The organism is Rhizobium sp. FY34, from assembly GCF_005222845.1.
Taxonomy (GTDB): Bacteria; Pseudomonadota; Alphaproteobacteria; order Rhizobiales; family Rhizobiaceae; genus Neorhizobium.
The window spans coordinates 57672-171773 of record NZ_STFZ01000014.1; the positions used below are offsets into that span (position 1 = coordinate 57672).

General features: G+C 61.4%; 110 protein-coding genes (1 of these 110 cut by a window edge). 55 read left to right on the forward strand and 55 right to left on the reverse strand.

Translation table 11 applies throughout. The features are described 5' to 3' along the window. Positions 1-2280: the 3' portion of a 5-oxoprolinase/urea amidolyase family protein gene (locus E8M77_RS11175; RefSeq protein WP_137130718.1), read on the forward strand. Its footprint begins 1437 nt before the window's first position; 2280 of the gene's 3717 nt are visible here — the last part of the coding sequence; its start codon lies off the left edge, out of view; it ends in the stop codon at positions 2278-2280. Continuing rightward, on the forward strand, positions 2277-4076 hold the full coding sequence (gene atzF, locus E8M77_RS11180; protein WP_137130719.1) for an allophanate hydrolase: 1800 nt from the start codon (positions 2277-2279) through the stop codon (positions 4074-4076). Before E8M77_RS11175 ends, atzF begins: the two co-directional genes overlap by 4 nt. Before the next feature lie 24 nt (positions 4077-4100). Here atzF and E8M77_RS11185 read toward each other — a convergent pair whose 3' ends face one another. Further along, positions 4101-4487 (reverse strand): acyl-CoA thioesterase, encoded by a 387-nt coding sequence (locus tag E8M77_RS11185; RefSeq protein WP_137130720.1) that lies wholly within the window; start codon positions 4485-4487, stop codon positions 4101-4103. Between the two features lie 96 nt (positions 4488-4583). Further along, entirely contained in the window at positions 4584-5063 is a 480-nt protein-coding gene (locus E8M77_RS11190) for an Lrp/AsnC family transcriptional regulator (RefSeq protein ID WP_137130721.1), read from the reverse strand. 101 nt (positions 5064-5164) lie between these two features. On the opposite strand from E8M77_RS11190, the gene E8M77_RS11195 reads away from it, so the two are divergent. Beyond that, entirely contained in the window at positions 5165-6616 is a 1452-nt protein-coding gene (locus E8M77_RS11195) for an aminotransferase class V-fold PLP-dependent enzyme (protein WP_137130722.1), read from the forward strand. A 9-nt stretch (positions 6617-6625) separates the two neighbouring features. On the opposite strand, the gene E8M77_RS11200 is transcribed toward E8M77_RS11195, so the two are convergent. Further along, on the reverse strand, positions 6626-7624 hold the full coding sequence (locus E8M77_RS11200; protein WP_137130723.1) for a LacI family DNA-binding transcriptional regulator: 999 nt from the start codon (positions 7622-7624) through the stop codon (positions 6626-6628). Between the two features lie 158 nt (positions 7625-7782). Here E8M77_RS11200 and ltnD point away from each other — a divergent pair, with 158 nt between their 5' ends. The 15 genes from ltnD to E8M77_RS11275 all read left to right on the forward strand — a co-directional run bounded on the left by ltnD (position 7783) and on the right by E8M77_RS11275 (position 22422). Beyond that, entirely contained in the window at positions 7783-8685 is a 903-nt protein-coding gene (ltnD, locus tag E8M77_RS11205) for an L-threonate dehydrogenase (protein ID WP_246659223.1), read from the forward strand. Between the two features lie 3 nt (positions 8686-8688). Further along, a complete protein-coding gene (gene otnK, locus E8M77_RS11210; RefSeq protein WP_137130725.1) occupies positions 8689-9963 on the forward strand; it encodes a 3-oxo-tetronate kinase in 1275 nt (424 codons plus the stop codon). Next, the gene (gene otnC, locus E8M77_RS11215) at positions 9960-10610 is read left to right on the forward strand and encodes a 3-oxo-tetronate 4-phosphate decarboxylase (protein WP_137130726.1); all 651 of its coding nucleotides are present in this window, start codon (positions 9960-9962) and stop codon (positions 10608-10610) included. Before otnK ends, otnC begins: the two co-directional genes overlap by 4 nt. Further along, positions 10610-11374, forward strand: coding sequence for a TIM barrel protein (locus tag E8M77_RS11220; RefSeq protein WP_137130727.1), 765 nt, complete (start codon positions 10610-10612; stop codon positions 11372-11374). The genes otnC and E8M77_RS11220 overlap by 1 nt, the downstream gene beginning before the upstream one ends. 152 nt (positions 11375-11526) lie before the next feature. Continuing rightward, positions 11527-12297: a FadR/GntR family transcriptional regulator gene (locus tag E8M77_RS11225; RefSeq protein WP_137130728.1), complete on the forward strand. Its 771-nt coding sequence runs from the start codon at positions 11527-11529 to the stop codon at positions 12295-12297. A gap of 56 nt (positions 12298-12353) precedes the next feature. After that, positions 12354-13340, forward strand: coding sequence for a D-erythronate dehydrogenase (gene denD, locus E8M77_RS11230; protein WP_137130729.1), 987 nt, complete (start codon positions 12354-12356; stop codon positions 13338-13340). Then, positions 13337-14113: an SDR family oxidoreductase gene (locus E8M77_RS11235; protein ID WP_137130730.1), complete on the forward strand. Its 777-nt coding sequence runs from the start codon at positions 13337-13339 to the stop codon at positions 14111-14113. Before denD ends, E8M77_RS11235 begins: the two co-directional genes overlap by 4 nt. Before the next feature lie 106 nt (positions 14114-14219). After that, positions 14220-15287, forward strand: a complete 1068-nt coding sequence (gene ugpC, locus E8M77_RS11240) for a sn-glycerol-3-phosphate ABC transporter ATP-binding protein UgpC (protein WP_137130731.1) — start codon at positions 14220-14222, stop codon at positions 15285-15287. 132 nt (positions 15288-15419) lie between these two features. Continuing rightward, on the forward strand, positions 15420-16730 hold the full coding sequence (locus tag E8M77_RS11245) for an ABC transporter substrate-binding protein (RefSeq protein WP_137130732.1): 1311 nt from the start codon (positions 15420-15422) through the stop codon (positions 16728-16730). An 88-nt stretch (positions 16731-16818) separates the two neighbouring features. Next, a complete protein-coding gene (locus E8M77_RS11250) occupies positions 16819-17748 on the forward strand; it encodes a sugar ABC transporter permease (RefSeq protein WP_137131085.1) in 930 nt (309 codons plus the stop codon). A gap of 14 nt (positions 17749-17762) precedes the next feature. Beyond that, positions 17763-18662, forward strand: a complete 900-nt coding sequence (locus E8M77_RS11255) for a carbohydrate ABC transporter permease (protein ID WP_137130733.1) — start codon at positions 17763-17765, stop codon at positions 18660-18662. 7 nt (positions 18663-18669) lie between these two features. Beyond that, positions 18670-19416: an SDR family NAD(P)-dependent oxidoreductase gene (locus E8M77_RS11260; protein WP_137130734.1), complete on the forward strand. Its 747-nt coding sequence runs from the start codon at positions 18670-18672 to the stop codon at positions 19414-19416. Between the two features lie 224 nt (positions 19417-19640). Then, a complete protein-coding gene (locus tag E8M77_RS11265) occupies positions 19641-20132 on the forward strand; it encodes a TRAP transporter small permease (RefSeq protein ID WP_137130735.1) in 492 nt (163 codons plus the stop codon). Then, the gene (locus E8M77_RS11270) at positions 20129-21409 is read left to right on the forward strand and encodes a TRAP transporter large permease subunit (protein WP_137130736.1); all 1281 of its coding nucleotides are present in this window, start codon (positions 20129-20131) and stop codon (positions 21407-21409) included. The genes E8M77_RS11265 and E8M77_RS11270 overlap by 4 nt, the downstream gene beginning before the upstream one ends. 32 nt (positions 21410-21441) lie before the next feature. Next, on the forward strand, positions 21442-22422 hold the full coding sequence (locus E8M77_RS11275) for a DctP family TRAP transporter solute-binding subunit (protein ID WP_137130737.1): 981 nt from the start codon (positions 21442-21444) through the stop codon (positions 22420-22422). Positions 22423-22488: 66 nt separating this feature from the next. Here E8M77_RS11275 and E8M77_RS11280 read toward each other — a convergent pair whose 3' ends face one another. The 5 genes from E8M77_RS11280 to E8M77_RS11300 form a co-directional block, all read right to left on the reverse strand. Beyond that, on the reverse strand, positions 22489-23505 hold the full coding sequence (locus tag E8M77_RS11280; protein ID WP_246659224.1) for a LacI family DNA-binding transcriptional regulator: 1017 nt from the start codon (positions 23503-23505) through the stop codon (positions 22489-22491). Between the two features lie 142 nt (positions 23506-23647). After that, positions 23648-23980: a hypothetical protein gene (locus tag E8M77_RS11285; protein WP_137130738.1), complete on the reverse strand. Its 333-nt coding sequence runs from the start codon at positions 23978-23980 to the stop codon at positions 23648-23650. Continuing rightward, positions 23977-24867 carry an NAD(P)-dependent oxidoreductase gene (locus E8M77_RS11290; protein WP_137130739.1) on the reverse strand — a complete coding sequence of 297 codons (891 nt, stop codon included), beginning with the start codon at positions 24865-24867 and terminating at the stop codon, positions 23977-23979. The genes E8M77_RS11285 and E8M77_RS11290 overlap by 4 nt, the downstream gene beginning before the upstream one ends. Beyond that, complete coding sequence (locus tag E8M77_RS11295; protein ID WP_246659225.1) at positions 24864-25361, reverse strand: gluconokinase; 498 nt, start codon at positions 25359-25361, stop codon at positions 24864-24866. Before E8M77_RS11295 ends, E8M77_RS11290 begins: the two co-directional genes overlap by 4 nt. A gap of 7 nt (positions 25362-25368) precedes the next feature. After that, positions 25369-26124, reverse strand: coding sequence for an SDR family oxidoreductase (locus tag E8M77_RS11300; RefSeq protein ID WP_137130741.1), 756 nt, complete (start codon positions 26122-26124; stop codon positions 25369-25371). 88 nt (positions 26125-26212) lie between these two features. On the opposite strand from E8M77_RS11300, the gene E8M77_RS11305 reads away from it, so the two are divergent. Both E8M77_RS11305 and E8M77_RS11310 read left to right on the forward strand, forming a co-directional pair. Continuing rightward, positions 26213-27160, forward strand: a complete 948-nt coding sequence (locus E8M77_RS11305) for a 2-hydroxyacid dehydrogenase (protein ID WP_170975827.1) — start codon at positions 26213-26215, stop codon at positions 27158-27160. Between the two features lie 13 nt (positions 27161-27173). Beyond that, entirely contained in the window at positions 27174-28205 is a 1032-nt protein-coding gene (locus E8M77_RS11310) for an L-idonate 5-dehydrogenase (RefSeq protein ID WP_137130743.1), read from the forward strand. A gap of 21 nt (positions 28206-28226) precedes the next feature. Here the strand turns inward: E8M77_RS11310 and E8M77_RS11315 are convergent, their stop codons facing one another. The 12 genes from E8M77_RS11315 to E8M77_RS11370 form a co-directional block, all read right to left on the reverse strand. Next, a complete protein-coding gene (locus E8M77_RS11315) occupies positions 28227-29627 on the reverse strand; it encodes a coniferyl aldehyde dehydrogenase (protein ID WP_137130744.1) in 1401 nt (466 codons plus the stop codon). Next, positions 29624-31219, reverse strand: coding sequence for a GMC family oxidoreductase N-terminal domain-containing protein (locus E8M77_RS11320; RefSeq protein WP_137130745.1), 1596 nt, complete (start codon positions 31217-31219; stop codon positions 29624-29626). The genes E8M77_RS11315 and E8M77_RS11320 overlap by 4 nt, the downstream gene beginning before the upstream one ends. 58 nt (positions 31220-31277) lie before the next feature. Next, positions 31278-31913, reverse strand: a complete 636-nt coding sequence (locus E8M77_RS11325; protein ID WP_205910475.1) for a TetR/AcrR family transcriptional regulator — start codon at positions 31911-31913, stop codon at positions 31278-31280. Between the two features lie 77 nt (positions 31914-31990). Next, positions 31991-33049 (reverse strand): LLM class flavin-dependent oxidoreductase, encoded by a 1059-nt coding sequence (locus tag E8M77_RS11330; RefSeq protein WP_137130747.1) that lies wholly within the window; start codon positions 33047-33049, stop codon positions 31991-31993. Between the two features lie 124 nt (positions 33050-33173). Then, positions 33174-34244 carry a Gfo/Idh/MocA family oxidoreductase gene (locus tag E8M77_RS11335; RefSeq protein WP_137130748.1) on the reverse strand — a complete coding sequence of 357 codons (1071 nt, stop codon included), beginning with the start codon at positions 34242-34244 and terminating at the stop codon, positions 33174-33176. After that, the gene (locus tag E8M77_RS11340; protein WP_137130749.1) at positions 34241-35260 is read right to left on the reverse strand and encodes a Gfo/Idh/MocA family oxidoreductase; all 1020 of its coding nucleotides are present in this window, start codon (positions 35258-35260) and stop codon (positions 34241-34243) included. Before E8M77_RS11340 ends, E8M77_RS11335 begins: the two co-directional genes overlap by 4 nt. 16 nt (positions 35261-35276) lie before the next feature. After that, positions 35277-36530, reverse strand: a complete 1254-nt coding sequence (locus E8M77_RS11345; protein ID WP_246659226.1) for a Gfo/Idh/MocA family oxidoreductase — start codon at positions 36528-36530, stop codon at positions 35277-35279. A 35-nt stretch (positions 36531-36565) separates the two neighbouring features. After that, the gene (gene ugpC / locus E8M77_RS11350; RefSeq protein ID WP_137130751.1) at positions 36566-37684 is read right to left on the reverse strand and encodes a sn-glycerol-3-phosphate ABC transporter ATP-binding protein UgpC; all 1119 of its coding nucleotides are present in this window, start codon (positions 37682-37684) and stop codon (positions 36566-36568) included. A 13-nt stretch (positions 37685-37697) separates the two neighbouring features. After that, entirely contained in the window at positions 37698-38468 is a 771-nt protein-coding gene (locus E8M77_RS11355) for a carbohydrate ABC transporter permease (protein WP_246659245.1), read from the reverse strand. 127 nt (positions 38469-38595) lie between these two features. Then, entirely contained in the window at positions 38596-39489 is an 894-nt protein-coding gene (locus tag E8M77_RS11360; protein ID WP_137130753.1) for a sugar ABC transporter permease, read from the reverse strand. A 76-nt stretch (positions 39490-39565) separates the two neighbouring features. After that, complete coding sequence (locus E8M77_RS11365) at positions 39566-40849, reverse strand: extracellular solute-binding protein (RefSeq protein WP_137130754.1); 1284 nt, start codon at positions 40847-40849, stop codon at positions 39566-39568. 114 nt (positions 40850-40963) lie between these two features. Continuing rightward, complete coding sequence (locus E8M77_RS11370; protein WP_137130755.1) at positions 40964-42082, reverse strand: glycoside hydrolase family 88 protein; 1119 nt, start codon at positions 42080-42082, stop codon at positions 40964-40966. Between the two features lie 209 nt (positions 42083-42291). Between E8M77_RS11370 and kdgR the strand changes: the two genes are divergently transcribed. After that, the gene (kdgR, locus tag E8M77_RS11375) at positions 42292-43140 is read left to right on the forward strand and encodes a DNA-binding transcriptional regulator KdgR (protein ID WP_137130756.1); all 849 of its coding nucleotides are present in this window, start codon (positions 42292-42294) and stop codon (positions 43138-43140) included. A 330-nt stretch (positions 43141-43470) separates the two neighbouring features. Here the strand turns inward: kdgR and E8M77_RS11380 are convergent, their stop codons facing one another. From E8M77_RS11380 to E8M77_RS11390, 3 genes are all read right to left on the reverse strand, one after another. After that, complete coding sequence (locus E8M77_RS11380; protein WP_246659227.1) at positions 43471-44223, reverse strand: isochorismatase family cysteine hydrolase; 753 nt, start codon at positions 44221-44223, stop codon at positions 43471-43473. A gap of 170 nt (positions 44224-44393) precedes the next feature. After that, the gene (locus E8M77_RS11385) at positions 44394-45761 is read right to left on the reverse strand and encodes an ATP-binding protein (RefSeq protein WP_137130757.1); all 1368 of its coding nucleotides are present in this window, start codon (positions 45759-45761) and stop codon (positions 44394-44396) included. Beyond that, a complete protein-coding gene (locus E8M77_RS11390; protein WP_137130758.1) occupies positions 45758-46417 on the reverse strand; it encodes a response regulator transcription factor in 660 nt (219 codons plus the stop codon). The genes E8M77_RS11385 and E8M77_RS11390 overlap by 4 nt, the downstream gene beginning before the upstream one ends. A 151-nt stretch (positions 46418-46568) precedes the next feature. On the opposite strand from E8M77_RS11390, the gene E8M77_RS11395 reads away from it, so the two are divergent. The 5 genes from E8M77_RS11395 to E8M77_RS11415 all read left to right on the forward strand — a co-directional run bounded on the left by E8M77_RS11395 (position 46569) and on the right by E8M77_RS11415 (position 50852). Further along, on the forward strand, positions 46569-46838 hold the full coding sequence (locus tag E8M77_RS11395; protein WP_137130759.1) for a PepSY domain-containing protein: 270 nt from the start codon (positions 46569-46571) through the stop codon (positions 46836-46838). A 62-nt stretch (positions 46839-46900) separates the two neighbouring features. After that, a complete protein-coding gene (locus E8M77_RS11400) occupies positions 46901-47215 on the forward strand; it encodes a hypothetical protein (RefSeq protein ID WP_137130760.1) in 315 nt (104 codons plus the stop codon). 27 nt (positions 47216-47242) lie between these two features. Next, the gene (locus E8M77_RS11405) at positions 47243-47713 is read left to right on the forward strand and encodes a DUF2271 domain-containing protein (RefSeq protein ID WP_137130761.1); all 471 of its coding nucleotides are present in this window, start codon (positions 47243-47245) and stop codon (positions 47711-47713) included. Positions 47714-47731: 18 nt separating this feature from the next. Next, entirely contained in the window at positions 47732-49930 is a 2199-nt protein-coding gene (locus E8M77_RS11410; protein WP_137130762.1) for a PepSY domain-containing protein, read from the forward strand. Beyond that, positions 49911-50852, forward strand: a complete 942-nt coding sequence (locus E8M77_RS11415; RefSeq protein ID WP_137130763.1) for an FAD:protein FMN transferase — start codon at positions 49911-49913, stop codon at positions 50850-50852. The genes E8M77_RS11410 and E8M77_RS11415 overlap by 20 nt, the downstream gene beginning before the upstream one ends. A gap of 21 nt (positions 50853-50873) precedes the next feature. Here the strand turns inward: E8M77_RS11415 and E8M77_RS11420 are convergent, their stop codons facing one another. The 11 genes from E8M77_RS11420 to E8M77_RS11470 form a co-directional block, all read right to left on the reverse strand. Then, positions 50874-52439 (reverse strand): amidohydrolase family protein, encoded by a 1566-nt coding sequence (locus tag E8M77_RS11420; RefSeq protein WP_137130764.1) that lies wholly within the window; start codon positions 52437-52439, stop codon positions 50874-50876. Further along, entirely contained in the window at positions 52436-53482 is a 1047-nt protein-coding gene (locus E8M77_RS11425) for a questin oxidase family protein (RefSeq protein WP_246659228.1), read from the reverse strand. Before E8M77_RS11425 ends, E8M77_RS11420 begins: the two co-directional genes overlap by 4 nt. Then, entirely contained in the window at positions 53479-53964 is a 486-nt protein-coding gene (locus E8M77_RS11430; protein WP_137130765.1) for a nucleoside deaminase, read from the reverse strand. Before E8M77_RS11430 ends, E8M77_RS11425 begins: the two co-directional genes overlap by 4 nt. A gap of 49 nt (positions 53965-54013) precedes the next feature. After that, on the reverse strand, positions 54014-54832 hold the full coding sequence (locus E8M77_RS11435) for a creatininase family protein (protein WP_137130766.1): 819 nt from the start codon (positions 54830-54832) through the stop codon (positions 54014-54016). Continuing rightward, complete coding sequence (locus E8M77_RS11440; protein ID WP_137130767.1) at positions 54829-56322, reverse strand: NAD(P)/FAD-dependent oxidoreductase; 1494 nt, start codon at positions 56320-56322, stop codon at positions 54829-54831. The genes E8M77_RS11435 and E8M77_RS11440 overlap by 4 nt, the downstream gene beginning before the upstream one ends. Beyond that, on the reverse strand, positions 56315-57118 hold the full coding sequence (locus E8M77_RS11445; RefSeq protein ID WP_137130768.1) for an ABC transporter permease: 804 nt from the start codon (positions 57116-57118) through the stop codon (positions 56315-56317). Before E8M77_RS11445 ends, E8M77_RS11440 begins: the two co-directional genes overlap by 8 nt. After that, positions 57115-57993 (reverse strand): ABC transporter permease, encoded by an 879-nt coding sequence (locus E8M77_RS11450; RefSeq protein WP_137130769.1) that lies wholly within the window; start codon positions 57991-57993, stop codon positions 57115-57117. The genes E8M77_RS11445 and E8M77_RS11450 overlap by 4 nt, the downstream gene beginning before the upstream one ends. Next, on the reverse strand, positions 57990-59075 hold the full coding sequence (locus E8M77_RS11455) for an ABC transporter ATP-binding protein (protein ID WP_137130770.1): 1086 nt from the start codon (positions 59073-59075) through the stop codon (positions 57990-57992). Before E8M77_RS11455 ends, E8M77_RS11450 begins: the two co-directional genes overlap by 4 nt. A 104-nt stretch (positions 59076-59179) precedes the next feature. After that, positions 59180-60262, reverse strand: a complete 1083-nt coding sequence (locus E8M77_RS11460) for an extracellular solute-binding protein (RefSeq protein WP_246659229.1) — start codon at positions 60260-60262, stop codon at positions 59180-59182. Positions 60263-60385: 123 nt separating this feature from the next. Then, entirely contained in the window at positions 60386-61372 is a 987-nt protein-coding gene (locus E8M77_RS11465) for a LysR substrate-binding domain-containing protein (RefSeq protein ID WP_137130771.1), read from the reverse strand. A gap of 93 nt (positions 61373-61465) precedes the next feature. Continuing rightward, positions 61466-62371 carry a LysR substrate-binding domain-containing protein gene (locus E8M77_RS11470; RefSeq protein WP_137130772.1) on the reverse strand — a complete coding sequence of 302 codons (906 nt, stop codon included), beginning with the start codon at positions 62369-62371 and terminating at the stop codon, positions 61466-61468. A 136-nt stretch (positions 62372-62507) separates the two neighbouring features. Between E8M77_RS11470 and E8M77_RS11475 the strand changes: the two genes are divergently transcribed. The 12 genes from E8M77_RS11475 (at position 62508) to lepA (ending at position 74328) form a co-directional block, all read left to right on the forward strand. Continuing rightward, complete coding sequence (locus E8M77_RS11475; RefSeq protein ID WP_137130773.1) at positions 62508-63230, forward strand: LamB/YcsF family protein; 723 nt, start codon at positions 62508-62510, stop codon at positions 63228-63230. A gap of 111 nt (positions 63231-63341) precedes the next feature. Then, positions 63342-63575, forward strand: coding sequence for an acetyl-CoA carboxylase (locus E8M77_RS11480; protein WP_137130774.1), 234 nt, complete (start codon positions 63342-63344; stop codon positions 63573-63575). Beyond that, positions 63572-64939, forward strand: a complete 1368-nt coding sequence (locus tag E8M77_RS11485; protein WP_246659230.1) for an acetyl-CoA carboxylase biotin carboxylase subunit — start codon at positions 63572-63574, stop codon at positions 64937-64939. Before E8M77_RS11480 ends, E8M77_RS11485 begins: the two co-directional genes overlap by 4 nt. A gap of 12 nt (positions 64940-64951) precedes the next feature. Beyond that, entirely contained in the window at positions 64952-65827 is an 876-nt protein-coding gene (locus E8M77_RS11490; protein WP_137130776.1) for a carboxyltransferase domain-containing protein, read from the forward strand. Beyond that, entirely contained in the window at positions 65817-66788 is a 972-nt protein-coding gene (locus tag E8M77_RS11495) for a biotin-dependent carboxyltransferase family protein (protein ID WP_137130777.1), read from the forward strand. The genes E8M77_RS11490 and E8M77_RS11495 overlap by 11 nt, the downstream gene beginning before the upstream one ends. A gap of 263 nt (positions 66789-67051) precedes the next feature. Further along, positions 67052-67804, forward strand: coding sequence for an ABC transporter ATP-binding protein (locus E8M77_RS11500; protein ID WP_137130778.1), 753 nt, complete (start codon positions 67052-67054; stop codon positions 67802-67804). Further along, positions 67801-68535: an ABC transporter ATP-binding protein gene (locus tag E8M77_RS11505; protein ID WP_137130779.1), complete on the forward strand. Its 735-nt coding sequence runs from the start codon at positions 67801-67803 to the stop codon at positions 68533-68535. Before E8M77_RS11500 ends, E8M77_RS11505 begins: the two co-directional genes overlap by 4 nt. Before the next feature lies 1 nt (position 68536). Further along, a complete protein-coding gene (locus tag E8M77_RS11510; RefSeq protein ID WP_137130780.1) occupies positions 68537-69442 on the forward strand; it encodes a branched-chain amino acid ABC transporter permease in 906 nt (301 codons plus the stop codon). Positions 69443-69446: 4 nt separating this feature from the next. Next, on the forward strand, positions 69447-70529 hold the full coding sequence (locus E8M77_RS11515; RefSeq protein ID WP_137130781.1) for a branched-chain amino acid ABC transporter permease: 1083 nt from the start codon (positions 69447-69449) through the stop codon (positions 70527-70529). Positions 70530-70572: 43 nt separating this feature from the next. Beyond that, a complete protein-coding gene (locus E8M77_RS11520; RefSeq protein ID WP_137130782.1) occupies positions 70573-71766 on the forward strand; it encodes an ABC transporter substrate-binding protein in 1194 nt (397 codons plus the stop codon). A 186-nt stretch (positions 71767-71952) separates the two neighbouring features. After that, a complete protein-coding gene (locus tag E8M77_RS11525) occupies positions 71953-72492 on the forward strand; it encodes a MarR family transcriptional regulator (protein WP_137130783.1) in 540 nt (179 codons plus the stop codon). 45 nt (positions 72493-72537) lie between these two features. Beyond that, positions 72538-74328, forward strand: a complete 1791-nt coding sequence (gene lepA, locus E8M77_RS11530) for a translation elongation factor 4 (protein WP_137130784.1) — start codon at positions 72538-72540, stop codon at positions 74326-74328. A gap of 32 nt (positions 74329-74360) precedes the next feature. On the opposite strand, the gene E8M77_RS11535 is transcribed toward lepA, so the two are convergent. Together E8M77_RS11535 and E8M77_RS11540 are read right to left on the reverse strand one after the other, a co-directional pair. Then, a complete protein-coding gene (locus E8M77_RS11535) occupies positions 74361-74780 on the reverse strand; it encodes an RbsD/FucU domain-containing protein (protein WP_137130785.1) in 420 nt (139 codons plus the stop codon). A gap of 92 nt (positions 74781-74872) precedes the next feature. Beyond that, complete coding sequence (locus E8M77_RS11540; protein ID WP_137130786.1) at positions 74873-75319, reverse strand: Lrp/AsnC family transcriptional regulator; 447 nt, start codon at positions 75317-75319, stop codon at positions 74873-74875. Positions 75320-75443: 124 nt separating this feature from the next. Here E8M77_RS11540 and E8M77_RS11545 point away from each other — a divergent pair, with 124 nt between their 5' ends. Further along, complete coding sequence (locus E8M77_RS11545) at positions 75444-76496, forward strand: ornithine cyclodeaminase (RefSeq protein WP_281408190.1); 1053 nt, start codon at positions 75444-75446, stop codon at positions 76494-76496. Positions 76497-76505: 9 nt separating this feature from the next. Here E8M77_RS11545 and E8M77_RS11550 read toward each other — a convergent pair whose 3' ends face one another. Further along, positions 76506-77396 carry a GNAT family N-acetyltransferase gene (locus E8M77_RS11550; RefSeq protein ID WP_137130788.1) on the reverse strand — a complete coding sequence of 297 codons (891 nt, stop codon included), beginning with the start codon at positions 77394-77396 and terminating at the stop codon, positions 76506-76508. Positions 77397-77638: 242 nt separating this feature from the next. Between E8M77_RS11550 and E8M77_RS11555 the strand changes: the two genes are divergently transcribed. The 5 genes from E8M77_RS11555 (at position 77639) to E8M77_RS11575 (ending at position 83137) form a co-directional block, all read left to right on the forward strand. Then, a complete protein-coding gene (locus E8M77_RS11555; RefSeq protein ID WP_137130789.1) occupies positions 77639-78562 on the forward strand; it encodes a glyoxylate/hydroxypyruvate reductase A in 924 nt (307 codons plus the stop codon). Between the two features lie 53 nt (positions 78563-78615). After that, positions 78616-78969, forward strand: a complete 354-nt coding sequence (locus E8M77_RS11560; RefSeq protein WP_137130790.1) for a cupin domain-containing protein — start codon at positions 78616-78618, stop codon at positions 78967-78969. A 174-nt stretch (positions 78970-79143) separates the two neighbouring features. Then, a complete protein-coding gene (locus E8M77_RS11565; protein WP_137130791.1) occupies positions 79144-80607 on the forward strand; it encodes an aldehyde dehydrogenase family protein in 1464 nt (487 codons plus the stop codon). Positions 80608-80619: 12 nt separating this feature from the next. Then, positions 80620-81666, forward strand: coding sequence for a tartrate dehydrogenase (locus tag E8M77_RS11570; RefSeq protein ID WP_137130792.1), 1047 nt, complete (start codon positions 80620-80622; stop codon positions 81664-81666). 13 nt (positions 81667-81679) lie between these two features. Next, complete coding sequence (locus E8M77_RS11575; RefSeq protein ID WP_170975857.1) at positions 81680-83137, forward strand: NAD-dependent succinate-semialdehyde dehydrogenase; 1458 nt, start codon at positions 81680-81682, stop codon at positions 83135-83137. Positions 83138-83256: 119 nt separating this feature from the next. On the opposite strand, the gene E8M77_RS11580 is transcribed toward E8M77_RS11575, so the two are convergent. Together E8M77_RS11580 and E8M77_RS11585 are read right to left on the reverse strand one after the other, a co-directional pair. After that, complete coding sequence (locus E8M77_RS11580; protein ID WP_137130794.1) at positions 83257-83724, reverse strand: hypothetical protein; 468 nt, start codon at positions 83722-83724, stop codon at positions 83257-83259. After that, positions 83721-84854, reverse strand: coding sequence for an EAL domain-containing protein (locus E8M77_RS11585; RefSeq protein WP_170975828.1), 1134 nt, complete (start codon positions 84852-84854; stop codon positions 83721-83723). Before E8M77_RS11585 ends, E8M77_RS11580 begins: the two co-directional genes overlap by 4 nt. A 351-nt stretch (positions 84855-85205) precedes the next feature. Here E8M77_RS11585 and E8M77_RS11590 point away from each other — a divergent pair, with 351 nt between their 5' ends. Together E8M77_RS11590 and E8M77_RS11595 are read left to right on the forward strand one after the other, a co-directional pair. Then, positions 85206-85769, forward strand: a complete 564-nt coding sequence (locus tag E8M77_RS11590; protein ID WP_281408187.1) for a recombinase family protein — start codon at positions 85206-85208, stop codon at positions 85767-85769. Positions 85770-85937: 168 nt separating this feature from the next. Beyond that, positions 85938-86507: a recombinase family protein gene (locus E8M77_RS11595; protein WP_137131091.1), complete on the forward strand. Its 570-nt coding sequence runs from the start codon at positions 85938-85940 to the stop codon at positions 86505-86507. A 92-nt stretch (positions 86508-86599) separates the two neighbouring features. On the opposite strand, the gene E8M77_RS11600 is transcribed toward E8M77_RS11595, so the two are convergent. Further along, a complete protein-coding gene (locus tag E8M77_RS11600) occupies positions 86600-87523 on the reverse strand; it encodes an AraC family transcriptional regulator (RefSeq protein ID WP_137130796.1) in 924 nt (307 codons plus the stop codon). A 145-nt stretch (positions 87524-87668) separates the two neighbouring features. Between E8M77_RS11600 and E8M77_RS11605 the strand changes: the two genes are divergently transcribed. The 8 genes from E8M77_RS11605 to E8M77_RS11640 all read left to right on the forward strand — a co-directional run bounded on the left by E8M77_RS11605 (position 87669) and on the right by E8M77_RS11640 (position 97388). Further along, on the forward strand, positions 87669-89120 hold the full coding sequence (locus E8M77_RS11605) for an aldehyde dehydrogenase family protein (protein ID WP_137130797.1): 1452 nt from the start codon (positions 87669-87671) through the stop codon (positions 89118-89120). A gap of 41 nt (positions 89121-89161) precedes the next feature. Further along, the gene (locus E8M77_RS11610; RefSeq protein WP_137130798.1) at positions 89162-90364 is read left to right on the forward strand and encodes an amino acid ABC transporter substrate-binding protein; all 1203 of its coding nucleotides are present in this window, start codon (positions 89162-89164) and stop codon (positions 90362-90364) included. A gap of 67 nt (positions 90365-90431) precedes the next feature. After that, positions 90432-91298, forward strand: coding sequence for a branched-chain amino acid ABC transporter permease (locus tag E8M77_RS11615; RefSeq protein WP_137130799.1), 867 nt, complete (start codon positions 90432-90434; stop codon positions 91296-91298). Further along, complete coding sequence (locus E8M77_RS11620; RefSeq protein WP_137130800.1) at positions 91295-92233, forward strand: branched-chain amino acid ABC transporter permease; 939 nt, start codon at positions 91295-91297, stop codon at positions 92231-92233. Before E8M77_RS11615 ends, E8M77_RS11620 begins: the two co-directional genes overlap by 4 nt. Next, entirely contained in the window at positions 92230-92958 is a 729-nt protein-coding gene (locus tag E8M77_RS11625) for an ABC transporter ATP-binding protein (protein ID WP_137130801.1), read from the forward strand. Before E8M77_RS11620 ends, E8M77_RS11625 begins: the two co-directional genes overlap by 4 nt. Next, a complete protein-coding gene (locus E8M77_RS24465; protein WP_137130802.1) occupies positions 92951-94306 on the forward strand; it encodes an ABC transporter ATP-binding protein in 1356 nt (451 codons plus the stop codon). The genes E8M77_RS11625 and E8M77_RS24465 overlap by 8 nt, the downstream gene beginning before the upstream one ends. A 12-nt stretch (positions 94307-94318) precedes the next feature. Beyond that, positions 94319-95797: an aldehyde dehydrogenase family protein gene (locus E8M77_RS11635; RefSeq protein WP_137130803.1), complete on the forward strand. Its 1479-nt coding sequence runs from the start codon at positions 94319-94321 to the stop codon at positions 95795-95797. A 22-nt stretch (positions 95798-95819) separates the two neighbouring features. Continuing rightward, positions 95820-97388: a flotillin domain-containing protein gene (locus tag E8M77_RS11640; protein WP_137130804.1), complete on the forward strand. Its 1569-nt coding sequence runs from the start codon at positions 95820-95822 to the stop codon at positions 97386-97388. A 10-nt stretch (positions 97389-97398) separates the two neighbouring features. Here the strand turns inward: E8M77_RS11640 and greA are convergent, their stop codons facing one another. From greA to E8M77_RS11715, 15 genes are all read right to left on the reverse strand, one after another. After that, positions 97399-97881: a transcription elongation factor GreA gene (greA, locus tag E8M77_RS11645; RefSeq protein WP_137130805.1), complete on the reverse strand. Its 483-nt coding sequence runs from the start codon at positions 97879-97881 to the stop codon at positions 97399-97401. Between the two features lie 93 nt (positions 97882-97974). After that, positions 97975-99054 carry an enoyl-CoA hydratase/isomerase family protein gene (locus E8M77_RS11650; protein ID WP_137130806.1) on the reverse strand — a complete coding sequence of 360 codons (1080 nt, stop codon included), beginning with the start codon at positions 99052-99054 and terminating at the stop codon, positions 97975-97977. Beyond that, positions 99051-99839 carry a crotonase/enoyl-CoA hydratase family protein gene (locus E8M77_RS11655; protein ID WP_137130807.1) on the reverse strand — a complete coding sequence of 263 codons (789 nt, stop codon included), beginning with the start codon at positions 99837-99839 and terminating at the stop codon, positions 99051-99053. The genes E8M77_RS11650 and E8M77_RS11655 overlap by 4 nt, the downstream gene beginning before the upstream one ends. Then, complete coding sequence (locus tag E8M77_RS11660; protein WP_137130808.1) at positions 99836-100693, reverse strand: hydroxymethylglutaryl-CoA lyase; 858 nt, start codon at positions 100691-100693, stop codon at positions 99836-99838. Before E8M77_RS11660 ends, E8M77_RS11655 begins: the two co-directional genes overlap by 4 nt. Next, positions 100686-102638, reverse strand: a complete 1953-nt coding sequence (locus tag E8M77_RS11665) for an acetyl/propionyl/methylcrotonyl-CoA carboxylase subunit alpha (RefSeq protein WP_137130809.1) — start codon at positions 102636-102638, stop codon at positions 100686-100688. The genes E8M77_RS11660 and E8M77_RS11665 overlap by 8 nt, the downstream gene beginning before the upstream one ends. 21 nt (positions 102639-102659) lie before the next feature. Then, positions 102660-104264, reverse strand: a complete 1605-nt coding sequence (locus tag E8M77_RS11670; RefSeq protein WP_137130810.1) for a carboxyl transferase domain-containing protein — start codon at positions 104262-104264, stop codon at positions 102660-102662. Positions 104265-104305: 41 nt separating this feature from the next. Further along, positions 104306-105469, reverse strand: coding sequence for an isovaleryl-CoA dehydrogenase (locus tag E8M77_RS11675; protein ID WP_137130811.1), 1164 nt, complete (start codon positions 105467-105469; stop codon positions 104306-104308). A gap of 10 nt (positions 105470-105479) precedes the next feature. Beyond that, complete coding sequence (locus E8M77_RS11680) at positions 105480-106247, reverse strand: 3-hydroxyacyl-CoA dehydrogenase (RefSeq protein WP_137130812.1); 768 nt, start codon at positions 106245-106247, stop codon at positions 105480-105482. Between the two features lie 3 nt (positions 106248-106250). Beyond that, positions 106251-107024, reverse strand: coding sequence for an enoyl-CoA hydratase (locus tag E8M77_RS11685; protein WP_137130813.1), 774 nt, complete (start codon positions 107022-107024; stop codon positions 106251-106253). Positions 107025-107050: 26 nt separating this feature from the next. Beyond that, a complete protein-coding gene (locus E8M77_RS11690) occupies positions 107051-108193 on the reverse strand; it encodes an acyl-CoA dehydrogenase family protein (RefSeq protein ID WP_137130814.1) in 1143 nt (380 codons plus the stop codon). Positions 108194-108197: 4 nt separating this feature from the next. Further along, on the reverse strand, positions 108198-109382 hold the full coding sequence (locus E8M77_RS11695) for an acetyl-CoA C-acyltransferase (protein ID WP_137130815.1): 1185 nt from the start codon (positions 109380-109382) through the stop codon (positions 108198-108200). 13 nt (positions 109383-109395) lie between these two features. Continuing rightward, entirely contained in the window at positions 109396-109692 is a 297-nt protein-coding gene (locus E8M77_RS11700; RefSeq protein ID WP_137130816.1) for a hypothetical protein, read from the reverse strand. Positions 109693-109703: 11 nt separating this feature from the next. Continuing rightward, on the reverse strand, positions 109704-110990 hold the full coding sequence (locus E8M77_RS11705; RefSeq protein ID WP_137130817.1) for a dihydrolipoamide acetyltransferase family protein: 1287 nt from the start codon (positions 110988-110990) through the stop codon (positions 109704-109706). 1 nt (position 110991) lies between these two features. Continuing rightward, positions 110992-112005, reverse strand: a complete 1014-nt coding sequence (locus tag E8M77_RS11710; RefSeq protein WP_137130818.1) for an alpha-ketoacid dehydrogenase subunit beta — start codon at positions 112003-112005, stop codon at positions 110992-110994. Between the two features lies 1 nt (position 112006). Continuing rightward, positions 112007-113242 (reverse strand): thiamine pyrophosphate-dependent enzyme, encoded by a 1236-nt coding sequence (locus E8M77_RS11715; protein WP_137130819.1) that lies wholly within the window; start codon positions 113240-113242, stop codon positions 112007-112009. Between the two features lie 308 nt (positions 113243-113550). Between E8M77_RS11715 and E8M77_RS11720 the strand changes: the two genes are divergently transcribed. After that, entirely contained in the window at positions 113551-114015 is a 465-nt protein-coding gene (locus E8M77_RS11720) for an Lrp/AsnC family transcriptional regulator (protein WP_137130820.1), read from the forward strand. The last annotated feature ends 87 nt before the right edge of the window (positions 114016-114102 follow it).

The window sequence follows — 114102 nt, forward strand, 5'->3', positions numbered from 1 at the left end:
ATGGATGCGCGCTCGTTCGCCCATGCCAACCGGCTGGTGGGCAATCATGATCATACGGCGGCGCTGGAACTTACCGTCTCCGGCCCGGTGCTGAAATTCTTCTCCGATACGCTCGTGGCGCTTGCGGGGGCCGTGATGCCGATGGTGGTCGATGGCAAGCTCTTGGCCCATGATAGGGCGGTTCTGGTGAAAGCCGGCCAGACGCTGACGATTGGCAGCATTTCCGGCGCCGGCCAGCGGGCTTATCTTGCCGTGGCGGGTGGTTTTGCAGCCCCCGTCGTGCTCGGATCGCGCGCCACATTCGGGCTTGGCCAGTTCGGCGGCAATGCCACCGGCACGCTTCGCGCCGGCCATGTGCTGAGGCTGGCGCGGGCAAATCAGTTCGATGTGAAGCCTGCCGATGAGCCGGCGGAACTGACCCGCGAATGGTCCGTCGGTGTCGTCTATGGTCCGCATGGCGCGCCGGATTTCTTCCTGGAGGAAGATATCGAGACACTGTTTTCGACCGATTACGAGGTGCATTTCAACTCCGCCCGCACCGGCGTGCGCCTCATCGGTCCTGCACCCAAATGGGCGCGCGAGGATGGCGGTGAGGCGGGGCTGCATCCCTCCAACCTGCATGACAATGCCTATGCGATTGGCGCGATCGATTTCACCGGCGATATGCCAATTATTCTCGGGCCGGATGGTCCAAGCCTTGGCGGCTTCGTCTGCCCGGCGGTGATTGCCCGCGACGAGCAGTGGAAGATGGGCCAGTTCAAGCCGGGGGATCGGATAGGGTTTCATCCTGTGGCGCGGCATGGGGATGTTTTTCCGGATTTTGAGCCAGCCATACCCCCCTCTGTCCTGCCGGACATCTCCCCCTCAAGGGGGGAGATTGGCAGAGAAGCACCGTCACCAGTCACAAATCAGACTCACCTTGCTTCCTCGTTCTCGGCCTTTGCGCGTGGCGAGACAGCTGCATCCCTGATCTCCCCCCTTGAGGGGGAGATGTCCGGCAGGACAGAGGGGGGTAAAATCTCCTCTGGCTCCCCCATCCTTGCCACACACACCAGCGGTTCTGTCCCCGTCGTCTATCGCCGCCAGGGCGATGATAATCTCTTGGTCGAATATGGTGAGATGCAGCTGGATATCGCTATCCGCATGCACGTTCACCTGCTGATGCAGGCCGTGCAGGCGGCAAAGCTTCCGGGGTTGATCGATCTGACGCCCGGCATCCGCTCCTTGCAGATCCACTATGACGGCACCACTCTGTCCCGCGCCAAACTGCTGAGGCAGTTGATGGAAATCGAGCAGAACCTGCCGCCGGTCTCAGAGGTGAAGGTGCCGAGCCGCACCGTCTGGCTGCCGCTGTCGTGGAACGATCCTGAAGCCGAACTTGCCATGCGCAAATATCAGGAACTTGTGCGCCCCAACGCGCCCTGGTGCCCGTCGAATATCGAATTCATCCGCCGTATCAATGGTCTGAAAGATGAGCAGGCGGTGAAGGACACGATCTTCAACGCCTCCTATCTGGTGATGGGCCTGGGTGACGTCTATCTCGGCGCGCCGGTGGCGACCCCGCTTGATCCGCGCCACCGGCTGGTGACGACGAAATACAATCCGGCCCGCACCTGGACGCCGGAAAATGCCGTCGGCATCGGCGGCGCCTATATGTGCATCTACGGCATGGAAGGGCCTGGCGGTTACCAGCTGTTCGGCCGGACAATCCAGGTGTGGAATACCTGGCGGCAGACGGATGTTTTTACCGAGGGAAAACCCTGGCTTCTGGATTTCTTCGACCAGATCCGTTTCTTTCCCGTCTCCCATGAGGAGCTGATGGAGGCGCGCGCCGCCTTCCCGCATGGTGGCTATCCCATCCGCATCGAGGAGGGAACTTTCTCCTATGCCGATTACGAGGCCGAGCTTGCGCGCAATGCCGATAGCATCAAGGCCTTCAAGCAGGGCCAGCAGTCAGCCTTCGAGGCGGAACGAAAGCGTTGGAAGGAACAGGGGCTGGATAGCTTTGTCACCGATGAAGGCACTGGCCCCGGTCTTGGCGGTGATATCCCCGCAGGCTGCTTTGGCGTTGAAAGTGCCGTTCCCGGCAATGTCTGGAAACTGCTGGTCGAGGAAGGCCAGGAGGTGAAGGCGGGCGACACGCTGGCCATCATCGAATCCATGAAAATGGAAATCAATGTCACCGCCCATGCGCCGGGAACCGTGAAGGAATTGCGCGCCGGGCCGGGCCGTAACGTCAAGGCCGGCGATGTGCTGGTTGTTCTGGAGGAAGTTCAATGATCCCCGCCATTCTCGATCTCGCCTCGCTGAAGGCACTGTATACAGCCGGACTTTCACCGCTTGATCTCGTGGAAGAGGTGATTGCCCGCCGCAAGGCCTCTGACGATCCGGCGATCTTCATCTCAGAGACGCCGGATGAGGATCTGCGGGCTGCCGCCAAAGCGCTGGTGGAGAAGGCGCCCGAGCCCAACAGCCTGCCCCTCTGGGGCATTCCCTTTGCCGTGAAGGACAATATCGATGCGGCCGGCCTGCCAACAACGGCTGCCTGCCCGGCCTTTGCCTACCAACCGGAAAAGGACGCAATCGTCGTTGCACGCCTGAAGGCTGCCGGCGCGCTTGTCATCGGCAAGACCAATCTCGACCAGTTCGCCACGGGGTTGAACGGCACACGCTCGCCTTATGGTGCGCCGCGCTCGGTGTTTGACAAGGCCTATGTCTCGGGCGGTTCCTCTTCCGGTTCTGCGGTTTCTGTGGCAGCCGGTCTGGCGAGCTTTGCGCTTGGCACCGATACGGCAGGCTCTGGCCGCGTGCCGGCGGCTTTCAACAATCTTGTCGGCATCAAGCCAACGCCGGGTCTGGTGCCGAATGTCGGTGTCGTGCCAGCCTGCCGCAGCGTCGATGTCGTCACCGTCTTTGCTGCAACCGTGGGCGATGGCGTGGCGGTGCGCAAGGTGATGGAGGGCTATGACGCCGCCGATCCGTTCTCGCGCAAGGCCACACCTGCCACGCTGCCGGCACAAGGCCTGCGCATCGGTGTGCTTGCGGGAGCAGAGCGCGAGTTCTTCGGCAATGCCGCCGTTGAAGCGCTTTATGATGCGGCGATCGAGCGGGCGAAATCCTTGGGCGCCACTATCGTGCCATTCGATTATGCGCCGTTTAGGCAGGCCGCCGAACTGCTCTATAATGGTCCCTGGGTGGCCGAGCGTCTGGCGGCGGTGAAGGATTTCATCGCGACCAATGCCGATGATTTCGATCCGACGGTGCGCACCATCATCGAGGGCGCAAAGGCCTATAGCGCGGTGGATGCCTTCGAGGGCCGCTACAGGCTGGAAGCGCTCGGGCAGTTGGTGAAGGCTGAATGGCAGAATCTCGACATTTTGATGCTGCCAACCTCGCCCACCACCTATACGGTTGCGGACATGCAGGCCGATCCGATCGCGAAGAACGGTCATTTCGGACGCTATACAAACTTCGCCAATCTCTATGGCTATGCGGCAATTGCCGTGCCGGCAGGCTTTGGCGAAAACGGTCTGCCAGCCGGCGTTACCCTTGTCGGTCCAGGCTTTTCCGATGATGCGCTGGCCGCCTTTGCCGATGCCATGCATCGCGCCTGCGCATCCGGAATGGGCAAAGACAAGGCGGCCAATCTGCCGGAGGCGTCCAAGGTGGCGCAACCGGATGATGGCCTCGTCACCATCATGGTCGTTGGCGCGCACCTGACCGGCATGCCTTTAAACCACGAATTGACCGGCCCCGGCGGCACTCTGTTGAAGACCTGCCGCACGGCTGGCGATTATCGTCTCTACGTTTTGCCCAACACCACGCCGCCCAAACCCGGTCTGATCCGCGAGCCGGGATTTGCGGGGCTGGGGCTTGAGGTTGAAGTCTGGAAGGTGACGCCGGAGGCCTTCGGGCGTTTCGTGCAGAACATCCCGGCGCCGCTTGGTATCGGCAAGGTGACGCTGGACGATGGCAGCCAAGTCTCCGGCTTTTTGTGCGAACCCTATGCCATTCAAGGTGCGCAGGAGGTGACGGCGCTGGGTGGCTGGCGCGCCTATATCGCCTCTCGCAAATGAGCAGGGATAGGGCGGCTTGCCGCCCTATCCATCCACCGGGCGCGGCTTGCCGTCGAGATCCAGCGCGACCATGATGAAGATCGCGTCCGTCACCTTTTGCCGGGCTTCCGAGAACTGCCGGCGTACCCAGCATTCCACCGAAAGCGTCATGGACGTGCGGCCCACCTGCATGACGGTCGTGTAGATGCACAGTGTGTCGCCCACCTTCACCGGATTGCGGAAAATCATTTCTTTCATGGCTGCGGTCACTGTCCGTCCCTTTGCGCGCTCCGAGGACGCGAGGCCGGCGGCAATATCCATCTGCGCCATCACCCAACCGCCGAAGATATCGCCGGCAGGATTGGCATCGGCGGGCATGGCCAGGGTGCGCAGCGTCAGTTCGCCGCGTGGTTCGTCCAGTCTGTCAGTCATGGCAGTTGTTTCCTTCTCACTGTGCACTGCACAATGAGATGTCGCCTGCGATGCCTCCCGGCAAGCGACATTCCTGCATGGCGGTATTGCGTCAGCTCATAGCCGCGTCAGGTCCGTCGGGCTGTTCTGCATAATGCCTTCCATGGAAAAGAAGCCGGTCACGGTGGAGAAATCGAAATCGGTGATGAGCTTCTGGTAAAAGGCATCATAGCCGCGCATGCCGCGCGTCACCACTTTCAACAGATAGTCCCAATCGCCGCCGATGCGGTAGAAATCCACGACTTCCGGCAGTTTCTCGACATGCTTGCGAAAACTCTCCGCCCATTCCTTGGAATGGTGGCGGGTGCGGATCATCACGAACACGGTCAGATCAAGCCCGAGCGCCGGCAGATCGACGGCGGCCTGCGAACCTTTCAGTACGCCCGTCTCCTGCAGTCGTTGCAGGCGGCGCCAGCAGGCGTTCTGCGACAGGCCGACTTTTTCGGCAAGCTCGCGCTGCGACAGCGAACCCTCTCTTTGCAGGAAGGTCAGGATACGCCGATCAATTGCGTCAATTTTCAGATCTTCTTCGTTCATATGACCCACATAAGCGCTGTTTAACGCAAAGATAGAGGATGAAGTCACACCGGCGCAATGTCTATGCTTGCCGAAAGCCAAATCACAAGGGATCAGTCAGCATGGCAAGCGCAACAACCGGTGCAACGACAACGCTACTGGCGGATTTTCGCGACAGTCTCGCGGTTAGCGAGATCCTATCTGCCTTAAGCGATGGGCTGGTTGGCAAGCACGCCGTGATCGATGGGCCGTTTGGCGAAAAGCCGCTGGTCTATGCCGATTATGTGGCTTCTGGCCGGGCGCTGATGCAGGTGGAAAGCTTCATCCTACAGCAGGTGCTGCCCTTCTATGCCAATAGCCACACGGAAGCCTCCTATTGCGGGGGCATGATGACGCGGCTGCGGCGCGAAGCGCGGGCGCAGATTGCAAGGTGCTGCGGCGCCAATGACCAGCATGCGGTGATCTTTGCCGGATCGGGCGCCACGGCCGGTCTCAACCGGCTTGTCTCTCTGTTTGCCGCTGACAATGGCCGCACACGCGTCATCATCGGTCCCTACGAGCATCATTCCAACATTCTGCCCTGGCGGGAAGCCGGCGCCGATATTGTCGAACTTTGCGAGGCAGCAGGCGGGGGGCCGGATCTGGATGAACTGGAGGCGGTCCTCTCGGCTTCGGCTGGCTTTGCGCAGGTGATCTGTTCGTTTTCCGCCGCCTCCAATGTCACCGGCATCACAACCGATGTGGCGTCCATCACGGCGCAGGTGAAGCGCGCCGGCGCCAAGATCATCTGGGATTATGCCGGCGGTGGGCCTTATCTGCCGATTGCCATGGAGCCGGAAGCGGGCGCCGAAATCGATGCCATCGTTGTTTCGCCGCACAAGTTCATCGGCGGGCCGGGGGCATCCGGCGTGCTGATCGTGCGCCATGATGCCGTGTCGCGCAGCACGCCCACCTGGAGCGGTGGCGGCACGGTGAAATTCGTTTCCTCCACCGCTCATGATTATGCCGACAGCCTGGAGGCCCGCGAAGAGGCCGGCACGCCAAACGTGGTGGGTGATATTCGCGCAGCACTGGCTTTCCTCGTCAAGGATGCGATCGGCGACGCGCTGATGGAGAGCCGCAATGCGGCGCTGACGGCGCAGGCCGTCGCTGCCTGGAAAGACGAGCCCCATATCGAGCTTCTCGGCTCGCTGGATCTTCAGCGTCTGCCGATCTTTTCCTTCCGCATTCGTGACGGACAGGGCGGTTATCTGCACCAGCAACTGGTCACCCGCATGCTGTCTGATCGCTTCGGCATTCAGGCGCGCGGCGGCTGTGCCTGCGCCGGTCCTTACGTGCATCGCCTGCTCAATATCAGCGATGAGGAATCCGCCCGCCTGCGCCAGGCGATCCTGGCCGGTGACGAGATGGAAAAGCCGGGCTTCACGCGGCTCAATTTCTCGGTTCTGCTCTGCCCTGAAAAGGTGGAATTCATCCTGGACAGCGTTCGCACGCTGGCCCGCGATGCTCTTGCGTTGCAGGCCGCCTATAGCTTTGATCCGGCTCGCGCGATCTTCTTTCCGCAGGCCGCGTGAAACTGATCGTTATTCACTACCAAGCGTGATGCGGGGCGTAAATGCCACGATGCGTTCCAGCCGTTCGCGCTCTGGCGTCATTGCCTGCAGCGCAAGCCGCGCCGCCGTCTCGCCCATTTCGCGGCGGGGCGAATGGGAGGTTGCGATGCGAACCGGCAGGGCATCGGCAATCTCCAGCCCGTTGAAGCCGGCAATCAGCAGGCGATCCGGCACGGCAATGCCAAGCTCCATACAGGCAAACACGCCGCCGGCGGCCATGTCGTCATTGGAATAGTAAATACAGTCAAGCTCCGGCGCCTTGAGAAGAAGCGCTCGCGTCAGCCGTTTGCCAAGCGATGGCGAGGAGAAATCAGGTGCCACTTCTTCGGCCTCAAGGCTGAGATCCGCCTGCCGCAGGCTCATCTCGAAACCGCGTTTGCGTTTTGCAGCGCGCAAGTCGCGGCCAAGCCCGCTGCCGACATAGCCGATACGCCGGCGCCCAGTCGTCAGCAATGCGCGTCCCATCGCCTCGCCGGCCGCGCCATGCGACAGGCCGACATTGAAATCCACCGGCTCTCCATCGAGATCCATCAGCTGGACGATCGGAATATCCGCCTGTCTCAGAAGCCGTAACGTTTCGTCCGGCTGGTCGAGACCGGTGACGATCATCGCAGAGGGCCGCCAGGACAGCATATTGCGGATGACCTCCCGTTCCTTATCCGGATCGTAATCGGAAAGGCCGAAGACGGCCTGCATGCCTGTGCCTTCCAGCACGGCGCTGATGCCCGATAGAACCTCCGGGAAAACCACATTCGACAGGGACGGCACGACGACGCCGATCAGGTTGGTGCGCTGGGCAGACAGCGACAATGCCAGCTGGTTGCCGACATAGCCGATGCGCTCGGCGGCCTCGCGCACCTTCAGGATACTGTCCTTGGAGACATCGGCTGCACCGCGCAACGCCCGAGAGGCGGTCATCTTGCTGACGCCCGCAGCGGCGGCCACTTCTTCCAGCGTTGGTCTGCGCATGCGCCGTCCCGGTCCCCTGTTCTGTTGTGCGATCCTAGGCCGGTTCATGGACAAAGCCAAATCGCAGCCTGTTGACAATGCCGCGTGTCTCACTCTACGTTATCGATACCGGTATCGATACCAATTTCTGAGCGCGGCGACCAGAGGGAGGAATGGAAGTGGCGAGCAATCGTATAGCAACCGTGATCGGGCTCGGCTCGATGGGCTGGGGTGCAGCACTATCGCTGCTGCGCGCGGGCTTTTCCGTGAAGGGCGTCGATATCCGCCCCACCGTGCTGGAAGCGTTTCGCGCCGAGGGCGGGCAAGCCTTTGCAACGCCGGCGGAGGCCGGTTCAAGCGATGTTGTCTTCGTTTTCGTCGTCAATTCTTATCAGGCAAACCAAGTCCTCTTCGGTGAGACCGGCGCCCTTTCAACGGCAAGCCCCGGCACGGTATTTCTGCTCTGCGTGACGATGGCGCCCAGCGCAACGCTCGATATCGCGCAGAAGCTCGAAGCGGCCGGCATGCGCGTCATCGATGCGCCGGTCTCCGGCGGGCATGTGAAGGCGCTGTCCGGCGAGATCACCGTCATGGGTTCTGGCGCAGATGATGCCTTTGAGGCAGCACAGGATGCGCTGGATGCCGTGTCTGCCAAGGTTTTCCGGCTGGGAAGCGACATCGGGCTCGGCTCCAAGGTCAAGATGATCAACCAGTTGCTTGCCGGCGTGCATATTGCAGCGGCCGCTGAAGCGCTGACGCTTGCCGCCAAAGTTGGTCTTGACCTGCAGACGGTCTATGACGTTATCAAGGTTTCGGCGGGCTCCTCCTGGATGTTCGAAAATCGCGGGCCGCATATCGTCGATGGCGATTACACGCCGCGCTCGGCCGTTGATATTTTCGTCAAGGATCTCGGCATCGTGACGGGCGAGGCAAAGCAGAACGGTGGCGAGACACCCTTGAGCGCCACGGCTCTTTCCCTTTTCAGCCAGGCATCAGCGGCAGGTCTTGGCCGCGAGGATGATGCGGCGGTTGCCAAGATCCTGGCAAGGATGAGCGGCGTGACCCTGCCGGGCATGGAGTAGGTCATGACTATTCTTCTCGGTGCCATCGCGGATGATTTTACCGGCGCAACCGATCTTGCCGGGCTCCTGGCGCGTAGCGGCTGCCCGGTATCGCTGCGCATCGGCCTGCCGGAAAAGGATGAGCCGAGAGACGGGCTTGCGCCCTTCGAGATCATCGCCCTGAAATGCCGGACTGTTGCCGTCGACGATGCCGTCAGCCAGACGCGCGCGGCGCTCGACTGGCTGGCCCGCCACGGAGCACAGAAATTCTACTGGAAATATTGCTCGACATTCGACAGCACGGACAGAGGCAATATCGGCCCGGTCTCCGAGGCGCTGATGGCAGCGCTTGGCACTGGACAGACCCTCTACTGCCCGGCCTTTCCGGAAAATGGCCGCAGCATTTTCATGGGCCATCTGTTCGTCGGGCAGGATCGGCTCGATGAAAGCCCGATGAAGGATCACCCGCTGACGCCGATGCGCGATTCCAGTCTTCTGCGGCTGCTTGGGCCCCAGGTGAAGGGAAAAGTCGGGCTTGCCAATCGGCTCAGCGTCGCGCGCGGTGCCGATGCGCTGAAGGCCCGGTTTGCCGAGCTGAAAGGGCAGGGGATCGCCCATGTCATTGTCGATGCGGTGGCGGATGAGGATCTCGCAACAATTGCCGAGGCCAGTCTCGATTTTCCTCTCATTACCGGGGGAAGCGCACTTGCCATGCCTTTGCCGGCTCTCTTTGCGCGGGCCGGCCGTCTGTCCTTGACCGGGCAGAGGTTTTCAGCGCCGCCCGTCACAGGCGGACAGATCGTCCTGTCCGGCAGTTGCTCGGCCATGACCCGCCGACAGGTCGCCCATTATGAAGGTCGCGCTGCCTGTTTGCGGCTGGACCCGCTTTTGCTGGATGCCGAAGGAACCGGCGCTGCACTTTTCTGGTTGCGGTCGCAGTCCCCGGATCAGCCGAAACTGATCTATGCCACAGCAGAGCCAGAGGCGGTGCGGGCAGCGCAGGACAGGCTTGGCGTGGAACGTGCCGGCCATCTGATCGAACAGGCGCTCGCCGAACTGGCGCTCGAGGCCTTCCGGCTGGGCGTGCGGCGTTTCGTGGTTGCCGGCGGCGAAACCTCCGGTGCGGTTGCGAGCGCCCTGGGTGTGTCCCGGCTGTCGGTTGGCCGCGAAATTGCGCCGGGCGTGCCGTGGACCTATGCCCGCAAGGATGGCGAACCGGTTGCGCTGGCGCTCAAATCCGGCAATTTCGGCACAGAGGCGTTTTTCAGCGACGCTTTCGATGTTCTGGAGGCCCGATGAGCGAAGAAACACGACTGCGCGACGATATCTGCCGCATGGCAAAATCCCTGTTCGACCGGGGGCTGACCGGCGGTTCCTCCGGCAATATTTCGGCGCGGCTTTCCGATGGCCGCTTGCTGGTTACGCCAACCGGCACATCCTTCGGTAGCCTTGATCCCGCCCGGCTGTCGCTGTTCGATGCAGACGGCCATCTTGCCAGCGGCGACAAGCCGACCAAGGAAATGCCGCTGCATGCCGCATTTTACGAGACGCGACCGGCAAAGACCGGCGCTGTCGTGCATCTGCATTCCTGCCATTCGGTGGCGCTGTCCATGCTGCCGGATGTCGATCCCGACAATATGTTGCCGCCACTCACCGCCTACTCGATTATGAAGCTCGGCAAGGTGAAGCTTCTACCCTATTTCATTCCCGGCGACTCGGCGGTGGGGGATGCCATTCGCGGGCTGGCCGGCCGGCGCTCGGCGGTGATGCTGGCCAATCATGGGCCGGTGGTAGCGGCCAAGGATCTGGAAGCCGCCGTCTATGCGGTGGAGGAGCTGGAGGAGACGGCAAAGCTTGCGCTTCTGACGCGCGGCATGAACCCGCGCCTGCTGAATTTTGCGCAGGTTGCCGAAATCGTCCGAACCTTCGATGTGGAGTGGGACTGATGACGCTGTTTTCCGCCAATCTTGGTTTTCTGTGGCAGGACCTGGCGCTTTCCGATGCCATCCGCGCGGCAAAGGCTGCCGGCTTTGATGCCGTCGAATGCCACTGGCCCTACGCGGTGCCGGCAAAGGAAGTGCGCGCAGCGCTGATCGAAACCGGCTTCACCATGCTGGGGCTCAACACCACGCGCGGCGATGCAGGCGCTGGCGATAACGGACTTTGCGCCATTCCCGGCCGAGAACTCGAGGCAAAGGCCGCCATCCGCGAGGCAATCGCCTATGCGGTGGCAATCGAGACACCCAATGTGCATGTCATGGCGGGCATAGCCGAGGGGCCTGTGGCACAGGCGGTCTTCATCGACAATCTGCGCTATGCCTGCGCGCTGGCTGAAGCGCATGACATCACCATCCTCATCGAACCGCTCAACGCGCGCGATGCGCCGGGCTATTTTCTCGGCACCTCCGTTCAGGCGGTTAAGATCATCGAGGCGGTCGCTGCGCCAAACCTGAAGCTGATGTTCGATTGCTATCATGTGCAGATCATGGAAGGCGATCTCAGCCACAGGCTGGCGCGGTTGATGCCTCTGATCGGCCATGTGCAGATCGCCGCCGTGCCGGATCGCGGCGAGCCGGATTCCGGTGAAATCGACTACCGCCATATCCTCAAGCATCTGGAAAAACTTGGATATCACCGACCGGTTGGCGCCGAGTACCGTCCGCGTTCGACCACCGATGCCGGGCTGTCGTGGATGGAGGCGCTGCGATGAACGCAGCTCTCATTCCTGCCGCGCTGCAGCGACGAATCCGCATTGACCATGCCCCGGCGCACCGCTATCAACATACCCGGTGGTCCGTCCAGCAGACCAGTTGCGATGAAGCAATGCGGGGCTGGGTTGGGACGAAACATGGATGGCGGGGCATGAAGACCGACGGCATTCTGACACAGGTTCCAAACCTCGGTGGCTCGATCACCCGCCAGACGGCGCGCGATGCCGTGGCCGATAAACTCACGACATTGATTGCAACCGGCATGCTGCGTCCCGGAGACGAATTGCCGGGCGAGCGCGAGCTTGCCCATGTGCTGCATGTCAGCCGTGAGACAGTGCGCGGCGCCATCCAGATCCTCGCCGCCAAAGGTTTCATCGAGGTTTCTCAAGGCAGCCGCAGCCGCGTGGCGGATGTGGATCTCAGCCATCTGCCGATCACGATCGCCTCACCGAGCGCCATCGATCGTTATGATCTGGAGGCGGTGCACGGTGCACGCCTGCTGGTGGAACTCGATGTGGTCGGCCAGGCCGTCGATCGCATCACGCAAGACACACTCGACAAGCTTGATGCGCTTCTGGAGGTGCAGCGGCAGGTGGGCGATGACACGATGCGCTTTTTGATCTGCGACCGTGAATTTCATCTGGCGATCTACCGCGCCTGCGGCAATCCGCTACTCTGCGATTTCGTCGTGGATCTCTACGGCTATCTGATGGATCACCGGCGTCATGCCATGGCGATGCCGGGGGCGACTGCCGGAAGCTATGCGGACCATGTGGAGATTGTCGATGCGCTGAAGCGACGCGACAGGGTGGCCGTGGTCGAGGCCTTTCGCCGGCATCTGACGCATATCTATGAGACGACCCGCGACATGGCGGCAAAGCCGGTGCTGGAGGAGCGCCGCACTGTGAATACGACAGCCTGAGTTAAGTCCGTGGGAGCGGGCCGGGCAGATGAGAATGGCAGGGAGGAGCCGAGATTATGCATGTATTGGTGATCGGGGCCGCCGGCATGGTGGGCCGCAAGCTTGTCGAAAAAATCGCCGCCACGCCGGGCATTCTCGGTGGTGAAATCATGCGCCTGACGCTGGCCGATGCCTTTGCGCCGCAGGTGCCGGCCTCACTTGCGCCAATTGCCAAAACCCTCACCGTGGATCTGGCAGCACCGGGCACGGCGGCAATGCTGATCGAAGGCCGGCCGGACATCATCATCCATCTTGCGGCTATCGTGTCTGGCGAGGCTGAGGCCGATTTCGACAAGGGTTATGCGGTCAATCTCGATGGCACGCGCATGCTGTTTGAGGCAATCCGCCAGGAAGGGCTGCGCGAGCCCTATCTGCCGCGCCTCGTATTTGCCTCTTCCATCGCCGTTTTCGGAGCGCCCTTCCATGATGTGATTGAAGAGGAGTTCTTCACCACGCCGCTCACCAGCTATGGCACGCAGAAGGCGATCACCGAACTGCTGCTGGCCGACTATTCCCGCCGTGGCATTTTCGATGGTGTCGGTATCCGCCTGCCAACCATCTGCATTCGGCCGGGCACACCGAACAAGGCTGCCTCCGGCTTCTTTTCCAATATCCTGCGCGAGCCGCTTTCCGGCAAGCAGGCCGTGCTTCCCGTCAGCGAGGATGTGCGCCACTGGTTTGCAAGTCCGCGCTCGGCCGTCGGCTTCTTCGTCCATGCCGCAACAATGGAGACGGGGCCTATCGGCCCGCGCCGCAACCTGACCATGCCGGGCCTTTCGGCGCTGGTGGGCGAAGAGATCGAGGCTTTGCGGCGCGTTGCAGGGAATAAGGCGGTGACTTTGATCCGCCGCGAGCCCGATGCGGGTATTGCCAAGATCGTGGCCGGCTGGCCGACGAATTTCGATGCCAGCCGCGCGGAAGGCCTTGGTTTCAAGGCCGAGACGACATTCGACGAGATTATCCGGATCCATATTGAAGACGAATTGGGAGGCAGAATGGCATGACCCTGGCAGACGGCAATAAGACCGCAGCAATCGCGCTGGTAACGGGTGGCGGAACCGGCGTTGGCAGGGCCATCGCCACGGCATTGGCTGAGGCCGGCTACCAGGTGGTAATTTCCGGGCGGCGCAGCGATGTGCTGAAGGCGGCAGCCGAAGACATTGCAGCTAAAACCGGTGGTCGCGTGGAAGCGATGACGGCGGATGTTGGCGACCCGGCCTCGGTAAAGGCCCTGTTCGATGGGATTGTCGAAAGCTTCGGGCGGCTTGATCTGCTGGTCAACAATGCCGGTATCAGCGCGCCGGGCGTGCCGATGGAAGACATCACGTTCGAACAATGGAGTGCGGTGCTGGGTGCCAATCTCACCGGGGCGTTTCTGTGCACGCAAGCTGCCTTCCGCATCATGAAGGCGCAAAGCCCGCGCGGTGGCCGCATCATCAACAATGGTTCGATTTCTGCCACCACGCCGCGGCCCAATTCCGCACCCTATACGGCCACCAAGCACGCCATATCGGGTCTGACCAAATCGACGGCGCTTGACGGGCGCAATTTCGATATCGCCTGCGGCCAGATCGATATCGGCAATGCCGGGACCGACATGACGCAGAAGATTGCCGCCGGCGTCATCCAGGCCAACGGCTCGATTGCCGCCGAACCGACGATCGATCCGGCGCATATTGCCAATGCCGTCACCTATATGGCGAGCCTTCCGCTCGATGCGAATGTGCTGACCATGACGGTGATGGCAACGAAAATGCCCTTTGTCGGTCGCGGATAGGCGACCGAACGCCTGCCTTTCGGCGGTCCTGCGGCGTTGAGGAGCCCGCAGGATCACCGAGATGCAGATCAATAGACATTCAGCATTGCACTCTGGGAGGAGACGCATGGCCACTGTTCAATTTGCCGAGGTGAAGAAATCCTTCGGCGCTTTCCCCGTCATCAAGGGCGTCAATATTGATATTGAGGATGGGGAATTCGTCATCCTTGTCGGGCCGTCCGGCTGTGGCAAGTCCACGCTATTGCGCATGCTGGCGGGGCTGGAAAACATTTCCGGCGGCGAGATCCGCATCGGCGGGCGCACGGTCAACAGCCTGCCGCCCAAGGAACGCGATATCGCCATGGTATTCCAGAACTATGCGCTCTATCCGCATATGACGGTGGCCAAGAATATGGCGTTTTCGCTGATGCTCGCCTCTGCCTCGCAGGCAGAGATCGACAAGCGCGTCAATTATGCCGCCGGCATTCTCGGCCTCATGCCACTGCTTGATCGCTATCCGCGGCAATTGTCCGGCGGCCAGCGCCAGCGCGTCGCCATGGGGCGCGCCATCGTGCGCGATCCACAGGTCTTCCTGTTTGACGAGCCTTTGTCGAACCTCGATGCCAAGCTGCGCGTCGCCATGCGCGCCGAGATCAAGGAACTGCATCACCGGCTTAAGACCACGACCGTCTATGTCACGCATGACCAGATCGAGGCCATGACCATGGCCGACAAGATCGTCGTCATGCATGATGGGCGTGTCGAGCAGATCGGCACGCCGCTGCAGCTCTATGACTTTCCCAACAATCTCTTCGTTGCCGGCTTCATAGGCTCGCCGGCGATGAACATGGTCAAGGGGCGTCTGGACCCGGCAAACCCGCAGGTCTTCGTGGCGGTGGATGGCACCCGGCTGCCTCTGCCGAAGGGCTTTCCCTCATCCGTCGGCAAGCCTCTCGTCTATGGTTTGCGGCCTGAATATATCCGCCTCGACGCCAGCGGTTATCGCGCAGAGGTTGTGGTGATCGAACCCACCGGCTACGAGACGCAGATCGTCGTCAATTTCGGCGGATCGGAAATCACCTGCGTCTTTCGCGAGCGTGTCGAGGTGCGCCCCGGCGAGGCGATCACGATCGCTATCGACCCGCAATTCGTCCACCTGTTTGACGAGGAGAGCGGCATGCGGCTTCTCGCATGATCAAGACGGCATTGCCGGCGGAGGAGGAGCCTCCGGCCGTGCCCAGATCCAGCAGTGCATGAGATCTCGGCATTCGCCGGCGGGACAGCGGGTGCCACGCAAGGAGCGTCCCGATTTGGAGGAGGAGCATTCATGACCATCAAGAGAAGAACATTCCTGGCCGGTACCGCCGGTCTTGTCGGTGCCTCGGGCCTGACGGGCCTCGGGCTGCGGCCCGTTCAGGCGGCAGAACCGGCCTACAAGCCGGAAGCTGGCGCTAGCCTGCGCATGCTGCGCTGGTCTCCCTTCGTCAAGGGTGATGAGGAAGCCTGGCTTGCCAATACCAAGAAGTTCACCGAGGCAACCGGTGTGGAAGTGCGCATCGACAAGGAAAGCTGGGAGGATATCCGCCCGAAGGCTGCCGTTGCTGCCAATGTCGGTTCCGGTCCAGACCTTGTGATGTGCTGGTTCGATGATGCGCACCAGTATCCCGACAAGCTGGTGGATCTCACCGAGCTTGGCACCTATCTCGACGGCAAATATGGCGGCTTTTACGAGGGCGTGAAGGGTTATGCCACGCGCGAGGGCAAGTTCATCGCCATGCCGCTGACGGCGATCGGCAATGCCGTCGTTTACCGCGACAGCCATGTGAAGGCGGCCGGCTTCAGCGAGTTCCCGAAGGATACCAAGGGCTTCTTGGAGCTTGCCAAGGCGATGAAGGCCAAGGGCACGCCCGCCGGCTTCCCGCATGGCAAGGCTGTCGGCGATGGCAACAACTATGCCCATTGGCTGCTGTGGAGCCATGGGGGGAAGATGGTGGACGAGAGCGGAAAGGTTGCCATCAACTCGGCTGAAACGCGCGCAGCCCTTGCCTATGCCAAGGAGCTTTACGCGACCTTCATTCCGGGCACGGAAAGCTGGCTCGACATCAACAACAACCGTGCATTCCTTGCCGGTCAGGTGTCGCTGACAGCCAATGGCGTGTCGATCTATTACGCCGCCAAGAACGATCCGAAACTGGCCGAAATCACCGCCGATATGCGCAGCACGAACTTCCCCATCGGTCCGGTCGGCAAGAGCATCGAACTGCACCAGACAAGTTCGATGGTGCTGTTCAAGCATACGAAATATCCGGAAGCGGCCAAGGCCTATATCAAGTTCATGATGGAAGCCGACCAGATGAATGCCTGGCTGAAGGGAGCCAGTGCCTATTGCTGCCAGCCGTTGAAGGCCTTTGCCAACAATCCGGTCTGGACGGAAAACCCGATCCACGCGCCCTATGCGCGTGCGTCTGAAACGCTGCGGCCGAACGGCTATGCCGGTCCGCTCGGCTATGCCTCGGCGGCCGTCATGGCCGATTATGTGCTCGTCGACATGTTCGCTTCGGTGGTGACCGGAGCGGCAACGCCCGATGACGCGATTGCCGCCGCCGAAAAGCGTGCCAACCGCTACTACCGCGTCTGACATCGCCACGTCTCGGGATACGGGCAAGGCCCCGTATCCCGTTTCGAGCCCCTGTTTCTGGAGTCCGATCCCCATGACGATGACACCTATGACGGAACATAGCTTGCCGCAGCGATCCCTTTGGTCGCGCATGACCAACAATCGCGACGTGCTGGGCTTTCTCTTCATGTTGCCGGCTGCCGTTTTCCTCCTCTGCTTTCTAACCTATCCGCTGGGGTTGGGCGTCTGGCTCGGCTTTACCGATACGACCATCGGACGTGACGGCGTGTTTGTCGGCCTGGAGAACTACGGGTTTCTCTGGGATGACGGCGTATTCTGGCTCTCGGTGTTCAACACTATCCTCTATACGACGGTCGCCTCGCTCTTGAAATTCGCGCTTGGCCTCTGGCTGGCGCTGCTCTTGAACGAGCACCTGCCGTTCAAATCCTTCTTTCGCGCCATCGTGCTTCTGCCCTGGGTCGTGCCGACGGTGCTGTCGGCACTCGCCTTCTGGTGGATCTACGACGCGCAGTTCTCCATCATTTCCTGGTCGCTGATGAAAATGGGGCTTATCGATACGCCGATCAATTTCCTCGGCGATCCCAATGCCGCGCGTGCTTCGGTGATTGCCGCCAATGTCTGGCGTGGCATTCCTTTCGTCGCCATCTCGCTGCTTGCCGGCCTGCAAACCATTCCGGCCTCGTTGCAGGAGGCCGCCTCTCTCGATGGCGCCACCAGCTGGCAGCGCTTCCGCCATGTGACGCTGCCGATGCTGACGCCGATCATTGCCGTCGTCATGACCTTTTCGGTACTCTTCACCTTTACCGATTTCCAGCTGATCTACGTGCTGACCAAGGGCGGGCCAGTCAATGCCACGCATCTGATGGCCACATTGTCCTTCCAGCGCGCCATTCCCGGCGGGCAGCTGGGCGAGGGGGCGGCGATTGCCGTTGCCATGATCCCCTTCCTGCTTGCCGCCATCATGTTTTCCTTCTTCGGGTTGCAGCGCCGCAAGTGGCAGCAGGGCGGGGGCGACTGACCATGGAGACTACCATGAACACCAAGGTTCCAGCATCCGATGCGCCGTTGACCGATGACAGCCAGGGCATGTCCTATCTCAACCGCCTGCCGCGCCGGGTGGTGACGGTCTATCTGCCCATGGCCGTCTTTGTCTTCGTGCTTCTGTTTCCCTTCTACTGGATGGCGATTACCTCGGTGAAGCCAAACTCCCAGCTGACGGACTACGAGAATTACAGCCCCTTCTGGGTGGTCGATGCGACGCTCGACCATATCAAATATCTGCTGTTTGAGACCTCCTATCCCGGCTGGTTGTGGAACACGATGCTGGTAGCAACCGCCTCCACGGCGCTGTCGCTGTTTGCCTCGGTCTTTGGCGCCTATGCCATCGAGCGCATCCGCTTTACCGGTTCGCGTTCCGTCGGCCTCTTGATTTTCCTCGCCTATCTGGTGCCGCCGTCGATCCTTTTCATTCCGCTCGCCTTCATCGTCTTCAAGATCGGCATCTATGACAGCCGCATGGCGCTGATCTTCACCTATCCGACCTTCCTCATTCCCTTCTGCACCTGGCTGCTGATGGGCTATTTCCGCTCAATCCCCTTCGAGCTGGAAGAAAGCGCTTTGGTGGATGGCGCCAGCCGCTGGCAGATCCTGACTAAGATCATCCTGCCGCTCGCCGTGCCGGGCCTGATTTCGGCGGGCATCTTCGCCTTCACGCTGTCGTGGAACGAGTTCATCTATGCGCTCACCTTCATCCAGTCCTCGGAGAACAAGACGGTACCGGTCGGCGTGCTGACCGAACTGGTGCGCGGCGATATCTTCGAATGGGGATCGCTGATGGCCGGCGCCCTGTTCGGCTCGCTGCCCGTCGTCATCCTCTATTCGTTCTTTGTCGATTACTACGTCTCGTCGATGACCGGCGCCGTGAAGGAATAGGCAGGCCATGAACCATTATGATCTTTCCGGCGAGCATGCCGTGGTCACCGGCGGTGCTCAAGGCCTGGGCTTTGCCATGGCCCGGCGGTTCATCCAATCCGGTGCAAGCGTCACGCTCTGGGACATGCATGCCGAGCTTTTGGCGGAGGCGAGAGCCTCGCTCGGTGAAAGGACCCGCACGGTAACGGTGGATATCACCGATTATTCAGCCGTCGAGGCGGCCCATGCGGCAAGCGAGGCGGAGATGGGCCCTGTCTCCATCCTGGTGAATTCCGCCGGCATTGCCGGGCCGGCAGCACCGCTCGATGCCTATGATGTCGCCATGTTCAGAACGATCATCGACATAAACCTGATCGGCACCTTCCATGTGAACCGCGTCGTGGTGCCGGGCATGAAGGCCCGCAATTACGGGCGCATCGTCAACATTGCCTCGATTGCCGGCAAGGAGGGCAATCCGAACGCGTCTGCCTATTCCGCTTCCAAGGCGGGCGTGATCGGGCTGACCAAATCGCTCGGCAAAGAACTGGCGGGCTTCGATATTGCCGTCAATTGCATCACGCCGGCCACGGCCCAGACCCGCATCCTTGAACAACTCTCCGAGGAGTTCATCGAGTACATGCGCGGAAAAATCCCGCGTGGCCGGTTCCTGAAGGTGGAAGAGGCGGCATCCATGGTCGCCTGGCTGGTGTCGCGGGAAAACAGCTTTACCACGGGCGCCGTGTTTGACCTGTCCGGCGGACGCGCAACCTATTGATCGAACAAGGTTCTCCAAGAGCAGCGGCTGTCCCTCATCTTCGGGCGGCTGCTCTTTTATGTGCGTGACCTCTGACGCAAACGGGCCATCTTCACACCTTTGATTTTATCGCAGTGCAACGCTTGACGCCTTTGAATGTTATCGATAACAATTTACCTCAAGTGAGTGGAGTCACTGCTGTCGTCACTAAATGACACAGCCGGGAGAAATGGGGGAGGAGTGCCATGGGCCGACTTTTGTCGTTCCTTTGGACCTGGATCGATATCATGATGGCGATCCTGATGGCGGCGATGATCGCCTTGGTCTTTACCAATGTCGTGATGCGCTACGGGTTTTCGTCGGGCCTGCGGGTCTCGGTTGAGCTGTCCCGGCTGGCATTTGTCTGGATCGTCATGATCGGTGCCGTGTCTGCATTGAAGCGGGGCGAACATCTGGGCATGCCGGAAGTCGCCGAGAAGTATTTTCCCCGCTGGTTGCCTTGGCTGAACAGGTTGAGCTGGCTGGTGGTGCTGGGAACCTCCATGATGCTCGTCATTGGTTCGTGGCGGGTTACGGTATCCAATTGGGTCAATATATCGCCCCTGACCGGTTTGCCGCTGGGTCTCTTCTATCTTTCAGGTGTGGTTTCCGGTGTCGCCATGGTGGTGATCGCAATCATGCGTCTCGTCAATCCGGCATCCGGCCAATTGGCTCGCCATGACGGAGACGTGGCATGACGCTTTTCATTTTCATTACGGTTCTGATCGTCGCCATTCTGCTCGGCATTCCCGTAGCATTTGCACTGCTGCTTTCGGCTGTTGCCATGATGCTTCAGATGAATCTGTTCAGCGTGGACATCCTGGCGCAGTCGCTCATCAATGGTGTCGACAGTTTCACGCTGCTTGCCATTCCCTTCTTTCTTGTCGCAGGCGAAGTCATGTCGCGGGGCGGCCTGTCCGCCCGTATTGTCGGCCTCGCCATGACGCTGGTCGGCCATCGCAAGGGCGGGCTTGGCTATGTTGCCATCTTCACCTCCATCGTGCTGGCTGGCCTGTCGGGCTCAGCGGTGGCAGATGCGGCGGCACTCGTCTCCATCCTTTATCCGATGATGAAGAAGGCTGGCTACCCGCAGGAAACCAGTTTGGGCCTGCTTGCGTCTGGCGGCCTTATTGCGCCTGTCATTCCACCCTCCCTACCGCTCATCCTCATCGGCGTCGCGGGCAACATTTCCATCGGCAAGCTGCTGATCGGTGGCATCGTTCCCGGCCTGATGATGGGTCTGACGCTGGTTGTCGTGTGGTGGTTCATCGTGCGCAAGGAAAAGCTCGTGGTGATGGAAAAGGCGTCCTGGCCTGCGCGGGGCAAAGCGCTCAAGGAGAGTTTCTGGGCCCTGCTCTTGCCGGTCATCATCATCGGCGGCATTCGCAGCGGTGTCTTTACTGCCACGGAAGCGGCGGTGGTTGCGGCCGTCTATGCCATCATCGTATCGATGTTCATTTATCGCGAAATGAAGTGGATCGATCTCTACCATACGCTGGTCGCTGCAGTGGGTACGACGGCGATGGTGATGTTCTTGGTCGGTGCTGCAATGGTCGTCTCCTGGCTGATCACGGTCGCGCAATTGCCTCAACAGCTCGCCGGGCTGCTGGAACCCTTCCTCGACAGCCCCCGCACATTGATGGCGATCATCATGATCATCGTCTTCATCGTGGGCACAGCCATGGATCTCAGCCCAACGGTCCTGATCCTCGTGCCGCTGTTCATGCCGGTCATCAAGATTGCCGGTATCGATCCGGTCTATTTTGGCCTGATGTTCGTCATCAACTGCTCTATCGGGCTCATCACGCCGCCGGTCGGCACTGTCTTGAACGTGATATGCGGGGTTGGCGGCACCACGATGTCAGCTGCCATGCGGGGGCTTATGCCCTTCCTGATTGCCTATACCGTGCTTCTGGCCCTGTTCGTGATCTTTCCCGAACTCATAACCTATCCGCTTCAGTTCATGTTGAAGTGAAGCAAGTGACTTCAATCCTGGGAGGACCCTACATGCAGACATTCTTCAAATCTGTCGGGCTGTGCGCCGCGCTTCTCGTCAGTACAGCGCTGTCAGCCTCTGCCGAAACGCAGCTGAAGCTTGCCCATGCCGCACCGGAGGGCGATCTCCAGCAAACTATGTCGATCTATTTCAAGGAGCAGGTGGAGGCCCGCTCCAAGGGCGCGATCAAGGTCACCATCTTTCCGCAGGGACAGCTGGGCAATGATGCCCAGATGATCGATGGCGCGCGGTCCGGCATTGTCGACATCACGATTTCCGGCCTCAACAATTTCACCGGACTGGTGCCACAGGCCGGCGTGTTCGAACTTCCCTTCATCTTCCCGACGCGACAGGTCGCCTATAAGGTTCTCGATGGCGAGATCGGCCAGGGCATTTCCGCCCAGTTCACCAAGCATGGCCTGACGGTGCTCGGCTATCCGGAAAACGGCTATCGCAACATCACCAACAACAATGGCCCGATCCGCAAGCCCGACGATCTGAAGGGCCTGCAGATGCGCGTCAACAATTCACGCGCCCTGAACGACATGTTCTCGCTGCTGGGCGCCAATCCGCAGCAGATCCCGGTTGCCGAGCTCTATACCGCGCTGGAAACCGGGGTTGTCGATGCGCAGGATCATCCAGTCGGCATCGTCGTTTCATTCAAGTTCAACGAGGTGCAGAAATATCTGTCGCTCACCCAGCACGCCTATTCGCCGCTTGCCATGGTGATGAACAGTGAGAACCTGAAGGGCCTGAGTGCCGACGAGCAGAAGATCATCACCGAAGTGGCGAAGGAAGCTGTGGCCAAGCAGCGTGAGATGAATATTGCCAAGGAAGAGGGCATGCTCGCGACGCTGGAAAAGGAAGGCATGCAGGTCAATCGGGATGTGGATGCGGCAGCCTTCCAGGCAGCCGTGCGCCCGGTCTGGGATGGTTTCATCAAGGCGAATGGCGACACGCTGGTCAACCAGATCGTTGCCGCCTCGAAGTAAGCAGGCTCGTTGACTTATGAAAATGGCGGGGAGGAGACATCCTTCCCGCCTTTGTCGTCTGGAAGATCAGCGGCTGCTTTCGCGGGCAATCAGCACCGGGTTGAAGCTGATCGTCTGCATGGCGCCCTGGGGAAATTTCCCATCCAGAACGTCGCTGATCAATTCGGCAGTGCGCGCGCCGATATCGCCGGCAAAGGCGTTGATGGTGGTGAGCGGCGGCACGCAGATCGCGCCGATATCATAATTGCCGAAGCCGCCGAGTGCCATATCCTCCGGCACCCGGACATTACGCCTTTGACATTCGGTGAGCGCGCCGAATGCGGAAAGATCCGACACGCAGATGGCAGCCTGGGTATCTGGAAAGCGTTCCAGAAGTTCGCTCATGGCCTTGGCGCCCTCGCGCATGCCGATCGGCGGTGCACCCGACGAGATCAGGCGCGTCGCATCAAGGCCGTGTTCGCGCATGGCGGCCACGAAACCGGCACGACGTTCGGCGCCGCGCGTATCATTGGCGGCATCGCCGCCCATGAAGGCAATCCGGCGATAGCCGGTTTCCACGAAGTGATCGACCATTTCGCGGATGGCCTGCGTGTTGGAAAAGCCCACGACATGGCCAATCGGCTTTTCCGGTAGTTCCCAGGTTTCCACCACCGGGATGCTGGCATTCGACAGAAGCTTGCGGGCACGCTCCGTATGCTGGCCGCCGGTAATGACGATGGCCTGCGGCTTGCGGCGCAGAAGCTGCTCGATCAGTCGCTCTTCCTCGTGAATATCGTAGTTTGTATAACCCAGCAGGATCTGCAGTCCGGCGCGCGACAGCCCGTCGGCCAGCTGGCGCACGGTTTCGGCAAAATTGGCATTGTTGATCGAGGGAATGGTAACGGCCACGAAATCCGTCTTCTGCGAGCGCAGGTTCGCTGCCGTGCTGTCGAACACATAGCCCAGCTCTTCTGCCGCAAGCAGGATCGCTTCGCGGGTTTCCTGGCTGACCGCGCTGTCGCGCTTGAAGGCGCGCGACACCGTCATCGGGGAAACGCCAAGCGATTTGGCAATATCGGCCATGGTGGGCGGCTTGCGGTTCATGCGCTATGTCTCATGTTATCGTTATCACAAGCACTACACGCTGAAAGCGAAGCGATGACAAGAGCGTGAACACGGCCAGGCTTTGATACCGACAACAAAAAAGCGGCACCCGCAGGTGCCGCAGTCAGGAGGAGCCCCTCAATCAGAGCACATGCTCATTGGCAAGTGTCACATGGTGATGGATGCGGCCGTCGAAGAACTCGGCCAGCACCGCTTCGGTGGCAGCCTTGGCTTCGGTGCGGGCCGGGCTTGCAAGTGCCGCTTCGACGCTTGCCAGATCCGGATAGTTGATTGCCAGGATCATCGGCAGTTCCGGCGCGCCATCGTCGCGGGCTTCGGCAAACGAAACACGCACGTCGAGCGCATGCGGAAACGCCTTCCATTTCGGCAGGATGCGTTCCATCACGGCCTTGCGGAACGCCTCGGTCTGGCCTTCCTTGACCTTGCCTTCAAACAGCGCAAAACGGGTAATCATTCTTCAAACCTCTCCCTGTTGGGTCCCCGGAAAAATTCCATCAAGGCCGCCTGATCCTCGCCGCCAAGGCCGGCCGCCGTCAGCATACGGTGCACTTCTGCGCAGGTGGCCGTCAGCGGCATGGCGGTATTGGTGCGGCGCGCCAGATCCTGCGCCCCGTTCAGATCCTTGACCATATTGTCGATACGGCCTGTGCGGCGGTAATCCTTGGCGACGAAACGCGGCATATATTCCTGCAGGATGGCGCTGTCGGCGCGCCCGCCCTTCAGCGCCTGCGGGATCTTGGCGGCATCGACGCCGGCATCGAGCGCCAGCTGGGTTGCTTCGGCGACCGCCAGGAAATTGAGGCCGCAGAGAACCTGGTTGATCAGCTTGGTCGTCTGGCCGGCGCCCACGGGCCCCATATGCGTATAGTTGCTCGCCACATGCTTCAGCACCGCATGGGCATCCGCCACGTCCTTGTCTGCACCGCCGGCCATCAGCGTCAGCTGTCCGATCAGCGCCTTCGGTGCGCCGCCGGACAAGGGACTATCGACCCAGCGCAGGCCTTTGTCTGCGGCATCCGCAGCCAGTTGCTTTGTTGCGTCGGGATCGATCGAGGACATGTCGATGATCAGTGTGCCAGGCTTGGCACCAGAGGCGACGCCCGTTTCGCCAAACACGGCGCGGCGAACGATGAGTGGCGAATTGAGGCTGAGGATCACCACATCGCTTTGCGCTGCGGCGTCAGCCGCCGTCGGGGCCGATGTGGCGCCGAGATCAACCAGCGCCTTCACCTTGTCGGCATCCAGATCGAAGACGCAAAGCCGGTTGCCGGTTTCCAAGAGGCGTGTGCCGATGGCGCCACCCATGGCGCCGGCTCCAATCAGGGCGACCGTGTTCGTCATGGCTTCAACTCCTTCAAGGCGGTGATGATGGATTGAACGACACTGTCCAGGCTCTGGTCGATATCGACGGTGACGGCCGCTTCGTCGGCCGCCGGTGGCTCGAGCGTGGCAAACTGGCTGTCGAGCAGCTTTGTCGGCATGAAATGGCCGGTGCGGGCGCCCATGCGCGCCGAGATGACGGCACGCGAGCCGGCCAGATGCACGAAGATGACCGGTGCCCCGGCAGTCTTGCGGATATGATCGCGATAGATGCGCTTCAGCGCCGAACATCCGATGATCAGTGTGCCATCCGCCTTCGACAGCGCTTCGCCAACCAGCGTCAGCCAGGGCCAGCGATCCTCGTCATTCAAGGCTTCGCCACGGCTCATCTTGTCGATATTGGCTTGCGGGTGGAGGTCGTCGCCATCGAAATAACGGGCATCGATGGCTTTCGCCAGCGCCTCGCCGACGGAGGACTTGCCGGAGCCGGCAACCCCCATCAGCACCAGGCGCATTGACCCTTTAGAGGGATGCTGTGATTCCGCCGTCGACATAGAGCACGTGTCCATTCACAAAGGAGGAGGCATTCGAGGCGAGGAAAATGCAGGCGCCGACGAGTTCATCGACCTGGCCCCAGCGACCCGCTGGCGTGCGCTTTTCCAGCCAGGCGGAAAAGGCCGGATCAGCCACAAGCGCTGCATTGAGCGGGGTATCGAAATAGCCCGGCGCAATGGCATTGCATTGCAGGCCGTATTTCGCCCAGTCGGTGGCCATGCCTTTTGTCAGGTTGCCGACAGCGCCTTTGGTGGCGGTATAGGGCGCGATGCCGGGGCGGGCAAGCGCGGTCTGGACGCTGGCAATATTGATGATCTTGCCGCGGCCGCGGGCTATCATGTGGCGCGCCACCGCCTGGCCGACATTGAAGACGGTCGAGACATTGGTGCGCAACAACTGCTCGAAGGCTTCCGCCGGAAAATCCTCCAGCGGTGTGCGGTGCTGCATGCCGGCATTGTTGACGAGAATGTCGATGGCGCCATGCTCTGCTTCGAAGGCATCGACAGCGGCCCTGACGGCTGCGTGATCGGTGGCATCAAAGGCCAAAGTATGTTTCACGCCAAGGCTTTCGGCCGCTGCCTGCAGCTTAGCCGCGTCGCGTCCATTGAGGACGACATCGGCGCCGGCCGCCTTCAGGCCCTTGGCCAGCGCAAAGCCGATGCCCTGCGACGAACCGGTGACAAGGGCACGCTTGCCCGTGAGATCGAACAGCTGAACGCTCAATTTTTCCTCCCGAAACGCATCTCGACAAGTCGAGTTGCTCTGTTTATGTTATCGATAACATTCAATGTCAAGGGACGGAGATACCGAAATGACAAAGCCCCATATCCTTCAGGTTGGGCCCTATCCGCAGTGGGATGAAGAGCCGTTGAACGCGGCCTTTGACGTGCATCGTTATTTCGATGCCGCAGACAAGGCAGCCTTCCTGCAGACGGTGGGACCGCAGATTCGCGGCATTGCGACCCGAGGAGAACTTGGGGCAAATCGCGCCATGATCCAGGCCTGCCCGAAGCTGGAAGTGATTTCCGTCTATGGCGTGGGTTTCGATGCCGTGGATCTGGAAGCCTGCCGCGAGCGTGGCATCCGGGTTACCAATACGCCGGACGTTCTGACCAATGATGTGGCCGATCTGGGTCTTGCCATGATGCTGTGCCTGTCGCGCGGCATGATCGGTGCGGAAACCTGGGTGCGCGATGGCAGCTGGGCCGCCAAGGGCCTTTATCCGCTGAAGCGCCGCGTCTGGGGCCGCAGGGCAGGCGTTCTCGGCCTTGGCCGCATCGGCTTTGAAGTTGCCAAGCGGCTCAAGGGTTTCGACATGCAGATCTCCTATTCCGATACCGGACCGAAGGATTATGCCAGCGACATGACCTTCGTTGCCGATCCGGTGGAGCTTGCGAGCGGCTGCGACTTCCTGTTCGTCACGCTTGCCGCTTCTGCCGCCACCCGCCACATCGTTGGCGAAAAGGTCATCGCGGCACTTGGGGCCGAAGGCATGCTGATCAATATTTCGCGTGCGTCCAATATCGATGAGGAAGCGCTGCTTTCGGCGCTGGAAACCGGCAAGCTTGGTTCGGCCGCACTTGATGTCTTTGAAGGCGAACCGAAGCTCAACCCGCGTTTTCTTGCGCTCGACAATGTGCTTTTGCAGCCGCATCACGCCTCTGGCACGATCGAGACCCGCCAGGCGATGGGCAAGCTCGTGCGCGACAATCTGATGGCGCATTTTGCCGGCCAGCCGCTTCTGACCCCGGTGCTGTGAGGAGGATAGACCCATGAAAGCCATCGTAGCACACGGCGCCAAGGATCTGCGCATCGAAGACCGCCCGCTGGACAAGCCAGGGCCCGGTGAAGTCCGGCTGCGGCTGGCGACCGGCGGCGTCTGCGGCAGCGACCTGCACTATTATAATCACGGCGGTTTCGGCACGGTGCGGCTGAAGGAACCGATGATCCTCGGTCACGAAGTCTCGGCCTATGTGGAAGAGCTTGGCGCCGGTGTGTCCGGCTTTACGCTCGGCCAGCTGGTGGCGGTTTCGCCGTCGCGCCCCTGCCGAACCTGCCGCTACTGCCAGCAGGGCCTGCACAACCAGTGCCTCAACATGCGTTTTTATGGCAGCGCCATGCCGTTTCCGCATATCCAGGGCGCCTTTCGCGAAAGCCTGGTCGCCGATCAGTTGCAATGCGTGGCAGCCGACGGGTTGACGCCGGGTGAAGCGGCCATGGCAGAACCGCTCGCTGTCGTGCTGCATGCTACGCGTCGCGCCGGTGAAATGCTGGGCAAGCGCGTGCTCGTCACCGGCTGCGGTCCAATCGGCGTGTTGTCGATCCTGGCTGCCCGCCGGGCAGGAGCCGCGGAAATCGTTGCGACGGATCTTTCCGATTTCACCTTGTCGCTGGCCGCCAAAGTGGGGGCTGATCGGGTGATCAATACGGCAAAGGAGCCCGATGCGCTGGTCGCCTATGGAGCGGACAAGGGCACGTTCGACGTGCTTTACGAGTGCTCCGGTGCCCAACCGGCCCTTGTCGCCGGCATTGCCGCCCTTCGCCCCCGCGGCGTCATCGTCCAGCTGGGTCTTGGCGGCGATATGAGCCTGCCGATGATGGCGATCACCGCCAAGGAGCTGGAGCTGCGCGGCTCCTTCCGCTTCCATGAGGAGTTCGCAACCGGTGTCGGCCTGATGCAGAAGGGGTTGATCGACGTCAAGCCGCTGATCACCCACACGGTCGGGCTCGATGAGGCGCTGTCGGCCTTCGAGATCGCCTCCGACAGAAGCCAGGCGATGAAGGCACAGATCGCCTTCTCGTAAATGCTACAATCTTGCGCCTCTTCAGCGGATCCCGCCGAGGAGGCGCAGCGCCAGCCGTGACAGCAGGCCCCAGGGCGGGCCGAACCATTCAAAGCCGTTGACCGGCCCGACCTTGTAGACGGCGCGTGCATGCGAAAGCCGTTTAAAGCCTTCATGCCCGTGATAGGCGCCCATGCCGCTGGGTCCGATGCCGCCAAAGGGCAGGCCGTGCTGTGCAATATGCAAAAGCGTGCCGTTCACCGTCACACCGCCGGACGTGGCGCGTGACAGGACTTCCTCCTCAACCTTGCGGTCATGGGTGAAGAGGTAGAGCGCCAGCGGCCGATCCCTGGAATTCACGAGGGCGAGCGCCTCGTCCAGCGTGTCATAGCCGATCACCGGCAGGATTGGTCCGAAGATTTCCTCGCGCATCAGCAGGCAGGTTGGCGGCGGATCGATGACCAGCGTTGGCGCGCATTGCCGGCTGTTTTGTATCCAGCTCTCATGGTTGAGAACCCTGCAGCCGGCATCCTGCACCTCAGCCAATGCCGCGTTGAGCCTGTCTTTGTGCCGATCGGTGATGATGGCGGAATAATCCTCATTGCCGATGACGCCCGGATAGGCCTCTTCGGCGCGTGCCAGAAAGGCTTTTGCGAAGGCGTCGATCTTGTCGCGTGGCACCAGCACGTAGTCGGGTGCGATACAGGTCTGCCCGGCATTGACGAATTTGCCAAAAGCAATGGATTGCACCGCCTTTTCCAGCGGATAATCCTCGGCCACGATGGCGGGCGACTTGCCGCCCAGCTCCAGTGTCACAGGCGTGAGATTTTCGGCGGCAGCGCGCATGACGGAGCGCCCGACAGTGGCCGAGCCGGTGAAGAACAGGTGATCGAAGGGCAGGGCGGCAAAGGCCTTTGCCACCTCGACATCGCCGGGAATGACTGTGATGTCTTGCGCATCAAACCGGCTGGCAATCAGGGTCGCAAACAGTTCGGAAAAGGCGGGCGTCAGTTCCGATGGCTTCACCATGACACGGTTGCCGGCTGCAAGCGCATCGGTGAGCGGCGAGACGGCGAGCAGCAGCGGATAGTTCCACGGCGAGATGATGCCGACAACGCCAAGCGGCTCGTGACGCAGCCAGGCTTTCGACGGCTGGAAGATGAGCTCGACCGGGCGCCGCTCATCCTTCATCCAGCCGGCGAGCTTGCGGCGCGCATGGGCAATGCCGCGCACGGCGGGCAGCAGTTCGAGAAGCTTCGTCTCGGACACCGAGCGGCCGCCAAAATCTGCCGAGATTGCCGTGCAAAGGGCGTCCGCATTGTCGATCAGCAGCGTTTGCAGCTGAAGCAGGCGATCACGCCGCAGGCTGGCATCCGGCGCAGGCATCTGGCGCGAGGCGGAAAACTGCGCATCGAAGCGCCCGCGAAGAATGGTCGTTATCATGTTGCCCGTCCGAGGATCAGATCCGCCGCCTTTTCGCCAATCATGGCAGACGGGGCCTGGGTGTTGCCGCTCACCAGTCTTGGCATGATGGAGGCATCGACGACGCGAAGCCCTTCCACGCCGCGAACCTTCAGCTGAGGATCGACCACGGATGCGTCGTCGCCTCCCATGCGGCAGGTGCCGACCGGGTGATAGATCGAATCGGCGCGGGCACGAATGGCGGCCTCCAGTGCTTGTGTATCTCTGTCATCGACCGGGTGAACCATCCGCCCAGCATAGCGTGCCAGCGGCTCGGCGCGAAGTATCTGATGCGCAAGCCGGGCACCGCGCATTAGCAGTTCAAGATCGCCGGGCGCCGACAGGAAATCCGGATCGATCAGCGGGCGGTGGCGCGGATTGGGCGAGGCAAGTGCAACGCGGCCCCGGCTTTGCGGCCGCAGCACACAGACATGCAGGGCAGCCCCGGTGGAGATGTGGAAGCGGCGGGCATGGTCATCGACAAGGCCGATGCAGAAATGCAGCTGCAGGTCCGGTCGATCAAGCTCCGGCCGGCTCCTGATGAAGCCGCCGGCTTCGGCAACATTGCTGGTGAGCAGGCCCTTGCCGCGCCGGTAGGCGCTAATGGCCGACAATCCTTCAAGGATCGCCGAAGGTGTGTAGCCCAGCAGGCCCTTGGCCTTGATCCTGACATTGACGGTGTAATCCAGATGGTCCTGCAGGTTTTCGCCGACCTCGTTTGCGGCATGCAGAACGGGGATGCCGACCCGCTGCAGCGCCGCCCCAGGCCCGATACCGGACAGCATCAAAAGCTGGGGCGAGGCAATGGCCCCGGCCGAGAGGATCACTTCGCGGCGTGCCTTGACCAGACGTTCGCCGCCGGGCCCGCGCAGCAGAACGCAGATGGCGCGCTTGCCGTCAAAGACGATCTTCAGCGCCTGGCTCTTAGGCAGTACCACGAGATTGGACGGGTAGGGGGCGCTTCCCAGATAGGCGCGGGCGGCATCCAGCCTTTCTCCATCCTTCTGGAACACCTGGTAGAGACCGACGCCCTCCTGCGACGGGCCGTTGAAATCATCGTTGCGGGGGATCTGGCAGCTGACCGATGCCTCGATGAAGGCCTCAGACAGCGGGCTCGGGCTGGCGAGATCGCTGACAATGAGCGGACCATCCGCGCCATGCCAGTCCGACTGGCCGCGCCGGTTGCCTTCCGCGCGCAGAAATAGCGGCGCCACATCCTTCCAGCCCCAGCCGGTGCAGCCAAGGCTTGCCCATTCATCATAATCCTCGCGCTGGCCGCGCACATAGATCATGGCATTGATGAGGCTTGATCCGCCAAGCCCACGCCCGCGTGGCATATAGCCCATGCGGCCGTTCAGAGCCTTTTGCGGTACCGTCTTCAGCGCATAGTTTTCCCAGTTCCAATAGGGGACAAGGGCCGCCATGCCGATCGGCACGATGGAGAGCAGGGAGGGTTTGCTCCGCCCGGCCTCGATCAGGATCACCCGCGGCTTGTCCGGGGCGGTGATCAGCCTTGCGGCCAGCGCCGCGCCGGCGGGACCTCCACCTATGATGACGTAATCGGCATCCTGCATCCCTCATGCCCTCCCAAGCATGTCGGCAGGCTAGCAAATTTGACGGTAGCGTCAAATTCTATTTCGGTGGGGTTGAAGACGTGTCCCAGCTGCCGATGCCGCCGACAATCAGACGGGTGATGAAGGTGACGGCCGATGCAACGTCGAGGTCTTGCCCCTCCCGCGCCTGGAGAAGAATTTCGAGCGCATTGGCGACAATGAGATTTGCCACCTGGGCAAGTTCGTGTGGGGAGAAGGTGGCTCCTGGCATGACGCGCAGGATATCGCTGCGGATATCGCTCAGGAGACCGCTGGTGGCATCCAGTGTGAAGAGATATGAGCGGATATGGTGCTGGTTCAATGCGCAGAAATCCAGCGCGCCTTCTATGCCCAGAATGAATTGCAGAAAATCGCGGTAGCTTTCCGCCAGCATCGGATCAAGCGCGGTCTGGCTTGCGCGAGCGGCCTGGGTGATGGTGCGGATCTGGTCGGCAAGATCGGCCAGAACCTCCTGAAATACTGCCTCGCGCGTGCCGTAATAATTGTAGAAGGTGCCGATGGAAGCGCCGCTGGTCGTCACGATATCGCGGACAGTTGAGGCATCCAGCCCCTTAGCACAAAATACCTGCCAGGCGGCAGCCTTGATCGCCTCGCGATTGCGCATGCGTGTCGCCTCCCGTTTGGGGGAGGCGGGTCTGTCGCTGATCGTCATCATCATTGTCTCGCGGCCAATCATGGGCGCGATGCTATACAAGCGGCGGGCAGTTTCCAGCAGGAAATCGCCCGTCTCCTTCAGAGTTTGCCGTGGTCGAGATTGGGCAGGACATAGCGGGAAAACAGATCGGCCTCGGCTGCATGCGGATAGCCGGAGAGAATGAAGGCCTCGATGCCCTCGGCGCGATAGGCATTGAGCTTGGCCAGCACCTGGTCCGGATCGCCGACGATGGCAGCTCCGCAGCCGGATCGGGCGCGCCCGATGCCGGTCCACAGATTGTCCTCGACATAGCCTTCCCGGCCTGACTGTTCGCGAAGCTCTGCCTGACGGCGCACGCCGACAGACCGGCTATCGAGCGATTTGGCGCGAATGGCAGCACCGGCCGCATCGTCAAGCTTCGACAATAGCCGGTCGGCGGCCGCACGGGCTTCCTCTTCCGTTTCGCGCACCACGACATGCACGCGGTAGCCGAAACGCAGGCTGCGGCCACGCTGTTGCGCCCGCGCCGTCAGATCCTTGATGATCTCGCGCACGGCCTCCATCCGGTCGGGCCACATCAGGTAGACATCCGCCCCTTCGGCCGCCGCCTGCCGCGCATCTTCCGACAGGCCGCCGAAATAAAACAGCGGACACTGGCCAGATAGGGTGGTGATGCGTGGCGGCTCCACCTTCAGCTTGTAGAATGTGCCGTCATGATCGACGGCTTGGCCGTTGAGAAGGTCGCGCATGATCGCCATGACCTCGATCGTGCGGGCATAGCGGGGCGCGCTCTCGAGGCTCTCGCCCGGCATTTCGCTGGAAATGATGTTGACGGCAAGCCGGCCTCCGGCAATGCGGTCGATGGTGGCGATCTGGCGTGCCAGTTGCGCCGGCCAGGCTTCGCCCATGCGCACTGCCATCAGCAGGCGGATCTTTTTCGTCAAAACCGCAATGGCCGAGGCAAAGGCTGTCGTGTCAATGCCGAGCGCATAGCCAGATGGCAGGAGAATATTGTCGAAGCCGCCACTTTCGGCCTGCAGCACGATATCGCGGCAATGTTCGAAACTCGATTGCAGCTTTGGATCAGGTTGCCCGAGAAATTCATAATCGTCATCGCAGAGCGCGGAAAACCACGCCACTTCGCAGGGCTTCGTCATCGGGCATGTCTCCTCCAAACCACTATACGCACTGCTATCAGTGCAAAACCAATCGCTAAAGAAAGGAAGTTGCACGCGATCCCGAGACTGTAGATTTAATTTCGATAATGGGCCGGTTTCTGCATCAGGCCTGCCAGCCGCCAAACAGCGGATGATCTTGGGCCAAGGGCAGGGTGACGATCTGGCGATTGCGCGCCGAGGCATAAAAGGCGGTGATCAGCTCGATCGAGTGATAGGCTTCCTGCAATGTGGGCAGGTAGAGATCCTGTTCGCCCGTCAGATGCCGATGAATATCGGCAAAGAAGCCGGGAAAGCGGGGCGGGATTTCAGGCGCCGCCTGAACGATCGCATCCACCTCCGCCTGCCGCTCCGGGTTACTCGCCTGATAGGTCCAGGGCACCGAGCAGATCTGGTAGGGCTCGTTGCTGGAGGTCACCGTCAGGTGTTCGAAACAGGCGCGCAGACGCGAAATATTGCCGGCGGAACCGAGCGTGACGGATGAGGTGATCATTGCCCCTTCGGTGGTCAGCATGGAGATCGCCGCGCAATCCTCTGTCTCGATCGGGTTAACGCGCGTATCGATGAAGGCCGCCACCTGCCGGACATTGCCCACGAGATGGGTGGCGAGATTGTGCAGATGGCAGGCGTGGCTCACCAGAACACCGCCCAGTTCTCCGGCCCAGGTGCCGCGCCAGGGTTCTGCATAATAGTCGGCGCCGCGCTGCCAGTGGGTCTCCAGCGAGACGACATGCGGACGCCCCAGAAGCCCGCGCAGCTTCAGTTCATGCAAAGCCCGGTAGCTGGTGCCATAGCGATACTGGAAAACGGGAAACACCTGCTTTCCGCTGGTCTCGGCTGCCTCCATGATGGAGCGCACATCGGCAAGCGAGCCCGCAAGTGGCTTTTCGCAGATGACATGCTTGCCGGCCTGAAGGGCAGCCAGTGTCACGGGTGCATGCAGTTTCGGCGGCAGGCAGATATCGATGATATCGATTGTCGGGTCAGCAAAGACGGCCTGCATGTCGGTGACGGCCTCTGCGGTCTTGACCAGCGCTGCGGCATCCTTGGCGCGATCAAGATTAAGGTCGCAGACGGTGGCGACCTCGAACTTGTCCGGCATGGCGGCATAGCCAATGACATGCGCCCGGCCGATGCCAGCGCCAATCACCGCAACGCGGATGAGAGTGACCTTCATGCGCGCTCACCCTCCGCCATCTGCTGGGCGCGCAGCGCCAGTTCCGTTGCCAGAAAGCCATGCGCCTGCGCCATCGCCGTGTCGCTGCCGGTTTCGATGTCGGCCATAAGCTTGGCAAAGAACGGCGTTCCAACGCCGGTCGCCTCCAGATGTGTCACGCCCTTGGCGTCGGCGAGAAACACGTGATCCTTGCCGGGACGCCCGGCGATATCGATATATTTGCGCAGCTCGATATAGCCCTCGGTGCCCAGAATGGTCATGCGCCCGTCACCCCAGGTCGGCAGACCATCGGGCGTCAGCCAATCGACGCGGGCATAGCCGCGCCCGCCATTGCCTTCCAGCAGCACTTCGCCGAAATCCTGGAACGACGGACGGTCGGCATTTGCGACATTGCCGATATGGGCGCTGATGACGCGGGCTTGCGTCGAGCCGGTGAAATGCAGGAACTGGTCGAACTGGTGAGCGCAGATATCGGTGAGTATGCCGCCATATTTCTGCCGGTCCCAGAACCAGTCGGGCCGCAGATGCGCATTGTGCCGGTGCGGTCCAAGACCCACCGTCTGCACCACGCGGCCGATGCGGCCTTCGGCAATCAGCCGGTCGGCAAGCGTGACGCTTTCCACCAAGAGCCGTTCGGAAAAGCACACCGTCCAGCGCCGACCGGTCTCGGTCACCGCCTGACGGATGTTTGCGAGTTGCTCCAGTTTCGTGCAGCCCGGCTTATCGACCAGCACATGCTTGCCGTGCCGCATGGCCTGGATCGCAATGCCGGCGCGCTCACTATTGACGGCAGACGAGACGATCAACTTTATCGTCTCGTCTGCGAGCAGGTCCTCGATGGAGCGCGCCGGCGCCTGCGGGTAGCTGTCGGTGAAGACCTTGCGCGTCGCATCGGGCGTGTCTGCCCCGGTTGTCCAGCCGGCAAGGCTTGCGCCGGCCGACAAAAGCCCGTTCACCATGCCGTAGATATGGTTGTGATCGATGCCGATCACGCCGATGCGAAGCTCAAAGGCCATGGGGTTCGTGCCTCACTCAGCTGAGCTTGATGCCGCGCGCGCGCAGCATGGACTGGATGTTGACGAGTGAGCCGCTTTCGATGGAGGCATTGGCGGCAATGCCGGTGAGGATCGACCAGGCGCCGCCAATATGATCGGACGCGCGGTTGTAGCGGTCGGGCTCCATGTTCTGCGGTGCGAAGATATAGCCGAGCATGACCGGGTCTGCGCCGCCGTGATGACCCTTGGCCTTCGGCACATCCAGCATGCGGGGCGGCTCGCCGGCCAGATGCAGTTCCGTCGTCACGGCATCCTCATCGGCATGGGCGCGTTCGCCACCAAACACGCCATGCACTTCCACGTGGCGGTGGGTGATGTCGCCCTTGGTGCCCTGGAACTTGATCTCCAGACCCTCCCAGGGGGAATAGGCCGTCAGCGTGTAATTGGCGGTCACGCCCGAGGCATAGCGGATATGCGCCTGCATCGTGTCCTCAATGCCGATTTCCTCGTCGAAGACGCAGAGATCGCGGAAATAGCCGTCATCGGTCTCGGCATCGAGATAGAGACTTTTGAGTGCAGGATCCTCTGCCATGTTCAGCTCGAAGTCGCATTTATGGGCGACGGGACAGTGCGCGCAGCGGCTGCCGCGTCCTTCGAGCCCGAGTTCCACGGCCATTTCCGGGCGATAGAAAGCGCGCCGTCCCGATGCCAGAACATCGGTCGGTACAGTGCCGAGCCACCAGTTCAACAGATCGAAATGATGCGTTGATTTGTGAACCAGGAGCCCGCCGGAATTTTCCTTCTGGCGGTGCCAGCGGCGGAAATAATCGGCACCATGCACCCGGTCGAGATGCCAGCGGAAATCCACCGCCGTCACCGTGCCGATCGCGCCCGAAGAGATCAGCTCCTTGATCTGCGTGCGGGCCGGTGAATAGCGGTAGTTGAAAGTGACCTTCACCTGACGGCCTGTGCGCGCCTGCGCATCGACAATCATCTTCAGTCGCGACAGATCGATGGTCAGCGGCTTTTCGCAGATCACATCGCAGCCGGCCTCGAAGGCGCGCACGATATAATCGGCATGCAGGAAATCAGGTGTCGCCACCACCACCGTATCCGGCTTCTGCTCTGCAATCAGCCGGTCGAAATCGTGTGCGAGATAGGTAGCCACGCCATTGGTGCCCGGCTTGGACGCCGCTTGCGCCGCCTGGCTGAGGCGGTGGGCATTGGTATCGCAGAGTGCGACGATATCATGGCTGTCGGCATAGTCCTCGATGACGGAATCGCGGAACATCTTGTGCCGCGAGCCACATCCTACAATGGCAATCTTCACTGGATCTGTCTTTCGTACTGGCTGGCATTCATAAGGCTAGTCTGGCTGGGTTCGATCCGCAGGCCGGCACTATCGAAATAATGGAGGTCGGCAAGGTTGAAGCCAAGGCTGACCGCCTCTCCCATGTGGAAATGTGCCCGGCTGTTGTCGCTGACAAGAAGTACCTGGCCGGAGGCAAGCGCGATGTGCAGCAGGGTTTCGCTGCCCAGATATTCCACCAGGCGAATGGTGCCCGGCAGGGTAATTTCACCCCAGCCGATGTGCACATCGGCAGGCCGCACGCAAATGGTCAAGGTCTTGTCAGAGGTTGGCAAGTCGGGAATGGCAAAGGGGGCAAGACCCGGAAGGCTTGCCATGCTCTGCCCGTTCTGGTGAACGCAGTCCGCCTTGAACATGTTGATTTTCGGTGAGCCGATGAAGCCCGCGACGAAGAGGTTCTGCGGGCGGGTGTAAAGCTCCTGCGGTGTTCCGACCTGTTCGATCTTGCCGGCGCGCAGCACGACGATGCGGGTTGCCATCGTCATGGCCTCCACCTGGTCATGCGTCACGTAGATCATGGTTGTGCCAAGCCTTGTATAAAGCGAGGCCAGTTCGGCGCGCATCTGCACGCGCAGTTCCGCATCAAGGTTAGACAGCGGCTCGTCAAACAGGAAGAGCTGCGGCTCGCGCACGATGGCGCGACCGATGGCGACGCGCTGCTTCTGGCCGCCCGAGAGCTGGCGCGGCTTGCGGTCCATCAGCTTTTCGATCTGCAGGATGCGGGCGGCATCCGCCACGCGCCGCTCCACCTCGGCCTTCGGCACCTTGAAATTCTGCAGGCCGAAGGCAAGGTTCTTCGCCACGCTCATATGCGGGTAAAGCGCATAGGACTGGAACACCATGGAAAGCTCCCGCTTGGAGGCGGGCAGGTCGTTCACCACCTTGGTGCCGATGGCAACCGTGCCCTCGCTGATATCCTCGAGCCCGGCAATCATGCGCAACAGTGTCGATTTCCCGCAGCCGGACGGGCCGACCAGGACCAGAAACTCGCCGTCATGGATATCGAGGTTCAACCCCTGGATCACCGAGAGGGCACCATAGCGCTTGCCGACGTTTCGTAGCGTCAATCCAGCCATTACACCTTGTTCCTTACTTCATTCCGGATGTGGCGATGCCACGCACGATCAGTTTCTGGAACAGGACGAAGAAGATGACGACCGGGACCAGGGAGAGCACCGACATCGCAAACATCTGGCCATAGGCCGACTGGCCCTCCTGGTCGAGGAAGAGGCGCAGCGCCAGCGGCACGGTGTAGCTTTTGATATCGTTGAGATAGATGAGCGGGGCGAGGAAATCCTCCCAGACCCAGATCAGCGAGAAGATGGCAGCCGTGCCCATGGCCGGCAGGGAAAGCGGCAGGATGATCGACCAGTAGATCTTGAAGGGCGAACAGCCATCGATCATCGCCGCCTCATCCAGTTCGCGCGGCAATTGCCGAAAGAATTGCACCATCAGGAAGATGAAGAAGGCGTCCGACGCCAGGAAGCGCGGCACCACCAGCGGCAGGTAGGTATCCACCCAGCCAAGGGCCAGAAACTGCACATATTGCGGGATGAGCACCACGTGATAGGGCACCATCAGCGTCATCATCATCAATGCGAAGAAGAAACTGCGGCCGGTAAATTGCAGCCGTGCAAAGGCATAGGCTGCAAAGGAGCAGGAGATGAGATTGCCGATCACCGACAGGACGGTGACGATGGCTGAGTTGATGTAGAAAGTGGTGAAGGAGATCGGCAGGGCATTCCAGCCCTTGGTATAATTGTCCAGCTGGAACTGCGAGGGCCACAGCGTCAGGCTGCCAAAGATCTCGTTTTCCGGCTTGAACGACGAGGCGAGCAGCCAGAACAGCGGATAGAGCATCACGCAGGATACGGTGATCAGGAAGAGATGCTTCAGGATCCGCCCGTTGCGTTCGCGCCTGTCGCGCTTCAGCCGCATCTCGTGTGCGACCCGTGCGGCTTCGTCCATCTGAAGGACGAGCTCCAGATCAGTCGCGCTCGTTTTCATAATGCACCCAGTATTTGGAAGTGAAGAAGGCAATGGCCGTGAACACTGCAATGATGATCAGGAGAACCCAGGCGAGCGCCGAGGCATAGCCCATGCGGAAGAACTTGAAGGCCTCGTTGAACAGATAGACCGTGTAGAACAGGAGACTGTCTGCCGGTGCGCCGGTGCCGTTCGAAATGATGAAGGCGCTGGAGAAGGTCTTGAAGGATTCAATCGTCTGCAGCACGAGATTGAAGAAGATGACCGGTGCCAGAAGCGGCAGCGTGATGCGGGTGAACTGGCGCCAGCGCGGCGTGCCATCGATCTCGGCTGCCTCGTAGAGATCCCGCGGAATGCCGCGCAGGCCGGCCAGAAAGATCAGCATCGGCGAGCCGAACTGCCACATGGCAAGGATCACCAGCGTATAGAGCGAGGTATCCGGATTGGTGATCCAGGAAATGCCCTGAATGCCGAAATAGGCCAGCACCTGGTTGACCACGCCATTGGCTTCAAACAGCTGGCGCCACAGAATGGCAATGGCGATCGATGCGCCCAAGAGCGAAGGCAGATAGAAGATGGCGCGGTAAAGCCCGATGGTGCGCAGACCCTTGTCGAGCAGCATGGCCACGCCAAGCGCCATGATGAGGCGGGCCGGAACGGCGAGCGCCACATAGGTAAATGTCACCTCCAACGCCTTCCAGAAACGCCGGTCGCGGGTGAACATATAGCTGTAATTGTCAAACCCCACCCAGCGTGGCGCGCTCACCATGTCATAGCGGGTAAACGACAGGTAGAGCGAGGCAAGGATCGGCCCCAGCGCCAGGAGGAAAAACCCGAGCAGCCACGGCGACAGGAAAATATAGGCCGGCGCGTTGCGGGCAAGAAACCGTCTCATCAGCAGGACCTTAGATTGCACGAATAAGGAGTTCCGGACCAGCCATGGGCGGCCCGGAACCCGTTTGACTGAAGGCTCAGAGCGCCCGCTCGACGATGGCTTGCGCATCCCCGACAAAGGTTGCCGCGGCATCCTTGGCGCTGGCGCGGTCCAGCACCACATCTGTGCCAATGCGCATGAAGGCATCACGCACTTCGCCGGCACCCTTGGGTGCTGGCAGGGGCAGGGGGCCGACCTTGCTGGCAATCGCGTTGAAATAGGCGACCGACACTTTTTCGACCTCGTTGAGGCCGGGCGCCAGTTGCTCGCGCACCTTGGCGGAAGCCGGGATACCGCGCTCCAGCCCGAGGATCTTGGTGATTGCCGGATCGGTCACCCAGGCGTTCATATAGGCAATCGCCGCATCGACATCCTTGGCATCGCGCGACAGCGACATGAACATTGACGGCTTGATGAACTGGCCGGGCTGTCCACCCTTCTTGTGCGGCACCATGGCAGCGCCGATCTTGTCCTTGGCAGCCGCCTGGATGCCGACCAGCTGGTTCGACCAGTAATGTGACATGGCGGTATCGCCAACTGCGACGCCGGATTCGACGATCGGGATATCCAGGATGACGGTCTTGTCCTTGGAGCGCACCACGTCCTTCTTGCGAAGATCGGCCCAGAACTGCCAGTAGCTCGCCACATCCTCGACAGTGGCGGCGACCTTGCCGTCCTTGTCATAGAATTCGCGGCCGTTCTGGCGCACCCAGGATTCAAACACTTCGATCATCAGCGAAAGGTCGTCGGAGCCCTTCACCTTGCCGCCGGTCTTCGACGTGATGGTTTCGCAGGATTTGGCGAAATCGTCCCAGGTCCAGTTGATCAGGTCGGTATCGATGCCGGCTTCCTTGAACACCCGCGTATTGTGCACGATGACCTGGCTGTTGGAGCCGATGTTGAGCGCATAGAGCTTGCCATCCACCCGGCCGCCATCGATCGGCCCCTTGTCGAAATCGGCGATCATCAGGGACTTGCCGACATATTCGTCGAGCGGCTTCAAGGCGCCGCGACGCACATATTCAAACAGGAAGCGGTAATCCATCTGCACCAGATCGGCCATGTTGCGGCCGGCCGTCTGGGTGGCCATCTTCGTCCAGTAATCACCCCAGCCGATGGTTTCGCCGGACACTTTGATATCGGTCTTGGCCTTCTGGAACGTATCGATCACGGCAAAGGTGCGCTTGTCGCGCTCCGGATTGCCCCACCAGTAATGCCGGATGCTGCGGGCCTGCGCCAGTGCCGGAACGCCGGCCAACGTCGATGCGGCAAGGCCTGCGCCCATAGTGCTCATAAGCCCGCGTCGTGTCATTTTCATCATGATGTTCCTCCTCCATCGAGTGGGCGCGTGGCGCCCTTTTGATTGTCGTCTGTCGTCTCGTCCATCCGGCCACTCCTCCTGGCCAAGACGTCCGCATGCGTGATTGCCGGGCGCTCAGATATAGGCGCGCAGCAATTCCGTGAGGCAAAGCATGGCCATCGCCTGCCCATAGGGCATGGAGGTGAGCTTGATCTGCCGGTAGAAATCGAGGTCATGGCCCATGGCGGTGCCGAAGGAGACCTCTTTCAGCTCGCCCTCTGGCGAAATCTTCTCCACGACGCCGCGCATGGCGCGCTCTGCCGTTTCCCGAAATTCAGGGCCGAGATAGCGTTTGCGCACGCCCTTCATCAGGCCATAGGCAAAGCCGGCGGTGGCCGAGGCTTCCAGATAGCTGTTCGGATCATCGATCAGCGTGTGCCAGAGGCCCGATGCATGCTGGTGCTCTTTGAGAGCGGCGGCCTGGCGGGCAAGCAGCGACACGAGATGCCGGCGCAGGAAATCCTCTTCGGGCAGATCGAGAAGCTCGATGAATTCGGGAATGGCAATGGTCAGCCAGCTATTGCCGCGGGCCCAGCGGGCGCGGGCGAAATTGTGGTTGCCGTCAAAGGTCCAGCCGTGGAACCAGAGACCGGTCTGCGTATCCATGAGATACTGGGCATGCACGATGAACTGGTATTTCGCCTCCTCGACATATTCCGGTCGATTGAGCACAAGGCCGATCTTGGCGAGCGGCAGCACGCTCATCATCAGCGTATCGTCCCACATCTGCTGGTCGTTGACGCTGTTGTAGACGATGTGCTGCAGGCCGCCTTCGCGGGTACGCGGCATTTCGTGCATCACCCATTCCGCCCAGGTTTCCAGATAGGGCAGGAAGCGCGGATCGCGGTTCATCTCATAGAGATGCGCGAGCGTCAGGAAAGGCGCGACAGTGTTGATATTCTTGGTCGGTGTGCCTTCCGCCAGGCGCTCATCGAACCAGGTGGTGATGATCTGCATGGCGGCCGGGTTGCCCGTCTGCTGCCAATACTTGAACAGGCCGTAAAGCCCGATGCCATGCGTCCATTCCCAGCCGGCCCAGCCCTTCGTATCGATCACCCGGCCATCGTCCAGGCGCAGCAGAAACTCGCCGCTCTCATCCTCAATGTTGACGAGGTTGTTCGTCAGCCGATCAATCAGCTCGCACACATCCGCACGCTGGATGAAATACTGTTTCTGCCTCAGCAGCGGATGCATACGTCAACTCCTCCCCAGTTGAAATATTTTCGGAACATCATTCCGGAAAATAAGAAATCATAGTCCACACCTCTTTTCAATGGCAAAATTTACGCTAGGCTCACGGATGTTGGATTGCATACAGGCGGTGAGGGGGCATCCGGTCGGTTGCTTGACAACAGCGCTCGTGCACTTCCAGAAAGCCATTCCGAAAAATGTAGAACGCGTCCATGTCCGACGGCCAGCTCAAATCAGACATTGCCAAATCCGATACTGCCAGATCCGAGTCTGCCAAATCTGAGACTGGCAAGACGGAGAATGTCGCAGCAGTCCTCAAGGTGTTTGCGGTCATGGAGGCATTGGTCGAGGATAAGCGCGTCAGCCTTGCCGACCTTGCGCAAAGGGCCATGACCTCCAAGACCACCGCGCACCGCCTGCTGCAGACAATGATGGAGCTTGGTTATGTGGAGCAGGATGCAGAGACCGAAAAATATGGACTGACGCTCAAGCTGTTCAGCCTTGGCGCCCGTTCGCTGAACGAGCAGGCGGATCTGCTGCGGGTGGCCGATCAGGCCATGGGGCGCCTGTCACGGGCAACGGGAGAATCCGTCAATCTCGGCATTCTCGATGATCGCGACCAGAAGGTCGTCTACATCCACAAATATGATTCCATCTTCAGCCTGTCGATGAAATCGACGCTTGGCCTGCGCAATCCGCTGCACAGCACCTCACTCGGCAAGGCGCTGCTGGCCTGGCGGGCGCCAGACGAGATCCGCGAACGGCTGGCAAAGATGGAGTTTCCAAAGCTTGCGCCGCGCACGATCACCGATCCGGACGTGTTTTTTGCCCAATTGCATGAGATCCAGGCGCAGGGCTTTGCCGAGGAGGTCGAGGAGAGCGAAGCTGGCGTGCGCTGCATGGCAACGCCGATCTTCAACCATCTGGGCCGGCCGATTGCGGCCATGTCGATTTCGTTTCCGCTGTTCCGCTTTGACGAGGCGCGCAAGGGCGAGTATGTGGCGCTTCTGACCGGTGCAGGCCGCTTTGCGTCCGAAACGCTCGGGCATCGCACCGCCTGACTGGCAGCGGGACCGGGGGAGATCAAACGCGGGGAATGTGACAATTCAATGTGAATTTACGAGATAATACATATTATGGAACATATAAACGGTTTGCTTGCTGTTGCATTTTAGGCCGAAACCGCATTTTCCACGACTGTGGAAAACTGGCGACGCTGCAGTTTGCCGTGTTGCATTGAAGCGAACCGATGGCATGGTTGCGTCCACTGAGGAAGGCGAGTCACCATGCCGATCATCAATATAGGAAATGCAGCCCTGCATCGATCTCATCAACGAGATAATCGCAGCAGCTCCAACGAGCCTTCAGCGGAATACCGCCCTCTGGATCGTTTAGGCGGACAAGAGGCTAACAACTTCGTCTGTCGGCCGCACGTCGCCAAAGCTCCGATAGATGCTGTGGAGCGTTGCGTTGTGGTCCTGATCTCGCCTGGCAGCCGTTCCGTCGGCGACGAAGATCACCCGGAAGCCGCTGGCATAGGCATCGCGTGCGGAAGACTCACAGCAGATGTTCGTCAAGGTTCCGGTGATGACGACCGTGTCGATTCCATTAGCTCGAAGGGCCGCAGGCAGGTTCGAAGAGCCAGGGAAAAATGCGCTATAGGCGGACTTCTCGAAATACAGGTCCTGTGTCTGCGGGGATAGGCCAGCCCACACTCTCTCCGAGATCGAACCAGCCCCGCCTGACGTCCGAAATACTTCTGCTACTTCTTCGCCAAAGAATTCCCGTGTAAGGTCTGGATGAGGTTGATCGGAACCGGGAACCACCCAAGCGACCGCGCCTCCAGCGGTGCGAAGAGCGTCTGCAAGACGAATGATGTTGGGCAATATCCCTCTGCAGTAGCCGCTTCCCCCGACGAAAAACGGCACCATATCGATCACAACCAGAGCCGTTCGACGTGGATCGACAACTTCATACGCATGGCGTCGCCCGCGCCTCTGCTCTTGACGGTCGTACTCCCGCTGCTCAATCAGCCAATTGTGAAGCTTTGGGCGCGGCCCTGTGGCCGTGGTTGCGATTGCGCTGCCCTGATCCGAACCCATCCTGTCGAATCCTCGTGTGATGCAACGATGATCATTGGCCATTGGGTCATCGTCAATGGCTCGCACCAGGATGTTCCAAAAGCAACAGAGGGGTGTTCTAGGAACCAGCTACAGGGCCTTTCCTGTTGCGCATCTTCTACGTCTATAAAGCAACAGACGGTTCAAAACGCAATTTAAGTCAGAGGCTTAGGCCTTTCATGACGTCCCGATGTTCAGGTAAGCGGCAGTCTGACCTGCACTTCGACGCCCTCATGGCTCAGCGGTCTCGGCGACGTGACATTCACCGTCATTCCGGTGCGCTCGGCGATGGTCTTGATGATCGACAGGCCAAGGCCACTGCCACCGATCTTGGTGCTGCCGCGCTCGAACCTCAGCATCAGCCGGGCCATGGCCTCGGCTGGCAGGATCGGCCCGTCATTGGCGATGCACAGAAGTCCATCCGGCTGGAGCACCGCGTCCACAAGCCCATCCTGCGCGCCGTGCTTCAGCGCATTTTCGATCAGATTGCGAAACAGAATACCAATGGCATCCGGATCGAGCTTGGAGAGAACCGGATCCTGCGGCAGGCTGAGCACGATCCTGCCTTCGCCGGCCCGGGTGAAATCCTGGACGATCATCTGGAGTACAGGCCGCACATCGGAAGGCTCGTCACTTTGCAGGCGTCCGCCTTCGGCGCGGGCGAGCTGCATCAGCTTTTCCGACATGCGCATCAGCCGCTTCAGCGTCGTCTCGATTTCGGTTGCCCGCTGGCCGGTCAGCGCGTCCGTGGTTTCGGAGCGAATGCGCTGCGCCTGGGCGATGGCGCCGGCGACAGGCGTGCGAAGCTCATGGGCGGCATTGGCGGCAAAGGCGCGCTCGGCGTTGAAGGCAGCCTTCAACCGGTCCAGCAACTGGTTGATGCCGGCGGAAATCGGTGAAAGCTCGCTCGGCAGGCTGTTTTCGGGCAAAGGCGAAAGATCCTGGGCACCGCGCCGGGCAAGTTCTTCCCGCAGCCCCCGCACAGGCCGCAAGGATCGGCGCACCACGAAAACGATGGCCAGCAGGCTGAGCGGGATGACGACGATCAGCGGCAGCAAAAGACCGAGCAGCATCTGGCGCGACAATTTCCGGCGGTGATTGAGCGGTTCAGCCACCGCAATCGTCAGCTTACCGTCGGCGGTTGCCCCGTAGTAGAGCTGGTGTGTTTGCGTTCGCACAAAGCCGCGCCGGACAAAGGGCGGAAAGATCGAAGCGTCCGCGCCTTTTGAGGACAGCAGAACTTTGCCGTCGCGATCGCGCAGGAGGAAGGTTACGTCTTCGCCATAGCGTGCATCGCGGCCGGTGCGTGTTTCGTCCTCACCACCCTCCTCTTCATCATCGCCGTTCTCGGTTTTGGTGCGATGGCTGTGGCCCTCCCGCAGGTCATGCCGGGCAATGGGGAGGATGCGCTGCGCCGTCGCCTTCAGCCCGTCATCGAAAACCTCTTCCATTTCGCCGCCAAGCCGATGTGCGGTGACGGCTGCTGCCGCCAGCCAGAGCAGCGTCACCGAAAGCCCAACCGCAAGCGCAAGGCGCGTCTGGAGCGAAAAACCGCTTATCATGCGCGCCCCAATCGATAGCCAAGCCCGCGTTCCGTCTCGATGACAGCGGCGCCGAGCTTCTTGCGCAGGCGGCTGACATGCACCTCGATCGCATTGCTATCGATGTCGGTATCGAAGGAATAGAGCCTCTCTTCCAGCTGCGCCTTGGAAAGCAGCTGGCCGGGACGCTGGAGGAAGGCCTCGAACAGCACCCATTCGCGTGCCGTCAGAATAACAGCCTTGCCGTTCAGCATGACGCTGCGTGCGGCCATATCGATGGTGAGGCCGCCAAGCGTGACCAGCGGGTTGGGATTGCCGGTATAGCGACGGGCAACCGAGCCGATACGGGCCGAAAGCTCGGCCAGATCGAAGGGTTTTATCATGTAATCGTCTGCGCCGGCATTCAGCCCTGAAATCCGGTCGGAGACCTGATCGAGCGCCGTCAGGATCATCACCGGCGTCACATCGCCGCGTCCGCGCAGGCTTTTCAGGAATGGAATGCCAAGGCCATCCGGCAGCATCAGATCAAGCAGCACCAGATCGTAGCCGGCAGCACCTAGCGCATCCCCTGCCCGATCCAGCCGCAGCACCCAATCGACGGAATGGCCGTCTGCTGCGATCTGGTCGCGAATGGCAGCCCCCAGCGCCGTGTCGTCTTCGATCAGCAGAACCCGCATCATTCTCCCCCGGCATCACCGCTTGGTGCGCCCGCCAGCTTATATCATCGAGACTTCGCCTTACGGGAACCTGAAGCAATACCGCACCGTTTGTAAGGTGGCTGTCAGCTTGCGCGACGATTCATGCTCTCAACAAACCGAGGAATAGATGATGAAGACCGGCCTCCTGCCACGCGTTGCCCTCGCCCTCATGGCCGCCACATCCGTTCAGGCACGTGATGATTGCGACATTGCAATCAGCGAGTGGCAACCGCGCGAAGCGGTGCGCGCCATGGCAGAAGATCGCGGTTGGCGGCTGAAGCGCATCAAGATCGAGGACGGCTGTTACGAAGTCTATGGCACAGACAAAGAGGGCCGCCGCTTCGAGGCGAAGATCGATCCCGCGACGCTTGAGGTCATCGAGATCGAGCAGCATCGCTGAGCTTCTTTGCTGATCACCCGCAAAACCCATCAACAAGATACCCCGAACAGGAGGGCATGCGCATGCGCTACCGCAAACATCTACTCGCCGCCACGGCCGGCACCGGTCTTCTCGTCGCCTTTGCCAGTCTCGCCATGCCGCTCGACACGCTGGAACCCAGTGCGGAGCACATCGTGCAACAGGTGCAGTATGACCGGCCGGATGGCGAGCATCACCGGAAAGGCGATCACCACAAGGCCTCCCCCGAAGCTGATGACGACGACGATGATGATGATCACGGCGGCAGACATGGTGGCGCCATGCCGCCGCAGAATGCCAGTCCGCCCGCCAATGGCTTGTTTGCGCCGGGTTCCAGACCAACCGTCCAGACGAATTAAGCTTGCCTACCCTTCAAGGAGAATGAAATGAAATCCCTTCTTGCCATGCTTGCTGTCACCACGGCGCTCACCCTCCCCGGCTTGGCCAATGCAGCCCAGGTTACGTTCACCACCACGCTCAGCAGCTATGGCGGCGATGGTGCCTATCTTGCCTATTACGTCACGGATGCGGCGGGTAAATATGCCGGAAGCTTGTGGATGGCGGGCGGCAAGAGCCGGTATTACCAGCATCTGAGCGGCTGGTACCGGGCGACTGCCGGCAATACCGCCGAGATCAACGGCATTACCGGTGCCAGCGTTGGCGCGGGTCGCTCGCTGAAGATCTCGCTCGATCTTGCCGATACGCTGTTTGATGCCGGCTATCAGTTGCATATCGATTCCGCCGTCGAAGACATGCGCGACAGCCCGAACGAGATCGTCGTACCGCTGACCTCGGCCGGTTCCGGCCATACGGTGAAGGGCACGCGCTATATCGCTGACTTCACCTATGCCCGTTAAGCCGGAAGGATATCTCTCATGATCCGGTCGCTCCACCGCTGGTTCGGGCTGATTGCCGCTGTGCTTTTGACCATCGTCGCGTTAAGCGGCATGGCTCTGTCGGTCTTTCCGGCCGCCGAAGCACTGACCCGACCGGCCGGGCAGGCCATCAGCGTTGCGCAACTGGCCGCCCGCGTCCAGGCGGCAGAACCTTCGGTGGAGCAGATCCGGCGGTCTCCATCAGGGCGCATTACGGCCTATTTTTTTAAAGCCGACCAGCCGGCCTCTGCCGTGATCGATCCTGCAACGGGCAAGCCCGCCGGCAGCGCCGATATCTCTGCCCTGCAACGCTGGCTCACTATCTTCCACCGGTCGTTGCTGCTGGATGATGCGGGTCGTCTGGTGACCGCAGGCGGTGCGGCGATTATGCTGCTTCTGTCCCTGTCCGGCCTTTTTCTGCTGGCGCGCCGAGCCGGCGGATGGCGGTTTCTGTTGCAGCCGATGCGCGGCACGGGCAAGGGCCGGCTGCATGCCGTCGTCTCGCGGCTTGCCCTGCCCGGCCTCCTCCTCTCGTCCTTGACGGCACTCTGGATGACCGCCGGAACCTTCGGCCTTTTGCCGGAAGGGGGTGCGGCACCTGCCTTTCCATCGCAGGTGAGCGGCCAGACAGGCGTGGTGCTATCGGCCATTCCCACGCTGCAAGCCATCCCGATGGATGACCTGCGCTCCTTGAGCTTTCCGGCATCGACCGATGCGACCGATGTCTTCACGCTGAAGACGTCCGCCGGCGAAGGCTATCTCGATCAGGGCACCGGCGCCCTTCTCGCCTGGAGCGATGCCGGCTGGATCGACAGTGCCTCCCATCTCGTCACCATGCTGCATACAGGCCAGGGCATTGCCTGGCTTGGCCTGCTGCTGGGCTTGTCTGCCCTTGGCGTGCCGGTGCTTGGCTGGAGCGGGCTCTCCGTCTGGCTTGCGGGCCGGCGCAGGGTCAAGACGGCGTCCGTGCCCGCCGGTGATGCCGATACGATCCTGCTCGTTGCCAGCGAAGGCGGCACGACATACGGTTTCGCTGCCACGCTGCAAGCGGCACTGACTGCACAGAACCTTCGCGTGCATGTGGCACCGATGACAGGCTTTGATGCCGATCGCTGGCCGAAGGCAAAGCGGATCATCCTGTTGGCCGCCACCTATGGCGATGGCGCAGCGCCGACTGTGGCGCATGGCTTTCTCGATGCGTTCAAGCGATCTCAGGCAAAACCCGGCCTGTCGCTTGCCGTGCTCGGCTTTGGCGATCGCAGTTTCCCGGCCTTTTGCGGGTTTGCCGTAGATATCGCGCAGGTTGCGGACAAAAATGGCTGGGCACAACTCCTGCCGTTCGACACGGTAGACCGCCAGTCGCCGCAGGATTTCAGCCGCTTCGGCCACAATCTGGCGCAAGAGCTCGGCCTCGATTTCGAACTGAACCATCAAAGCGCCGCGCCGAAGACGTCGCAATTCACGCTGATCTCGCGCCGTGACTATGGTGCGGACGTGCAGGCCATGACGGCGATCCTGCGGTTCAGCCTGCCGAAGCGCTCGCTTTGCCAAAGCATTCTGGGCATGGGCATTCCGCGCTTTGAAGCCGGAGACCTGATCGGCATCATCCCTGAGGGTTCTGACCTGCCGCGCTTTTACTCCCTGGCATCCGGCAGCTCGGACGGCTTTCTGGAAATCTGCGTGCGCCGGCAGGCCGGAGGCCTCTGTTCCAGCCAGTTGACGGGCATGGAACCTGGCGAGACGATGACAGGTTTCCTGCGCTCCAACCCAAGCTTTCGCCCGGCACAGAACGCCAACCCGGTCGTTCTGATCGGCGCTGGCACCGGTATCGGGCCGCTTGCCGGCTTTGCGCGCGCCAATAGCAAGGGGCGGCCCATGCATCTGTACTTCGGCACCCGCCACCCGGATAGCGACGCGCTCTATGCCGAGGAATTGTCGCGCTGGCAGGCTGACGGTCATCTGTCGTCCGTTTCCACCGCCTATTCGCGCACAGCCACGCCCGCCTATGTGCAGGATATCCTGCGCAAGGATGGCGCACGTCTCTGCAAGCTGATGGCCGAAGGCGGGCAGATCCTCGTCTGCGGTGGCAGGGAGATGGCCGCCGGCGTTGCGGCGGCACTCGCCGATTGCCTGGCTCCGCAGGGCTTCAGCCTTGCCACATTGAAGGCGGAGGGCCGTTATGCGGAAGATGTGTACTGACAAGACGCGCCATGCGCTGAATGGTCCGACCATGGGCACGCGCTGGTCGGCGCTGTTTCACGCTGACGCGGGCTTCGATGTCATGCCCGTTGAGACGGCGATGGCGAAGGCGGTGACCGAGGTGGATGCGCAGATGTCCAGCTGGAAACCGGACAGCGATCTCAACCGCCTGAATGACGCAAGGCCGGGCGATTGGATCGCGCTGCCGGATCGGTTGCTCGGTGTTCTCGCTGCAGGGCTTGCCATTGGAGCGGCGTCAAATGGCGCCTTTGATATCGGCATGGGCGATGCGGTTGCCGCCTGGGGTTTTGGTCCTGAAACGGCCGATGAGGCACGCATCAGAGCCGCGCGCCTTGCAAGCCGCAGGCCCGCCCATAATGTTTTGGAAATCGATCAGGCGAGTGGACGGGCTCGAAAACATGCCGATCTGCGCCTTGATCTCAACGGTATCGCCAAGGGCTATGGCGTTGACCGGCTGACGGACGTGGCGCGCGCGCACGGCATCACTGCCGGCCTGTTTGCCATCGATGGCGAATTGCGGGCGCTGGGCACCCAACCGGATGGACGGGCCTGGACCGTTGCCGTCGAGGTTCCGGCATTCGATGCGCGCGCGCCGCATTCCATGATCGAACTTTGCGATGCAGCTGTTGCCACCTCGGGCGACTACCGCCACTGGATCGATGTTGGCGGCCGTCGGTTGTCGCATACGATGGACCCGCGCCTTGGAATGCCGCTTGCCCAGTCGCCAGCCTCCGTCACCGTCATTGCCCGCGATTGCATGAGTGCTGACGCATGGGCAACGGCAATGATGGTTCTGGGCGAGGCGCGTGGCCTGCCGCTTGCCGAAAAACTCGGCCTATCGGTGCTGTTCCTTTATCATCAGCCGGAAAGGCGGGGCGGATGTGGTGTATTCGCCGCCTGACGCCTATCTCTTGGCCATGCGTCACTGATCTGCCATCGCATTATAGCGATAGCTTCGGTATCCGGCAGCGAACCCCGTCTGGCGCAGGCTTGCCTCCAGATAGGGCATGAGGCTTTCCACCATCTGGCGCGCCGTGCTTTCGTCTGGCGTATCCGGCCTTGAGAGAGTGCTTGCGATCTCCGCCATCACCGCGTCGCGGTCGATTGTCGTGACGCGCCCGCCATCGACCACCAGCCTTCCGCCGACGAAGACCTGCTCGATGGCATGGCGCCCGCCGCGATGCAGCAGCGCTTCCACCGGCGGCGTGCGCGGATCGATGGCCGGACGCGCCAGCCGGTCCTTGTCCATCAGCACGATATCGGCCTGAAAGCCGGGCTCCAGCCGCCCGGTAAAGCCGCCGAAGCCGACGGAGGCAGCGCCATGTTCTGTTGCCATTTGTAGCACGGCACCGGCATCCGGCCTTTCGTTGAACAGCCTGGTTTCCCGGTGCAACGCCCAGACGAGCTTCATTTCCAGCGTCATGTCGCGGTCATCGGCAATGTTTGACTGGTCGATGCCGAGAGCCACGGGAATGCCACGCCTTCGCATCTCGTTGACCGGCGCAATGCCGCTGCCGAGCCGCAGGCCCGAGGAGGCATTGTGGCAGATCATGCAGCCGCAGGAGGCGATGATGTCGAGATCCTCGCGGCTCATCCAGTTGCCATGTCCGAGCGTCACATTGGCATCCAGGCATTGCAGCTTTTGCAAATGCTGTACGGCGCTTCGGCCATAGGTCTGCCGGGAATAGGCCGCCTGCCGTTCGGTTTCCAGCAGATGCATGTGGACATTGCCGCCTTCGGCCTTGGCTGTTTCAAAGATTGTCTGCAAGGCCTCGTCGCTGCACCAGTGGAGGTTTGCGGGCGCAAGGTTCATGCGGATATGCTGCGGATTGTCGGGCAGGAATTTTGCGCGCATGTCCCGGTAAAATTCCATCAGCCGGGGCACCGGCACGGCACCACTTGCCAGTTGCGGCGCAAGCCAGTCGCGAAGCGGCGCGGGCAGACGGCCCAGCATTTCGGCATCCGGCTCATAGGAGAGGATATTGCGGTCGCGGATCATGAAGCAATAGCCCATGCGCATGCCGATCTCGCCATAGGCGCCGATCGTATCCTCTGCCATCTGCATCCAGCTTTCCGGCGCGCCGGCAAAGCCGCTATGGATATGCTGTACGGTGGTTGTGCCACTTTCCAGCATTTCGATGGCCGAATAGAGCGTATCCAGCCGCTGGTTGATGCGGCGCATGGCGCGAAACTGCGGCAGCCACAGTTCCAGCGGCGCAAAGGCAATGCCCTGCATCAGCGGCGTGACGCCGAAATGATGGTGCGCATTGACAAGCCCCGGCATGGCGATCATCCGGCGCGAGCCAAAGTGCTGCAGATGATCATTGCCGTAGCCAACGGCCTCCATCGGGCCGATCTGCGCAATCATGCCCTTTTCGACGCGGATGCCGACATCATGGCGCATGCCCATCACGCCATTCGGGCCGATGCCGGTCAGAACGGTGCCGGCTTCGATGATGCAATCTGCAACGGGAATGGGTTTTGTCATGTCCGGTAGTCTCCGACGAGGCCAAGGCGCCGTGCCGCCGCCACGCGATAGAGCGGATCGGCATAGACCTTCATCTCTTCGCTGGCCGAATAGGCTAGGCTGATATCGTGTTCGTCATAGCTTGCCGCGGCAGCCGCATGAATGCTCTGCCAGTCCGGCGCTTCAAGCGCGCGCCAGCGGGATATGTCCTCTTCCGGCGGCAGGGTCGGAAAATCGAGTTCGCGCATCAGGCTGGCAATCGCCTGCCAGAAGACACGCAACAGCGTGTCATAGGTCTGCCGGTCGCAGAAGGGTTCCAGCAGGCGGATCCAGTGCAGGCCCGTGACTACATGCAGGGCGGCAAAATGCTGGGTTGCGGTAAACAGGCGGATGGCAACGCCGGCCATCTTCTCCATCGTGTCTGGCCCAATCGCCAACCAGTCCACCACCGGTTCAAATTCGGGCAGCGCGCAGGCATCGCGCATGTTCTGCCACAAAAGATCGTGCAGCGTCAGATCATGCATGGGGGCAATCAGCGTCACGCGAGAAAGCACCTCGGCGGGATCGTCTGTGACCGGGTCAGCACCGGTTGCCGGCGGCAGCGCCAGAAAAGTTGCCGCCCAATAGGCAAGAGCGATGGCGGTATCGCTTTCACTCTGTCGCAGCACGCCATAGGCGGTGCGCATCAGCGCATGGAAGGCGCTGGCCGCAACGCCGGGTGCCAGTTCCGGCAGATAGAGCCGAAGCGCATCGTCCATGCCAAGCCGCGCCACTTCGCCGGTAAAGAAGATCCGAAGATCCGGTTCACGCGCCCTCTCGCCCAGTACGGTGCGCCAGGTCTCAGCGTCAAGCGCCATGGCTGTCTCGGCAAAGGGCAGAAGCTTCTTGGAACTGCGGTAATGATCGAAAAACCGACGCATCTGGATCGGCGTGCCGCCGATTTCGGCAAGCGCACAGAGCACCATCGGCGCGTGATTGGCAAAGGTGCGGGTAAATTCCGATCCCCAGGCCGGCATTTCGGCAAGGATGGCCTCCACCTCGGCGGCTTTTGCGTGCGCCATCATGGCTGGTCCTCCCGTGCCCAGGCTTCAACATGGACGGCGGCTGCCTCGTCTTCCAGAAGCGGGCCTTCGACGGCAATTGCCTTCTGGCCTGCGGCAAACACGGCGCGACAGGGCATGTCCATGGTCGGGTTGTCCGGATGGTCGCCGGTCATGGCCTTCAGCCGCTTTTCAGACAGGCCATAGACAAGGCGACCGATGCCGGTCCAGTACAGGGCGCCGGCGCACATGGCGCAGGGCTCGGCGGAACTCACCATGGTGCATTGGGCGAGAAATGGTTCGCGGAATCGGCGGGAAGCCTCCGTCGCCAGCAGTCTTTCGGCATGGCCGGTGGCATCGAGATCCGGATAATAGCCGTTTTCCATCTCCAGCAGGATTTCACCATCCGGCCCGGCCAGCAGCGCACCAAAGGGCATATTGCCATGTGTGCGGGCATTGCGGGCAATTTCGAAGGTCCGGCGCAAAAGGGTCTCGGTGCTGCTCATCCTGCATATCCTCCTTCAGACAGAGTGGTCTTGCGCATGGTCCCTCCCCTCACGCCGTGCTTGAAAAACGCGTATGCGGCACCAGTTGCGCAAGGTCGAAGGCCTGCGTTGCCGTGATCAGCCGGTTGAGGCCTTCGGCAGCGCGTGTGAGCACGATATCGCCCTTGTCCGCCGTGGCGTTCGCGGCATTGCCGCACACGCCTGCGGGATGCAGGTCCTGCGCCTGCCAGCCAAAGCCGACAGCCCCTTCTGCCGTCAGCATGCTGCCGGCCTTGGCGATCGAAACCGTCAGCGGCACGAAATCCTCGGCTTTGTGCATGGCGACGCGCTCCGGCGAAAACGCCAGCATCATGCTCGTTTCGATATCACCGCCATGGATGCCGTGCTCGATTTCTTCGGCTGAAAAGAGATCATCCACCGGGGCAATGCGGAACCAGGAGCAGGAGACCGCCAGCATGCCAAGCTCGATGCGGATATCCCGGCAGGTGATGTCCATCAGGGCCATCTGCCCGCCATGCGAATTGAACAGGATGAGCTTGCGCACGCCAGCGCGATGAACGCTGCGGGCAAGATCCAGCCAGACCTGCCGCAATGTTTCGCCAGACAGCGCCAGCGTGCCGGGAAAAGCGATATGCTCATCGGATTTTCCAACCACCATCGGCGGCAGGAACAGCACATCGGCATCCGGGGTCAGACGGTCAACCGTGCGCCTGATGATTTCGGCATTGATGGCGGCATCGACGCTCACCGGCAGATGCGGGCCATGCTGCTCTATTGCAGCCACCGGCAGCACCGCCACTGTCTGCGACAGGTCACGCGTGGCAAAGGCTTCCGTTGAATGGTCTGCCCAATAAAGGGATGCCGTCATGATGCTTTTTCCATCAGTCCGGGGATGGTCTCTGCTCCGTGAAGAGCGCGCATGGTCTGCTCGAAATCATCGCTGACCGGCAGATCCTGCGAGGAGAAGCCTTGAAGGCCGGCCAGGACACCCTGTTCCTGATCGAGCAGAAGACGCCGCTCGATGCCGCGCACCACTTTTGGCAGCGCATAACGATGGCCGCTGATCGAGGTGGAATGCGGACCGTGGCTGACAAAGCTTGCACTGTTGAAGGCAAAGACTCGGCTGACCCAGGCATCTGACGGATCTTTCGGCAGGAAGGCATAATGGGCATCGAGATAGGGCAGTTGCGCAAGCCGCGTATCGGCCTCGTCAACTGGCGGCGTGAAGCGCTCGCTCCAGAGCGCCACTTTCGGCGCAAGCGTCAAGAGTTCGGGGCGTGCCGAGAGATCGACATCCATGCCGGTGGCGAGCAGCAGGTGATCGAAGGTGAGCGTGCCATCCGGTGTTGTGACCGAAATCGCGCCCTGTTCCTGGCGGACGTCCAGCCACGGTGTGGCCGGCCGCAGGCGAAAGCCGGCAAGCGAAAGCGCCGTCTCAAAGGCGCGCACCGGTGGCGGCTGGTCTGCCTTTCGGAAGAACCGTGCCACCTGCCAGCGCGTCGCATCGGACAATTCGGCAAACTGGCTGAGCAGCGGCGGCGCTTCCAGCGCCCGGTGCGGATTGGTGCGCGGCAGTTTTTCCCGACGGAAGCAAAGATCGACTGAGGCCGCACCGTGGTTCAGTGCGACAATGGCATTGTCGAAGGCGGAAGCGCCATGGCCAAGAATGCCGATGCGTTTGCCTTTCAGCCGATTGAAATCCACCGCGCCATTGGTGTGGTCATAGCGGTCCGGCGGCAGATTGTCGGAGATGAAGCGCGGCACGCGCCAGCCACCGGCGCCATCAAAACCGGTTGCCAGAACCACGGCGCGGGCCAACTGGCGCTCGATGATGCCATGCCGCACGGTGGTCACCGCTATCAGCGCGCCTTCGTGCGAGACATCCGTGACCGTCGTGTCATTGGTGATCGCAAGCTCGAACACCTCGGCATACCAGTCGAGATAGGCTTTCCAGTCCGTGCGTGGAATGCGCCCCAGCGCCTCCCAGGCATCAAGCCCGTAACGGGTTTCGAACCAGCGGCGCACCGAGAGATTGGCGACATTGAACTCGTTGCCGACCGCCGTCTTTGGCGTACGCAATTCCTCCATGCGGGCAAATGTCGTCCAGGGGCCTTCGCGACCGGCCGGCGCGCTGTCGAAAAGGCGCACATCCTTCAGACCATCCCATTGCAGCGCAGCCGCAATGGTGATGGCGGACTGGCCACCCCCGACGATTGCCACGTCGCAGACGGGAGTGCCGGTGTCTGCCAGCGGCGAAAGCCATGGTGTTGCGGGATAGGCCAGTGCTGCCATATCGGCGCGGGCGGCATGTTTCAGCCGCAACAGGGCTTCGTGCGCATCGGGAAGAGGGTCAAGCATGGTCTTCTGGTCCTGCAAAAGTGTTGCGGTGCCGGGCGCGGCTTCGCCGATAGACCTCGCTTGCCACCACAATCAGGGCCGTCAGCAGAAGCACCACCACCTGCATGGCATTGAGATCCGGCTTCAGCTCGCGGCGAAATTGCGAGGCAACGATGAGGGAGAGCGGCTGCGTGCGGCCGGCGAGAAACATGGAAATGGTGAGATCGGCCAGCGACAGGATGACGCCGATGGAATAGGCCGCACCGATGGCGCCCTTCAGCTGCGGCAGCACGACCCGGCGAAATGTTTGCCAGGGCGTAGCGCCAAGATCACGCGCCGCATCCTCCAGCCGCTTGTCGAGGCGGATGACGGTGGCGGCAATGATGGTGGTGGCAAAGGGGATGGCAATCAGCGTCTGCGCGGCAATCAGCGCGCCGGGCCCACGGCCAAGCCCAACCCAGTTCATCAACATGGCCTGCGCAATCGACAGCACCGTCTTTGGCACCAGAAACGGCAGGACGATGAGAAAGATGAAAACGCCCCGGTAGGCAAGGCGTGGCGATGAGAGCGCCAGCGCAGCCAGCAGGCCGATCAGGGCGGCCAGAATGCCGACCGGCTGCGAAATCAGGAAGCTTGTCAGGAAGCCGTGGAGAAAGGCCGCATTGCCAAACAGATCCGCGTACCAGGACAGCGTGAAGCCGCTCAAAGGAAAGGCCATCAGGCTGGATGCATTGAAGGAAAACAGCGCCAGAACCAGGATCGGCAGGTAGAAGAAGCCGATGGCAAGCGTGAATGTCAGCGTCATGCCGCGCGTCATTTGAGACCTCCCTGCAGCACAGCCCGCGCACCTTTGAAGCGAAGCAGCAGAAAGCCGATGCTGCTTGCCGTGGCAAACAGCGTGATCAGCAGGCTGAGCGCCAGAACAGAGGCGAGCGGCCAGTCAAAGGCGGTGCCGAACAGGTTGTCGATCATCGCCATGGGCGTTGCACCGGATGTGCCGCCCAGCATGCTGGGCGTCAGCATGTCACCGGCAGACAGGGCAAAGACGGCGAGAAGCCCGACACCGAGCCCCGGTATGGTGAGCGGAAAGACGACCCTGGTGAAGGCCTCGAACGGGCGGGCGCCGAGATCGCGCGCCGCCTCGATCAGCCGCCGGTCGATCAGTTCCGCCGAGATCCAGATGGGTAAAACCATGAAGGGCAGCGTGTTGTAAAGCAGCACGAGATGGGTGGTAAACGGCGAAAACAGCAGGAGTTTCACCGGTTCATCGACAAGGCCTAAGCCCTCCAGCACCGCATTGATCAGGCCTTCCGAGCCCAGCACGACACGCCAGGCATAGATGCGCACGATTTCACCGGTATAAAGCGGCGTCAGCAGGAGGATCTGGGCAATACCCTTCCAGGCAATCGGCAGATTGGCAATCGACAGCGCCAGCGGATAGCCAAGAACAGCGGCGATGAGAGCGGTGATAAGGCCGGACAGAACCGCCTTGCCGATCAAAAAGGCAAAGACCGGGTTGGTCAGCATCTGCGCCCAGTTGGCGAGGGAAAAATCGGGCACCATTTCGAAGGCATCCATGTCCACCGTAAAGACGCTGAAGGCAATCAGCAGCAACAGCGGCAAGAGGCAGCCGAGGATCAGCACCAGCGCGACGGGCAGCGCCAGATGCGCGCGGTGGAGGGTGAGCCTCATGTGGCAATCCTCGTGATGAAGCTTGCAACCGGATCAAAGCCTATGGAGATCAGAGTGCCAGGCTCCGGTGGCCGGTTGCTCATCAGCCGCAGGGTGACACCGGCAATACCGGCTTCGATCATATAGCGGTCGCCCTTGAAGACGACATGCTCTACCTGCGCCGTCAGGATCATGCCGGAGCACCCATCGAGCTGCAGATGTTCCGGGCGCAGCACAAGGGCTGCGCGCCCGCCGGTCTGAAGACCCTCGATAGCCGGGGCCGTAATGGTGCCAAGCGGTGTGGCGATTGTGGCGTTACCCGGCGTGCAGGCCAGTACTTCGCCTTCCACCAGCGTTGCCGAACCGATGAAATCGGCCACGAACGAATCTGCCGGTCGCGCATAAAGGGTCACCGGATCGGCCTTCTGGGCGATCTTGCCCTTGTTCATCACCACGACGACATCCGACAGCGCGAAAGCCTCTTCCTGATCGTGAGTGACATAGACAAAGGCGATGCCAAGCCGGCGTTGCAGGTCTTTCAGCTCGATTTGCAGATGGCCGCGCATCTTGCGGTCAAGCGCCGACAGAGGCTCGTCAAGCAGCAGCAGATGCGGCTCGGCAATGATGGCGCGGGCAACGGCCACGCGCTGCTGCTGGCCGCCGGATAGCTGATGCGGATAGCGCGCGCCGAATTCGCCCATGTGGACCGCTTCCAGCGCCCGCTTGACGCGCGGGGCGGGATCTTGCGCGCCACGGCGAAGGGTGAGCGAAAAGGCGACATTTTCAAACACGGTCAGATGCGGAAACAGTGCATAGTTCTGGAAGACGGTGTTGACCGGTCGCCGCTCCGGCGGAACGCCGACAAGCGAGCGCCCGTCCAGGATCAGCGAACCGGCATCCGGCGTCTCGAACCCGCCGATCATGCGCAGGATCGTCGTCTTGCCGCAGCCGGAAGGGCCGAGAAAGGTGGTGAACGCGCGTTCGGGAATATCGAGATCGACACCATCGACGGCGCGGTTTCGACCATAGGATTTGACGAGACCGCGCGCCGATAAAAGCAGCGGCGAGGTTGCCGGGTTGCGGGAAACGGATTGATCGCTCATCGGCAGATCCGGGAGCGGACCGGCTCTTGCCGGTTGCCGCGCCCGTCCACAGATGGCGCCATGGCCGGGCATGAGTGCCCGGTCTGACCTTTGCATGTCATGCTTCAGCTCGCCTTGACTTCATTCCAGATCTTCAGCCAGTCGGAATAGTTCGGCGGTGCGACCGGCCACATGAAGGATTTCATCACGTCCATGTCGTCGATGAAGATGGTCGATTGTTCCTCGACGGAAAGCTTGTCACGGATGACCGACGAGGTCGTGGCATAGTGGCCGATCTTTGCCACGTCGGTGGAATAGGTCGGACCGAGCAGGTAATTGATGAATTTGTAGCCGACCTCTGCCTTTTCCGCGCTCAGTGTGGCCGGCATCGCAAAGCAGTCGCACCAGCCCATCACACCGGCCTTGGGTTTTGCCATGCCCATCGGCATCTTGCCCTGCAGCTCGTCAAACGGCACGCGCCAGGAGAAGGCGCAGGAGACTTCGCCGGTGGCAAACAGGTTGGTCAGGTCGCCGATGGTCTGCCAATAGGTGCGCAGCAGCGGCTTCTGGGTGATCAGCAGCTTCTTGGCTTCTGCCAGTTCCTTGGCGTCCATCACGAAGACCTTGTCGCGCGGTACGCCGAGAACCAGGCCGGCAATCGCGATGGATTCCAGCGCATAGTCGCGCATGGCAAGCTGGCCGGAATATTTCGCGTCAAACAGCGTTGTGTAATCCGGCTCCTTGTCGAACTTGTCCTTGCGGTAGACGATGGGGTTGAGGCCCCAGAGGTAAGGGATGGCAAAGGTCTTGCCGGCATCGTCCATCACCTTCGGCGTGGTCTTGAACACATCATACATCAGGCTGGCATTGGGGATCTTGGAAAGGTCGAGTTCTTTTAAGAGCCCCGCCTTGATATAGCGCCAGCTGCCGTTCAGCGACGGGTTGACCATGTCCCAATCGGCGGCGGCCCCGGTCTTCAGGGCGGCAAACTGCGCGTCTTCGCTGGAGAGGTAGGAAAGCTTGACCTTGACGCCGGCCTCCTTCTCGAAGCCTGTCACATATTCCGGATGGCCGTTGGAATCCCAGGTTGCCCAGACCATTTCAGAAACTGCGGCACGGGCTGCACCCGCATTCGAAAATACACCTGCAGCAGCACCCGCCGCCATTGTCGCCAGCACTTCGCGCCGTGTGATACCTGTCCGTTTCATGGAGCCCCATCCGGTTCTTTGTTGCGATGCCGCTACTGTGGGCAGTTCAGGGCGAAACGACCATTAGGCTGAGGCAATAGACTATATTGCAGCACAGCAAACTGCGGCAGGCGTGGTGCTGTATCAACCTGGCTGAAGCTGGAGTGACGGCGGAAGCGGCGGGGCCGGCATGCGCTCCAGTGCGCGCATGTCGGCAGCGGCGCCCTTGATCATCCGCCGTAACCAGGCCTGTTCCGGTGAATGGTGCTTGCGGTCATGCCAGAGCATGTAAAAATGCATTTGCCCCAGTTCCACCGGTGCATCGAGAACGGCAAAGGGGAAGGTCTGCGCCACCTGCTCGGCAAAGTGCCGGCCCGTGGTGAAGACGAGATCGGAGCGCGCCAGCACATAAGGGGCGATCGAATATTCCGGCACGGTTGCCCGGATATTGCGCTTCAGCCCCAGATCGATCAGCCGCCCGTCGATTGGGCTGAACTGGGCATGGCGCTCGGAGGTCGGCGACAGATGGCTTTCCTCCAGATATTCCTCAAGCCGAATGCGGTCCGTACGGCGCGCAAAGCGATGGCTGGAGCGCACCATGCAGACGATATCGGTGGTCAGCATCGGCGCGATGCGCAGGTGCTCGGGTGGATGCGGCCAATTGCCGATCACCGCATCGATGCGACCCTCCGAAAGGCCCGAGAGCAATTCCTCCTGCGAGGGAATGGGCGAGGCATCCAGTGAGATGCCGGGTGCGACATCGGTGATGGCAGCGATCAGCTGCGGCATGAACACGGTGCCGAGGCAATTGCTGGCCACGATACGAAACTGCCGCGAGGAGGTTGCCGGTTCAAAGGCACTGGGTGAGGCAAAGGTCGCATCGATCTGGCCGAGGATGCCGCTCATGGCCGAGCGCAGGGCAAGCCCTCGCTCGGTCGGCACCAGAACGCTGCCGGAGCGCACCAGGAGCGGATCCTGGAAAATGTCGCGCAGCTTCTTCAACGTGAGGCTGACGGTGGGTTGCGCCTGGCCCAGAAGATCGGCCGTACGTGACACGCTGCATTCCGTCAGAAGCAGGAGAAGCGTGCGCATCAGACGGATATCGAGACTGGCATAGGCCTGTTCTGTCATGCGGGGGCACTCCGTGGCCGGATGAATATTTGATGAAACGCATTTTCCGTGCCAGATGCCGCTTATTGGTCGCGTCTTTCGCCTATGCCCTGCTCACCCCCCGCCGCCCATGGTGACCGACATGAAGGCGCGAAAGGTTTCCGCAGCCGAGGTGATGGGGCGGGCCTTTGCCCAGGCAAGGCCGACATCCATGCTGGGCACCGGCTGGGTCAACCGGCGAAGTTCGATGCGCTGGCCCTCCAGCGACCATGGCCGGTAGACCATGTCGGAGAGGATCGTGACGCCGACACCGGCGGCCACCAGCGAGCGTACCGCCTCGACAGAACTGGTGGTCAGTACCGCGCGGGGTGCAAGACCCGCCGCATCCCAGTAGCGCCCTGCCGTGGTGCTTGCCTCATCGACGGTCAACATGACGTAATCTTCCTGCGCGACATCGGCGAGGCTGATCTCGTTTTGCACCAGAAGGTGATGATCGGCGGAAAGCCACAGGCGGCGGCTGGACCGCAGCAGCACTTCCTGCTCCAGTTCCTCGGTATTTTCGAGATTGGAGACGAGCATTAGGGCGATATCCACATCGCCGCGCACCAGTTCCTCCTCCAGCGCGCCGCGCGGCAGTTCCTTGATCTCCGCCCGGATCTGCGGATAGGTCTTGCGAAAGCGGGCATAATATTTGGACATGAAATAGCCGGTCACGGTATAGGTCATGCCGATGCGTAGCCGACCGGACAGGCCGGCATGTTCGCGTAGCGGACTGCGCACGGCAGCCGCCACCGCGCCGGTAATGACGCGCGCATGTTCGAGGAAACGTGCGCCTTCCAGCGTCAGGCGCACGCCGGCATGGGTGCGCTCGAAAAGACGCACGCCAAGCTCGAGTTCGAGAGATTTGATCGCCGCCGTAATCGCCGATTGGGAGATGCTGAGATCGACTGCGGCATGGCTGACCTGTCCGCTTTCGGCGGTTGCTATGAAATAATCGAGCTGTTTCAATGTGATGCTCATCGCGGCAGGCCCTTCACAGATCTATCTGTTTTTCAGATAATACTTTCAAAAAATTACTATTTCACAAAACGCCTTGGCTGCGACAAGATTTGTGCAGTGCCGCAAAGACGGCAAATGAATGAGGGGTACGCAGACAATGACTGTCACGATCAATTGTGACATGGGGGAAAGCTTTGGCCTTTACAGGCTGGGCGATGACGCAGGAATGATGCCGCTGATCGATACGGCCAATGTTGCCTGCGGCTTTCATGCTTCCGATCCAGACCACATGCGCCAGACCGTTCGCCGCGCCAAGGAAAACGGCGTCAAGGTTGGTGCCCATCCCTCGCTGCCTGATCTTCAGGGATTTGGCCGTCGCGAGATGAAGATGCGGCGCGATGAGATTGCCAATTCCGTGATCTACCAGGTGGGCGCTCTTGTCGGCTTTCTGAAGGCCGAGGGAATGTCGCTCAACCACATCAAGCCGCATGGCAGCCTGTATGGCATGGCGGGGCGATCCGAAGACGTGGCGCATGGCATCTGCGATGCGGCCGAAGTGTTCGGCGTGCCGCTGTTCGGCATGACCGGCACGCTGCACGAAACGATCTACCAGCAGCGCGGCATTGCCTTCGTGCCGGAATTCTATGCCGATCTTGAATATGCTCCGGGTGGCGTGCTGATCGTTACCCGCGAACATCCGGCCATGGACCCGGACCTGATGGCGGAGCGCTGCGTGCGGGCCCTGTCGGAAAAACATGGCACGGCCACAGACGGCAGCCTGTTTCCGCTCGCCTGCGAAACGATCTGCGTGCATTCCGATACGCCGAACGCCATTGCGATTGCCACAGCCGTGCGCAACGCTATCGCGCCCTGGAATTGACAGGACGGGCCGCGCGCGCGGCCCCGCAGCATGAAGCATACGCATAGCGTTCATTGAGGCCCGTTGATTTCTGGCCCTTCCCTATCTGAATTCTCGCATTCGGAGATTGTCATGACCCCTATCCATTCCCCCCTGCCCGGTACCTTTTACCGCAGCGCCGCCCCCGGCCAGCCGCCGCTGAAGGCCGACGGCGATGCCGTTGCCATTGGCGATGTCATCGGCCTCATCGAAGTGATGAAATCCTTCCATGAAGTGAAGTCGGAAGTGGCTGGCGAAAACATCCGCTTCCTCGTCGACAATGAAGATCCGGTCATGGCCGGCGCAGCGCTGGCGGAACTGGGTTGATGCTGAAGAAGCTTCTGATTGCCAATCGCGGCGAGATTGCCGTTCGCGTCATTCGCGCGGCACAGGATCTCGGCATTGCAACCGTTGCCGTCTATTCCGCCGCAGATGCCGATGCGCTGCATGTGCAACTGGCCGATGAGGCGGTGCTGATTGGCCCGCCGGCTGCCAAGAAATCCTATCTCAATATTGAGGCCCTTCTTGCGGCAGCGCTTTCGACCGGTTGCGACAGCATTCATCCCGGCTATGGCTTTCTGGCAGAAAACGCTGCCTTTTCGGATGCGGTGACGGCGGCGGGCCTGGTATTCGTCGGGCCATCCGGTGATGCAATCCGGTTGATGGGCGACAAGGTTTCGGCCCGCACGGCTGCAGCAGACGCCGGTGTGCCCGTGGTTCCGGGCTCCAAAGGCCGTGTCGAAAGCATCGAGGCTGCCCGCGCGGTGCTTGAGGAAACCGGTTTTCCGGTGATGATCAAGGCTGCAGCCGGTGGCGGTGGTCGCGGCATCCGTATTGCCCATTCGCTTATCGAGTTCGAGCAGGGCTTTGCGCAGGCGCAGGCCGAAGCGCTGGCAGCCTTTGGCGATGGCGGCCTCTACATGGAAAAGGTCATCGCCCGCGCCCGCCATATCGAGGTTCAGGTTCTGGCCGACGGGCAAAACGCCATCCATTGCTATGAACGCGAATGTTCGCTTCAGCGACGGCGCCAGAAAGTGTGGGAAGAGGCGCCATCACGGGCGCTGTCACCAGCCCTTCGCGAGGAGCTTTGCGCCTCGGCCGTGGCGCTTGCGCGTGCTGTGTCCTATTCGGGGGCCGGAACGGTCGAATATCTCTATGATGACGCGGCTGACCGCTTCTACTTCATTGAAATGAACACCCGTATCCAGGTGGAGCATCCGGTAACGGAAGCCATCACCGGCATCGATCTCGTGGCCGAAATGCTGCGTATTGCCGGCGGTGAACCGCTGTGGCTTGTGCAGGGCGATGTGACGGTGAAGGGCCATGCCATTGAGGTGCGCATCAATGCCGAAGATCCGGCCCGTGATTTCGCCCCCTTCCCCGGCACGGTTGGCGCCTTGCGCATTCCGGGCGGTCCGGGCGTGCGTTTCGATTCCATGCTCTATAACGGCTATCAGGTTCCCCCCTTCTACGATTCCCTGCTGGCCAAGCTCATCGTGCATGCCGAGACGCGCGAGGCAGCGCTTGCACGCCTGACGCGGGCGCTGAAGGAACTGGAGATCGGTGATCTGGTGACCACCCGCGCCCTGTTTCTTGCCCTTGCTGCCGATCCGGATGTCCGGGCCGGAGATGTCCACACCCGCTGGCTGGAAGGCTGGCTTGTCGAAAACGCAGCGGCGCTGGCCAGCTGACAAGGAGAACCGATGTCGATACGCTTCAACTTCGGCGGTGACGAACACATCTTCGGGGAAGTCTCCGAGGAGATGTCGCTTGCCTCCTTCTTCACCGGCCTTTCGATGATCAATGCCGTGCGGGCCGCCGGTATTCGCGGCGTCACCGAAACCTGCCCGGCCAATGCAAGCTTCCAGATCCGCTTCGACCCGGATGTGATTGCGCCGCCGGACCTGCTGAAGGAACTGCAATCCATGGAGGATGCGGCGGCAACGTCCGATGCGTCGCTGAAGACCCGCATCATCGAACTGCCGGTCTTCTTCGAGGACCCCTGGACGCATGAGACTGGCCAGCGTTTTCGCGAACGCCACCAGGACCCCTCCTCCACCGATCTGCAATATTCCGCCCGCATCAACGGCTATGCGACGGTGGAAGACTTCATCGCCGCCTATTCCGGCCAGCCCTGGTTTGTGTCCATGGTCGGCTTCGTCGCCGGCCTGCCCTGGCTCTACCAGATGGTGGAACGCAGCAAGCAGATCGAGGCGCCGAAATATCTGCGCCCGCGCACCGATACGCCCAAGCTGACCATTGGCCATGGCGGCTGCTTTGCCGCCATCTATTCGGTACGCGGCGCCGGCGGTTACCAGATGTACGGCGTGACGCCCGCGCCCATCTACGATCCGACGCGCACGGTGCGCTATCTGACCGATGAGATGTGCCTGTTCAAGCCGGGCGATATCGTCAAGTTCAAGGCAATCGGCCGCGACGATTATGATGCGACGCTGGAAGAGATTGCCGCCAATCGCTGGCAGCCCTTGGTGCGCGACTGCACCTTCAGCCTGACCGATTTCAATCGCGACATTTACGGCACCAACGCCAACCTGATGGAGCTTCTCAATGGCCGTTAAGGTAATTTCGCCCGGCCTTTCCACCTCGGTTCAGGACCTTGGCCGTCCCGGTTTCTATCATCTGGGTATTCCAGAGGGCGGTGGCATGGACCGGTTTGCCACCCGCATTGCCAACCTGCTTGTGGGCAATGCGCCGGGTGCCGCCGTGCTGGAGGCGACCTTTCTCGGGCCGGAACTGGAATTCACACAGGCGACCATCGTGGCCGTGACCGGTGGCGAACTGCCGCCAAAGGTGAATGGCGAGGAGCGCCCGACCTGGGAGAGCTTTGCAGTCAAGGCCGGCGACCGGCTGTCCTTTGGCTACCTGAAATCCGGCGCCCGCGCCTATATCGCCATGTCCGGCGGCATCGATGTGCCCGTCGTGCTCGGGTCGCGCTCCACCTATGTTCTGGGCGCACTCGGCGGTTTTGAAGGTCGGGTGCTGAAAGCCGGAGATGAGATCCCCTTAGGTGAAAGCACGGGCAGACCGGGGCTTTCACTGCCGGCAGCCCTTCGAGGCACGGTGACTTCGCCGGCCGAACTGCGCATGCTGCCGGGCATCTACTGGCATCGCATCACCGAGGCTTCCGGTGAACGCTTTTTCGAGGATACCTGGAAGGTTGCGCCTGAAGCAGACCGCATCGGCTATCGCTTCCGGGGCGGCACGCCGCTCGACTTCATGCCGCGCCAGCAGCCCTTCGGTGCCGGCTCCGATCCCTCCAATATCGTGGACGCCTGCTATCCTTACGGATCGGTCCAGGTACCAAGCGGCACGGAACCGATCGTCCTGCACCGCGATGCCGTCTCCGGCGGCGGCTACATGATGCTGGGCGTGGTGATTTCCGCCGACATGGATGCCATCGCGCAATTGCAGCCGCACACACCGGCCCGCTTCGTGCCCGTCACCCTGGAACAGGCGCTTCAGGCGAGAGCCGACCGCAAGGCAGCTTTGATGAGGGCCGAAAACAGCCTCATCGCCTGACGGCGGTGAGCGGCGACCTGCGGAAGAGGAACCGCGGATAAAGGGAGGGGTTCGGTCGGCCAAAGCCGGCCCTCCGGTGTGCCAGGCATGATTGCCCGGCGCACGCAGTAACGAAACAGAACAGTCAGACAGCGTGAATTTGGCAACCGAGGGGTCCGCAGAGATCGCCGGGAACCGAGAGGGGACCATCGCCAGTGTGTTTGGCCGCATCATTGCGGCCAGATGGCGCATGCCCCTTCCATCGGCAACATAGGAATGGGGATATGGGTCAACTGAGTGCGGAAAACATATCCGTCGCGTTTGCGGGGCTGAAGGCCCTGTCATCCGTCTCGCTCGATATCAGGCCGGGGCAGATCAGCGGATTGATCGGCCCGAACGGCGCCGGAAAGACGACGCTTGTCAATGTGTTGACCGGTTTCCAGGCGCCGACGGAAGGCTCTGTCACGCTTGACGGCGCATCGCTTGGCCGTTTGAAGCCGCATCAGCTGCGTCGTCGCGGCATTGCCCGCACGTTCCAGGGTGGCCGTCTGTTTCGCGACCTGCCGGTCATCGACAATCTCGAGGTGACGGGCGTTGGCCTTGGCATGAGCCGGCGGGCTGCCGTTGCTGAAGCTGAAGGCATGCTTGACTGGATGGGCATAGCACCGCTTGCCGAGCGCCTTGCCGGAACCCTTCCCTATACCGACGAGCGCCGGGTGGCGATCGGTCGGGCGCTGATGGGACGCCCCGCCTATATCCTGCTGGATGAACCGGCTGCCGGCATGAGCGCGCCGGAAGCAGCAGACCTTTCGGCTCTCGTTCACCGCATCGCCAAAACTCTTGGCACCGGTGTGCTGATCATCGAACACAATGTCGGCCTGGTGCTGGGCCTCTGCGATCATATCGTCGTGCTCGATTCCGGCGCCGTCATCGAAGAGGGTGCGCCGGCTGCGATCCGCCAGAGCGAAAAAGTACGCCACGCCTATATGGGCACTGCCGCCGATATGGCGCCCACCGGCGGGGAGGTGAGAGCATGACATTGCTGAACCTCGTCAATGTCTCTGTTCGCTATGGTCGCCTCACAGCGGTTCGCGACGTTTCGATCGACCTCAAGGAAGGCCAGATCCTCTTCATCACCGGGCCGAATGGCGCCGGAAAATCCTCGCTTCTGCGTGCCATTGCCGGTGTGACGCCCACCGCTGGCGGCCATATCGAGTTCGACGGCGCTGAAATCACCGGTCGGGCTCCCGAAGATATCGCCCGGCTCGGTTTCTCCATGGTGCCGGAAGGCCGCGAAGTTTTCGGCTCCCTGACCATCGAGGAAAACCTGCTGGTGGGTGCCGGCATGCATTCCCGCACGGCCGGTGCAAAGGGCCGCACCGCCTCGGATCTGGCTTCTGTCTATGACACGTTCCCGATCCTGAAGGAGCGGCGGCACCAGCAGGCCGGCCTGCTATCGGGCGGCCAGCAGCAGATGCTCGTCATCGGTCGCGCCCTGATGACCCGGCCGCGCCTCATCGCCATCGATGAACCGTCGCTTGGCCTTGCTCCCAACATTACCGACCAGGTCTACGAGCGTCTGGTGGCGCTGCAGAGCGAACGCAAGCTGACGCTGCTCATCGTCGAGCAAAGCTCGGCACGCGCCGTCATGGTTGGCGGCCGAATGATCCTGATGCGCAGCGGAGGCGTCGTGCTGGATGGCGATGCCCGGACACTGGGCAATAGCGAGGCCGTGCAGGCCGCCTACTTCGGCTATGAGGAACAGTGAAATGCTGCAGATCATTTTCGACTCCCTCTCCCTGGGCTCGCTCTATGCGCTGGGCGCACTCGGCATCGCGCTGATTTTCGGCGTCATGCGGCTCGTCAATTTCGCCCATGGCGATGTCATTGCCTTTTGCATCTTTGCCCTACTCTGGCCCTCGACGGATGCGATGGCGATCGTCTTTGCCGGACAATTGCCCTGGTATCTTCTGGTGCCGCTGGTTCTCATCGTCGGCGCCGGTCTTTCGGTCCTCTGCGAAATCACCGTGTTTCGCCATTTTCGCCGTGCCAATCCGGCCACGATGATGATTGCCTCCTTCGCGCTCGGTTTCGTCATCCGCTATTTCCTGCTGATGCTGTTTACCAGCCGGCCGAAATCCATCTCGCTCCTGCCCATGCTGTCGCAGCCGGTGGAAATCTTTGGCGCCCGACTGCCATTGCTGCAGCTCATCACCATTGTCGCGACTGTCTTCATCCTGATCGGGCTTTCGCTCTTTCTGCGCCGCACGCGCTTCGGGCTGGAAATGCGGGCTGCGGCAGAAAATTTCTCCATGGCGCGCATGCTTGGCGTTCGGGCAAACCGGGTCATCATGGGCGCCTTTGCCCTGTCCGGCGCACTGGCCGGCGCCATCGCGCTGATTTTCGGCAGCCAGACGGGCACTGCCGATATCCAGATGGGCGCCTCGATCATGCTGATGGCGTTTATCGCCACCGTGATCGGCGGGCTTGGCAGCCTGGCCGGCGCCGTTCTGGCCGGCTTTCTGCTGGGTGCTGCCTCCGTGGTGATGCAGGTCATGCTGCCCGTGGATGCCCGCCCCTTCCGCGACGCCTTCGTCTATGGCGCCGTCATCCTTGTCCTCCTTCTGCGTCCGCAAGGCCTGATCGCCGCACGCGGCACCAAGGAAAGGGTCTGAAACCATGACCATTACAAACGCCCCTGCCCTTGCCCCTGCATTGACTGCCGCGCGCAAACCACCGCGCTTTGCCCTTGCAAGGCGCACGGTCATCACGCCGGTTCTTCTGTCGCTCGTCATTCTGGCCATCGCCGTGCTCACCGTCATGACCGGATCAAAGCCGTTCAACCAGGCGATGATCGATGTCTTTTTGCGTGTCACGCTGGTGGTCGGGCTCTATATCTTCATCGGCAATTCCGGCGTGCTCAGCTTCGGGCATATCGGCTTCACCTGCCTTGGCGCCTATGCGGCGGCCTGGCTGACCATCAATCCGATGATGAAGAAGGCGTCGCTGCCCGGCCTGCCCGGCTGGCTCTTGGAGGCGCGGCTGCCCTATTGGCAATCGGCGGCATTGGCTGCCCTGTTTGCCGGCCTGGTGGCGCTCGTTTTCGGGCGCGTTCTGATGCGGCTATCCGGCATTGCCGCCTCGATTGCCACCTTTGCGGTGCTGGCGATGATCAACACTGTCTATTCCAACTGGCAGGATGTGACTGGCGCCACTTCCTCGGTGGTCGGCATTCCGATCGTTCGCACCCTCTGGCCCTATGCGATTGTGGCCGTCATCGCCATTTTTGTTGCCTGGGCGCATGCCATTTCCCGCTCCGGCCTTGCGCTGCGCGCAGCGCGCGACGAGCCGACGGCTGCTGCCGCATCCGGCATCGATATTCCTCGCGAACGGCTGGTTGCCTTCACCATTTCCGGGGCGGTGATGGGGCTGGGCGGCGCGCTGATGGCCCATTCGATCGGCGTGGTGACGCCCGATACATTCTATCTCGGGCTGACCTTCATCACGCTGTCCATGCTGGTCGTGGGTGGCATGAGCAGCCTGTCTGGCGCCGTGCTCGGCGTCGTCATTCTGTCGGCGCTGATCCAGGTCCTGCGCTGGCTGGAAGCCGGTGTCGCCTTTGGCGCAACCACCTTTGCCCTTCCCAAGGGGCTTCAGGAAATTGCGCTCGGCGTCATCATGATCGTGATCCTGGCAAACCGTCCCGCAGGCCTGATCGGCAACCGGGAAATCACGTTATTTCGTCGTAACCGCAACAAATAGCCGGCGGAGAGGAAACCGCACGGCCATAAAAAAGGAGACGTACATGGCCTACAGGACGAGAATGCTTGCTGCCGCACTGGCCGCTGTGATGGCTGGTTTTCCAGCGCTTGCCGATGATGGAAAGATCGTCGTCGGTTTTGCAACCGCCGCCTCCGGCTTCATGGAAGCCTATGACAAGCCGGCACAGGATGCCGCGATGATCCGCATTGACGAGATCAATGCAGCCGGTGGCCTGCTCGGCAAGAAGATCGAGGTGGTCAGCGCCGATACGAAATCTGACCGCGCCGAAGGCGCAAAGGCCGGCCTTTCCGTCATCGACAAGGGTGCCGATCTGGTCGTCGTCTCCTGCGATTACGATTTTGGCGCGCCGGCAGCCCTTGCCGCCGAGGATGCGCGGCTCGTCTCCTTCTTCCTCTGCGCCGAATCCGTGAAAGCCGGCATCCAGGGCGTTGGCCCGCACAGCTTCTCGGCATCGGTGCTGGCAGCCGTGCAGGGTGCCACCATGGCCGAATGGTCCTTCAAGCAGAAGAATGCTAAGACTTACTATCGTCTTCTCGATACCTGGACCGAATATAACAAGGGCATCTGCGACGGCTTTGACTGGATGATGCCGAAGCTTGAAGCGCAGGGCGCAAAGCTGGTGGGCAAGGACACGTTCAAGAACGACGACGCCTCGATTGCAGCCCAGATCACCCGCATCAAGTCCCTGCCGCAGGAGCCGGATGCTATCATGCTGTGCACGATGATGCCGGGCGCCGTTTCCGCCATCAAGCAGATCCGCGCCGCCGGCATCAACTCGATGATCCTCAATGGTTCGGGTGTCGATGGCAGCTACTGGCTCTCGGCCGTTCCTGACCTGTCCAATTTCTACACGCCGGTTCAGGGCTCGATCTATGGTGATGACCCGAACCCGGCTGTGCAGACGTTCAACGCCACCTACAAGAAGAAGACCGGCACGGACCCGTCCAGCCAGTATGTCTATCCTGGCTATTCGATGATTGATGTCTGGGCAAAGGCCGTCGAGCGGGCCAAGACCACCGAGGTCGATGCCGTGGTGGCCGAGCTTGAAAAGATGAAGGGTGAACCGACGCTGTTTGGACCGCGCACCTTTACCGCCGAACTGCACCACCAGAACAGTGCCCGTTACCTGATTGCCGAAACCAAGATGGGCAAGCCCGGTATTGTCGGCGAATGGACGATTTCCGAGCCGGTGCCAATGAGCGCCCTGGTGAAGTAAGGGCAAAGGTCCGCTCTCCTTTCTCGACGAGAGCAAAAGACAAAAGAAGCCGGTCGCGCTGAAAAGTGCGGCCGGTTTTTTTCGTTCAGGCGGGCACGCGCCAAACCGCAATCGGCCCCAAGGACGAGGTCTTGATTTATCCTATGGAGCCATATAGTAAGGGGCCATATCAAATGGATCACGGATATGCTGAGTGCAAAAAATGAGGCGCTGTATCGCGAGGCAGAGCGTCGGGGCCGGTCGGATCTGCGCGACATCAAGCTCTGCGCCACGGTGCTGAGCCTTGCATCGGCCATTGAGGCCGATTGTGCCCGCCGGCTTTCCCGCCATCAGCTTTCGGACAGCAAGTTCGTCATGCTGATCGTGCTGCATGAGGCCAAGGATGGTTTGGCGCCAAACGAGTTGGCCACCCGTTGCGGCGTGACGCGCGCCACCATGACCGGTCTGATCGACGGGCTGGAGAGAGACGGGCTTGCCCGCCGCATGGCCGACGACAAGGATCGCCGCAGCGTCAAGATCCGTCTGAGCGACAGGGGCGAAGATCTGGCACGCACGGTGTTTGATGAACATGCCGAATGGTTGGGGTCGGTTTTCGGCAGGCTGGATGGAGCACAATCCGAACTTCTGTTGGCGCTGGCGCAGGCCGTCTGGCGCAATACCGATGCGGGCCGGACGCAGGCCGACACTGTGCCGGACGGTGTTAGCATCTGCGCCGATTTCACCTGATCATCATCGCCTCGGTCTGGTTTGGCCGAAAGCAAGGTTCCTCCTATGTCTCTCGCTCGCATCCGCAATTTCTGCATCATCGCCCATATCGATCATGGTAAGTCCACGCTTGCCGATCGTTTCATCGAGATCACCCAGACGGTGGCTAACCGCGACATGCAGGACCAGCTGCTGGATTCCATGGATATCGAGCGGGAGCGCGGCATTACGGTCAAGCTGCGCACCGTGCGCATGCAGCACCGTGCAGCCGATGGTGTCGATTACCAGTTCAACCTCATCGATACGCCCGGCCATGTGGATTTTTCCGCCGAAGTCAGCCGTAGCCTGGCGACCTGTGAAGGTGCCATCGTGCTGATCGATGCGACGCAAGGGGTGCAGGCCCAGACGATAGCCAATGTCCGGCTGGCGCGCGAACAGGGGCTGAAACTGCTGGCCGTTCTCAACAAGATCGACAGTCCGCTGGCCGATCCGCAGCGCATCATCCGCCAGCTTTACGATGTCGAGGGTCTCGATCCCGAGACCGTGATGCTGGTCTCGGCGCGCACCGGAGATGGCGTGCGCGCCGTGCTGGATGCGGTCGCTGAGCACGTTCCCCCGCCGGAAAGCCAGCAAGACAGGCTGCGCGCGCTCGTTTTCGACAGCTATTACGATCCCTATCGCGGCGTGGTGCTTTCGGTCCGTGTCGTGGACGGAACACTCTCGGCTGGTGATCGCATTCGCTTCATGTCGGCGCCATCCGGTTTCGAGGCAACGGAAGTCGGCATATTCCGCCCGGAGCTTGCGCGCTGGGACAGGCTTTCGGCCGGCGAGGTTGGCTATGTCGCAACCGGTATTAAGGATCCGTCCTTCATTCGGCTGGGCGATACGCTAACCTTGGTGGATAGGCCGGCGCAGGAGCCGATTGCCCGGTATAGCGAACCGAAGCCCATGGTGTTTGCCGGGCTCTATCCCTCCGGTGACATGACGATCAATACGCTGCGCGATGCGGTGCAGAAACTCGCCCTCAATGATGCGGCCTTCCGCGCCGAGGCGGAAGTATCGGAAGCGCTGGGCGCCGGCTATCGCTGCGGCTTTCTCGGCATGCTGCATCTCGATATCGTCAAGGAGCGGTTGAAGCGCGAATATGGCGTCGAGGTCATCACCACGGCACCGAGCGTGGTCTACCGGGTGACCCTGAAGAACGGCGATGTATTGTCCATCGATAACCCGGCGCATTTTCCCAATCCGGAAATGATCGAGATTGCCGAGGAGCCGATGGTTGCAAGCCTGATCCAGACGCCGTCCGATTATATCGGTGCGGTGATGGAACTGTGTGGCCGCAGCCGGGGTATTTTCGGCACGCTGGACTATGGCGATGATGGCTATGCGCGCATTGCCTATGACCTGCCGATGAGCCAGATGGCCTTCGGTTTCTTCGACAGTCTCAAATCGCTGACCCAGGGCTATGCCACGCTGGATTACGAGTTTTCCGACTATCAGCCTGCCGATCTGGTTCGGGTGGATATTTTGATCGAAAACCAGCCGGTGGATGCCTTCGCCTTTGTCAGCGTGCGCGAACAGTCCTATGAGAAATCTGCGGATATCGTTCGCCGGCTGAAATATGTGATGCCGAAGAAACTCTATCCCGTGCCGCTGCAGGCCGCCATCGGCAGCCGGGTGATTGCCCGCGAGGATATTCCGCCGCTGCGTAAGGATGCGCTGGCCAAGGGCTTTGACGGAAGCATGTCCGCCAAGAACCGGCTGATCCGCAAATCCAAGGAAAACAAGGGGAAACGCCACGGGCTTTCGCGCGGCGATATCCCCCAGGAGGCGTTTCTGGCCATCCTTGCGGTGTGAAGGACCTGTCTTTGGCTTAAGCTATCTGGGCTTCAGCTGCGCACGACGCCCTTCTTCAGGATGATATTGCCGTAAAGTCGGGTTTCGCCTGTCTGCACGATGGCAAAGCACTGCTTGGCCCGCGCATAAAAGCCATAGCGTTCCACCGTTCCGCAGGCACCCTTGTCGCCGACGATTGCCCGCAATTCCGCAACAGCCGGCGGGACCTCGTCCGGATTGCCGACCACTTCCATGGTGACGGCCGGCACTTCGACGAAATCGTCAAGCGGCATGACCGAGAGCACCGCCTGTGTGGCCTGGCCGATGCTGATGCCATCGAGGCGGATCAGCCGCTCTGCCGTGCTTGTGCCGGGAAAATTGGCATCGACAAGCGCGATTTCATCCCCATGGCCCATGGCGCGCAGTGCATGCAGAAGATCGGGTGACAGGATCGGGTCGATATTGATGAGCATGGGTCTCCTCCCCCGGCAACAGGCCGGTCTGTGCCGGACGCTATCGGCCCCCCTGCCAGCCCGTCAAGATGCACCAACAGACCTGCCTCTGCTTATACACTGGTGAGCAAAAGGCTCGTTTCGCTGTTGGAGACGCCATCAATCATGCGCACCTCGCGCAGCACCCGGTCGAATTCCCCCAGATTGGCGGCGCGCACATGCGCGACCAGATCCCAATTGCCATTCGTCGTATGCAGCGTGTGGATTTCCGGCAGGCCGCGCAGCTTGCGGATCACCTGGCTGGTGCTTTTCCCCACAACCTCGATCATCATCACCGCCTGCACGGTCTGCGCATCGAAGGCCTCGCGCACCCGCACGGTGAAGCCCAAAAGCGTGCCGGTACTCATCAGCCGGTCCAGCCGGTTCTGCACGGTGCCGCGGGCAACGCCCAGCACGTCCGAGAGCTTGGAGAGCGAGGCGCGACCATCAATCCGCAGATGCGCGATGATGCGCCGGTCGAGATCATCGGGGATGTAGCGAGGCGGCTCTTCTGGTGTCATGTTTCAATCCGTTCAATGGGCTTGCGCATTTTGCCCAGTTTGCTGGCGGAAACAACACGAGTTTGCTCTTTCGTTCAATTCGCCCCTTGGGTTAGCCTTCACGCTTCATGGCGAAGAGGAGAAGATCTTGCCCCAGGCCCCGTCGCAGAAAGCTCTTGTTCCCTTTGTCAGCGTTGAGAATATGATGCGGCTTGTGCATCGTGTCGGGCTTGAGACGATGCTGGCGGAGCTTGCCGCCGAAATCGAACGGGATTTTGCCCGCTGGGAGCTGTTTGACAAGACGCCGCGCGTCGGTTCTCACTCGCATGACGGGGTGATCGAGCTGATGCCGACATCGGACGGCGAGATCTACAGCTTCAAATATGTGAACGGCCATCCGAAGAACATGGGCAAGGGCCTGCAGACGGTGACGGCTTTCGGGCTTCTGGCCGATGTCGCGACCGGCTATCCGCTGCTCTTGACGGAAATGACGCTGCTGACGGCGCTGCGGACGGCTGCGACCTCCGCCATGGCGGCGCGTCATCTGGCGCCGAAGGGCGCCACCTCGATGGCGATCATCGGCAATGGCGCGCAGGCCGAATTCCAGGCGCTGGCGATGAAGGCAGTGCTTGGCATAACCACAGTGAGATTGTTCGATATCGACCAGAAAGCCACGGAGAAAACCCGGCGCAATCTGGAAGGTTCGGGGCTTGCCGTCACGGCCTGCAACTCCGCACAGGCGGCCATCGAAGGTGTGCAGATCATCACCACCTGCACGGCCGACAAACAGTCTGCGACGATCCTCACCGACAACATGGTGGGGGCCGGCGTCCACATCAATGCGATCGGCGGTGATTGCCCCGGCAAGACCGAGCTGCATCCCGATATCCTGAAGCGCGCCGACACGTTCGTGGAATATCCGCCGCAGACCTGGGTCGAGGGCGAAATCCAGCAAATGCCGAAGGATTATCCGATTACCGAACTGTGGCGGGTGGTGACCGGTTTGGCCGAGGGCCGGCGAAACGAAAAGCAGATCACGCTGTTTGACAGCGTCGGTTTTGCAACGGAAGATTTTTCTGCGCTGCGCTATGTGCGAAGCCGCATTGCCGGCACGGATTTCTACCAGCTGCTCGACATTATCGCCGATCCGGATGAGCCGCGCGATCTCTTCGGCATGCTGCAGCGATCCGTCAACTAGCGCTTTTCGTCAGGACAGCGCCTGTGTGGCAAGTCCGTAGACCAGGGGAAAACCCTCATCGGGACGCAGGCTTTGCCAGCCGCCGTTGAGTGACATGCTGGTGACGGTATCATAGACCGGCATGCCGCATGCCGTCAGCATATGGGCAAAGTCCCCTTCCTTCTGGCGCGTATCGATGCGCAGGAACTCGCCGGCATGCCGCGCCACATGCGGGCGCATCACGGGGATGGCGTCGCTATCGCTTGCCGCAACCACCGGGCCGATCAGATGGCCGCGACCGAAGGGGCGACAGAGCGCATAGGCGCGCATCTCGCCATCCCTGATCAGGGCTGTGCCGGTTGCCGTTTCCAGCAGCTTGTCGAGGGTTCGCGGTCTGGCCGCACCAAAGGCCAATGTGTCGAGCGCATCGAGCGCCGGCCTGTGGTGGGGGGCAAGGGTGACCACCTCGCCCTTGACCGGCAGCATGCTCGGTGGTGGCATCACCGCCTCCCCCTGGCACTGGTAGACGACGGCTTCCTTGGCAAAGCCCAGCGATGCGTAAAGCCGTCTGGCCTGCCGCGTGGCATTGAGCCCGATGCGCCGGTTACCGATTTCGCCCAATGCGAGGTCCATCATGATGCGGCCAGCACCCAGCGCCTGCAGGCGTGGCGAGGTGATGACCATGCCGATCGTCGACAACTGCAGATCGTGCTCGAACCACATGGCTGATCCGAGCACCCGGCCTATGGGATCGCGCGCGATGATGCCGCGCCCCAGCGCCAGCACGGCCTGCCAATCCGAAGGACGGTGCGGCCAGCCGACAGAGAGCGACAGCGCGTGCAGCGACGCGATATCGGCGTCTGCGATATCCGCCACGCCCAACTCGAAGGAGTTGAGCTGCATGGATGTCTGCGTATCCAAGTGAACCGCCTCCCCGCGCACTGTTTTCGTTTTGGCTCAAGCGCCAACACAGCACCACGCCCATCTTCACTCACTCTAATACGGTGATTCCCGCCAAACAATCGGCTGCTTGTCGCAGGTCTTTCGCAACAATCGTCTGCCAGCGCCGCGCGCTTCGGCATGCGGCGGGCTGGCGCTCGCCTATGATGCCGACAAGACCGGTTCACGCGGACCCGGATGGAACGACAGCGGACGGACGCGCGATGACATTCCTCTTCAATTCCGATGCCCGGCGTGGCGCCGTCTTTGCCAAGGCATTCCTGCAGGCGCTTCCGGATCTGCCGTTTTCGATGGATGCCAGTACCGTCAATCCGGACAAGGTGCGCTATCTCATCACCTGGACGGTTCCCAGTGATCTGGAACGCTACCGCAATCTCGAAATCCTGTTTTCCATCGGGGCGGGCGTCGATCAGTTCCGCATTGATGCCGTGCCGGCACATGTGCAGGTGGTGCGCATGGTGGAAGATGGTATCGTGCGCATGATGCAGGAATATGTGGTGATGTCGGTGCTTTCGCTGCACCGCCAGCTTCCTGCCTATCTGGCGCAGCAGAAGGCGCAGATCTGGCAGTCCCTGCCCCAGATGCAGGCGCAGGATCGCCGCATCGGCGTGCTGGGCTTCGGTCAGCTGGGCCAAGCGGTGCTGGAGCGGTTGAAGCCCTTCGGCTTTCCGCTCTCTGGCTGGAGCCGCTCGCCGCGCCTTATCGAGGGCGTCACCTGTCATCATGGCGAAAAGGGTCTGGCGGATCTGCTGGCTTCCAGCGATATCCTGATCTGCCTTTTGCCGCTGACGCCAGAAACGCGCGGTTTCCTGAATGCCGACCTGTTTGCGTGTCTACCGGAAGGGGCGTCGCTGGTGCATGTCGGTCGCGGCCCGCAACTGGACGAGAGCGCCCTACTGGCAGCCCTTGATGCCGGCCATCTCGCCGGTGCCGTTATCGATGTTACCGACCCCGAGCCGCTGCCGGCCGGCCATGCCTTCTGGTCGCATCCGAAGATCATGTTGACGCCGCATGTGGCAAGCGTGACCCAGCCGGAAACGGCGGCGCGCGCCGTCATCGACAATATCCTGCGCCACCGCGCCGGTCTGCCGCCCATCGGGCTGGTGGATCGCAGCCGCGGCTACTGACCCCTCCCCTTTCCCCATTCATCTCTACTTATTCGCTCAAAGGAACACTGCCCATGTCGCTTCTGAAAACCATCGACCCGAACCCGACGTTTGAGCCGAAGCATGGTGTGCCGGCGGCGGACCGTCTGATTGCCGGCAGCCCTGCCTTCAGGACCTGGGCGCAGGATGCCGCCAAGGATGGCCGCGTCAATACCGGCGTCTGGGAAGCCACGCCCGGCGAAACGCATTCCATAAAAGGCGAGACCTTCGAATTCTGCCATATCCTCGAAGGCGTGATCGAACTGACGCGTGAGGGCGAAGAACCGGTGACCTATCGTGCCGGCGACAGCTTTGTCATGAAGCCGGGCTATGTCGGCGTCTGGAAGACGATCGAGACGGTGCGCAAGATCTACGTTACCGTCACCTGACAGTCTATCCCAGAATTCCCGCTGGCGGTCTGCAAATGGCAATTTCTGCGCTTCCGGTGCTCACGTACCTCTAAGTACGCTCCGCTCCGGTTCTCGAAATCACCATTGTCGCCACGCCATTGGAAATTCTTGAACAGACTGTGAGCCCCCCCACCCTTTCCGCGAGAATTGCGCATGTCGCTCAGCTTCGATCCCGACCGCCTCGATCTTCCCCGTGGGCATTTCATCGGCGGCCAATATCTACCGGCCAATGGGGTCATGCCCATGCATCGGCCATCGGATGCTCGCGAATATGCGGCCTGCCCGGTGGCGCCGGCTGAGATGGTCGATCAGGCGGTTTCTGTGGCAAAGTCAACGCTTGCGGCAAGCGGCTGGGCGACCTGCCCTCCCCGCGACCGCACGCGCGTCCTGCATCGCTGGGCCGATCTTATCGAGGCGGAGGCTGTCACGCTGGCACGGCTGGAAGCCTTCTGTTCGACGCGACCTGTTGGGCAATTGATCGACGGCGATATCGCCGTTTCAGCCGAGCAGATCCGCTTCTTTGCCGAATTTGCCGACAAGCAAGGCAGCGATCTGGTGCCGACCGGGGCAGCCAGCCTCGGCATGATCATGAGCGAGCCCTATGGCGTGGTGGGTGCGATCACGCCCTGGAACGTGCCGCTTTCGATGGCGGCCTGGAAGCTTGGCCCCGCACTTGCCGCTGGCAATGCGGTGGTGCTGAAACCCTCGGAACTCACGCCCTATTCCACCCTGTTTCTGGCCGAGCTTTCGGTGCGCGCCGGCCTGCCGGCCGGTCTCATCAACATCGTGCTGGGCGATGGCCCGACGACGGGGGCCGCGATTACCGGACACCCGGATATTGCCAAGATCAGCTTTACCGGATCGACGGGCGCCGGTTCTGCCATCATGCAGAACATCGCGCTGACCGGCATCAAGCCGATGACGCTGGAACTGGGCGGCAAGAGCCCGCAGCTGGTGTTTGCCGATGCCGATCTCGATCTTTCAGCCAATGCCATTGCTACCAGCATCCTGTCCAATGCCGGCCAGGCTTGCGTGGCGGGCTCGCGGCTGATTGTCGAGGAAAGCGTGGCCGAGCAGGTGATTGCCGCCATCATAGCGCGCATGAAGGCCGTCAAGGCCGGCCCGACCTGGGACGAGACGAGCAGCTATTCGCCGATCATTTCGCAGCGCCAGCGGGCGCGCATCGACCATCTGGTACAGTCCTCCATAGCGCAGGGCGCCGAATGCCTGACGGGCGGACAGGCGATGGATCACGCCGGCCATTTCTATGCGCCGACGCTTCTTTCCGGCGTGTCGCAATCCTCGCCGGCCGTTCAGGAGGAAATCTTCGGGCCGGTGCTGACCGTGCAGACCTTTCGCGAGGAAGACGAGGCGATTGCGCTTTCCGATCACCCGACCTATGGGCTTGCTGCCGGTCTCTTCACCCGCGATCTGTCGCGTGCGCTCCGCCTGACGCAAAGGCTGCAGGCCGGCACGATCTGGGTCAACCGCTATAGCCGTTCGCGCGATCATATCTTGCCGACAGGTGGTTACAAACAATCGGGAATCGGCAAGGATCTCGGCCGCGATGCCTATCTCGCCAATCGCAAGACCAAGAGCGTGCTGATCAATCTCTAAGGAATGAATGATATGAAGACACACCGCATCGCACTGATACCCGGCGACGGCATCGGTACCCCGGTCATCGATGCCGCCTGGCAGGTGCTGGAGAAAACCGCCAAGACTTATGGCTTTGCCGTAGACGGAACGACGTTTCCCTGGTCCTGCGATTTCTACAGGAAGACCGGCTCGATGATGCCCGCAGACGGTATCGAGACGCTGCGCGGCTTCGATGCCATTCTTTTAGGGGCCGTTGGCTGGCCCGCCGAAGTACCGGATTCGGTGTCCCTGCACGGTCTGCTTTTGCCCATTCGCAAGGCCTTCGTACAATATGCCAATATCCGTCCGCACCGCCTGCTTCCCGGCGTCGAAGGCCCGCTGAAGGCGGAAAACTTCGACATTCTGTGCATTCGCGAGAACACCGAAGGCGAATATTCCGGGGCCGGCGGGCGCGTGCATCAGGGCACGGCAGACGAAGTGGCGGTGGAAACATCGATCTTCACCCGCACCGGGGTGGAGCGCATCCTGCGTTATGGTTTCGAGCAGGCACGGGCACGGCGCGGCAAGCTTGCCTCCGTCACCAAGTCGAATGCGCAGAAATATTCCATGGTGTTCTGGGATGAGATCACCGCGAAATTATCCGCCGAGTATCCCGATGTTCAGGTGGCCAGCTACCATATCGATGCCATGGCGGCACGCATGGTGATGGCGCCGGAAAGCCTGGATGTGGTGGTTGCCTCCAACCTCTTTGGCGACATCCTGACGGATCTGGGAGCGGCCATTCAGGGTGGGCTTGGTTTTGCAGCCTCCGCCAATATCAACCCTGATCGCTCCGCGCCCTCGATGTTCGAGCCGGTGCATGGCTCGGCGCCCGATATTGCGCATCTGGGCATTGCCAATCCGATTGCGACCATCTGGTCGGCGGCAATGATGCTGGATCATCTGGGTGAGGCAGAGGGCGCCAAGGCCATCATGGCGGCGCTGGAAGCCACCACGGCCCGCGGGATCGGCACGCTGCCGGGCCGCAACAAGACGGATGAGATCACCCATGCGGTTCTATCCGCGCTTGACGCCTGAGGAGTTTACCGTGATCGATGGATTGAAGGATAAGGGCCTGTTTCGCCAGCAGAGCCTGATCGGCGGCAGCTGGATATCGGCGGCTTCTGGAAAGACGGTCGATGTGATCGAGCCCGCCTCGCAACAGGTGCTCGGAACCGTGCCGGATGTGTCTGGTGATGAAACTGAGGCCGCCATCCGGGCTGCCGAAACGGCGTTTCGCAGCTGGAAGAAGAAGACGCCGGCCGAGCGGGCTTTGCTTCTTCAGGCCTGGCACGATCTGATGCTGGAGCATGTGGAAGATCTGGCACTGATCCTGACGCTGGAACAGGGCAAGCCGCTGGCCGAGGCGCAGGGCGAGATCCGCTACGGCGCATCTTTCGTTAAATGGTTTGCCGAGGAAGCACGGCGCATTGGCGGTTCCACCATTCCGGCGCCTACATCAGACCGGCGTATTCTGGTGCTGAAGGAACCCGTTGGCGTGTGCGGCATCATCACGCCGTGGAATTTCCCCAATGCCATGATCACCCGTAAAGTGGCTCCGGCGCTGGCCGCCGGCTGCACGGTCGTCATCAAGCCCTCGGAATTTACCCCCTATTCGGCGCTGGCGCTGGGGGTTCTGGCAGAGCGCGCCGGCATTCCGGCCGGTGTCATCAATATCGTCACCGGCATGCCGACCGAGATCGGCAATGCGCTAATGGCATCCGATGTGGTGCGCAAGATTTCCTTTACCGGTTCGACGCGGGTCGGCGCACTTTTGATGCGCGGTTCGGCCGATACGATCAAGCGCCTGTCGCTGGAACTGGGCGGGAATGCGCCCTTTATCGTTTTTGACGATGCGGATCTTGATCTGGCCGTCGAAGGGGCGATCGCCTCGAAATTCCGCAATGGCGGGCAGACCTGCGTGTGTTCCAACCGGATCCTCGTCCAGTCGGGCATTTATGATGCCTTTGCCGCCAGGCTCGCGGCGCGCGTTGCCGCCATGAAGGTCGGCCCCGGCACTACGCCGGGTGTCGAGATCGGCCCGATGATCAACCACGCCGCCATCGACAAGATTGCGCTGCATATCAAGGATGCGCTGGAAAAGGGTGCGCGCATTCTTTCCGAAAAACCGGATATGCCGCAAGGCGATCAATATGCAGCACCGGTCGTGCTCGGCGATGCGACAGTCGATATGCTGCTGGCCGAGGAAGAAACCTTCGGGCCGGTGGCGCCGCTATTCCGCTTCGAAACGGAAGAGGAAGCGCTGTCGATTGCCAATGGCACGCCGTTTGGACTGGCGGCCTATTTCTACACCCAGGATCTGAAGCGCTCCTGGCGCGTGGCAGAGGCGCTGGAGGCTGGCATGGTTGGCCTCAATACCGGTGCGATTTCCATGGAAGTTGCACCCTTCGGCGGCGTCAAGCAGTCGGGCCTCGGGCGCGAGGGGTCCCAGTTCGGCATCGAGGAATATCTCGAGCTGAAGACCTTCCATATCGGCGGGCTTTCCTGAGGATACTGTAACTTTAAGCCGCGACCCAATTCCAAGGGCGTGAGATCCTGACTTATGCTGTGTGAGGGAGCGCGATTTGGGGCCATGCCAGCATGACCCCAAATCGCGACGACCGGACATCAGAAACGGTCATAGCGCCAGCCGAGCAGCACTCCGGCGACCAGGCCGCATGTGCCAGCAATGAGCGTGAAGATGGCCATAATATATTGTTGTGTCTGCAAAAGCCCGATTGTTGCCCCCATGACAGCGGAAATGCAGAAGACGATGAGAATGCTGATTCCTGTCTGAACACCGCTGCTTGGCGCAGAACGTAGACGAAAATGCGACATTGACGACCTCATTGAACTACTGTCGTACATTGAGCGGATCCGACGAGCTACCTTGTCATCCACGTCCCTGCGTCGGTGCTTGGTGGGTGCGCGCGCGAAAATGACATGCCCGAAAAGCAGGAAGACGCCCACAAAGGCACCACCGCCAATCAGGTACAAGGCTCGGGCAACTTCCACATGACCCGTCATCGCCTGGAGGACGACGACGGCGAGCCAGGCACCCACTGAGCTGAAGGCATACAAGGCAGGACGGGTCATTGGCGCAGTCCCTCCAGGGCTTGCATGGGCAGGCGGGCAGGCGTGAGCCCGATCGGTGAAGGCATGTCGGCAAGTCCGTTGAGGTAAAAGCCCTGGTACCAGTCGGCCCCGGCTTCACGGGCCAAGACGAGATCAGTTTCCGATTCAACTCCTTCGACAACGATCTGTCCGGCGAAATGCTTTGCCAGTTGGATAAGATGGCGCAACAGGCCCGCAGTGTCGTGATTGTCTGGCTGACGCCGGACATAGGAACCATCGACCTTGAGGATGTCGGCGCCGATCGTGCGTACGAAAGCAAGTGTGCTGCTGCCGGCACCGAAATCATCGACAGCCACACGGCAGCCGGTTCGTTGTAAAGAGCTTACCAAGTTAAACGCACCGACCAGGTCATGAGGGAGCGCGGTTTCGGTAATTTCTATCACCAGTCGCCTTGCGACGTCGGGATTCTGCGCGAGATCGTCGATGACGGCGTGCCACCAGGGGTCATGGCTTACCGATAGGCCGGAAATATTGCATCCAAGGACCAGATCATCATGGCGATGCAACATGTCGATCGTGTCGCGCACCACCGACCAGTTGAAGGCGCGACTGACGCCCAGACGCTCCAGTGCAGGCAGGTAGGTTCCAGGCATCAGGATGCAGCCGTCGGCATCGATCAACCGCAGCAAGCGCTCACGATAGAGTTCGCAGCCTGCCGCCTGCGGGTGCACAACCGATTGTTCGACAAAGTTTACTCCGCCCACGGCCAGGGCCGAGTAGGCCAGCGATGCGGCGGCCATATCCATACGGTATTTCATTGGATCGACGTTGATGGGGCGTGTGCCGCAGGCCAGTTCATCCGTCTCAAAGCTGAGGCCCACGACGATACCACGCGAATCGATCTTGAGCGGTTTCAGCCCTACATCAACCGCCATCCGCTCCATTTGCTGGTGCCAGCGGACATCACTCCAATCCTTGGTCGTTCGAAGTGTGACGCCCCAGGATTTGGTTTCCACGATGCAACCGTCTTCAGCAGCATCTTCGCAGCGGTGCCATACTTCGCACAACACCCGTGCTGCCAGGCCTTCCGAATAAGCTGCTGAAATACCAGCGAGATTTTCCACGACAAGATGCGCGCTTCGGGCTTTCATGAAAGCACCTCCGGCAGTGCCCAAGGTAAAATGAAAGGCCCGCACCCTTTGTATTCGCGCCTCGACCGGCCATGGCGATATAGCAACGCGCCGATGGCCCCAAGTAACAATTTCCGCTCCCAGACCTGCATTAAGGGGTCCTTTACGGTAGCTGTTCGTCAGGTTGCCCATCCAAGAGGCGTAGCCCTGATTCTACGGCATTTTCCTGAAGTCTTCAACACTTCAGCAACCACGGACAAAAAGGACCCTTTTTTGTCAACATCCGGGGATGCGACTTTGAAAGAAAAAGAAACAGAATGGCGCGCACCGGAATGAAACGCGGCGGCTGCGTTGCCAAAGCGAGATTGCTTAATGGTGAAAATTGGCTATGCACGAGTGTCGACAGATGATCAGAAACTTGACCTGCAAGTACAGGCTCTCACCAAGGCGCGATGTGACCACATCTTTACTGATCATGGTATTTCCGGATGTATCAGTGAAAGGCCAGGTCTTGACGAAACCATCAAGACATTGAGGAGCGGCGATACGCTGGTGGTCTGGCGTCTTGACAGATTGGGGCGATCACTGACCCATCTTGTCAGCTTCATGGAAGAACTCGGCAAACATGAGATTCATTTTCAGTCTCTGACGGAGCATATTGATACCAGCACGTCCGGTGGGCGCCTGATATTTCACATTATAGCGGCTCTGTCCGAGTTCGAGCGTGCCCTGATCAGCGAACGGACGAAGGCCGGAATGGCGGCAGCCAGGCAGAATGGCGTCAAACTCGGGCGTCCTAGCAGCCTGTCCAAAGACGAGATGAGAGAAGCCTGTCTTGCAGTCAATCGAAAAGGCGAGCATCCGCATGATGTCGCCAAGCGATACGGGCTGGCACCACGATCTCTCATGCGCATTCTCAAGAAAAATGACATTTGATTGCAAATGCGCCCGCAACTTCGCCTTCGTCGTTGACAATATATAATCGCATATCATACCCTTAGATTTCAGGGGTACATAATCAAAATATCAGACTGAATAGGATGGGATTTGTTTTCCGTCCCGAAATTCTATGTAAATTTTGTAAAACTGAAATTGGATGTTGCAATGAAAATTGGATATGCACGAGTTTCAACAGAAGATCAGTGCCTTGATCTTCAAATGATTGCTTTAAAAGAAGCTGGATGCATACGCATATTTTCAGATCATGGAATATCGGGAAAAGTATTGGACAGGCCTGGTCTTAAACTTGCGATCGAAGCTGTCAAGCCCGGAGACAAGCTTTTGGTCTGGAGGCTTGACCGCCTTGGGCGCTCCCTGCGCCATCTCATACAGCTCGTCGACGAATTGGGCCGCCGCGGCGTCGAGTTCCACTCCCTGACGGAAAACATCGACACGAGCTCTTCAAGCGGTCGCCTTATCTTCCATATTATGGGTGCTCTGGCTGAATTCGAGAGGAATCTGATCAGTGAGCGCACAAGGGCTGGAATGGCCGCCGCACGCAAGCGTGGCGTCCATCTGGGACGGAGGTCATCCATAGGTCTCTCAGAAGTCCTGCATCTTCGCAATGCCTATAGCGCGGGCATGGAAATGGCTCAATTGACATCTCGATATGGCGTATCGGAGCGAACCCTGAGGCGATATCTTCAAGGCCGGCTGGAGCCCTTCGCGGAGTGATATCAAGCGCCAAGGCGTGGCCGGCCGGGCGCTGCCGGGCAATTTATACCAAGTGCCGATGATAGGAACCGATTGCGCCGGAGCGATTTTGCTTACGGCCAGGAGGACAGGGTGCTTTGTCGCGTTGTCGCCGGCTGGCTGGCCTGGGAAAGATTGACGCGGAAGCGCGCGGCGGATTGTCCCTGCAGCGCCTTGAAGAACCGGCTGAACTGCGGCGCGCCGGCAAAGCCCAATACGCCGGCGATTTCCCCAAGCGCGAGCGACGAATTGGCGAGATAGAGGCGCGCCTCGATCAAGACCCGTTCGCGGATCAGCCGGGCGGGAGGCCGGCCATAGGCTTTGATGCTGATATCGTTCAGCCGGTCGCGCGAGATGCCGAGTTCACGGGCATAGCGCGAAACCGTCCAGTGTTTTCGAAAGTGGCTTTCGATCAGGGCGGTGAACTGGCCGGCCAGCGCCTTGAAGGCGCCGGATTGTACCCCCTCGCCCAGACCGGCAGGCTGGTTTCGGTGCAGGTGGACGAGCAGGATATGCAAAAGCGATTCCACCACCGCGCCGGACATCGGCCCCGGCCGCAGGGTTTCGGCCAGGATGCCGGTAAAGCAGGCGGCCACGGCATCGCCCGTCCCATTGCCGGCGCTCAACCGCATGAAGGAGGAGCGTTCCACCAGAAAGCGCAACTGGCTGGTTTCCGGCCTTCGCTGTAGTACGCGCTCAAGAGTCGGTGCCCCGAGCAGCAGATGAGTTCCCTGCGCGCCGGCCCCCAGTTCCAGCCGCATGCCATCACGCCAGGGTATCCATCCCATCACCGGGCCGGAGAGGTGCACGGCACGCTCGTCTGCATCGCGCAGCACCACCTCGCCCTTCTCCACGATGAGCGCGCGGAAGTTTTCGGTATCGCCCAGACCCGCACGCCCGAGCACGCGTGTCTGCAATGCCGCCTTGAAGCGTTCGGCACGCACAGGCGCTTCCGGCCTGGGGACAGGTGATGAGGGCGCCAGTGTGCGATGCGGCATGTCGAAAACCCCACAATCGGAAAATACATTCCCACAAATCGTTATTTACTCTGCGCTGATGTCAACCAAAATCGGGGTCTGCAACCGAAAGAGCAAAAGCAAGCGGGACGCGGGGGGATCATCGAACAGCCGTTTGGGAGGACGCATGTTCGTAGCAAGAGGTATTGTCGGCGGAGTTGCCGTTTCTGCGCTGGACGAGCGCCGTTTCGAACGCCGCTGCATGACCACGGGAACCGTGCTGACCCAGGCTGCTGCCTTCGGCACGCCAGAGGCGGAAGCGGCAGCCGATGCCGCCGCCGGTGCCTTTCCGGCCTGGTCGGCGCTTCAGCCGCAGCAGCGATCGGCATTGCTTCTGCGCGGGGCTGACCTTCTGATGCAAGGCGCGGACAACCTTTGCCGTATCGCCCAGCACGAGGTGGGCGCAACGCCGGAATGGATCCGTTTCAACATCGAGGTTGCCCAGGCAACCCTGCGCCAGGCGGCAGGACTTGCCGATGCCATCAGCGACGAAGAGGTGGAAGGCGGGCCGGACGGCGTGCGCTATCGTCTGATCCGCCGGCCAGCCGGCGTGGTGCTGGGGCTGGCACCTTGGAATGCAGCGGTGACTCTGGCTGTGCGGGCCGTTGCGGCACCGCTTGCGCTGGGCAATACCGTGGTTCTCAAAGGTTCGGAACTCTGCCCCAAGATGCACGAGACCGTCGCGCAGATCCTCATTGATGCGGGGCTGCCGGACGGTGTGCTGAACTATGTCAGCAGCGCGCCCGAGGATGCCCATGCGGTGGTGGAGGCGCTGATTGCCCATTCGGCCGTGCGCCGCGTGAATTTCACCGGCTCCACCCGCGTGGGCCGGCAGATCGCCGAAATGGCGGCCCGCCACCTCAAGCGCTGCCTGCTCGAACTTTCCGGCAAGGCATCGTCCATCGTGCTTGCCGATGCGGATCTTGAGGGTGCGGCAAGAGCGGTCGCTCATGGCGCCTTCTTCAACCAGGGCCAGATCTGCATGTCGACGGATCGCATCATCGTCGATGAGGCGATTGCCGACCGTTTCATTGCTCGGCTGAGGCTGGAGGCCGAGCGGCTTTGCGGTTTCGGGGCAAGTGATCAGCCGCCCTACGGCCATGTGATCAGCCTGGAGGCTGCGGCCCGCCTGCAGGGGCTGGTGGAGGACGCCCTGGCCAAGGGTGCGGTTCGCATCACCGGCGGCGAGACAAGTGGCACGCAGATGCAGCCGACCATTCTCGACCATGTCGCCTATGGGATGCGGATCTATGAGGAAGAGATTTTTGGCCCCGTGGTCGGGATTATCAGGGTGGCGGATGCCGACGAGGCGGTAACCGTTGCCAATGACACGGAATATGGGCTTGCGGCCGCCGTCTTTGGCGCCGACCTCACACGGGCAGGCCAGATTGCCCGGCGTATCGAGGCCGGCGCCGTGCACATCAATGGCAGCACGGTCTGTGATGATCCCCTCATGCCCTATGGCGGCGTGAAAGCAAGCGGCTATGGCCGCTTTGGCGGGAGGGCGGTGATTGAGGAGTTCACCGAGATCCAGTGGATGACGGAACGGGACGCGCCAGACCACCACGCGCGGTCCTGAAGACAGGGGAGATTTGCATGCATCAACGGGAGGAGAAGATCATGAAACGCAGGACATTTACCCGGCTGGCGACACTCGCACTTGCAGCCGGACTGACCACAGGTCCCACGCTTGCGCAGGAGGTTCTGAAGGTCGGGGCCGTGGCACCGAAGACTGGACCTCTGGCCGGCGGCGCGGCGGTCAGCTACTGGCCGAACGTGAAGCTATGGATCAGCGACGTCAACGCGCGCGGCGGCCTGAAGGTCGGCGGCAAGACTTACAAGCTCGAAGCGGTCGAATATGACGACCAGACCAATCCGGGCGAAACCATCAAGGCCGTGCAACGCCTTGTGGATCAGGACAAGGCACAGATCGTGCTACCGCCCTATTCGACCGGTCTTAACCTTGCCGCAGCACCCATCTATGCGCGCTATGGCCTGCCGATGATTACCTCAACGGCCACCACCGACAAGGCGCAGGCCCTGTCGGCGCAATTCCCCAATGTGTTCATCACGCTTGGTGGCGCAAAGCCGGTGGTGCAGGGCGTGGTCGAGACCATGGTGAAACTGCGTGACCGCGGCGATATCGGTAAGAAGATCGCCATGGTCAACGTTGCCGATGCCTTCGGCATCGAACTGATGAACGAGGCCAAGCCCGCCTTCAAGCAGGCCGGCTTCGAACTGGTCTATGAGACCTCCTATCCGCTCGGCACCCAGGATCTGTCGCCGGTCATGAAGGCGGCGAAGGCTGCGGCACCGGATGCCTTCATCGCCTGGTCCTATCCGCCGGATACCTTTGCGCTCACCGAGCAGGCCATGATCGAAAACCTGCAGGTTGGCGCTTTCTTCACCGCGGTCGCCACGGCATTCCCGGCCTATTCCGGTCGCTTTGGAAAATCCGTTGACGGCGTGCTCGGCATTGGCGGCGTCAATGCTGATGGTGCTGCGTTCAAGGCCTATGCCAAGCGCCATGAAGAGGTGACCGGTGCCAAGCCCGACTACTGGGCAAGCGTCATGGTCTATTCGTCATTCCAGGTGCTGGAAAAGGCAATCGAGGCCGTCGGCTCCTTCGACAATGCCGCGATCATCAAACACATCAAGGCCAACAGTTTCGACACCGTAATCGGCCCGATCAAGTTCGATGCCAACAACAATAACCCCGCCTTCTGGACCGTCGGCCAGTGGCAGGGCGGTGTGTTCAAGGGCGTTGCATCCACCGGCCGGGACGGCGCCGTGGATGTGCTGAAGAAGGGCGCCTGGAAATAGGGAACCACGCGAAAATCCGGGGTCCGGCTGGCGGATCCCGGAGCTTTTTCAAGCCGGGGAAATTTGTATGGATGTCATTATAACAGGGCTGCTGCTCGGCGGTACCTATGCGTTGATCGCCATGGGCCTGAACCTGCAATATGGCATGGCGCGGATCATGAATCTCGCCAATGGCGAAATGCTGGTGGCGGGCGGCTTTGTCGCCTTCTGGCTGTGGACGGGAAGCCAGATCAGCCCGCTGCTGACGGCATTCATCGTGGCGCCCATTGCCTTTCTGATGAACTGGCTGATCTACATGGTCTTCCTGCGGCCTCTGGTGAAACGCGCCAGATCGCGCGGCCAACTGGAGGTGGATTCCATTCTCACGACCTTCGGCCTTTCCTTCGTGGCCGTCGGCCTGATGCTTGCCTTGTTCGGCGGCGATTATTTCAGCTATTCCTACCTCTCGACCCCCCTCAACATTCTTGGCGACACCTATGGTGCCAATCGCGTCGCAGCCTTTCTCGCGGCCGTCGTCATCTGCGGCCTTTTATGGCTATGGCTCAGTCGCAGCCGCACGGGCATGACGATCCGCGCCATTTCGGTTGCACCGGATAGTGCACGGCTTGTCGGCATCGATGTACGGCGCACGGCAGCGCTTGCCTTTGCACTGGGCGGCGCGGTGACTGCCACCGGCGGCACGCTGATCTCCACCTTCCTGACGCTTGATGCCTCCACCGGCGTGATCTTCACGCTGAAGGCGCTGGTGATCGTTATCATGGGCGGCGTGGGGGATGTGCGCGGCACGATCGTGGCGGCCCTGCTGCTCGGTCTCCTCGAAACCTTCGTCGCCCGCCTGATCGATCCGGGCCTGACGCTGGCGGCCGCCTACCTGCTCTTCGTGGTCATCCTGCTGTTTCGCCCGCAGGGCCTGTTCGGGAGGCCCACCACATGAGCCGTCTTTCCGCGCGCGACTGGCGCAACCTCGTCCTCGTCGCCATGGCGCTTGGCGTCACGGCCTGCCTTCCCTGGACGGCCGGCGCCTATATGCTCAGCATCGGCGTGACCATTGCCATGTATACGGTGCTCGCTACCAGCTGGTCGCTGTTTTCCGGCCCCACCCATTACATCTCGCTGGCAACCGCCGCCTTCTTCGGCGTCGGCACCTATGTGACCGGCATTGGCATCCAGTATCTGCCCTATTGGACGCTTCTGCCGATCGCCGGCATCATTGGGGCCGTCATGGCCGCATTGGTGGGCCTTGCAACCCTGCGTCTCTCCGGCGTCTATTTCGTCATCTTCACGCTGGGTCTTGCCGAATTCGTGCGCCAGATCATCACCTGGGGCCAGAACATTTCCGGCACGAAGGGCATCTATGTGCTGACCTCGATCGGCGAGACGCATATCTACTGGCAGCTTCTGGGGCTTGCGGCGCTGGTCTGGCTGCTGGGATGGCTGATCGGGCGATCGCGGCTGGGCTTTGCCCTGCGCATCATCGGCGATGACGAGGCGGTTGCCCGGCATTCCGGCATCGACACGGCACGCGCCAAGATCCTGCTGTTCATGGTGCCCGGCGCCGTTGCCGCCATCACCGGCGCTATCCTTGCTCCACGCTATGTCTATATCGAGCCGTCGCTCGCCTTCTCGCCCATGCTATCTTTCCAGGTGGTCATCATGGCGCTTCTGGGCGGCACCGGCCGGCTATGGGGGCCGCTTGTCGGCGTCATTCCCTTTACCTTCCTCTGGGAGGCGATTTCCGTCTCCTTCCCCAACCAGACCACCCTGCTTCTGGGCGTCTGCTTCCTCGTCATCGTCTATCTCCTGCCCAAGGGCTTTGTCGGGTTGATCGATGCCGCCAAGAAGCGGATGGGCGCGGAGGGCTATGCATGAGCGCGCTTCTCTCTCTTCGCGGCGTCACGAAGCGGTTCGGCGGTCTGGTGGCCGTCAATGCCATGGATTTCGACGTGGCCGAACATCAGGTGCTTGGCCTGATCGGTCCCAATGGATCGGGCAAATCCACAACGCTCAACCTGATCTCCGGTGCCTTTCCGGTGTCATCTGGTTCGATCAGCCTGCGCGGCCAGCCGATCACCCAATTGCCGGCGCAGGATATCACCCGGCGCGGCATTGCCCGCACATTCCAGCTGGTGCGCCTTCTGCCCTCCATGACCGTGCTCGATAATGTGAAGGCGGGCGCCGTGTTTGGCCATCGCCGGCGCTGGGGCCGCGAGGCCGAAACCATTGCCGAAGCCATGCTGGAAAAGACGGGCCTTTCCGGACGCGGCCACATGATGGTGGGGCAGCTGACCTATATCGACACCAAGCGTGTGGAGCTTGCCCGCGTGCTCGCCGGAGAGCCGCGCGTCGTGCTGCTCGATGAATGGCTGGCCGGCCTCAACCCCACCGAATTGCAGGAGGGTATTCGCCTTATCCGCAGCCTGCGCGACGACGGCCGGACCATCATTCTTGTCGAGCATGTGATGGATGCGATCCGCTCACTCTGCGATCGCTGCGTCGTCATGGCCGCCGGCACGAAGATTGCCGAAGGAACGCCGACCGAGGTGCTCTCGGACGCAACCGTCATCCGCGCCTATCTGGGAGACGACGATGCTTGAGGTGAAGGAACTCTCTGTGTCCTATGGCCAGCACCGTGCGCTGGAAAATGCCGGGCTGAAAGTGGGCCGGGGCGAAATCGTCGTCATTCTCGGTGCCAATGGCGCGGGCAAGTCAACGCTTCTGAAGGCCGTGTCCGGCATATGCGAAGGGCGCGTGACCGGCACGGTTTCCATGCAGGGCAGCGATATCCTGGGCATTGCCCCCCACCGGATCGTCGAGGAGGGCATTGCTCTGGTGCCCGAGGGGCGCGGTGTGTTCGGCGATCTGTCTGTGGCTGAAAACCTGAAGCTCGGCGCCCATGCATCCCGCGCCCGTGAGGACGAGGCCGGCAATCTGCAAAGGGTCTTGCAGCTTTTCCCGAAACTGCATGAGCGGCGAAACCAGATCGTGCGCACCATGTCGGGCGGCGAGCAGCAGATGGTGGCGATCGGTCGCGCCATGATGTCCAGTCCGGCACTGCTGACGCTGGACGAGCCTTCGCTTGGCCTGTCGCCACTGTTGTCCAAGGAACTGTTCCAGGCGCTCAAGCTGGTGCGCGATACGGGCATTGGCATTCTGCTGGTGGAGCAGAATGCCAAGCAGAGCCTTGCCATTGCCGATCGCGGCTACCTGATCGAAAATGGCCATATCATCCACGAAGGGCGGGCCGAGGATCTGCGCAATGATCCCGCCGTGCAGGCAGCCTATCTGGGTGGCGGCAAGGCAGCGGCAACAGGTCCGTGGCCGGGCGGGCGGGCGGCGATGGCGGCCGCGTCTACGCCCGCGCCGACTTCGGCCCCTGCCGCGGCCTATGTTGCGCCACGCCCAACGGGCGCTTCGCCTGCCGATATCGCAGCCGCAGCGCTGGCTGCCCTACCCTCTGCTCCAATGCGCGGGGAGGTGGCAGCCCCTCACCCGGCCTCCGCTTCGCTCGGCCACCCTCTCCCCGCAAGCGGGGCGAGTGGGAACGGAGACGCCGCGGCAGATCCCTTCTCCCCGCTTGCGGGGAGAAGGTCCCGGCAGGGCGATGAGGGGCAGTCAGATGCCATGTATCAGGGGCAAGCAACGGTGCGGCCGTCCCTGGCGGCACCTACCCCAGCTGCCATGCGCAGCGCCGCCGACGCCCTGCTTGGCGGCCTGTCGCTCAACGACATTGTTGCTGAGGCCAGCCGTTCAAGCCGCGCCCAGCACGAAAGACTGCCGCGGGCCCCACAGGCCGGTTCGCGCAGTTCTGCCGAAATTCCAAGGGCGCCTTCGCCGTCCTTAAGCCTTGGCAGCAGCCAGGATCGGCTGAAATCCGTGCTGCAGGAGATCGAGGACGCCGCCGCCCGCGCTCAAACCCTTCGCCATGATGGCAACCGCAACTGAGGAGACAGAACCATGCTTGATGTCGTCACGTCCCCCACGCCCTCGGTCCGGGGCATGTATATCGGTGGACAATGGGTGCCCACCGCCCGCACTTTCGAGGATCTCAACCCTTCCGACAATACGGTCTATGCGCGCATTCCAGACGGTTCGGCGACTGATATGCGCCGGGCTATCGACGCGGCCCAGGCGGCCTTCGGCGACTGGTCGGGACGCGCCTTTCACGAGCGCGCCCATCTGCTCTTGAAGATTGCCGAGGTCTGGGAGCAGCGCAAGGCGGAGTTTTGTGCTGCCGCCATGGCCGAAGGCGGCGGCTGGAAGGGCAAGGGCCTGTTCGAAGCCGGCTATGTGGCGGAAGTCTTCCGCTCGGCGGCTGCCCTTTGCTACCAGTCGATCGGTGAGGTCCTGCCCTCCGAACACCACAAGTTCATGATGGCGACCCGCTTTCCGCTTGGCGTCGTCGGCGTCATCAGCCCGTGGAACATGCCCGGCATCCTCACCTCACGCGGCTTTGCCGCAGCACTTGCCATCGGCAATACGATCGTGCTGAAGCCTTCGGAAGACACGCCCTATTCCGGCGGCCTCTATTTTGCCGAGGTGCTGGAAGAGGCCGGCGTGCCGGCGGGTGTGTTCAACGTCGTCACCTGCTCGCGTGACAATGTCGGCGCTGTCGGTGACGAGATGATCGGCAATCCGCGTGTCAAGGCGATCAGCTTTACCGGTTCCACGGCCGTTGGCCGGCAGATCGCCGCCAAATGCGGCGCCTATCTCAAGAAGGTCTGCGTGGAACTGGGGGGCAAGGATTCGATGATCCTTCTGGAAGATGCAGACCTTGATGCCGCCGCCCGCGCCGCCAATTTCGGCAGTTTCATGCATCAGGGCCAGGTCTGCATGTCGACCGAAAAGCTGCTCGTGCATGAAAAGATCTACGAACCCTTCATGGAGCGGTTTCTCGCCCGTGCCCGCAAGCTGAAGACCGGGCACACCAATGATCCCTCCAATGTCATCGGTCCGCTGGTCAATACGCGCCAGGCGCAGCGCGTGAAGGCATTGATCGACGATGCGGTGGCCAAGGGTGCCAGGGTGGATCTTGGCGGTCGCGCCTGGGAGAATTTCATCGAGCCGACGGTGCTGTCGCAAGTCAACAGTTCCATGAACATCTGGCATGACGAGACTTTCGGCCCGGTCGTTCTGGTCTGCCCTTTCCGCGATGATGCGGAAGCCGCTGCACTGAACAATGATACGGAATACGGGCTGACAGCTGCCGTATGGTCGAAGGACGAGGCGCGTGCGCTGCGTCTGGCCGAACGGCTGGAAACCGGCATTTGCCATGTCAATTGCCAGAACATCAATGATGAGCCGCATGTGCCCTTCGGCGGCAGCAAGGCCAGTGGCGTCGGTCGCTATGGCGGACGCTGGTCGTTGGATGCCTTCACCGAGCTGCGCTGGATCACGCTTGATCGCGGCGGCCGCCACTTCCCGCCACAGTTCTGACCGGCATTGAAAGGACCCCCCCATGAGCGCTCTGGGCTGGATCATCATTCTCGTCATTCTCGCGGCCGCCCTGATTGTGGCTGCCGCTCTGTTCTACCAAAGGGCCAGCAATGAGGTGAGCCTGGTGCGCACCGGCATTGGCGGGCGCAAGGTGGTCATCGATGGGGGCATGCTGGCAATCCCCTATTTTCACGAGATCGGCCGCGTCAACATGCAGACCATCCGCATCGATGTATCGCGCACCGGCGACAGCGCGCTGATCACCAAGGATCGCATGCGCATCGATGTCGGCGCGCAGTTCTTCACCTCTGTAGAGCCTGAGGCACATGCCGTGGTGCGGGCCTCGCAGACGCTTGGACGGCGCACCTTCCAGACCGATCAGCTGAAATCGCTGATCGACGGCATGATGGTGGATGCGCTGCGCGCCATTGCCGCGCAGATGACCATGGACGAGCTGCATGAAAACCGCGGCGGCTTTGTACGCCAGGTGCATGAAAGCCTGTCGGCCACGCTTGAGAAATATGGTCTGCGGCTGGACAGCGTGTCCCTTACCTCGCTTGACCAGACGCCATTTTCAGCGCTTGACGAAAACAATGCCTTCAACGCCGTGGGCATGCGCAAGCTTGCCGAAGTGATTGCCAGATCGAAGAAGGAGCGGGCCGAGATCGAGGGGGAGAGCCAGGTCAGCGTGCGGCGCGCCGAGGTGGATTCCAACCGCCGCAAGCTCGAGATCGAACTGGAGCAGCGCCGCGCCGAAATCCAGCAGACGCAGGAAATCGAACTGCTTTTGGCCCAGCAGTTGAGCGAGGTGGCAGGCTGCAAGGCACGCGCCGAAACGGCTGCCGCCGAAGCGCGGATCGGCATGGAGCGGGCCATCCAGGCCGCATCGCTCGCGCGTGAACAGAGCATCCGCGAAGCGGAAATCAACCAGGCCCGCATGCTGGAGATTGCCGAGCAGGATCGCTCCATCCTGATTTCTGCCAAAAGCGAGGAGGAAAGCCGCGCCAAGGCGCAGGCGACGGATGCGCGCGCAGCGGTGATTACGGCGGAGGAGAACCTGTCGACGCTGAGCCAGGTGGCAGAGGCGCAGCGCCGCAAGCAATTGGCGTTGATTGCCGCAGAACAGGAGGCAGAGGCGCAGGCGATCCGCGTTCGTCTGACCTCGGAAAGCGATGAGATCGCCGCCCGGACCCGCGGCATGATCCGCCGCGAAGAGGTCGAGACGCTGCGGCTACAGAAACAGGCCGAGGCCGAGGGCGAGGCCGCCCGCATTCAGGCGGAAAACACCCGCTCGCCGGAGCTTGTCAGCCTGGAGATGGAAAAGGCCCGGCTGACCGCTTTGCCGCTGATCATCGGCGAGATGGTCAAGCCGGCCGAAAAGATCAAGGGCATCTCGATCAACCATATCACCGGCCTTGGCCGATCCGGCGAACCGGGTGAACGCCTTCCCTCCCCGGTGGACCAGACCGTCAGTTCGATCCTTGACATGGCCGTGACTTTGCCAACCATGAGGAAACTGGGGGATGCATTGGGCCTGAACCTTGTGACGCTTGCGCCAGAGGAGGTGGGCCGCGCCGCGCCCAAACCGTGAATGCCGATCCTCAAGCGATTGCGATGATCTCAAGCTCCTGGTCGCCGATGACAACCACATCCTTGACGCTCTTGCCCAGAAGCGCGCGCGCCACGGGCGAGACATGCGAAATCGAGCCGGTCTTCGGCTCGGCTTCGTCTTCTCCGACAATGCGATAGGTCTGTACGCGGCCATCGTTGCGCTCGAACGTCACCGTACCGCCGAAGACAACAGTGCCGCCCGCCGTGGGCGCCGGCATCACATGCGCCGTGCGCAGCCGCTCGGTAAGATAGCGCAGGTCGCGCAGCGGTCCCGCCGTCTGCCGGCGTCGCTCATTGACATCCTCGATCACGCTTGCCTCTTCATAGGCAAGACGGGCCGCTGCAAGCTCCGTTTCGATAGCCTTCAGCCCGGTTTCGGTCACAAGGTTCGGATGCGGCGAGATCGGCCGGTCGGGCAGCTGGGTTTCGGCTGCCGTCTCCGAGCTTTCTTCCTTGGTAAAGGCAACGCTCACTGAACTTAAACTCCATGGTGTCGAGACAAAAGGGGAAGGGCCGGCCATGCCGTCACGCCCTGATTTTGAAATCCGGTTCGCCCCTCGCCTCCCTCAGCCAGCATATAGGGCGCGAAGGTCCGGATCGCCACCATCGGCGACATCCGACAGGCGCTGCAGCAGGTCTTGCGGCACATCGCTGATCGAGGCAAAGCGCCAGTGCGGGCTGCGGTCCTTGTCGATGATGATCGCCCGGATGCCTTCGACGAAATCCCCGTGTTCCAGCACACGCGAGACAAAACGGTATTCATTGCGCAAGGCGATCTCAAGATTTTCGGCCGCCCGTATGGCAGACAGGCTGGCCAGAAGCGAGATTGGCGACGCCTTTTCGATCGACTGCCGCGCCTTGAGTGCCCAGTCGGACGCGCTGGTCCCCAGTTGCTGCAGGATATCCGTCACGGTAGCCTCGGAAAAGATAGGGTCGATCTCAGAGCCCTGTTCGGCAAGGACGGATGCCGGCGGCGCAGTCTCGAATTTGCCGATTTCAGTCACATCGCCGGTTTCGAGCAGGCGGGCTTTCAACCCGGCCAGTTGCTCGCGCAGAACGAAATGATCGGCAAACCGGGCATGAATGGCATCGGCGCCGCTCATTCTTGTGCCGGTCAGCCCGAGATATTCCCCCAGCCGGCTCGGCGCCTGGCGCAACAGATGCGTGCCGCCCACATCCGGAATGAGGCCCACCGCACATTCCGGCATGGCCACAACCGAATGTTCGGTGACGATGCGGTGCGACCCATGCGCGGAAATACCGACCCCGCCGCCCATGACGATGCCATCCATGAACGGCACATAGGGCTTGGGAAACCGGTCGATCAGCGCGTTCAGACGATACTCGTCGCGCCAGAAGGCATTGCCGCTCTCGTAGTCGCCGGCTTTGCCGCAAGCATACATGGCAGCGAGATCGCCGCCAGCGGAAAAGGCTTTCTCGCTGTCGGCATCCACCATGACCATGGCAATGGCCGGATCTTTTGCCCAATGGATCAACGCCTGCGTCATCCCGTCAACGATCGGTCGGTTGACGGCATTCAGCACCTTGCCGCGCGTCAGCGTGATATAGCCGACCTGCCCGACAACCCGGATCTGTAGATCGGCATTGGCCACAGTCTGCGCGTTTTCCATGCGTCTTCCTTTCATGTGGATCTGTCCCAGGAGGGGCGGCGCTTCTCGAAGAATGCCGCAATACCTTCCCTAGCCTCTTCCTGCTCCCAAGCATCTGCCAGCGCAATGATACTATGTTCTATCCGCGCGGGATCAAGCGAGCGCGACAGCGCACGGGCAAGCGCCTTGGCCGCGGCCACAGCACCGGGCGCAGTGGCAAGATAGTGTTCGGCCTCGCAAAGCGCTTCACCCAGCAGAGCCTCACCATCGACGATGCGCGAGACAAGGCCAAGTTGCACCGCTTCGTCAGCTCCGAAGCGTTTGGCCGACATGAATACCTGCCGGGCAGAACCTTCACCCATTCGGGCCATCACATAGGGGCCGATGGTTGCGGGGATGAGCCCAAGCCGCGTTTCCGTCAGGCCGAAGCGTGCATCTCGCGTGGCGAGAACCAGATCGCAAATGCAGGCCATGCCAATGCCGCCGCCGAAGGCGCTGCCATGCAGGGCGCCGATCAAAGGCTGCGGCAGGCTGTTCAGCGCATCCAGCATGCCGGCCAGTTTTCGCGCTTCGGCCATGCGCGTGTTGCGATCGGCATTCATCTGTTGCCGCATCCAGTCGAGATCGCCGCCGGCGCAGAACACATCGCCTTCGCCCGACAGAATGATGGCACGCCAATCTCGTCGTTCCTCAGCAGCCTGCGCAAAGGCTGTCAGTTCGCCGATCATCCGACCTGACAGTGCGTTGCGCTTCTCCGGTCTGTTGAGGCGAAGATGCACGATACCGCGCCCATCTACGGTGATCTTGATCGTCTCGTTCATGGGCTGCTCCTCAAGCCTTTGGCAAAGGCTGCGGCCTCATCCAGGCGGGCAAGATCAAGAGCCGTTGCAAGGCCGCGATCGGCCAGATGGCGCGCCACGCTTTCCGTTGCGACATTGCCGGCAGCGCCCGGCGCATAGGGGCAGCCGCCCAGCCCGCCGATGGCAGCGTCAAAGACGCGCAAACCCTTGTCCAGCGCCACATCGATATTCTGCAGGGCCCGCCCGTCGGTGTCGTGGAAATGTCCGGCAAGCCTTGACGCAGGTGCCGTATTCAGCACGGCATCCAGCATGGCGGCAATGGCATCCGGCCTGGCTTGTCCCAGCGTTTCGCCGAGTGAAATCTCGTGGCAGCCGAGCGCAATCAAGTCCGCCGTCACCTTGGCCACCTGGGCAGGCGCGACCTTTCCTTCGAACGGGCAATCGGTGATGACCGATACATAGCCGCGCAGACGCATGCCCTCGGCAAGGGCTGCCCTGGCAACCGGCTTCAACCGTGCATGGCTATCGGCTATCGAGGCGTTGAGATTGGCGCGGCTGAAGCCTTCCGAAGCGGACACGAAGATCGCCACCTCATCGGCGCCAGCGGCTTTCGCCGCCTCATAACCTTTGAGGTTGGGCGCCAACACGGCATAGGAGAGGCCTGCGCGGCGCGGCAGGCCGGCCATCACCTCTGCCGCATCGGCCAGTTGCGGTACCCATTTCGCACTGACGAAACTGGTGGCCTCGATACGGCGGAAGCCGCACTCCGCTAGTTTTTCAATCAGAGCGAGCTTGTCTTCGGTCGGGACCAGGCGCCTTTCGTTCTGCAAGCCGTCGCGGGGGCCGACCTCGTAGATCTCCACGAATTCAGCCATGTCCGGCCTCCAATGCAGCCAGTTGCACCAGAGGGTCGCCCGCTGCGATCTGGGCACCTTCGCGGACGAATACCTCTGCCACGCGGCCGGCCCTCGATGCTTTCAGCATATGCTCCATCTTCATGGCTTCCAGTACACAGAGCGGCTGGCCAGCTTGGACCTCCTGGCCGGCGATGACGAAGAACGCACGCACCAGGCCGGGCATGGGGGCGAGCGTCACATCGCTGCCGAGTCCGGCAGAGGCATCACGGTTCAGCGGATCATGCCGCCGGAAACGTGCGGTCTTGCCCGGCGCAAAGACATGAAGGCCGTCGGCTTCCACCACCTTGAGCGCGACGTCTCGGGCCAGGGTCCAGTTCTGTCCATTGCAGACGGCCTGGAATTCCTGATCGACCACACGCAGACGTGCCGCCTGCGGTCCCTCCATCGTCAGATCGACGTCGATGCTGTCCGCTCCCGTCTCCAGCGTGATGCGCCGGGTGAGCGGTGACCAGAGCGAGAAGCCGGTGAGTGGATCGGCCGGCAGTGCCGCGACATGCAGCGCCGCCGCCGCCGCCATGGCAGACTCCAGACGGTCATTCTGCGGCGTCTCCATCAGGCTTGCGAGATCGCGGGCAATCAGGCCCGTATCCACCTCGCCCCGCGTAAAGCCCCGATGACGCGCCAGGGCACTCAGAAAGGCGAGATTGGTGACGGTGCCCGCGACCTGCGTCTCATCCAGCGCGCGTCCGAGTTGAGACAGTGCGATAGCCCGCGTCGGGCCGTGGGTGATGATCTTGGCGATCATCGGGTCATACCAGGGCGAGATCTCGTCGCCGCTCTGCACACCGGTATCGGCGCGGCAATGGTCCGGGAAGGCGAGATGCGCCAGCCTTCCGGTGGCCGGCAGGAAACCGGCTGCCACATCCTCGGCATAGAGCCTCACCTCGAAGGCGTGGCCTGTCAGCCGGATCTCCTCCTGTCTCAGCGGCAGCGGCTCGCCGCTGGCCACGCGCAGCTGCCATTCGACCAGGTCCAGGCCCGTGACAGCTTCGGTCACCGGATGTTCCACCTGCAGCCGGGTGTTCATCTCCATGAACCAGAAGCGGTCGGGGCGCAGGCCCTCGGACCCATCGACGATGAATTCAATGGTGCCCGCCCCGGAATAACCGATGGCCTTGGCCGCCCGCACGGCGGCCTCACCCATGGCATGGCGCATCTCATCCGTCATGCCCGGTGCCGGCGCCTCCTCGATCACCTTCTGGTGGCGGCGCTGCAGCGAACAATCCCGCTCGAAAAGATGCACCGCATCCCGCCCGTCACCGAACACCTGCACCTCGACATGGCGGGGGGCGGAGACGTATTTTTCAATCAGTACGGCATCATTGCCGAAGGCGTTGGCGGCTTCGGCCCTGGCGGATCGCAGCGCCTCGGCAAAGTCCGCAGCGTTTTCGACGCGCCGCATGCCCTTGCCGCCGCCGCCGGCCACGGCCTTGATCAGCACCGGGTATCCGATGCGTTCCGCCTGCTCTGCCAGAAAGGCTCCATCCTGATTAGCGCCGTGATAGCCGGGCACGACCGGCACGCCGGCCTGTTTCATCAGCGCCTTGGCGGCATCCTTCAGGCCCATGGCACGAATGGCTTTTGCCGAAGGACCGATGAAAACGAGGCCCGCCCGTTGCACCGCATCGACAAAATCGGGATTTTCCGAGAGAAATCCGTATCCCGGATGGATGGCCTCGGCGCCCGTCTCAAGGGCAGCCGCGATGATCGCCCCGCCCTTCAGGTAACTGTCCTTCGGTGCTGCACCGCCGATCGCCACCGCCTGATCGGCGAGGGTGACATGCAGAGCATGGGCATCCACATCCGAATGGACGGCAACCGTCGCGACACCCAACCTGCGGGCGGTTTTGATGATGCGGCAGGCGATCTCGCCGCGATTGGCAATCAGGATCTTGCGAAACATCGTCTGGTCCTCCGATCCCGGTTACATGCGGAACAGGCCGAACCGGGTATCCCCGATCGGCGCGTTGAGGCTGGCGGAGAGGGACAGCGCAAGAACTTCGCGCGTCTTGCGCGGATCGACGATGCCATCATCCCAGAGCCTGGCGGAGGCATAGAGCGGGTGGCTCTGGCGCTCGAACATCTGAAGCGTCGGGCGCTTGAAGTCCGCCTCCTCGTCCGCGCTCCAGGTACCGCCCTTGCGTTCGATCCCTTCGCGGCGGACGGTCGCGAGAACACCCGCGGCCTGCTCGCTACCCATCACGGAAATGCGGGAATTCGGCCAGGTCCACAGAAAGCGCGGCGAGAAGGCACGGCCCGCCATGCCGTAATTGCCGGCCCCGAAAGACCCGCCGACCAGCATGCTGATCTTCGGCACAGCGGTCGTGGCAACCGCCGTCACCATCTTGGCGCCATGGCGGGCTATGCCCTCGTTTTCATATTTGCGGCCCACCATGAAGCCGGAGATATTTTGCAGGAAAATCAGTGGAATGTCGCGTTGCGAGCAAAGCTCGATGAAATGCGCGCCCTTTTGAGCGCTTTCGGAAAACAGCACGCCATTATTTGCAAGGATGCCGACAGGGCAGCCCATGATATGGGCAAAACCCGTGACCAGCGTTTCACCGAACCGTGCCTTGAACTCATCAAAACGGCTGCCATCCACCACGCGCGCAATCACCTCGCGGATGTCGTAGGGCGTGCGCAGATCCGCCGGAACCACATCCAGCAACTCGTTCGGATCATAGGCCGGCTCTTCCGGCGACTGCCATTGCACTGTCCGCGGTTTTTGTCGGTTGAGATGGGAGACTGCGCGCCGGGCGAGAGCCAGCGCATGGGCATCGTCCTCGGCGAGATAATCCGCCACGCCGGAAAGTCTTGTGTGCACATCGCCGCCGCCGAGATCCTCAGCACTCACCACCTCGCCGGTCGCCGCCTTCACCAGCGGCGGGCCGGCGAGAAAGATGGTGCCTTGATCGCGCACGATGATCGATATATCCGACATGGCTGGCACATAGGCGCCGCCGGCCGTGCAGGAGCCCATGACGACGGCGATCTGGGCAATGCCCTTGGCACTCATCTGCGCCTGGTTGAAGAAAATCCGGCCGAAATGGTCACGGTCCGGAAACACCTCGTCCTGATTGGGCAGGTTCGCACCACCGCTATCGACGAGATAGAGGCATGGGAGCGCGCAGGCCTGCGCGATCTCCTGGGCGCGCAGGTGTTTTTTCACCGTCATGGGAAAGTAAGTGCCGCCTTTGACCGTCGCATCATTGGCAACGATCATCACCTCCTGCCCCTCGACACGGCCGATACCGGCAATCAGTCCGGCAGCGGGGGCTCCACCGTCATACATGTCATGCGCCGCCGTTGCCCCGATTTCGAGAAACGGCGAGCCCGGATCGAGCAGATTGGCAACGCGCTCGCGCGGCAGCATTTTTCCGCGCGCGGTGTGGCGCCTTTGTGCCTCCTCGCCGCCGCCCCCAGCGGCCAGCGCTGCTGCGGCGCGGATCGTCTCCAACATGGCAAGATGGGCGGCGCGGTTCTTCTTCGCGCTGTCGGAGCCGGCAATATGGTCGGATGTCAGTTTCATCGGCTCCTCCAGCCGTTGCACGCAAGGACGAATGGACGCATTCACGCCATGGCGGACACCAGCTCGCGACCAATCAGCATGCGGCGGATTTCGGATGTGCCGGCGCCGATCTCCATCAGCTTTGCATCGCGAAACAGCCGGCTCACAACGCTATCGGCAAGAAAGCCTGCACCGCCCAGCGACTGTACGGCCTGATGTGCCTGCACCATGGCCTGCTCGCTGGCATAGAGCACGGCGCCCGCCGCATCCTGGCGCGTCACCTCCCCGCGATCACAGGCCTTGGCGACCTCGTAGACATAGGCGCGGGCGGTATTGAGCGCGACATACATATCGGCGATCTTGCCTTGCATCAGCTGGAAACTGCCGACCGGCTGGCCGAACTGTTTACGGGTCGCCACATAGGGCATGACCTCGTCCAGGCAGGCGGCCATGATGCCGAGCCCGATGCCGGAAAGCACGACGCGCTCGAAATCCAGCCCCGACATCAGCACGCGCACGCCCCGGCCCTCTTCGCCCAGCACGTTTTCGAACGGCACCTCCACATCATCGAAGATGAGTTCGGCGGTGTTGGAGCCGCGCATGCCGAGCTTGTCGAAATGCGTGCTGGTGGAGAACCCCTTCATGGTCTTTTCGACGAGAAAGGCTGTAATGCCCTTCGATCCGGCGTCCGGGTCGGTCTTGGCGTAGACCACCAGCGTATCGGCATCCGGGCCATTGGTGATCCAGTATTTGTTGCCCTTCAGCACATAATAGCCGTTGCGCTTGGTGGCCCTCAGCTTCATCGACACCACATCCGAACCGGCGCCGGGTTCGGACATGGCAAGCGCCCCGACATGCGCGCCGGAGACGAGACCGGGCAGGTATTTCCGCTTCTGCGTCTCCGAGCCATTGAGCTTGATCTGGTTGACGCAGAGATTGGAGTGGGCGCCATAGGACAGGCTGACCGAGGCGGAGGCGCGGGCGAGTTCCTCCACCGCGACCGTATGGGCGAGATAACCCATGCCGGAGCCGCCATAATCTTCACTGACCGTGATGCCGAGCAGGCCGAGATCACCCATTTCCTTCCACAGGCTGTTGGGAAAGCTGTTGGAACGATCCACCTCGGCGGCGATCGGCTTCAGCCGTTCCTGCGCCCAGGCATGCACGGTCTCCCGGAGCGCTGCAACATCCTCCCCGATATCGAAGCGCATGGTCGCATGAAACATGAGATCCTCCTCATTTCGGCGCCATGCGGAGCGCTCCATCCAGACGGATGACCTCCCCGTTCAGCATGGCATTTTCGATAGTGTGCCGGACAAGAGCGGCATATTCCGCCGGTTCTCCCAGTCGCGACGGAAAAGGCACCGAGGCACCGAGAGTATCCTGCACCTCCTGCGGCATGCCCGCCATCATCGGCGTCCTGAATATGCCGGGCGCAATGGTCATGACACGGATGCCGTGACGGGCAAGCTCGCGGGCCATCGGCAGTGTCAGGCCGGCGACGCCGGCCTTAGAGGCGGCATAGGCCGCCTGGCCGATCTGCCCGTCGAAGGCGGCAATCGAGGCCGTGTTGACGATGACGCCGCGTTCCCCGCCGGCATTGGGCGTCGAACGGGCCATGGCTTCCGCCGCCAGCCGCGCCATGTTGAAGGTGCCGACGAGATTGATGGAGACGGCACGGGCGAAACTCTCCAGCCGGTGCGGGCCGTCGCGGCCCAGCACCTTTTCGCCGGGCGCGACACCGGCACAATTGACGAGGCCGTGCAGGGCGCCGAAGGCACTGATCGCCAGCGCGATCGTGGCTTTCGCATCCTCCTCGCGCGTCACGTCGGTGATGGCAAAACGCGCCTGCAGCCCAAGCCTGACGGCCGCTGCCTCGCCCGCTGGCTCATCCCGATCAGCGATCACCACATTTGCGCCGGCAGAAATCAGCATGTCGGCAGTCGCTGCCCCAAGTCCGGAGGCCGCGCCGGTCACGATAAAGGTCTTGCCGGCAATCTCCATGGCTTACCTGTTCCTGAACTCGGCCGGACGGCGCTCGACGAATGCCTTCATTCCTTCCGCACGGTCCTCTAAGGCGAAGGTGGACTGGAACAGACGGCGCTCCAGAAGCAGGCCCTCGGCCAGCGTCGTCTCGAAGGCGCGGTTGACGGCTTCCTTGGCCATGGCGGCAACCGGCTGCGACATGCCGGCGATGACGGCCGCGACCTTCACCGCTTCCTCGACCAGATCGGCAGCCGGAAAAACGCGGCTGACTAATCCGCAGCGCTCGGCTTCCGCCGCATCCATCATGCGCCCGGTCAAGACCATGTCCATCGCCTTCGACTTGCCGACAAAGCGGGTCAGCCGCTGCGAACCGCCCATGCCCGGAATGGTGCCGAGCTTGATTTCCGGCTGGCCGAACTTGGCTGTGTCACCGGCCAGGATAAAATCGCACATCATGGCAAGCTCGCACCCGCCGCCGAGCGCAAAACCGGACACCGCGGCAATGATCGGTTTGCGGCGGCCGGTAAACAGCGACCATTCGGCAAAACGGTCCGCCACCGCTACGTCCTGGAAGGTCAGCGCCTGCATTTCCTTGATGTCGGCGCCGGCGGCAAAGGCCTTTTCCGAACCGGTCAGCACCATGCAACCGATTTCAGGTTCGGTATCGGCCTGCCCGGTCACAGCAATCAGTTCCTGCGTGACTTGGGAATTCAGCGCATTTAAGGCTTCCGGCCGGTTGAGCCGGATCAGCAGTACGCCGTCACGACGCTCGGTCAGGATTGTTTCGTAAGTCATGGCTTTCTTCCTCTACCTTCTTTGCCTCACAGCTCGGAAAGAACCGAGCGCGCGATGATGAGTCGCATGATTTCGTTTGTGCCTTCCAGGATCTGGTGGACGCGCAGGTCGCGGACGATCTTCTCCACGCCGTAATCCGCCAGATAGCCATAGCCACCGTGCAATTGCAGGGCGCGGTTCGCAACCTCGAAACCGCAATCGGTCACATACTTCTTTGCCATGGCGCAGAGCCGCGTTGCTTCGGGCGATTTTGCTTCAAGGGCGCAGGCGGCCCGCCAAAGAAGCGTGCGCGATGCTTCCAGTTCCGTTGCCATGTCCGCAATGGTAAACTGAAGCGCCTGGAAATCGTTGAGTTTTTGGCCAAAGGCCTTGCGTTCGCCCGTATAGGCAACCGCCTTTTCAAAGGCGGACTGGGCGCCACCGAGCGAGCAGGCGGCAATCGAGGTGCGTCCGCCATCCAGCGCTTCCATGGCGAGCTTGAAACCGGCCCCCTCCGACCCCAGCATCGCATCCGCCGTCACCCGCACGCGGTCCAGCGTGACGGTCCGCGTCGGTTGGGCGTTCCAGCCCATCTTCTTCTCGTTGGCTCCAAAGGTGAGCCCCTCTGTGCCTTTTTCGACGAGGAAGGCGGTAATGCCCTTTGGCCCCGGTCCGCCCGAACGCGCCATCACCACATAGAGGTCCGTGGCGCCGGCGCCGGAAATGAACATCTTCTGGCCGGTCAGCAGAAAATCCTCACCGTCGCGTTCCGCGCGCGTGGCAAGCGCTGCGGCATCCGAGCCGCAGGCCGGTTCAGTCAGGCAATAGGAGGCGAGGATGTCCGCCGAGCAGAGGCGGGGCAGATAGGTTTGCCGCTGCGCCGTGCTGCCATGCCTGTCGATCATGGTCGCCACCATGTTGTGGATCGACAGGTAAGCTGAAATGGCGGGGCAGCCCTTTGCCAATGCCTCATAGATCAATACTGCTTCCATGCGGCCAAGGCCCGAGCCGCCATGCTCCTCCGATACCATGATGCCTCCGAGCCCCAGGCCTGCGGCTTTGCGGATGACATTCACGGGGAAATGCTTGGTCTCATCCCAGGCGAGCGCATACGGCGCGATTTCATCGCGGGCAAAGCTTTCCGCCATGTCGCGAATTGCAAGCTGTTCTTCGGTGAGTGAAAAATCCATGGGTTCAATCCATTGTCTCAAGAGCAATCGCAGTCGCCTCGCCACCACCGATGCAGACGCTGGCAATGCCACGTTTCTCACCACGCGCCTGAAGTGCAGCCAGCAGCGTGACGAGAATGCGTGCGCCCGAAGCGCCGATCGGATGACCGAGCGCGCAGGCCCCGCCGTGCACATTCACCTTGTCGGTTGGCAGATCGAGATCGCGCATGGCAGCCATCGCCACCACGGCGAAGGCCTCGTTGATCTCGAACAGGTCCACTTCGCGCGCCGACCAGCCGGTTCGCTCGAACAGCTTTTTTATGGCGCCGATCGGTGCCGTCGGGAAAAGCCGCGGTTCGCTGGCGTAACTTGCATGCCCGACGATGCGCGCCAGCGGCGCAAGGCCCCGCCGCTTAGCCTCATCCGCCGTCATCAGAACAAGGGCTGCGGCACCATCGCTGATCGAAGAGGAATTGGCGGCCGTGACTGTGCCATTCGCCCGGAAGGCGGGTTTCAGCTGGGGGATTTTGTCGGGTTGCGCATTGCCCGGCTGTTCATCTATCGATACCGTCGTTGCGCCAGCTTTACCGGTGATCGAGACGGGTGCAATCTCTGCGGCAAAGCGGCCTTCGGATATGGCAGCTTGCGCCCGTGACAGGGATTGCAGGGCATAGGCATCTTGAGCTTCGCGGGCAAAATGGTAAGCGTCGGCGCACTCTTCGGCAAAGCTGCCCATCAACCGTCCCTTGTCATAGGAATCCTCTAGCCCGTCGAGGAACATATGATCGATGATCCGTCCATGGCCCATGCGATAGCCGCTGCGGGCGCGATCCAGCAGATATGGCGCATTTGACATGCTTTCCATGCCGCCGGCCACCAGAATGCTGGCCTGACCCGCCAGCATGGCATCATGGGCCATCATCACAGTTTTCATGCCGGAGCCGCACATCTTGTTGACGGTCGAAGCCGGCGTCGAGACCGGCAGTCCGGCACCAAGGGCCGCCTGCCTTGCCGGCGCTTGACCCTGCCCTGCCGGCAGAACGCAGCCCATCAGCACCTCGTCCACGTCCGAGCCTGCGACCTGGGCACGCTCCAGTGCAGCGGCAATGGCAATGGCACCGAGTTGGGCTGCTGTCTTGCCCATGAGAGCGCCCTGGAAGCCGCCGATTGGCGTGCGGGCAAATCCGACGATCACGATATCCCAGCTCATTCTGCGCCCTCTTTCATGCGTTGTATGCCTTGCTCAGGCCCATCAGCGCTGCCTCCTGCAACGTTTCGCCGAGCGTCGGATGGGGTCGTAGGGTCCTGGCGGCCATATCCGCGCAGCCCGCACCAACTGCCTGAATGCCAAGAACGAGGTCTGACCTTTTGTCGAAGACGATGTGCACGAAACCATCCTGCCATTCCAATGTCAGGCTTCTTCCATTGGCCCGCAAGGGGAAGGATGCAACCCCGACCTCCGTAGGGGCTGCCCGCGCATCTCCGGGCAAAAGGCCGGCCGCGAAGCTTGCCGAATCCATCGGCCATCGCGTCAATCCTTCATGAAGATCAGGGCAGGTGTTTCCAAAAGCATTTTCATCCTGTTGACGAAGACGGCGGCGTCCAAACCATCGATGATGCGGTGGTCGAAGCTTGCCGACAGGTTCATCATGCTGCGCGGCACGAAGGCGGTGCCGTTCCAGCTCGGTCGGATGGCCATGCGGTTGATGCCGAGGATTGCCACTTCCGGCTTGTTGATGATGGGGGTCGTCGCCAATGCGCCAAGCGGTCCAAGCGAGGTGATGGTTATGGTGGAGCCTGACAGTTCTTCCCGCGTTGACTTGTTCGTCCGGCAGGCCTGTGACAATCGCGTGATTTCAGCAGCCATGCCGAACAGATCGACATCCTGCGCATTGCGCATCACCGGCACCATCAGACCAGTCTCGGTCATTGTCGCAATCCCGATATGGAGGGCACTCGAATAGGTAATCTCGTCGGCCTCGTCATCGTAGCGGGCAAAAATTTTCGGGCAGGTCTGTTTTGCCTTGACGAGAGCGGCCGCCACCAATGGCAGCAGTGTCAGCTTTGGCTTTTCGCCACGTGTCTCGTTCAGTCTGGTGCGCAGGCCCTCGATCTCGGTGACATCCACTTCCTCGATGACGGTGATATGGGGAATGCTGGCATTCGCCTCGCTCATGCGCTTGGCAATCATGCGCCGAAGCCCCGTGACTTTCACGGTCTCGACCGTTTCCGGGCCCATCGCCGCCGTCACAGTATCTGGCCTCGCGCCATCAACTGCCTGATCGGACAGGTGGTCGAGATCCGCATGCGTTACGCGACCGGCCGGCCCCGTTCCCTGAATCTGCCGCAGATCTATGCCATTCTGGCGGGCGCGTTCACGCACGGCTGGGGCCGCCAGCACGGCGGCACCTTGCCCCGGTGCGACGGTCGCTTTGTCTTGCTCTTGCCGCAGGTCCTGTGCTGCTGGCGAAGATACCGTCTCGGCGTCCGGCATTGTCAGCGGGCATGCAGCCTTCTGTGCCGGTTCCTTCTGATGATGCTCGACAGCCGCGACCGTCGCCTTGAGGTCTGCATCGACTGCATCCTCGATGTGCACCAGATCAGAGCCGATCGCCATGATCTGGCCGATCTTGCTTGCTACCCAGACCACGGTGCCGCTATAGGCGGAGGTGATTTCCACCGTCGCCTTGTCGGTCATCACCGCTGCTATAGGATCGTCCTCGCGCACCAGATCGCCGGTCTTCACCAGCATTTCGCTCAGTTCCGCTTCCGTCACGCCTTCGCCGACATCCGGTAGTTTGATCGTTCGGATCACCATGTCAACTCTCCATCACGCTAGTGAGTGCCCGGCAGATCCGTTCCTGTCCGGGAAAATAATCCCATTCCTGCGCATGCGGATAGGGTGCATCCCAACCCGTGACGCGTATGATCGGCGCTTCCAGATGATAGAAGCAGGCCTCTTGCACGCAGGCGATGATCTCGCCGGCCAGTCCCGAGGTTCTGGTTGCCTCGTGGATGACCACGCAGCGGCCGGTTTTGCGCACGGATGCCTCGATCGTTTCCAGATCGAGCGGCAGAAGCGAGCGCAGATCGATGATCTCTGCATCTAGCCCCAGCCTGTCGACAGCGGCTTCGGCAACGAAGACCATGGTGCCATAGGTCAGGATCGTTACGGCATCGCCCTCCCGATGCAGCCTGGCCTTTCCCAGCGGGATGGCATAATGGCCTTCGGGAACTTCGCCGAGCGGATGGGCTTTCCAGCTTTGCGCCGGTGCCGCATGATCGCCGTTGAAGGGGCCATTGTAGAGGCGTTTCGGCTCCAGGAAGATCACCGGGTCCGGATCCTGCATCGCCGCAATCAAAAGCCCTTTGGCATCATGCGGGGTGCAGGGCTCAACGACCTTCAGACCTGCCACATGGGTAAACAGCGCTTCCGGGCTCTGGCTGTGGGTCTGGCCGCCATAAATGCCGCCGCCGGTCGGCATGCGGATGACAATCGGGCAGGAGAACTGTTCATTGGAGCGATGGCGGATGCGGGCCGCCTCTTGGGTGATCTGGTCATATGCCGGGTAGACGTAATCGGCAAACTGGATCTCGACGCAGGGCTTCATGCCCTGCGCGGCCATGCCGATGCCAAGCCCGACAATGGCGCTTTCATTGATGGGCGTGTCGAACACCCGCTCCTCGCCGAATTTCTTCTGAAGGCCGGCAGTACAGCGGAACACCCCGCCGAAATAGCCGACATCCTCGCCGAAGATCACCACCTTGTCATCGCGCTCCAGCATGACATCCATGGCATCGCGCAGGGCCTCGATCATGGTCATATGCGGCATGTCACACCCCCATTTCCTGTCGCTGGCGGCGGATGTGCTCCGGCGTGTCGGCATAGACGCCCTTGAAGATGCTGGCGCCTGGGATCGGTTGCGGATCAAGCAGGGTGCCCGCCGCCTCGACGCGCCTTTGCACCTCGACCACTTCGGCGAGAATCTGCGCCTCTGCCTGTATATGGCGTTGCTCGCTCCAGTCGCCGCGCGCAATGAGATGCTGCTTCAAACGTTCGATCGGATCGCCAAGCGGCCAGGCCTTTGCCTCGTCCTTCGGCCGGTAGGCGCTCGGATCATCGGAGGAGGAATGCGCGCCGACGCGGTAGGTATACCATTCGATGAGAACCGGACCATGTCCGCCCCTTACCCGTTCGGTTGCCCATTTCGTCACCGCCATCACGGCGAGATAGTCATTGCCATCCACCCTAAGTGCCGGAAGGCCATAGCCCAGCGCGCGCGCCGCATAGGTGCGGCCATGGCCGCGCGCAACACCAGTATAGGTGGAGATGGCCCACTGGTTGTTGACGACGTTCAGGACGACAGGTGGCCAGTAAGAGGAGGCTGACAGAAGGCCGGTGTGAAAATCATTGGAAGCCGTTGAGCCGTCACCGATCCACCCAACAGCGATATTCTCCTTGCCCGTCAGTGCATTGGCCATGGCCCAGCCGACGGCATGCACATATTGCGTGCCGAGATTGCCGGAAATGGTGAAAAATCCATGCTCGCGCGCCGAGTGAAGCGTCGGCAGCTGACGACCCAGCAGTGGATCGTAAGCGTTCGAGTATATTTGACCGAGCAGTTTTTCCAGCGGATAGCCGCCAGCGATCAGCAGGCTCTGCTGGCGGTAGGTCGGGAAATTCATGTCGCCGGGCCGCAGGGCCTGCTGGAAGGCGCAGCCGATTGCCTCCTCGCCGATCTGCTGGATATAGAAGGACATCTTGCCTTGGCGTTGTGCATTCAGCATGCGCGTATCGATGACCCGCGAGGTCATCATATCGGAAAGCCCGGTGCGCAGCGTCTCGGCATCCGGCGTGCCCAGATAGTCGGCCCAGGGGCCGACCGGCCTGCCATCGTCATCGAGGACGCGGATGAGCGAATTGGCAAGCTCAATGCAATCGGTCGCCGTGACATCAAGCGCCGGCACCGCAAGCACGCCTGCCGGCGGGATGTCCACTGCCGAGAAATCGGGCTTTTCCCCCGGACGCGCCGGCGGATGGGCAAAGGATAATTTGCTGTTCGAACGCACTGTCTGCTCCTCCAAGCACGTGTTTCGGCTTCCCGTTCGATCGTGAATGATGGGCACCACTTGGCGGGCAGGCGAATGCCTAGCGCCCTGCGCTCTGTCGCCTGATTGCAATTGCCAGAGAGGCCCTCACCGCGTGCGCCATGTCAGCCCCCTCCCAAGGGCCGGGATCATTCGACGACCGAGCATGAATGATATTCCTCAACCCTGAGAAATGTCCTGACTTTGTTTCTACATCTTGAGCGATCTGTTGAAACGAACCATGCTGGTTTCCGCAATGCGCGTTCATTCGTTTCCTGGAGGAGGAGAACATGGGGCGACTTCTGGACCAGACGGATCGCAAGATCCTGATGCAATTGATGGCGGATGCCCGCCAGCAGAATACACAGCTGGCAGAGGCTGTCGGTCTTTCACCGCCGCCCTGCTGGAAGCGGGTGAACCGGCTGGAGGAACTCGGTATCATACGCGGCTATACGGCCGTGCTCGATATGGAAAAGCTCGGCTATCCGGAAATCGCACTGATCGACATCACGCTCGAAAACCACGCCCATTATCCGCTGGAGGCGGTGTGCGAGAAACTGGCAGCGCTTCCAGAAGTGTTGGAAGTACATATCACCACGGGTGATTTCGACTGCTTCATCAAGGTCGCCATATCCGATACTGGCGCGCTGGAGCGGTTCCTGCGCGAAAAGCTCTACATGATCGACGGCGTGCGGGGCACGCGCACCAGCCTGTCGCTGAGACGGTTCAAAGATGTGCAGTCGACATTGATCTAGGTGTGGACGGATTGCCGCATGTTTTATTTCTGCGATTCCTAAACCAGTATTTGGATGATTCATGGGTTGCCGGTTTCAGAGGAGATC

Coding starts and splice junctions, on each gene's coding strand:
- atzF (WP_137130719.1), top strand. CDS start 2,277: ATGATCCCCGCCATTCTCGATCTCGCCTCGCTGAAGGCACTGTATACA.
- E8M77_RS11185 (WP_137130720.1), bottom strand. CDS start 4,487: ATGACTGACAGACTGGACGAACCACGCGGCGAACTGACGCTGCGCACC.
- E8M77_RS11190 (WP_137130721.1), bottom strand. CDS start 5,063: ATGAACGAAGAAGATCTGAAAATTGACGCAATTGATCGGCGTATCCTG.
- E8M77_RS11195 (WP_137130722.1), top strand. CDS start 5,165: ATGGCAAGCGCAACAACCGGTGCAACGACAACGCTACTGGCGGATTTT.
- E8M77_RS11200 (WP_137130723.1), bottom strand. CDS start 7,624: ATGCGCAGACCAACGCTGGAAGAAGTGGCCGCCGCTGCGGGCGTCAGC.
- otnK (WP_137130725.1), top strand. CDS start 8,689: ATGACTATTCTTCTCGGTGCCATCGCGGATGATTTTACCGGCGCAACC.
- otnC (WP_137130726.1), top strand. CDS start 9,960: ATGAGCGAAGAAACACGACTGCGCGACGATATCTGCCGCATGGCAAAA.
- E8M77_RS11220 (WP_137130727.1), top strand. CDS start 10,610: ATGACGCTGTTTTCCGCCAATCTTGGTTTTCTGTGGCAGGACCTGGCG.
- E8M77_RS11225 (WP_137130728.1), top strand. CDS start 11,527: ATGAAGACCGACGGCATTCTGACACAGGTTCCAAACCTCGGTGGCTCG.
- denD (WP_137130729.1), top strand. CDS start 12,354: ATGCATGTATTGGTGATCGGGGCCGCCGGCATGGTGGGCCGCAAGCTT.
- E8M77_RS11235 (WP_137130730.1), top strand. CDS start 13,337: ATGACCCTGGCAGACGGCAATAAGACCGCAGCAATCGCGCTGGTAACG.
- ugpC (WP_137130731.1), top strand. CDS start 14,220: ATGGCCACTGTTCAATTTGCCGAGGTGAAGAAATCCTTCGGCGCTTTC.
- E8M77_RS11245 (WP_137130732.1), top strand. CDS start 15,420: ATGACCATCAAGAGAAGAACATTCCTGGCCGGTACCGCCGGTCTTGTC.
- E8M77_RS11250 (WP_137131085.1), top strand. CDS start 16,819: ATGACGGAACATAGCTTGCCGCAGCGATCCCTTTGGTCGCGCATGACC.
- E8M77_RS11255 (WP_137130733.1), top strand. CDS start 17,763: ATGAACACCAAGGTTCCAGCATCCGATGCGCCGTTGACCGATGACAGC.
- E8M77_RS11260 (WP_137130734.1), top strand. CDS start 18,670: ATGAACCATTATGATCTTTCCGGCGAGCATGCCGTGGTCACCGGCGGT.
- E8M77_RS11265 (WP_137130735.1), top strand. CDS start 19,641: ATGGGCCGACTTTTGTCGTTCCTTTGGACCTGGATCGATATCATGATG.
- E8M77_RS11270 (WP_137130736.1), top strand. CDS start 20,129: ATGACGCTTTTCATTTTCATTACGGTTCTGATCGTCGCCATTCTGCTC.
- E8M77_RS11275 (WP_137130737.1), top strand. CDS start 21,442: ATGCAGACATTCTTCAAATCTGTCGGGCTGTGCGCCGCGCTTCTCGTC.
- E8M77_RS11280 (WP_246659224.1), bottom strand. CDS start 23,505: ATGAACCGCAAGCCGCCCACCATGGCCGATATTGCCAAATCGCTTGGC.
- E8M77_RS11285 (WP_137130738.1), bottom strand. CDS start 23,980: ATGATTACCCGTTTTGCGCTGTTTGAAGGCAAGGTCAAGGAAGGCCAG.
- E8M77_RS11290 (WP_137130739.1), bottom strand. CDS start 24,867: ATGACGAACACGGTCGCCCTGATTGGAGCCGGCGCCATGGGTGGCGCC.
- E8M77_RS11295 (WP_246659225.1), bottom strand. CDS start 25,361: ATGCGCCTGGTGCTGATGGGGGTTGCCGGCTCCGGCAAGTCCTCCGTC.
- E8M77_RS11305 (WP_170975827.1), top strand. CDS start 26,213: ATGACAAAGCCCCATATCCTTCAGGTTGGGCCCTATCCGCAGTGGGAT.
- E8M77_RS11310 (WP_137130743.1), top strand. CDS start 27,174: ATGAAAGCCATCGTAGCACACGGCGCCAAGGATCTGCGCATCGAAGAC.
- E8M77_RS11315 (WP_137130744.1), bottom strand. CDS start 29,627: ATGATAACGACCATTCTTCGCGGGCGCTTCGATGCGCAGTTTTCCGCC.
- E8M77_RS11320 (WP_137130745.1), bottom strand. CDS start 31,219: ATGCAGGATGCCGATTACGTCATCATAGGTGGAGGTCCCGCCGGCGCG.
- E8M77_RS11325 (WP_205910475.1), bottom strand. CDS start 31,913: ATGATGACGATCAGCGACAGACCCGCCTCCCCCAAACGGGAGGCGACA.
- E8M77_RS11330 (WP_137130747.1), bottom strand. CDS start 33,049: ATGACGAAGCCCTGCGAAGTGGCGTGGTTTTCCGCGCTCTGCGATGAC.
- E8M77_RS11335 (WP_137130748.1), bottom strand. CDS start 34,244: ATGAAGGTCACTCTCATCCGCGTTGCGGTGATTGGCGCTGGCATCGGC.
- E8M77_RS11340 (WP_137130749.1), bottom strand. CDS start 35,260: ATGGCCTTTGAGCTTCGCATCGGCGTGATCGGCATCGATCACAACCAT.
- E8M77_RS11345 (WP_246659226.1), bottom strand. CDS start 36,530: ATGTTCCGCGATTCCGTCATCGAGGACTATGCCGACAGCCATGATATC.
- ugpC (WP_137130751.1), bottom strand. CDS start 37,684: ATGGCTGGATTGACGCTACGAAACGTCGGCAAGCGCTATGGTGCCCTC.
- E8M77_RS11355 (WP_246659245.1), bottom strand. CDS start 38,468: ATGCTCTATCCGCTGTTCTGGCTGCTCGCCTCGTCGTTCAAGCCGGAA.
- E8M77_RS11360 (WP_137130753.1), bottom strand. CDS start 39,489: ATGAGACGGTTTCTTGCCCGCAACGCGCCGGCCTATATTTTCCTGTCG.
- E8M77_RS11365 (WP_137130754.1), bottom strand. CDS start 40,849: ATGATGAAAATGACACGACGCGGGCTTATGAGCACTATGGGCGCAGGC.
- E8M77_RS11370 (WP_137130755.1), bottom strand. CDS start 42,082: ATGCATCCGCTGCTGAGGCAGAAACAGTATTTCATCCAGCGTGCGGAT.
- kdgR (WP_137130756.1), top strand. CDS start 42,292: ATGTCCGACGGCCAGCTCAAATCAGACATTGCCAAATCCGATACTGCC.
- E8M77_RS11380 (WP_246659227.1), bottom strand. CDS start 44,223: ATGGCCAATGATCATCGTTGCATCACACGAGGATTCGACAGGATGGGT.
- E8M77_RS11385 (WP_137130757.1), bottom strand. CDS start 45,761: ATGATAAGCGGTTTTTCGCTCCAGACGCGCCTTGCGCTTGCGGTTGGG.
- E8M77_RS11390 (WP_137130758.1), bottom strand. CDS start 46,417: ATGCGGGTTCTGCTGATCGAAGACGACACGGCGCTGGGGGCTGCCATT.
- E8M77_RS11395 (WP_137130759.1), top strand. CDS start 46,569: ATGAAGACCGGCCTCCTGCCACGCGTTGCCCTCGCCCTCATGGCCGCC.
- E8M77_RS11400 (WP_137130760.1), top strand. CDS start 46,901: ATGCGCTACCGCAAACATCTACTCGCCGCCACGGCCGGCACCGGTCTT.
- E8M77_RS11405 (WP_137130761.1), top strand. CDS start 47,243: ATGAAATCCCTTCTTGCCATGCTTGCTGTCACCACGGCGCTCACCCTC.
- E8M77_RS11410 (WP_137130762.1), top strand. CDS start 47,732: ATGATCCGGTCGCTCCACCGCTGGTTCGGGCTGATTGCCGCTGTGCTT.
- E8M77_RS11415 (WP_137130763.1), top strand. CDS start 49,911: ATGCGGAAGATGTGTACTGACAAGACGCGCCATGCGCTGAATGGTCCG.
- E8M77_RS11420 (WP_137130764.1), bottom strand. CDS start 52,439: ATGACAAAACCCATTCCCGTTGCAGATTGCATCATCGAAGCCGGCACC.
- E8M77_RS11425 (WP_246659228.1), bottom strand. CDS start 53,482: ATGATGGCGCACGCAAAAGCCGCCGAGGTGGAGGCCATCCTTGCCGAA.
- E8M77_RS11430 (WP_137130765.1), bottom strand. CDS start 53,964: ATGAGCAGCACCGAGACCCTTTTGCGCCGGACCTTCGAAATTGCCCGC.
- E8M77_RS11435 (WP_137130766.1), bottom strand. CDS start 54,832: ATGACGGCATCCCTTTATTGGGCAGACCATTCAACGGAAGCCTTTGCC.
- E8M77_RS11440 (WP_137130767.1), bottom strand. CDS start 56,322: ATGCTTGACCCTCTTCCCGATGCGCACGAAGCCCTGTTGCGGCTGAAA.
- E8M77_RS11445 (WP_137130768.1), bottom strand. CDS start 57,118: ATGACGCGCGGCATGACGCTGACATTCACGCTTGCCATCGGCTTCTTC.
- E8M77_RS11450 (WP_137130769.1), bottom strand. CDS start 57,993: ATGAGGCTCACCCTCCACCGCGCGCATCTGGCGCTGCCCGTCGCGCTG.
- E8M77_RS11455 (WP_137130770.1), bottom strand. CDS start 59,075: ATGAGCGATCAATCCGTTTCCCGCAACCCGGCAACCTCGCCGCTGCTT.
- E8M77_RS11460 (WP_246659229.1), bottom strand. CDS start 60,262: ATGAAACGGACAGGTATCACACGGCGCGAAGTGCTGGCGACAATGGCG.
- E8M77_RS11465 (WP_137130771.1), bottom strand. CDS start 61,372: ATGACAGAACAGGCCTATGCCAGTCTCGATATCCGTCTGATGCGCACG.
- E8M77_RS11470 (WP_137130772.1), bottom strand. CDS start 62,371: ATGAGCATCACATTGAAACAGCTCGATTATTTCATAGCAACCGCCGAA.
- E8M77_RS11475 (WP_137130773.1), top strand. CDS start 62,508: ATGACTGTCACGATCAATTGTGACATGGGGGAAAGCTTTGGCCTTTAC.
- E8M77_RS11480 (WP_137130774.1), top strand. CDS start 63,342: ATGACCCCTATCCATTCCCCCCTGCCCGGTACCTTTTACCGCAGCGCC.
- E8M77_RS11490 (WP_137130776.1), top strand. CDS start 64,952: ATGTCGATACGCTTCAACTTCGGCGGTGACGAACACATCTTCGGGGAA.
- E8M77_RS11495 (WP_137130777.1), top strand. CDS start 65,817: ATGGCCGTTAAGGTAATTTCGCCCGGCCTTTCCACCTCGGTTCAGGAC.
- E8M77_RS11500 (WP_137130778.1), top strand. CDS start 67,052: ATGGGTCAACTGAGTGCGGAAAACATATCCGTCGCGTTTGCGGGGCTG.
- E8M77_RS11505 (WP_137130779.1), top strand. CDS start 67,801: ATGACATTGCTGAACCTCGTCAATGTCTCTGTTCGCTATGGTCGCCTC.
- E8M77_RS11510 (WP_137130780.1), top strand. CDS start 68,537: ATGCTGCAGATCATTTTCGACTCCCTCTCCCTGGGCTCGCTCTATGCG.
- E8M77_RS11515 (WP_137130781.1), top strand. CDS start 69,447: ATGACCATTACAAACGCCCCTGCCCTTGCCCCTGCATTGACTGCCGCG.
- E8M77_RS11520 (WP_137130782.1), top strand. CDS start 70,573: ATGGCCTACAGGACGAGAATGCTTGCTGCCGCACTGGCCGCTGTGATG.
- E8M77_RS11525 (WP_137130783.1), top strand. CDS start 71,953: ATGCTGAGTGCAAAAAATGAGGCGCTGTATCGCGAGGCAGAGCGTCGG.
- lepA (WP_137130784.1), top strand. CDS start 72,538: ATGTCTCTCGCTCGCATCCGCAATTTCTGCATCATCGCCCATATCGAT.
- E8M77_RS11535 (WP_137130785.1), bottom strand. CDS start 74,780: ATGCTCATCAATATCGACCCGATCCTGTCACCCGATCTTCTGCATGCA.
- E8M77_RS11540 (WP_137130786.1), bottom strand. CDS start 75,319: ATGACACCAGAAGAGCCGCCTCGCTACATCCCCGATGATCTCGACCGG.
- E8M77_RS11555 (WP_137130789.1), top strand. CDS start 77,639: ATGACATTCCTCTTCAATTCCGATGCCCGGCGTGGCGCCGTCTTTGCC.
- E8M77_RS11560 (WP_137130790.1), top strand. CDS start 78,616: ATGTCGCTTCTGAAAACCATCGACCCGAACCCGACGTTTGAGCCGAAG.
- E8M77_RS11565 (WP_137130791.1), top strand. CDS start 79,144: ATGTCGCTCAGCTTCGATCCCGACCGCCTCGATCTTCCCCGTGGGCAT.
- E8M77_RS11570 (WP_137130792.1), top strand. CDS start 80,620: ATGAAGACACACCGCATCGCACTGATACCCGGCGACGGCATCGGTACC.
- E8M77_RS11580 (WP_137130794.1), bottom strand. CDS start 83,724: ATGACCCGTCCTGCCTTGTATGCCTTCAGCTCAGTGGGTGCCTGGCTC.
- E8M77_RS11585 (WP_170975828.1), bottom strand. CDS start 84,854: ATGAAAGCCCGAAGCGCGCATCTTGTCGTGGAAAATCTCGCTGGTATT.
- E8M77_RS11590 (WP_281408187.1), top strand. CDS start 85,206: ATGGTGAAAATTGGCTATGCACGAGTGTCGACAGATGATCAGAAACTT.
- E8M77_RS11595 (WP_137131091.1), top strand. CDS start 85,938: ATGAAAATTGGATATGCACGAGTTTCAACAGAAGATCAGTGCCTTGAT.
- E8M77_RS11600 (WP_137130796.1), bottom strand. CDS start 87,523: ATGCCGCATCGCACACTGGCGCCCTCATCACCTGTCCCCAGGCCGGAA.
- E8M77_RS11605 (WP_137130797.1), top strand. CDS start 87,669: ATGTTCGTAGCAAGAGGTATTGTCGGCGGAGTTGCCGTTTCTGCGCTG.
- E8M77_RS11610 (WP_137130798.1), top strand. CDS start 89,162: ATGAAACGCAGGACATTTACCCGGCTGGCGACACTCGCACTTGCAGCC.
- E8M77_RS11615 (WP_137130799.1), top strand. CDS start 90,432: ATGGATGTCATTATAACAGGGCTGCTGCTCGGCGGTACCTATGCGTTG.
- E8M77_RS11620 (WP_137130800.1), top strand. CDS start 91,295: ATGAGCCGTCTTTCCGCGCGCGACTGGCGCAACCTCGTCCTCGTCGCC.
- E8M77_RS11625 (WP_137130801.1), top strand. CDS start 92,230: ATGAGCGCGCTTCTCTCTCTTCGCGGCGTCACGAAGCGGTTCGGCGGT.
- E8M77_RS24465 (WP_137130802.1), top strand. CDS start 92,951: ATGCTTGAGGTGAAGGAACTCTCTGTGTCCTATGGCCAGCACCGTGCG.
- E8M77_RS11635 (WP_137130803.1), top strand. CDS start 94,319: ATGCTTGATGTCGTCACGTCCCCCACGCCCTCGGTCCGGGGCATGTAT.
- E8M77_RS11640 (WP_137130804.1), top strand. CDS start 95,820: ATGAGCGCTCTGGGCTGGATCATCATTCTCGTCATTCTCGCGGCCGCC.
- E8M77_RS11650 (WP_137130806.1), bottom strand. CDS start 99,054: ATGAAAGGAAGACGCATGGAAAACGCGCAGACTGTGGCCAATGCCGAT.
- E8M77_RS11655 (WP_137130807.1), bottom strand. CDS start 99,839: ATGAACGAGACGATCAAGATCACCGTAGATGGGCGCGGTATCGTGCAT.
- E8M77_RS11660 (WP_137130808.1), bottom strand. CDS start 100,693: ATGGCTGAATTCGTGGAGATCTACGAGGTCGGCCCCCGCGACGGCTTG.
- E8M77_RS11665 (WP_137130809.1), bottom strand. CDS start 102,638: ATGTTTCGCAAGATCCTGATTGCCAATCGCGGCGAGATCGCCTGCCGC.
- E8M77_RS11670 (WP_137130810.1), bottom strand. CDS start 104,264: ATGAAACTGACATCCGACCATATTGCCGGCTCCGACAGCGCGAAGAAG.
- E8M77_RS11675 (WP_137130811.1), bottom strand. CDS start 105,469: ATGTTTCATGCGACCATGCGCTTCGATATCGGGGAGGATGTTGCAGCG.
- E8M77_RS11680 (WP_137130812.1), bottom strand. CDS start 106,247: ATGGAGATTGCCGGCAAGACCTTTATCGTGACCGGCGCGGCCTCCGGA.
- E8M77_RS11685 (WP_137130813.1), bottom strand. CDS start 107,024: ATGACTTACGAAACAATCCTGACCGAGCGTCGTGACGGCGTACTGCTG.
- E8M77_RS11690 (WP_137130814.1), bottom strand. CDS start 108,193: ATGGATTTTTCACTCACCGAAGAACAGCTTGCAATTCGCGACATGGCG.
- E8M77_RS11695 (WP_137130815.1), bottom strand. CDS start 109,382: ATGAGCTGGGATATCGTGATCGTCGGATTTGCCCGCACGCCAATCGGC.
- E8M77_RS11700 (WP_137130816.1), bottom strand. CDS start 109,692: ATGGATTCGGCAAGCTTCGCGGCCGGCCTTTTGCCCGGAGATGCGCGG.
- E8M77_RS11705 (WP_137130817.1), bottom strand. CDS start 110,990: ATGGTGATCCGAACGATCAAACTACCGGATGTCGGCGAAGGCGTGACG.
- E8M77_RS11710 (WP_137130818.1), bottom strand. CDS start 112,005: ATGCCGCATATGACCATGATCGAGGCCCTGCGCGATGCCATGGATGTC.
- E8M77_RS11720 (WP_137130820.1), top strand. CDS start 113,551: ATGGGGCGACTTCTGGACCAGACGGATCGCAAGATCCTGATGCAATTG.